This window comes from Mesorhizobium sp. B2-4-7 (genome assembly GCF_006442685.1).
Taxonomy (GTDB): domain Bacteria; phylum Pseudomonadota; class Alphaproteobacteria; order Rhizobiales; family Rhizobiaceae; genus Mesorhizobium.
In genome coordinates this window covers 56,493-165,235 of record NZ_VFVH01000011.1, presented here as the reverse complement: position 1 = coordinate 165,235, position 108,743 = coordinate 56,493, and the positions used below count along the sequence as shown (strand labels likewise).

General features: G+C 64.8%; 115 protein-coding genes and 3 pseudogenes (2 of these 118 cut by a window edge). 47 read left to right on the top strand and 71 right to left on the bottom strand.

What is annotated here, in order from left to right; all coding sequences use genetic code 11:
• Together FJ946_RS25375 and FJ946_RS25370 are read left to right on the top strand one after the other, a co-directional pair.
• Positions 1-242 carry the final stretch of a class I SAM-dependent methyltransferase gene (locus FJ946_RS25375; protein WP_140567596.1) on the top strand. Its footprint begins 586 nt before the window's first position, so only the last 242 of its 828 coding nucleotides appear in the window; its start codon lies off the left edge, out of view; its stop codon occupies positions 240-242.
• Positions 243-651: 409 nt separating this feature from the next.
• Positions 652-1,638, top strand: coding sequence for a hypothetical protein (locus tag FJ946_RS25370; RefSeq protein WP_140567599.1), 987 nt, complete (start codon positions 652-654; stop codon positions 1,636-1,638).
• Between the two features lie 176 nt (positions 1,639-1,814).
• Here the strand turns inward: FJ946_RS25370 and FJ946_RS25365 are convergent, their stop codons facing one another.
• Entirely contained in the window at positions 1,815-4,223 is a 2,409-nt protein-coding gene (locus FJ946_RS25365) for a hypothetical protein (RefSeq protein ID WP_140567601.1), read from the bottom strand.
• A gap of 334 nt (positions 4,224-4,557) precedes the next feature.
• On the opposite strand from FJ946_RS25365, the gene FJ946_RS25360 reads away from it, so the two are divergent.
• Complete coding sequence (locus FJ946_RS25360) at positions 4,558-4,746, top strand: hypothetical protein (protein ID WP_140521537.1); 189 nt, start codon at positions 4,558-4,560, stop codon at positions 4,744-4,746.
• Between the two features lie 856 nt (positions 4,747-5,602).
• Here FJ946_RS25360 and FJ946_RS25355 read toward each other — a convergent pair.
• From FJ946_RS25355 to FJ946_RS25310, 10 genes are all read right to left on the bottom strand, one after another.
• A complete protein-coding gene (locus FJ946_RS25355; RefSeq protein ID WP_140499943.1) occupies positions 5,603-6,076 on the bottom strand; it encodes a hypothetical protein in 474 nt (157 codons plus the stop codon).
• 297 nt (positions 6,077-6,373) lie between these two features.
• Entirely contained in the window at positions 6,374-6,751 is a 378-nt protein-coding gene (locus tag FJ946_RS25350) for a hypothetical protein (RefSeq protein ID WP_246673059.1), read from the bottom strand.
• Positions 6,752-7,192: 441 nt separating this feature from the next.
• Complete coding sequence (locus FJ946_RS25345) at positions 7,193-7,660, bottom strand: hypothetical protein (RefSeq protein ID WP_140516299.1); 468 nt, start codon at positions 7,658-7,660, stop codon at positions 7,193-7,195.
• Positions 7,661-7,668: 8 nt separating this feature from the next.
• A complete protein-coding gene (locus FJ946_RS30865; protein ID WP_181167665.1) occupies positions 7,669-10,050 on the bottom strand; it encodes an HNH endonuclease signature motif containing protein in 2,382 nt (793 codons plus the stop codon).
• Positions 10,050-10,553, bottom strand: coding sequence for a hypothetical protein (locus tag FJ946_RS25335; protein WP_140547579.1), 504 nt, complete (start codon positions 10,551-10,553; stop codon positions 10,050-10,052). Before FJ946_RS25335 ends, FJ946_RS30865 begins: the two co-directional genes overlap by 1 nt.
• Before the next feature lie 2 nt (positions 10,554-10,555).
• Positions 10,556-11,209 carry a hypothetical protein gene (locus FJ946_RS25330; RefSeq protein ID WP_140567606.1) on the bottom strand — a complete coding sequence of 218 codons (654 nt, stop codon included), beginning with the start codon at positions 11,207-11,209 and terminating at the stop codon, positions 10,556-10,558.
• 292 nt (positions 11,210-11,501) lie between these two features.
• Complete coding sequence (locus tag FJ946_RS25325; RefSeq protein WP_140567608.1) at positions 11,502-13,958, bottom strand: hypothetical protein; 2,457 nt, start codon at positions 13,956-13,958, stop codon at positions 11,502-11,504.
• Entirely contained in the window at positions 13,958-14,569 is a 612-nt protein-coding gene (locus FJ946_RS25320) for a hypothetical protein (protein ID WP_140499954.1), read from the bottom strand. The genes FJ946_RS25325 and FJ946_RS25320 overlap by 1 nt, the downstream gene beginning before the upstream one ends.
• Positions 14,570-14,746: 177 nt before the next feature.
• Positions 14,747-15,736: a Coat protein gene (locus FJ946_RS25315; protein ID WP_140567611.1), complete on the bottom strand. Its 990-nt coding sequence runs from the start codon at positions 15,734-15,736 to the stop codon at positions 14,747-14,749.
• Positions 15,737-15,781: 45 nt separating this feature from the next.
• Positions 15,782-16,693 carry a hypothetical protein gene (locus tag FJ946_RS25310; RefSeq protein WP_246673060.1) on the bottom strand — a complete coding sequence of 304 codons (912 nt, stop codon included), beginning with the start codon at positions 16,691-16,693 and terminating at the stop codon, positions 15,782-15,784.
• Positions 16,694-16,997: 304 nt separating this feature from the next.
• Between FJ946_RS25310 and FJ946_RS25300 the strand changes: the two genes are divergently transcribed.
• Complete coding sequence (locus FJ946_RS25300) at positions 16,998-17,312, top strand: YMGG-like glycine zipper-containing protein (RefSeq protein ID WP_140567620.1); 315 nt, start codon at positions 16,998-17,000, stop codon at positions 17,310-17,312.
• 260 nt (positions 17,313-17,572) lie between these two features.
• Here FJ946_RS25300 and FJ946_RS25295 read toward each other — a convergent pair whose 3' ends face one another.
• Both FJ946_RS25295 and FJ946_RS25290 read right to left on the bottom strand, forming a co-directional pair.
• The gene (locus FJ946_RS25295) at positions 17,573-17,896 is read right to left on the bottom strand and encodes a hypothetical protein (protein WP_140567622.1); all 324 of its coding nucleotides are present in this window, start codon (positions 17,894-17,896) and stop codon (positions 17,573-17,575) included.
• Positions 17,893-19,671 carry a portal protein gene (locus FJ946_RS25290; RefSeq protein WP_140567625.1) on the bottom strand — a complete coding sequence of 593 codons (1,779 nt, stop codon included), beginning with the start codon at positions 19,669-19,671 and terminating at the stop codon, positions 17,893-17,895. Before FJ946_RS25290 ends, FJ946_RS25295 begins: the two co-directional genes overlap by 4 nt.
• Positions 19,672-19,929: 258 nt before the next feature.
• Between FJ946_RS25290 and FJ946_RS25285 the strand changes: the two genes are divergently transcribed.
• Positions 19,930-20,544, top strand: a complete 615-nt coding sequence (locus FJ946_RS25285; protein WP_224519113.1) for a methyltransferase domain-containing protein — start codon at positions 19,930-19,932, stop codon at positions 20,542-20,544.
• A gap of 273 nt (positions 20,545-20,817) precedes the next feature.
• Here FJ946_RS25285 and FJ946_RS25280 read toward each other — a convergent pair whose 3' ends face one another.
• Positions 20,818-21,351: a hypothetical protein gene (locus FJ946_RS25280; RefSeq protein WP_140547715.1), complete on the bottom strand. Its 534-nt coding sequence runs from the start codon at positions 21,349-21,351 to the stop codon at positions 20,818-20,820.
• A gap of 150 nt (positions 21,352-21,501) precedes the next feature.
• On the opposite strand from FJ946_RS25280, the gene FJ946_RS25275 reads away from it, so the two are divergent.
• The gene (locus tag FJ946_RS25275; protein ID WP_140567630.1) at positions 21,502-21,873 is read left to right on the top strand and encodes a nuclear transport factor 2 family protein; all 372 of its coding nucleotides are present in this window, start codon (positions 21,502-21,504) and stop codon (positions 21,871-21,873) included.
• Between the two features lie 104 nt (positions 21,874-21,977).
• On the opposite strand, the gene FJ946_RS25270 is transcribed toward FJ946_RS25275, so the two are convergent.
• From FJ946_RS25270 to FJ946_RS25245, 5 genes and pseudogenes are all read right to left on the bottom strand, one after another.
• Entirely contained in the window at positions 21,978-22,733 is a 756-nt protein-coding gene (locus FJ946_RS25270) for a terminase family protein (protein WP_140567633.1), read from the bottom strand.
• Positions 22,734-23,080: 347 nt separating this feature from the next.
• Positions 23,081-23,740 (bottom strand): annotated as a pseudogene (locus FJ946_RS25265) (terminase family protein); the annotation flags it as partial.
• A complete protein-coding gene (locus FJ946_RS25260) occupies positions 23,697-24,092 on the bottom strand; it encodes a hypothetical protein (RefSeq protein ID WP_140521519.1) in 396 nt (131 codons plus the stop codon). The gene FJ946_RS25260 and the pseudogene FJ946_RS25265, both read right to left, overlap by 44 nt.
• Positions 24,085-24,468, bottom strand: coding sequence for a hypothetical protein (locus FJ946_RS25255; RefSeq protein ID WP_140567639.1), 384 nt, complete (start codon positions 24,466-24,468; stop codon positions 24,085-24,087). Before FJ946_RS25255 ends, FJ946_RS25260 begins: the two co-directional genes overlap by 8 nt.
• A gap of 697 nt (positions 24,469-25,165) precedes the next feature.
• A complete protein-coding gene (locus FJ946_RS25245) occupies positions 25,166-25,813 on the bottom strand; it encodes a glutathione S-transferase family protein (RefSeq protein WP_140568000.1) in 648 nt (215 codons plus the stop codon).
• A 253-nt stretch (positions 25,814-26,066) separates the two neighbouring features.
• Here FJ946_RS25245 and FJ946_RS25240 point away from each other — a divergent pair, with 253 nt between their 5' ends.
• Positions 26,067-26,372, top strand: coding sequence for a hypothetical protein (locus FJ946_RS25240; RefSeq protein WP_140499979.1), 306 nt, complete (start codon positions 26,067-26,069; stop codon positions 26,370-26,372).
• Here the strand turns inward: FJ946_RS25240 and FJ946_RS25235 are convergent, their stop codons facing one another.
• The gene (locus tag FJ946_RS25235; protein ID WP_140515969.1) at positions 26,373-26,801 is read right to left on the bottom strand and encodes a DoxX family protein; all 429 of its coding nucleotides are present in this window, start codon (positions 26,799-26,801) and stop codon (positions 26,373-26,375) included. It lies immediately after the preceding gene.
• Positions 26,802-27,197: 396 nt separating this feature from the next.
• Between FJ946_RS25235 and FJ946_RS25230 the strand changes: the two genes are divergently transcribed.
• The 3 genes from FJ946_RS25230 to FJ946_RS25220 all read left to right on the top strand — a co-directional run bounded on the left by FJ946_RS25230 (position 27,198) and on the right by FJ946_RS25220 (position 28,239).
• Positions 27,198-27,377, top strand: a complete 180-nt coding sequence (locus FJ946_RS25230; protein ID WP_115144153.1) for a DUF3606 domain-containing protein — start codon at positions 27,198-27,200, stop codon at positions 27,375-27,377.
• Positions 27,378-27,459: 82 nt separating this feature from the next.
• A complete protein-coding gene (locus FJ946_RS25225) occupies positions 27,460-27,900 on the top strand; it encodes a GFA family protein (RefSeq protein ID WP_140568002.1) in 441 nt (146 codons plus the stop codon).
• Between the two features lie 87 nt (positions 27,901-27,987).
• Positions 27,988-28,239: a DUF982 domain-containing protein gene (locus FJ946_RS25220; RefSeq protein ID WP_140499984.1), complete on the top strand. Its 252-nt coding sequence runs from the start codon at positions 27,988-27,990 to the stop codon at positions 28,237-28,239.
• A 60-nt stretch (positions 28,240-28,299) separates the two neighbouring features.
• Here FJ946_RS25220 and FJ946_RS25215 read toward each other — a convergent pair whose 3' ends face one another.
• Together FJ946_RS25215 and FJ946_RS25210 are read right to left on the bottom strand one after the other, a co-directional pair.
• Positions 28,300-28,596, bottom strand: a complete 297-nt coding sequence (locus tag FJ946_RS25215; protein ID WP_140568005.1) for a hypothetical protein — start codon at positions 28,594-28,596, stop codon at positions 28,300-28,302.
• A gap of 74 nt (positions 28,597-28,670) precedes the next feature.
• Entirely contained in the window at positions 28,671-29,648 is a 978-nt protein-coding gene (locus tag FJ946_RS25210; protein ID WP_140568007.1) for an SDR family oxidoreductase, read from the bottom strand.
• Positions 29,649-29,842: 194 nt separating this feature from the next.
• On the opposite strand from FJ946_RS25210, the gene FJ946_RS25205 reads away from it, so the two are divergent.
• The gene (locus FJ946_RS25205; RefSeq protein ID WP_140547507.1) at positions 29,843-30,775 is read left to right on the top strand and encodes an alpha/beta hydrolase; all 933 of its coding nucleotides are present in this window, start codon (positions 29,843-29,845) and stop codon (positions 30,773-30,775) included.
• Between the two features lie 166 nt (positions 30,776-30,941).
• A complete protein-coding gene (locus FJ946_RS25200; RefSeq protein ID WP_140515975.1) occupies positions 30,942-31,256 on the top strand; it encodes a plasmid stabilization protein in 315 nt (104 codons plus the stop codon).
• Between the two features lie 27 nt (positions 31,257-31,283).
• On the opposite strand, the gene FJ946_RS30860 is transcribed toward FJ946_RS25200, so the two are convergent.
• The gene (locus FJ946_RS30860; protein ID WP_181167666.1) at positions 31,284-31,436 is read right to left on the bottom strand and encodes a hypothetical protein; all 153 of its coding nucleotides are present in this window, start codon (positions 31,434-31,436) and stop codon (positions 31,284-31,286) included.
• Between the two features lie 227 nt (positions 31,437-31,663).
• On the opposite strand from FJ946_RS30860, the gene FJ946_RS25195 reads away from it, so the two are divergent.
• Positions 31,664-31,954 carry a hypothetical protein gene (locus FJ946_RS25195; RefSeq protein WP_140547516.1) on the top strand — a complete coding sequence of 97 codons (291 nt, stop codon included), beginning with the start codon at positions 31,664-31,666 and terminating at the stop codon, positions 31,952-31,954.
• Between the two features lie 109 nt (positions 31,955-32,063).
• The gene (locus tag FJ946_RS25190; protein ID WP_140547517.1) at positions 32,064-32,270 is read left to right on the top strand and encodes a hypothetical protein; all 207 of its coding nucleotides are present in this window, start codon (positions 32,064-32,066) and stop codon (positions 32,268-32,270) included.
• Positions 32,271-32,317: 47 nt separating this feature from the next.
• Here the strand turns inward: FJ946_RS25190 and FJ946_RS25185 are convergent, their stop codons facing one another.
• Both FJ946_RS25185 and FJ946_RS25180 read right to left on the bottom strand, forming a co-directional pair.
• Positions 32,318-33,382 carry a PAS domain S-box protein gene (locus FJ946_RS25185; protein WP_140499996.1) on the bottom strand — a complete coding sequence of 355 codons (1,065 nt, stop codon included), beginning with the start codon at positions 33,380-33,382 and terminating at the stop codon, positions 32,318-32,320.
• Positions 33,383-33,664: 282 nt separating this feature from the next.
• A complete protein-coding gene (locus FJ946_RS25180; protein WP_140568010.1) occupies positions 33,665-33,910 on the bottom strand; it encodes a hypothetical protein in 246 nt (81 codons plus the stop codon).
• 257 nt (positions 33,911-34,167) lie between these two features.
• Between FJ946_RS25180 and FJ946_RS25175 the strand changes: the two genes are divergently transcribed.
• Positions 34,168-34,458, top strand: coding sequence for a hypothetical protein (locus tag FJ946_RS25175; RefSeq protein WP_224519116.1), 291 nt, complete (start codon positions 34,168-34,170; stop codon positions 34,456-34,458).
• Positions 34,459-34,605: 147 nt separating this feature from the next.
• Positions 34,606-35,613 (top strand): aldo/keto reductase, encoded by a 1,008-nt coding sequence (locus FJ946_RS25170; RefSeq protein ID WP_140568013.1) that lies wholly within the window; start codon positions 34,606-34,608, stop codon positions 35,611-35,613.
• 26 nt (positions 35,614-35,639) lie between these two features.
• On the opposite strand, the gene FJ946_RS25165 is transcribed toward FJ946_RS25170, so the two are convergent.
• The 8 genes from FJ946_RS25165 to FJ946_RS25130 all read right to left on the bottom strand — a co-directional run bounded on the left by FJ946_RS25165 (position 35,640) and on the right by FJ946_RS25130 (position 43,235).
• Complete coding sequence (locus tag FJ946_RS25165; protein WP_140568015.1) at positions 35,640-36,791, bottom strand: GNAT family N-acetyltransferase; 1,152 nt, start codon at positions 36,789-36,791, stop codon at positions 35,640-35,642.
• On the bottom strand, positions 36,788-37,780 hold the full coding sequence (locus FJ946_RS25160) for a sterol desaturase family protein (protein WP_140500004.1): 993 nt from the start codon (positions 37,778-37,780) through the stop codon (positions 36,788-36,790). Before FJ946_RS25160 ends, FJ946_RS25165 begins: the two co-directional genes overlap by 4 nt.
• A 326-nt stretch (positions 37,781-38,106) precedes the next feature.
• Positions 38,107-38,871 carry a slipin family protein gene (locus FJ946_RS25155; RefSeq protein WP_140568018.1) on the bottom strand — a complete coding sequence of 255 codons (765 nt, stop codon included), beginning with the start codon at positions 38,869-38,871 and terminating at the stop codon, positions 38,107-38,109.
• Positions 38,868-40,241 (bottom strand): nodulation protein NfeD, encoded by a 1,374-nt coding sequence (locus FJ946_RS25150; protein WP_140500007.1) that lies wholly within the window; start codon positions 40,239-40,241, stop codon positions 38,868-38,870. The genes FJ946_RS25155 and FJ946_RS25150 overlap by 4 nt, the downstream gene beginning before the upstream one ends.
• A gap of 190 nt (positions 40,242-40,431) precedes the next feature.
• Complete coding sequence (locus FJ946_RS25145) at positions 40,432-40,791, bottom strand: SPW repeat protein (protein WP_140500009.1); 360 nt, start codon at positions 40,789-40,791, stop codon at positions 40,432-40,434.
• Positions 40,792-41,000: 209 nt separating this feature from the next.
• Positions 41,001-41,423 carry a VOC family protein gene (locus tag FJ946_RS25140; protein ID WP_140500011.1) on the bottom strand — a complete coding sequence of 141 codons (423 nt, stop codon included), beginning with the start codon at positions 41,421-41,423 and terminating at the stop codon, positions 41,001-41,003.
• A 73-nt stretch (positions 41,424-41,496) separates the two neighbouring features.
• The gene (locus FJ946_RS25135; RefSeq protein WP_140568021.1) at positions 41,497-42,582 is read right to left on the bottom strand and encodes a D-alanine--D-alanine ligase family protein; all 1,086 of its coding nucleotides are present in this window, start codon (positions 42,580-42,582) and stop codon (positions 41,497-41,499) included.
• A 35-nt stretch (positions 42,583-42,617) separates the two neighbouring features.
• A complete protein-coding gene (locus FJ946_RS25130) occupies positions 42,618-43,235 on the bottom strand; it encodes a C39 family peptidase (RefSeq protein ID WP_140568024.1) in 618 nt (205 codons plus the stop codon).
• A 218-nt stretch (positions 43,236-43,453) separates the two neighbouring features.
• Here FJ946_RS25130 and FJ946_RS25125 point away from each other — a divergent pair, with 218 nt between their 5' ends.
• The gene (locus FJ946_RS25125) at positions 43,454-43,924 is read left to right on the top strand and encodes a nucleoside deaminase (protein WP_140568026.1); all 471 of its coding nucleotides are present in this window, start codon (positions 43,454-43,456) and stop codon (positions 43,922-43,924) included.
• A 131-nt stretch (positions 43,925-44,055) separates the two neighbouring features.
• Here FJ946_RS25125 and FJ946_RS25120 read toward each other — a convergent pair whose 3' ends face one another.
• The 7 genes and pseudogenes from FJ946_RS25120 to FJ946_RS25090 all read right to left on the bottom strand — a co-directional run bounded on the left by FJ946_RS25120 (position 44,056) and on the right by FJ946_RS25090 (position 48,616).
• Positions 44,056-44,604 (bottom strand): YbhB/YbcL family Raf kinase inhibitor-like protein, encoded by a 549-nt coding sequence (locus FJ946_RS25120; protein ID WP_140500017.1) that lies wholly within the window; start codon positions 44,602-44,604, stop codon positions 44,056-44,058.
• A gap of 134 nt (positions 44,605-44,738) precedes the next feature.
• Positions 44,739-45,530, bottom strand: coding sequence for a hypothetical protein (locus FJ946_RS25115; RefSeq protein WP_140568029.1), 792 nt, complete (start codon positions 45,528-45,530; stop codon positions 44,739-44,741).
• A 115-nt stretch (positions 45,531-45,645) separates the two neighbouring features.
• Positions 45,646-45,810 (bottom strand): annotated as a pseudogene (locus FJ946_RS25110) (PLP-dependent aminotransferase family protein); the annotation flags it as partial.
• 11 nt (positions 45,811-45,821) lie between these two features.
• Positions 45,822-46,202 carry an ester cyclase gene (locus FJ946_RS25105; protein WP_140500021.1) on the bottom strand — a complete coding sequence of 127 codons (381 nt, stop codon included), beginning with the start codon at positions 46,200-46,202 and terminating at the stop codon, positions 45,822-45,824.
• 110 nt (positions 46,203-46,312) lie between these two features.
• The gene (locus tag FJ946_RS25100) at positions 46,313-47,512 is read right to left on the bottom strand and encodes a PLP-dependent aminotransferase family protein (protein WP_181167687.1); all 1,200 of its coding nucleotides are present in this window, start codon (positions 47,510-47,512) and stop codon (positions 46,313-46,315) included.
• Positions 47,513-47,660: 148 nt separating this feature from the next.
• Positions 47,661-48,113, bottom strand: a complete 453-nt coding sequence (locus FJ946_RS25095) for a GNAT family N-acetyltransferase (protein ID WP_140500024.1) — start codon at positions 48,111-48,113, stop codon at positions 47,661-47,663.
• A gap of 215 nt (positions 48,114-48,328) precedes the next feature.
• Positions 48,329-48,616, bottom strand: coding sequence for a GIY-YIG nuclease family protein (locus FJ946_RS25090; RefSeq protein ID WP_140568032.1), 288 nt, complete (start codon positions 48,614-48,616; stop codon positions 48,329-48,331).
• 286 nt (positions 48,617-48,902) lie between these two features.
• Here FJ946_RS25090 and FJ946_RS25085 point away from each other — a divergent pair, with 286 nt between their 5' ends.
• Complete coding sequence (locus FJ946_RS25085; RefSeq protein WP_246673062.1) at positions 48,903-49,505, top strand: DUF922 domain-containing protein; 603 nt, start codon at positions 48,903-48,905, stop codon at positions 49,503-49,505.
• Positions 49,506-49,521: 16 nt separating this feature from the next.
• Here the strand turns inward: FJ946_RS25085 and FJ946_RS25080 are convergent, their stop codons facing one another.
• From FJ946_RS25080 to FJ946_RS25070, 3 genes are all read right to left on the bottom strand, one after another.
• Positions 49,522-50,580, bottom strand: coding sequence for a Gfo/Idh/MocA family oxidoreductase (locus FJ946_RS25080; RefSeq protein WP_140568038.1), 1,059 nt, complete (start codon positions 50,578-50,580; stop codon positions 49,522-49,524).
• A gap of 94 nt (positions 50,581-50,674) precedes the next feature.
• The gene (locus tag FJ946_RS25075) at positions 50,675-51,379 is read right to left on the bottom strand and encodes an SDR family oxidoreductase (protein WP_140557856.1); all 705 of its coding nucleotides are present in this window, start codon (positions 51,377-51,379) and stop codon (positions 50,675-50,677) included.
• Between the two features lie 121 nt (positions 51,380-51,500).
• Complete coding sequence (locus FJ946_RS25070; RefSeq protein ID WP_140516014.1) at positions 51,501-52,118, bottom strand: XRE family transcriptional regulator; 618 nt, start codon at positions 52,116-52,118, stop codon at positions 51,501-51,503.
• A gap of 131 nt (positions 52,119-52,249) precedes the next feature.
• On the opposite strand from FJ946_RS25070, the gene FJ946_RS25065 reads away from it, so the two are divergent.
• From FJ946_RS25065 to FJ946_RS25055, 3 genes are all read left to right on the top strand, one after another.
• Positions 52,250-53,383 (top strand): FAD-binding oxidoreductase, encoded by a 1,134-nt coding sequence (locus FJ946_RS25065; RefSeq protein WP_140568041.1) that lies wholly within the window; start codon positions 52,250-52,252, stop codon positions 53,381-53,383.
• Positions 53,384-53,433: 50 nt separating this feature from the next.
• On the top strand, positions 53,434-55,038 hold the full coding sequence (locus FJ946_RS25060) for an ABC transporter substrate-binding protein (protein ID WP_140568043.1): 1,605 nt from the start codon (positions 53,434-53,436) through the stop codon (positions 55,036-55,038).
• 184 nt (positions 55,039-55,222) lie between these two features.
• A complete protein-coding gene (locus FJ946_RS25055; protein ID WP_140568045.1) occupies positions 55,223-56,344 on the top strand; it encodes a serine hydrolase domain-containing protein in 1,122 nt (373 codons plus the stop codon).
• Here FJ946_RS25055 and FJ946_RS25050 read toward each other — a convergent pair.
• The gene (locus FJ946_RS25050; protein ID WP_140500038.1) at positions 56,307-56,861 is read right to left on the bottom strand and encodes a cytochrome b; all 555 of its coding nucleotides are present in this window, start codon (positions 56,859-56,861) and stop codon (positions 56,307-56,309) included. The genes FJ946_RS25055 and FJ946_RS25050 overlap by 38 nt on opposite strands.
• Positions 56,862-57,009: 148 nt before the next feature.
• On the bottom strand, positions 57,010-57,729 hold the full coding sequence (locus tag FJ946_RS25045; RefSeq protein WP_140547201.1) for a 3-keto-5-aminohexanoate cleavage protein: 720 nt from the start codon (positions 57,727-57,729) through the stop codon (positions 57,010-57,012).
• A gap of 205 nt (positions 57,730-57,934) precedes the next feature.
• Here FJ946_RS25045 and FJ946_RS25040 point away from each other — a divergent pair, with 205 nt between their 5' ends.
• Entirely contained in the window at positions 57,935-58,132 is a 198-nt protein-coding gene (locus FJ946_RS25040; RefSeq protein WP_181165267.1) for a hypothetical protein, read from the top strand.
• A 145-nt stretch (positions 58,133-58,277) separates the two neighbouring features.
• On the opposite strand, the gene FJ946_RS25035 is transcribed toward FJ946_RS25040, so the two are convergent.
• Positions 58,278-60,374, bottom strand: a complete 2,097-nt coding sequence (locus FJ946_RS25035) for an EAL domain-containing protein (RefSeq protein WP_140568047.1) — start codon at positions 60,372-60,374, stop codon at positions 58,278-58,280.
• Between the two features lie 216 nt (positions 60,375-60,590).
• Between FJ946_RS25035 and FJ946_RS25030 the strand changes: the two genes are divergently transcribed.
• Both FJ946_RS25030 and FJ946_RS25025 read left to right on the top strand, forming a co-directional pair.
• A complete protein-coding gene (locus tag FJ946_RS25030) occupies positions 60,591-61,040 on the top strand; it encodes an ester cyclase (protein ID WP_140568049.1) in 450 nt (149 codons plus the stop codon).
• 243 nt (positions 61,041-61,283) lie between these two features.
• Positions 61,284-62,375: a phosphatase PAP2 family protein gene (locus FJ946_RS25025; RefSeq protein ID WP_140568050.1), complete on the top strand. Its 1,092-nt coding sequence runs from the start codon at positions 61,284-61,286 to the stop codon at positions 62,373-62,375.
• Between the two features lie 54 nt (positions 62,376-62,429).
• Here the strand turns inward: FJ946_RS25025 and FJ946_RS25020 are convergent, their stop codons facing one another.
• Positions 62,430-62,966, bottom strand: coding sequence for a hypothetical protein (locus tag FJ946_RS25020; RefSeq protein WP_181165266.1), 537 nt, complete (start codon positions 62,964-62,966; stop codon positions 62,430-62,432).
• 121 nt (positions 62,967-63,087) lie between these two features.
• Entirely contained in the window at positions 63,088-63,414 is a 327-nt protein-coding gene (locus FJ946_RS25015) for a DUF1330 domain-containing protein (RefSeq protein ID WP_140568052.1), read from the bottom strand.
• Positions 63,415-63,591: 177 nt separating this feature from the next.
• Between FJ946_RS25015 and FJ946_RS25010 the strand changes: the two genes are divergently transcribed.
• Positions 63,592-64,284 (top strand): helix-turn-helix domain-containing protein, encoded by a 693-nt coding sequence (locus tag FJ946_RS25010; protein ID WP_140500050.1) that lies wholly within the window; start codon positions 63,592-63,594, stop codon positions 64,282-64,284.
• A 14-nt stretch (positions 64,285-64,298) separates the two neighbouring features.
• Here FJ946_RS25010 and FJ946_RS25005 read toward each other — a convergent pair whose 3' ends face one another.
• Positions 64,299-64,697 carry a type II toxin-antitoxin system HigA family antitoxin gene (locus FJ946_RS25005; RefSeq protein ID WP_140561099.1) on the bottom strand — a complete coding sequence of 133 codons (399 nt, stop codon included), beginning with the start codon at positions 64,695-64,697 and terminating at the stop codon, positions 64,299-64,301.
• Between the two features lie 123 nt (positions 64,698-64,820).
• Between FJ946_RS25005 and ada the strand changes: the two genes are divergently transcribed.
• From ada to FJ946_RS24980, 4 genes are all read left to right on the top strand, one after another.
• The gene (gene ada, locus FJ946_RS25000; protein ID WP_181167217.1) at positions 64,821-65,900 is read left to right on the top strand and encodes a bifunctional DNA-binding transcriptional regulator/O6-methylguanine-DNA methyltransferase Ada; all 1,080 of its coding nucleotides are present in this window, start codon (positions 64,821-64,823) and stop codon (positions 65,898-65,900) included.
• 12 nt (positions 65,901-65,912) lie between these two features.
• A complete protein-coding gene (locus tag FJ946_RS24995) occupies positions 65,913-66,143 on the top strand; it encodes a hypothetical protein (protein WP_140500055.1) in 231 nt (76 codons plus the stop codon).
• Positions 66,144-66,427: 284 nt separating this feature from the next.
• Positions 66,428-66,973, top strand: coding sequence for a methylated-DNA--[protein]-cysteine S-methyltransferase (locus FJ946_RS24985; protein ID WP_140568053.1), 546 nt, complete (start codon positions 66,428-66,430; stop codon positions 66,971-66,973).
• On the top strand, positions 66,970-67,713 hold the full coding sequence (locus FJ946_RS24980) for a 2OG-Fe(II) oxygenase (RefSeq protein ID WP_140568055.1): 744 nt from the start codon (positions 66,970-66,972) through the stop codon (positions 67,711-67,713). Before FJ946_RS24985 ends, FJ946_RS24980 begins: the two co-directional genes overlap by 4 nt.
• Positions 67,714-67,864: 151 nt before the next feature.
• Here FJ946_RS24980 and FJ946_RS24975 read toward each other — a convergent pair whose 3' ends face one another.
• A complete protein-coding gene (locus FJ946_RS24975) occupies positions 67,865-68,452 on the bottom strand; it encodes a dihydrofolate reductase family protein (protein WP_140516033.1) in 588 nt (195 codons plus the stop codon).
• Positions 68,453-68,592: 140 nt separating this feature from the next.
• On the opposite strand from FJ946_RS24975, the gene FJ946_RS24970 reads away from it, so the two are divergent.
• A complete protein-coding gene (locus FJ946_RS24970; protein ID WP_140568056.1) occupies positions 68,593-69,009 on the top strand; it encodes a helix-turn-helix domain-containing protein in 417 nt (138 codons plus the stop codon).
• A 144-nt stretch (positions 69,010-69,153) separates the two neighbouring features.
• On the opposite strand, the gene FJ946_RS24965 is transcribed toward FJ946_RS24970, so the two are convergent.
• A complete protein-coding gene (locus tag FJ946_RS24965) occupies positions 69,154-69,390 on the bottom strand; it encodes a hypothetical protein (protein WP_140500063.1) in 237 nt (78 codons plus the stop codon).
• A 141-nt stretch (positions 69,391-69,531) separates the two neighbouring features.
• Between FJ946_RS24965 and dinB the strand changes: the two genes are divergently transcribed.
• A complete protein-coding gene (gene dinB, locus FJ946_RS24960; protein WP_140568058.1) occupies positions 69,532-70,773 on the top strand; it encodes a DNA polymerase IV in 1,242 nt (413 codons plus the stop codon).
• A 47-nt stretch (positions 70,774-70,820) separates the two neighbouring features.
• Here the strand turns inward: dinB and FJ946_RS24955 are convergent, their stop codons facing one another.
• Together FJ946_RS24955 and FJ946_RS24950 are read right to left on the bottom strand one after the other, a co-directional pair.
• Positions 70,821-71,354 carry a sterol desaturase family protein gene (locus FJ946_RS24955; protein WP_140500066.1) on the bottom strand — a complete coding sequence of 178 codons (534 nt, stop codon included), beginning with the start codon at positions 71,352-71,354 and terminating at the stop codon, positions 70,821-70,823.
• Between the two features lie 280 nt (positions 71,355-71,634).
• The gene (locus FJ946_RS24950; protein ID WP_140568059.1) at positions 71,635-72,819 is read right to left on the bottom strand and encodes a Gfo/Idh/MocA family oxidoreductase; all 1,185 of its coding nucleotides are present in this window, start codon (positions 72,817-72,819) and stop codon (positions 71,635-71,637) included.
• Positions 72,820-73,150: 331 nt separating this feature from the next.
• Between FJ946_RS24950 and FJ946_RS24945 the strand changes: the two genes are divergently transcribed.
• From FJ946_RS24945 to FJ946_RS24905, 8 genes are all read left to right on the top strand, one after another.
• Positions 73,151-74,044: a MurR/RpiR family transcriptional regulator gene (locus FJ946_RS24945; RefSeq protein WP_140500070.1), complete on the top strand. Its 894-nt coding sequence runs from the start codon at positions 73,151-73,153 to the stop codon at positions 74,042-74,044.
• 70 nt (positions 74,045-74,114) lie between these two features.
• Positions 74,115-74,897 carry an SDR family oxidoreductase gene (locus FJ946_RS24940; protein WP_140500072.1) on the top strand — a complete coding sequence of 261 codons (783 nt, stop codon included), beginning with the start codon at positions 74,115-74,117 and terminating at the stop codon, positions 74,895-74,897.
• Positions 74,894-76,429, top strand: a complete 1,536-nt coding sequence (locus FJ946_RS24935; protein ID WP_140568061.1) for a mannitol dehydrogenase family protein — start codon at positions 74,894-74,896, stop codon at positions 76,427-76,429. Before FJ946_RS24940 ends, FJ946_RS24935 begins: the two co-directional genes overlap by 4 nt.
• A 38-nt stretch (positions 76,430-76,467) precedes the next feature.
• Positions 76,468-77,382: a sugar phosphate isomerase/epimerase gene (locus FJ946_RS24930; protein WP_140568063.1), complete on the top strand. Its 915-nt coding sequence runs from the start codon at positions 76,468-76,470 to the stop codon at positions 77,380-77,382.
• A gap of 99 nt (positions 77,383-77,481) precedes the next feature.
• Positions 77,482-78,531, top strand: a complete 1,050-nt coding sequence (locus tag FJ946_RS24925; protein WP_140516043.1) for an ABC transporter substrate-binding protein — start codon at positions 77,482-77,484, stop codon at positions 78,529-78,531.
• 278 nt (positions 78,532-78,809) lie between these two features.
• Positions 78,810-80,360: a sugar ABC transporter ATP-binding protein gene (locus FJ946_RS24915; RefSeq protein WP_140568065.1), complete on the top strand. Its 1,551-nt coding sequence runs from the start codon at positions 78,810-78,812 to the stop codon at positions 80,358-80,360.
• On the top strand, positions 80,357-81,328 hold the full coding sequence (locus tag FJ946_RS24910; protein ID WP_140568066.1) for an ABC transporter permease: 972 nt from the start codon (positions 80,357-80,359) through the stop codon (positions 81,326-81,328). The genes FJ946_RS24915 and FJ946_RS24910 overlap by 4 nt, the downstream gene beginning before the upstream one ends.
• A 229-nt stretch (positions 81,329-81,557) precedes the next feature.
• Positions 81,558-82,544, top strand: coding sequence for an ABC transporter permease (locus FJ946_RS24905; protein ID WP_140516049.1), 987 nt, complete (start codon positions 81,558-81,560; stop codon positions 82,542-82,544).
• 51 nt (positions 82,545-82,595) lie between these two features.
• Here the strand turns inward: FJ946_RS24905 and FJ946_RS24900 are convergent, their stop codons facing one another.
• Positions 82,596-83,036, bottom strand: coding sequence for a hypothetical protein (locus tag FJ946_RS24900; RefSeq protein ID WP_140500175.1), 441 nt, complete (start codon positions 83,034-83,036; stop codon positions 82,596-82,598).
• Positions 83,037-83,331: 295 nt separating this feature from the next.
• Between FJ946_RS24900 and FJ946_RS24895 the strand changes: the two genes are divergently transcribed.
• Entirely contained in the window at positions 83,332-85,317 is a 1,986-nt protein-coding gene (locus FJ946_RS24895) for an ABC transporter ATP-binding protein/permease (protein WP_140568068.1), read from the top strand.
• 18 nt (positions 85,318-85,335) lie between these two features.
• On the opposite strand, the gene FJ946_RS24890 is transcribed toward FJ946_RS24895, so the two are convergent.
• The 12 genes from FJ946_RS24890 to FJ946_RS24835 form a co-directional block, all read right to left on the bottom strand.
• Entirely contained in the window at positions 85,336-85,959 is a 624-nt protein-coding gene (locus FJ946_RS24890; protein ID WP_246673063.1) for an invasion associated locus B family protein, read from the bottom strand.
• Between the two features lie 58 nt (positions 85,960-86,017).
• Positions 86,018-86,485 carry a DUF4189 domain-containing protein gene (locus FJ946_RS24885; protein ID WP_140547298.1) on the bottom strand — a complete coding sequence of 156 codons (468 nt, stop codon included), beginning with the start codon at positions 86,483-86,485 and terminating at the stop codon, positions 86,018-86,020.
• A 49-nt stretch (positions 86,486-86,534) separates the two neighbouring features.
• Complete coding sequence (locus FJ946_RS24880; protein ID WP_140568069.1) at positions 86,535-87,221, bottom strand: hypothetical protein; 687 nt, start codon at positions 87,219-87,221, stop codon at positions 86,535-86,537.
• A 13-nt stretch (positions 87,222-87,234) separates the two neighbouring features.
• Entirely contained in the window at positions 87,235-87,810 is a 576-nt protein-coding gene (locus FJ946_RS24875; protein ID WP_140558898.1) for an invasion associated locus B family protein, read from the bottom strand.
• Positions 87,811-87,817: 7 nt separating this feature from the next.
• On the bottom strand, positions 87,818-92,221 hold the full coding sequence (locus FJ946_RS24870) for a YadA-like family protein (RefSeq protein WP_140568071.1): 4,404 nt from the start codon (positions 92,219-92,221) through the stop codon (positions 87,818-87,820).
• A 196-nt stretch (positions 92,222-92,417) separates the two neighbouring features.
• On the bottom strand, positions 92,418-92,837 hold the full coding sequence (locus FJ946_RS24865) for an AraC family transcriptional regulator (RefSeq protein WP_224519119.1): 420 nt from the start codon (positions 92,835-92,837) through the stop codon (positions 92,418-92,420).
• A gap of 273 nt (positions 92,838-93,110) precedes the next feature.
• A complete protein-coding gene (locus FJ946_RS24860) occupies positions 93,111-94,301 on the bottom strand; it encodes an AraC family transcriptional regulator (RefSeq protein ID WP_246673064.1) in 1,191 nt (396 codons plus the stop codon).
• A 107-nt stretch (positions 94,302-94,408) separates the two neighbouring features.
• On the bottom strand, positions 94,409-94,609 hold the full coding sequence (locus tag FJ946_RS24855) for a hypothetical protein (protein WP_140500096.1): 201 nt from the start codon (positions 94,607-94,609) through the stop codon (positions 94,409-94,411).
• 187 nt (positions 94,610-94,796) lie between these two features.
• On the bottom strand, positions 94,797-95,888 hold the full coding sequence (locus FJ946_RS24850) for a BsuBI/PstI family type II restriction endonuclease (protein WP_140568075.1): 1,092 nt from the start codon (positions 95,886-95,888) through the stop codon (positions 94,797-94,799).
• Entirely contained in the window at positions 95,885-97,657 is a 1,773-nt protein-coding gene (locus FJ946_RS24845; protein ID WP_224684816.1) for an N-6 DNA methylase, read from the bottom strand. The genes FJ946_RS24850 and FJ946_RS24845 overlap by 4 nt, the downstream gene beginning before the upstream one ends.
• A gap of 136 nt (positions 97,658-97,793) precedes the next feature.
• Positions 97,794-99,317, bottom strand: coding sequence for an ATP-binding protein (locus FJ946_RS24840; RefSeq protein WP_140568079.1), 1,524 nt, complete (start codon positions 99,315-99,317; stop codon positions 97,794-97,796).
• 256 nt (positions 99,318-99,573) lie between these two features.
• A complete protein-coding gene (locus tag FJ946_RS24835; RefSeq protein WP_140568083.1) occupies positions 99,574-100,215 on the bottom strand; it encodes a glutathione S-transferase family protein in 642 nt (213 codons plus the stop codon).
• A gap of 220 nt (positions 100,216-100,435) precedes the next feature.
• Between FJ946_RS24835 and FJ946_RS24830 the strand changes: the two genes are divergently transcribed.
• Positions 100,436-100,741: a hypothetical protein gene (locus FJ946_RS24830; RefSeq protein ID WP_140500102.1), complete on the top strand. Its 306-nt coding sequence runs from the start codon at positions 100,436-100,438 to the stop codon at positions 100,739-100,741.
• 249 nt (positions 100,742-100,990) lie between these two features.
• Positions 100,991-101,361, top strand: a pseudogene (locus FJ946_RS24825) (endonuclease domain-containing protein).
• Between the two features lie 200 nt (positions 101,362-101,561).
• Here the strand turns inward: FJ946_RS24825 and FJ946_RS24815 are convergent.
• The 3 genes from FJ946_RS24815 to FJ946_RS24805 all read right to left on the bottom strand — a co-directional run bounded on the left by FJ946_RS24815 (position 101,562) and on the right by FJ946_RS24805 (position 104,433).
• Positions 101,562-102,392, bottom strand: a complete 831-nt coding sequence (locus tag FJ946_RS24815; RefSeq protein WP_140500104.1) for an aldo/keto reductase — start codon at positions 102,390-102,392, stop codon at positions 101,562-101,564.
• 152 nt (positions 102,393-102,544) lie between these two features.
• On the bottom strand, positions 102,545-103,177 hold the full coding sequence (locus FJ946_RS24810; RefSeq protein ID WP_140556448.1) for a PQQ-binding-like beta-propeller repeat protein: 633 nt from the start codon (positions 103,175-103,177) through the stop codon (positions 102,545-102,547).
• A gap of 35 nt (positions 103,178-103,212) precedes the next feature.
• Positions 103,213-104,433 carry a helix-turn-helix domain-containing protein gene (locus FJ946_RS24805; protein WP_140565286.1) on the bottom strand — a complete coding sequence of 407 codons (1,221 nt, stop codon included), beginning with the start codon at positions 104,431-104,433 and terminating at the stop codon, positions 103,213-103,215.
• Positions 104,434-104,543: 110 nt separating this feature from the next.
• Between FJ946_RS24805 and FJ946_RS24800 the strand changes: the two genes are divergently transcribed.
• From FJ946_RS24800 to FJ946_RS31485, 3 genes are all read left to right on the top strand, one after another.
• Positions 104,544-105,296: a DUF899 domain-containing protein gene (locus tag FJ946_RS24800; RefSeq protein WP_140565289.1), complete on the top strand. Its 753-nt coding sequence runs from the start codon at positions 104,544-104,546 to the stop codon at positions 105,294-105,296.
• 119 nt (positions 105,297-105,415) lie between these two features.
• A complete protein-coding gene (locus FJ946_RS24795) occupies positions 105,416-105,736 on the top strand; it encodes a hypothetical protein (RefSeq protein WP_140565292.1) in 321 nt (106 codons plus the stop codon).
• 32 nt (positions 105,737-105,768) lie between these two features.
• Positions 105,769-105,897: a hypothetical protein gene (locus tag FJ946_RS31485; RefSeq protein WP_281405855.1), complete on the top strand. Its 129-nt coding sequence runs from the start codon at positions 105,769-105,771 to the stop codon at positions 105,895-105,897.
• A gap of 93 nt (positions 105,898-105,990) precedes the next feature.
• Here FJ946_RS31485 and FJ946_RS24790 read toward each other — a convergent pair whose 3' ends face one another.
• The gene (locus tag FJ946_RS24790) at positions 105,991-106,989 is read right to left on the bottom strand and encodes a bestrophin family ion channel (protein ID WP_140556442.1); all 999 of its coding nucleotides are present in this window, start codon (positions 106,987-106,989) and stop codon (positions 105,991-105,993) included.
• Positions 106,990-107,045: 56 nt separating this feature from the next.
• The gene (locus FJ946_RS24785; RefSeq protein ID WP_140500115.1) at positions 107,046-107,660 is read right to left on the bottom strand and encodes a TetR/AcrR family transcriptional regulator; all 615 of its coding nucleotides are present in this window, start codon (positions 107,658-107,660) and stop codon (positions 107,046-107,048) included.
• A gap of 302 nt (positions 107,661-107,962) precedes the next feature.
• Here FJ946_RS24785 and FJ946_RS24780 point away from each other — a divergent pair, with 302 nt between their 5' ends.
• Complete coding sequence (locus FJ946_RS24780; RefSeq protein ID WP_140500117.1) at positions 107,963-108,442, top strand: (2Fe-2S)-binding protein; 480 nt, start codon at positions 107,963-107,965, stop codon at positions 108,440-108,442.
• Positions 108,439-108,743, top strand: partial view of a xanthine dehydrogenase family protein subunit M gene (locus FJ946_RS24775; RefSeq protein WP_140565295.1) — the start only. It continues 679 nt past the right edge of the window; the window shows 305 of its 984 coding nt (coding positions 1-305); its start codon is at positions 108,439-108,441; the stop codon falls past the right edge of the window. The genes FJ946_RS24780 and FJ946_RS24775 overlap by 4 nt, the downstream gene beginning before the upstream one ends.

The window sequence follows — 108,743 nt, the reverse complement described above, 5'->3', positions numbered from 1 at the left end:
TGAACCGGATCCACTTCGCCTTCATCGACGCGCAGCACACCAGGAAGAACGTGCTGGCCGAGCATCGCTGCGTTTCGGGCGTTCAGCGCGAGGGCGACATGGTCGTATTCGACGACGTCACGCCAGGGTCCTTCGATGGCGTGGTCGAAGCGGTCGCCGAGATCGAGCGGCAGGGCCGGTACGAGGTGCGCCGTCTGAACGCGTCCAAGCAAAGAACCTATGCCTGGGGCATCAGGCGGTGACGAGACGACAGCCCGGATAAACCATCGGAGGCGAGACCTTGCTCAGAAATATCGCCCGCAGGCTTTATCTCGGCATGCGCCGGAACATCGACACCCCGCCCCATGGCGGCCGATGACTACCTGAAGGTGCAGTACTTCCCGATGGCGACGAAGCATTGCTGATCCTGCGCAAGAAACCGACCTAGCGCGCCACCCAGCGATTGAGCCTGACCGCGCGGCCATGGGTTTCAATCGCCGGCTCGGCTTGGTTTAGGTTGGAAAGCTACCGCTCTGTCCACCAGCGATAATTGTCGATGTGTGTCAAACTTAAGATCGCCTTGCGCGCCTGACCGCACATGGTTAGAAAATTGCAACTCAAGACGAACACTTTGAGAGAAGACTATGCTGGCGCGTCGGGCATGAAATGTGGGTGAACCAATCGTATGCCTCCCAGACTCGTCAGACTATGGGGAAGCTACAAAGACTGACAAAGCCCACGATCGGCGTAGCGGTTGCCCTGTGCATATGGATGGTGAACTGGGTGATGGTCAGAGGAACGCCATTTCCCGATCTGCAGAACTACATCCAGAATTTCGACAAAAGGGCATACTATGTTTCTCCTGATATCGCTTCACTGATCGATTGGTATGCCCAAGAATACCTTTGGCGGAAGGGTATCTACGCTCTCAAAGAGAGCTTCGAACTAGCCAGCATCTTTTCTACCCTGACCTTAATCTCCTTGGTAGTCATCAGCGTCTACGTGGCAGTCAAAGCCTCGTCCCCAGCCTACATCCTTTTGCTAATCCACCCTCAGTTAATCGATCTCGTATTCTCTCAAGTACGGTCGGCTGTCGCCATGGCCGCAATCTATCTGGCCCTCCTATTGCCATGGCGCCTGGTCAAATATGCATTGGTGGGAATTGCACCCTTTATTCATTCTGCGGTTCTGGTCTTTGCCGGCGCGTTCGCAGTGGGCCAAATTATCACGGGCTCCGATATTTGCGGGCGCCGACATGTGCTAATTTCGACATGCTATATAGCGGCCATAGTTGTCGCCGTGACCATCCTCAAAAGCTATCTTCTGGGCTCGATCGGCGACAGGCGAGCGACGATAGAAATTACTACGAGCGGATTCCTGCTGACGATGATGGTAACGGCGTATGCTGTCCCTTTCCTCTTCTTTGATCACCTGTTCAGCAGGAAGTTTGCCGCGTTTGTTGTAGTTCTCGCTTCATCACTCTGCTTCGGGATGTACCTCTACAATCAGAATGGCATCCGGTTCGTCGCTCTTGCGATTCCAGCGCTTGCGGTTGCAATCTCCAGCATTCCCGATCTTCACTGGCGCCGCCTTATACTAATTGCGGCTCTCGCGTCACAGGTTGTTTTCTTCGGCTATTGGGCCAAAGGTATTCTCTAATGAAAACCTTGCGATGGATGGCCCACCAGTATCTTGCCGAAGGAGATCGTTGGCGGATTGCATGTGTCGAGGTGTTCGGCTTAGTCTGGAGGAACGCGTTTTTCCAAGCCTTCTTCTGGTTGATGGTCGCCGGCAACCTCCTGGCTATGTTCTTTGGTGATTCGTTGATCCGTTGATTAGCCTCCGAACTGCCATTTGCGGACCACAACAGTCATCACGCCGCTGCCAGGGTCCTTCGTTACCCCTGTATCGTTTGCAATGATTATGTCGACAATGTCAGCGGTGACGACCCCGGCGTACTTAATCGTGCAGCCCAGCAGGTCGGCGCTAAATCCAATGCCCGTTACCAAGTCACCACGAACGGCACCTGGTACGGCAACCTGCACAGTCAGACTTGTCCCCGTCGGGATGCCTGGCGTTGGATTGAGGAATACCTGTCCAATGGTGCGGAGCTCGCTTTCAGATATGCCGTTGAAGGGCGTGGTGATCGTGCCCAGGCTAAGGTTCATCGCATTGCCCGCGAGCCAGTTCTTGCCGCCATCGGTGACGTTGGCAAAGCGGATGCCGTTGGTGAACGTCACTCCGTTTGTGGCATCGAAGACGTTGTTAGCAATACGACACCCGATAAGCTTGGCATTCTCCACAAGAATGCCGTTGTCGACGGTGAGGCCGGAGCTCGGTGGGAGGAAGCCGCCAAAGACGTTCCCCTCCACAATCAAGCCGCTGAACAGGCGATTGCCTGAAGGTGCCCCGATGCGAATGAAGGACGAGATACCCATGCCTGGGGAGAACGTAAACTGGTTGCCGCGCACCGATCCGCTCACCGGGTCGTTGGCCTGATCGTTGGTGATCTGAATGCCCTGGTTTTTCTGACTAGCCACATAGGTAGACTGAGACATCGCGAACGTATTGTTGTCGCAAGAGAAGCCAGTCGTCCTATGGATGATGATGCCGTTGTGCGGCACATCGTTGAGCATGTAGACTTGGAGCCAGTTTTTATCGACCTTGATGCCAGCCCCGTGGACGACATAAATCTGGCAGTTGCCACCGGCCCCCTTCGTCTTCACCCCTTCGATGATCGTCCCATTGCCAAAGAAAGAGATAATGTTGGCGCAGGGCATCGTCTCTGGAACGGTCAGATTTGTGCCGTCGCCACAGCAGTCCTGCACGTCGCCGTTCTGAATACGAAGTGATGCCGCACGGTAATCGAGAATGCCGAAACGGTCGATCTGGGAGAAGAGCGGGCTGTCGATGAGGCAATTTTGGGTGTAGCCCATGTACATGCCGCCGCCACACCGAAGTATCTCGATGTCACGGAACGTGCAGCCGAGGCCGCCCTTGTTGTTGACACCACAAGCCGCGATGGTGCCCAAGCTGTCGAGCGCCCCCCCCTCTGGCCCAGTGCCACGGAAGCCGTCGATGCAGATGCGCTCCATGACGACGCCCTGCGGCAGTGCAGAGCCGCTTTGAAAACCATCCGTATCCCATAGCGCGAAGGCATGGCCGTTGCCGGCGGTCCCGGTCAATTGATTGCCAAGCGCTTTAAAATCGCGAAATCCGAGCCGCAATGTGTGGCCGACCAGACGGAACAGCGGCGCGCCATTGATCATTGCGCTTGTGATGGTCGAAACGTCGCGGCCGAAGCCTTCAACATCGAATAGTCCGAGAGCGATGTCGATCGTTTGGTTGATCGTGATATTCGTTGGTGGCAGGCGGATTGTGCCGCGATCCTTGCCGTCGACGATCTGGACCGCCGCAATCAGCGCCGCGGTGTCGGCCGCTGCGTTGCCGAACCCACTGCCCAGTTGACGTAAGTCAACGACGCTTTCATTCAACACCCAAAAGCCGCCATTGACCGCATCGGTCGTGCCGTCCGGCATGAAACGGTCGGCGGAGCGGAAATAGGCCAGCGCCGGGTAGCCGCCGGCGGTGATCGCCGCGCGCGACATGCGGGCATAGTTGGCGCCGCCCACCAGGGTTGCCGGGGTCGTGAAGACCGGGGCGTAGAATTGGGTCCTGATGCTCTTGACGCCGGCAGCGATCGTCGAGCCCGATGCCGTCGCCACGGATGCGTAGATCGGCACGTTGACGCCCGAAACCTGCGCGGCGTCGGCGGCATATTGCTGGGCCAGGTCGCGCGCGAGTTCCGCGATGTGGATGACTCCCGCCAGCGCTCCGCCGATATCCCCGAGCGGATCATCCGACAGATAGTAGGAGATCACGATGTCGCTCGTGCCGATCACCGGGTTGAGGGTCTGGAAAGCGTAGACCAGGCCACCCGAAACAACCCCCTCCTGCACGTGAACGGTCGTTCCCTTCTGCATCGTGCGCGCGGTGCGGGCGTCGGCCGCGCGGTACCAGTAGCCCTCGCTCGCCGTATAGATGCCGTTCAGCCGGGCGTCCGACTGGTTCTTGACCAATACCCGGTCGCCGACGGCGGTCAAAACCCCGTCGATCGTCTTCAGGCCGAGGATCCAGGCAACGCCGTCGACGATGACCGTCTCCAGGTTTGCCGTCGTCGCCAGGCGCACGGGTTCGCGCTCGCCCGTCAGCAGGCGAACGGCGGCAGTTGCGGGTCGGGCCATGAGGCTTGCTCCATAAAAAAAGCCTCGCGAAAGCAAGGCTTGGAATTCGGGTTGGTTGGCGGCGTGGCGACGGGTTCGGATGGGATAAGCGCTGGCCCGTGCGGCCACGGCGCCACGGTCATTCAGGTTCTTCCTTGAGAAGTTTGGTCACGATCGCTCGGCCAGGCGAGAGACAATTCAGCGGTCGGTTTTCTGTCCTTGGGCACGCACTTCCTGAACAAGCAGCAATGCCGGCTTGCTCCCGGACTGGCTGCCGTGTTAACACCCGCGCACTGCGGTGGCTTGCGCTATGGGAGCGTCAATGTCGCAGCGCTTCCACAAGGTGTGATTTCCGATGAAAAAATCCGCGATTGTCGTCGCTGCAAACGACAACCGCACGGCAGAAGAAAGGCCGTTCGCTTCCCGGTACAAATCCGTTGGAGCGGTGACGGCGCCGGCGGATTCACAGGCAGGAGGCGAAGAGCCGACCGAGGCCCGCGCCCTGACGGCTTTGCAGATGTTCTGTCGCGTAGCGGGCGTCTAGATCGCCTTTGAGGCTTCATCCAGACGGCAAGGACAGGCTCTAAAGTCCCGACCCGCTGTATCTGGTGGCCTCCTTCCACAAGGCGAGCGCAAGGGCGGGTGTCCGCCCCTTCACCGCATAGTCGCGGTCCCGGTAGCTTCCGGCCGCGATCCACACCGTTTTCGAGCGTTGATAGATCGTAATGCCCCGCTCGCTCGCCCGAGCGAACAGTTCTGTGTCATTTCGATACATCGGTTCCAACCCCTGTGGCCCCCTCAAGGGGTAAGGTGCAACGAACATGCCAAAGTTTACGCCTAGCTAATATTATACATCGCAGAGCTGCCAGCTGCGCCATCGAAGTGCACTGGCAGCCCTAAAGCTAAGGTGTTCCCTGGGTGTTTCCGCTGTATTGCACCTGAACTGCCCCCAGGTAACAGAATAGACCAATCCGGAAACATTTGCTTAAAATTGTATTCTTTGGCCATCGGGTGCCGGCTGGCCAGAAATTCACCCACCAGGAATTTGGGTGACGGAACTAGCTCTCCTTCAGTTCCGGAAATTCGTCGGGCATTTTGCTCCGCCTCCATGGTGAGGTCTTTGTATCGCGCCGAGCATGCCAACCCACTGGCAAATCTGCCAATTGTGCAACCGTATTATCAAGCTCTACCACTTCGGCCAAACCCACCAAATTAGGTCGCCTTGATCAACTTCAGCTTCATCTCCGTAGAATTGCCACGACTCATCATCGGCATCATGTGAGGCCTAGGCAACCCAGCCGCCACCACCAAATATTTTTCCGGTCGATATGACGGCCAAATTTTCTGGATCTTCGAACTTCCATTTATCCATATCTTAGGCTCTTCTGCCTGCCGAGACATCATTCTTGAAGCAGCGGCAGAATCTTTTCGTCGAGGAATTTAAGCCGTCCACTCAACATCTCGGCGTTGGCGGGATTCGCCGGGACATTAACGGGAATCAGCTTCGCCACGGACTTCCCTTGCCGCGCAGCTTCAACCCACTCATCCATTGCACCGATATATCCGTCCAGCGCCTCGTACGGGGTCTCCAAATCGTCACCGGGCATGTACGCTGGGGGTACATCACCGACGAGCACCCATATCCATCGTGGCACATCTGGTTTCCCGGGTGAAATCTCAAAGAGAAAAATGTATATTATCCCTTCGGCACCATATCCGAAATACTCGCCTTCGATTCTCCTTACCCAGTCGTATGATTTGATATATTCACGAGCTTCCAGAAGGGCGCTGTCAAGGTCATCATCTGCACCTGGGTCGTCTGCTGGTAGAGGAAGACGGCTTACTTTACCGAGATCCGGGGTAATTTTGCTCACAATTTCTCTCCACTACTTATCTTAGTCCGCCGCCATCGTCTCCTAGCCCAGCGCTGAAAATCGCCGGCTTCCATGTGGAGCCTTATGTGCTCTTCCCTGGTACGAGGCTTAATATTTGATACGTGATTTAGCCCACCATTGGCGACGATAAAATCTTTTCGTCGAGCCCGGCTGACATTAAACCGAAGGCAGATGTGTGACGCTGCTCAAAATTGGATTTGGCATTGATCGTCATGATTAACTCGACACTTATCCGAGGCGCTTTAACGTTCGTCGGCAACAACGCGGGCGACCCCACTACTTATTGCCGACGTCGAACGGTTGGATGGATGCGGAAGGAAGTCCCAGTTCATCAAGCACATCGAAGGCGCGCTCCGATATCACGAGGTTCAGTTTCTGATTGACGCCGAAGTCGTCGTGACCTGCTCTACCGTCCACCTTGAGCCAAACAAACGAAGGGAGCTCGACATCGGGCTGCAGCTCCAGAAAATTTTCGGATTTGGTGACTTCGGCAGGAGCGAATGTAGCGCCGGAGATGCCAATATCGAGCAATCCGCGCTTGGCTTCTTCCGTCACCAGGAAACAAGGAAAAGTGGTGACAAGCGCGTCGCCGAACCATCCCTCAACCTGATAGTGGAGCTTGCTCACGGCAGGCGGATGGACGCTGGGGTCCATAACAGTGTTCTCACCCAGCCCGCCAGCCACGTCAGGCCTAACTTCATAATATCTCATCAATCACCTACCGGCGGATCAAACAAATGCCCATATACTTTGTCTAAATCTGTCGCGTAGTCAAGAACTTGCTGCCGGGAGGCGGTTGCGTGCGTCCTATTCGTCAATTCTGATCGAATGACTTTTATACACAAAAACGACTTCATAGAAATATTGTCTCACGGAATTGTCGATCGACTGTGATGGCGGCCATCATTCACTCCCGGTCCGAGGCGGCAACCATCGCCTCAGTGGGGGCCATATAGCCATCTGCGTAAGCGTTATATGCGCACTGGTGTTCCTGGTGGCAGGCCTCGCACCTTCGCGATAATTTGGCCCATATATGCCAATAGACGTCCAGATCCGATCGTCCAACATTGGCGCTTATTGCGAGACGCCAGCACTTCACTTTCGAAGTAACGGAAGAACATTATCATCAAGGAACTTGAGGCGCCCACCCAACATTTTCGCATTTTCAGGAATAGCCGGCACGTTCACCGGTATAATGTCCTCGACCGACTTTCCTTCTCGCGCGGCTTCGACCCATTCTTCCATAGCGCCTATATAGCCGTCCAGTGCCACATAGGGCGTCTTGGCGTGGTGGCAGCTTATATAGGCCGGGGGCACGTCGCCAACGATCACCCATGTCCATGGCGGTACATTCGACTCGGCCGGCACGAACTCGAAGAGAAAGACATATATAATTCCGTCGAGTCGATATCCAAGGTATTCACCTTTGATAGCCGATACCCAGCTATGCGATTCCAGATATATTCGTGCATAGTGGCGAGCGCCCTGGAAGTCGACGCTGCCAGACCGATTGCCCGGGGGCAGAGGTTTTACGCTGCTCAGATCAGGACCGGCATCACCCAAGCTTGTGTTCACGGCTTTAACCCTCTCTTGCCTCTATTCCAACTGCCCCACATTTTAAAATGGCCTTGTTCTTTGTGATGCTTGATGTGGTCGGCTTTGCTGAGTGGCCCGTAATTCCACACATCATCTGTTCCGCCCAAAGACTTTGGCTGTTTGTGATGAAGATCCATGTACCAACCCGTGTCGGGATCTCTGGGCCAGTCCAAATTGTACTCCTTTTCCCATTTCCTCCGAAGAGACTTGGAACGCCCACCAAGCCAACCTGGCAGCTGGTCGTGAACTACAATTGACCCTTCTTTCAAGAACTGATTGCCAGCGCCCCATAACGCACCGGAGGCTACGCCGCTCACTATCGATTCATCACGGCCGGCGGCTTCGACCCCACCATAAGCAGCGCCCTCAGCGCCCATTAGGCCGGTACGAGCAAGAAGGCCGGACAGTCCTTCCATGGTGGCTGTGCCGAACCTGCCACTGAGCGTGATGCCGGCCTCTCCAAGACCGCGGCCGCTCAGATACGCACCAAGTGCCTCCGCAGCCGTCCCTGCGGGGCCAGCTCGATCCAGTGCATCTTGTGTCCTGGCACGCTCAGCGGCGAGCTCCTCCTCGTAGTTGCTCCCCGAGATCAATGAATTCATGCGGGCAGCAAATTTGTCGGAATACCCAAGGGTCGCGCCGTCTGCCATCAGGCGTACGGTGTCATTGAGCGCCACGAGCGGCTTCAGGTAGCCAGGCAAGGCGTCGAAAGCCGCCAGATTTCGGCTGACACGCTCCTCCGCGGATACGGGAACTGAGTTGTTCGCAATGCTTCGTGCAATCCGAGACTGGTTTTCGTCGCTCAGTTGCAGCGCCATGGCTGCCAGAACACCTGGATCGGATGTGCCCGTGAACAGATCGCGCAGCACCGCATCCCGCTCGCGTTGCGGCACGCTCTCATCGTTCAACGTGTCGACCAGGTACTTAACGACAGACGGCGGCAGCGGCTGGACTTTTTTGATTCCAAGCTGCAGCTGCACGGCGACAGAGCGGGCGACCGCCTTCTGGTAGGCAGCCGGATCGTAGCTGTCCTCGCTCGATACCGCGTTCCAGTATGCGTCCGCTGTCGGGTCGATCTTGCGGACAAAGTCGGCAGGAGCGGCGGCACGAGTCTGCAAAACCTGCCTGGCGGCGGCTGATGCTATCTCAAACTGCGCCTGATCCTGCTCCGAGGTGGTACTGCCCGGTTTTGGCTTGGCTGCAAACAGCTTGGCGTCAATGGCAGCCTTCGGCATTCTGACCATGTCGAATGCCTGAAGGCCGACCTCGAAGGTCCGTTCGAGGACCAGAGACTGTTTGCCGCCTTCCTCGACGCCGTAAACTGCGGCGAAATCACCGTCGTCCGGCTTCTTTCCAGCGTAGCCGCCAGTGTACATGAGGGCATCCGGTGCGTTCTGGCGAGCGAGTCGGATATTGGTGTGCGCATCAAACAGCTGCTCAGTCATCGCGACCTGGACGTTTTGGCCAAGTTCCTGAAGGTCGTCCGGCGACAGGTCGGCAATCCATGAACCCGCAGCCCACGTTGCGGCATTCGCGTGAGGCGTCTCAGGGTAGCCCGCCGGCTCGTCTATTGAGACATTCGAGTTCGCAGCGAGTTTGGTCGCGGCAGCCGAACTATTCACGGCATTATCCGTCGTACTCACCTGCATCGACGCTCGCGCCCCGCCCAACATCTCGGCGGCCCGCTTCGGATCCTGGGCGATCATCGCCTGAACCAGTGCCTTGGCCGTGTTGCTGCGCCAGGCCACTTCCGCCGCTTGCCTGATAACCGGGTTTCCGATCTTGGCGATCAGATCGGACCCGTTCTGCCGGATCGCCTCGAAAGCTCCGATGTCGTTCGGGTCGCCTTTTGCGATGGAGCTGGTGGACATGGTGTCGACCTTCGCCCACTCCGCCAGCTCATATTCATCGCGCTGCTCCTGCTGCCGCTGCGCCATGCGCGGCGAGCCGGCCGCGCGCATCGGCTCCTTCTGCCTAGCGAAAGCGGCCCGCCGGCTCTCGGGTATCTCAGGCAGAGTCTCGTCGAACAGCGTGTCGAACAGGCCGGGCTTGACGACCTGCCCGGTGCGCGGATCGACCTCGCCATACATCGCATCGTGCAGGCCGCTGCCGTCGGCCGGCGCATTCGCCGCCACCTCGTCTTCCGCCTGCGCGATGCGGCCGGCGAACCGGCGGCGCGCCAGCTCCGCGTCGAACGCTTCCTGCCGCTCCTTCATCTGCCGGTAGCGCTCGGCGACGGCCGAGAGCTCGTCGCCAAGATCCTGCATCGCCCTGCCGGCCGGCGACCTCTCGGGATAGGAAACGCCATTGCCGGCCTCGAGCCGGCGCTGGGCAAGCTGGAGTGGAATCGTCGCCATCAGTAGAGCCCTCCCGTGAAGGCGCCGCCCGGCGCCGGCGGGAAGGCGCCCTTGCCGAAGGTCACGGCCTTGGTCGGGTCGTAGAGGCGCGAGAGACCCGAGACGAGGCTGCCGCCGGCCTTGAAGATCGACGCCGCCGCGGCCTGCCTGCCGGAGTAGCGCGCGAGCGCCGCTTGGCTGTCGAGAGTGTTGCGGCGCAGCGCCGAGCCGTACTGGATCGCCTTCAGGTCGAGCTGGCCTTGCCTGGCATTGGCCGCCAGCACCTCGGCCGGCGAGCCCGATAGGCCGACGCCGGAGGCGCCCGCCCGGGCCCGCGCCTGCGAAAGCAGCAGATCCTGCCTGTGGCGCTCCTGGCTCTGTTCGAAGGCGGCACTTTGCGCATCGGCCTGCGCCTGCTGCCCGTAGGCCTTGGCCTGGTAACCGGCCGCCTGGTTTTGCTGCCGGCCTTCGATCAATGCGCCACCCACCGAGATGGCCGTGCCGAGAAGGGCTAATGTGCACATGGTCAGCCTCGCTGGGATGCGGCAATGGGGGTTTTCCTGGCCGGGCGCGCACCGAGCGCCGGTCGCGGGTCGAGCGCGCCGCCGGGGTTGGTGAACGACAGAAGCAGCCTGTCGGCCTGGATTGCCGGGCGGCTGAGGCGCGCCGGCGCCGCCGCGCGCGGCCCGGTCATGGCGGCGCGGCGGGCAACGGCCAGGTTCACCTTCAGGTCAGGCATGCCGGCGGCGTCGAAGAGGCCGTTTGGGGTGGCGAGCGCGCGGGCGAGCGCATCGGCCTCGAACAGTTCCTGGCGCAACAGCTCGACCAGGCGACGCACGGCGCGCCAGCGCTCGGTCAGCACCTCCGCCTTGGCTTTCGCTTGCCCGCCCAGCGCCTCGACGGCGGCGCGCGCCTCTGCCGCGGCGGCCGCGGCACGGCATTTGTCCGCTGCCGCGATGATCTTCTCCAGCAGCGCGACGACGTCGTTGCAGTCGTCCAGCGCGATGCGCGCGGCGGAGAGATCGCCGTCGCCGAAAACGGCGCGGTCCTCGGCCTGTTCGCAGCCGCGCCGGCGGGCGATCGCATCATTGAGGTCGGCATCGAGCAAGGCGATGACGGCAGCATATTCGGCAGCCGTCCGCGCCCTGCCGAGCTGTTCGGCATGGGGGGATGTGGTCACGGGATGGGTTCCTTGTGGGTGGATGGGCGGGAGGGCGCAACTGCCAATCGCCCTTGTGGGGGAAATTGGCAGGGCAGAGGGAGGCGCGAAGGATCGCGGCGTTGATTCAGCCTGGGTTCCTCGCCCACCAAGTGGGGAGAGGTGGCTCGGCGAAGCCGAGACGGAGAGGGGATGGCGCCGAGCTGTGCCGGACTCTCCGGCAGAAGCGCCTGCGCCTTACGAAGGCCCCCTCTCCGACCGCTTCGCGGCCACCTCTCCCCCGCCTCGCGGGGGCGAGGAACGCCAGCTCGCCCTAGGGCTCGGCGTCGAACACCGGCGTGAACGCGCGTATCGTGCAGGGCGTCGGGTTGACGTGGCGGATCCGCACCCGGCCCTGCCCTTCCCAGCTGTCGTCGATGGGCAGCTCGACATTGCCGGTGAACAGGGTCGCCTTGCCGTCGGGCGCGACGAGGGAGGGCATGCGCACGCTTTCCCAGCGGCCGCGGATCAGCGACTGCACCTGAAGCCCTGTCGTGTCGGTTTCGAGCAGCGACAGGATGACCCCCGCCAGCTTCTTGCGTCGCCCGAGGATCGAGCCGTCCCGGCCGGCGACGTCGAGCTCCAGCGTGTCGGCCTGCGACTGGAACGCAAGCCCGGCCTGCCATCTGGCCGCGACGGCGCCGCCGGGCAGCGTCACCTGGCCGGAGGCGACCGGCAGCCCGCGATAGACCTTGCCGTCGGCCAGCACGTCGACCTTTTCGCCGTTGAGATGGCCAAGCCCGGACACGGTGTTGACGGCGGCGCCCGAATAGGTCAGGCCGCAATCGACCTGGAAGGCATCCTCCAGCGCCCCATACTCGAACGGCGCCGTCATGATCTCGATATAGCGCCTGGTCACGCCGCCGGTGGTCCGCCTGACGATCAGCCAGATGTCGTCGACGCCATCCTGGCCCGGCGTCACGACAGCGCTTTCGACGGCCGCCCAGCCGGAACCGGCGACGGTACCGCCGAGGCGGTGGCGGTGCATGCCGCGCACCTCCTGCGAGGGCTGGTGGGTGTAGCCGCCGAGCTCGCCATTATCGAGCGGAAACCAGAGCATCGGGTCGGGGTCGGTCTGGAACGCCAGCTCGACCACGCCACGCTTTGCGATATGCTCGGAGATCTGGCCGATATCGTCGGAGGTGAAGCGGCCGGTCGAAGCCTGCGTCAGCTCGGCGATCGAGCGGCGCGAGCGCGTGACATAGAGGAACGACTGGCCGGCATCGACGGGGCGGATGCGGGCACAGCCCGACGTGCGCGAGCGCCGGTTCTTGAACGAGGAGGGCGTCAATGCCTCGTCGATGCCGGAGCCGGAGAGTGCGCGGATGCCGCCGAGCGTCCCGATCAGCAGCGCGCCGTCCGATTCCGCGATCCACGTGATGTCGTTCGCCTGGCCGCCGCCGGCCTGGAGGAATTCCAGCGCGTCGTCATCCTTCTCGCCCAATGCGAAATTGTTGAAATCCCCCGTTGCCGAGGCGTAGACGGAAAACTTGCGGCTGAAGGCCAGGCGCTCCTCGTAGAGCGATCCGCTTTCGACATATTTCCCCGGCACGAGCGTGCCCAGGCGCCAGCGGGATATCGGGCTGAGGTCCGGCAGGGCAAATCCATGCAGTTGGACTTTCACCGCCGTGGCGCTGGTGCGGCTGGTGATCTTGGCCCAGCGCCAGCGGCCATCGGACGCTAGCAGGCGAATGGCCCGGCCGACGTCAGAAGCCTGGAAGCCGGCGCCGCCATTGATGCCGGCGGTCGATGACGCCGTGAGGTCGAACGGGGTCTGGCTGGCCGCCGCCCGGTTGAGGTTCAGTTCGGAAAACGCGCTGTCCGAAGCGCCGTTGATCGCCTTCCACGTAAAGCGGTGATATTCGAACGCCAGCTTGTTCAGGAATTCGTAGTAGCGGGTTTCGCCGCCCGACCAGCCGGTCTCGCCGGTGCGGCTGTCGAGCGTCACCCATGTCGCGCCGTCATTCGATCCTTCAAGCACCCAGATAGTCGGCGTGCGGTCGACCGTTCCGCCGGTGCGTGCGGTCAGATAGTAGTTTTCGACGATGGCCTGCGCGCCACCGGCAAGCTGGTAGGTGACCGAGCCGTTGGTGGCACCGGCGATGCCGCTGTCCGTCTCTGTCGCCTTGTCGAAAAGCTGGAAGGCGTCCCCTGCCCCGCCCATGCCTGAGACCGTGCCGGAAGGCGCGGTGTTCGACGTCATCTTCGGCGTCAGCGCCCCATAGTCCGCGGGCGTCAGCGTGGTCGGCGTATCGTTGATGTCGTCATAGGGCCCGTCGTCGATCGCGTAGTCGTCGAGCGTCCATGCCGTATGGGCGGTGCGCGTCAGCACCTTGAGCGGATAGTCCCTGTGGGAAATCCACATCTGGTCCGCCGACTGCACATAGTCGAGATCGAACAGGTCGGCTTCAAGATAGGGCGAGGCCACTTCGACCGTGCCGACACGCGCGCCATAGGCGTAGACGCGGATGTAAAGATTGCCGAACTCCAGCATGTAGGCCTGGTCGGCCGAGAAGATGAACGGGATCGCCCGCGTCGCCTTGGCGGACGTCTTGACTTCGCCGACGAAACGGGTGCCGCCGCGCTTGCGGATGCCGCCATGCGGCAGGGTGACGAAGTTCTCGCATTTCGACAGCGCCGCGCGGTAGAGATCGAGCGAGGCGCGCGCATGCAGGCGCGGCGAGATCTCGCCGCGGGTGAAGACGTCCTGGACCGGATAGAGCGTCGCCATCAGCGCATGGCCCCCGCATAAAACCGGCTGTCGCCGCGCTGCCGCGCCCAACTCGATGTCGAAAGCCGTCCGCCGCGCTGGATGGCCTGCGCGGTGAAGGCGGCGTCCAGCGCGCGGTCGTAGGCCGAACGGGCAATGTCGATCATGCCGGCCTTGTGCGTCAGCGGATGCGCGATCTTGATGGCGAGTGCCGCCACCAGCACTTCGGTGAACGGCGCGTCCCAGTCGTTGGGGTCGGTGAGGTTCGCGACATAGCGGATGGTGAGCGGTCCCGCCCGGTCGCTGTAGACCAGCCCCGCCTCCTGCCGCCACGAGATCGCGATGCCGTCCGGCTCGCCATTGTGGGTCAGCGGCAGCGGGCGAAGGCAATCGACGGGGAGTTCATAGACCCAGTTCAGCGTGCAATCGCCGGAACCGGTATCGCTGCCGGCCAGGGATGCCGAAAGGATGGCGAACACCCAGGCGTATTTCGTCAACTCGGCCTCGCGGGTCAGGTCGAAATGCATGTTGAGCAAGCGCGCGGCCTTGATGTCCTCGTCAAGGCTGTCGATCGGCGCCTCGTCAAGGACGGCCAGCGCCATATTGGCGATGTCGGTCGGGGTTATGGCCATGGGTAAGGCCTCCGTGGGTTGTGATTGGGGGAAGTGCGTCTTTCTCCCCGTTCACGGGGAGAAATGCCCGGCAGGGCAATGAGGGGCAGCGCCGGCATCGACGGTTGGCGTCAATGTTCAAGCGCCGGCGCTCGCAGGAAGGAGGTGGGCCTGGCCCACCTCCCGGGAGACGAAACCCTATGCCTCGGTCGTCTTCAGAGCGATGAACGTCATGGTCTTGACGCTCGACGCGGTGCGGTCCCAGTTCGCCGCCAGCGCCAGCTCCGCGTCGGTGGCGAATTCGCCGGCGGTGGAGGCGTCGAGGAAGCGGGTGCCCGGCACATGCGGCACGAAATGCCGGCGGCCGACCATTTCCGTCACCCCGCCGCCATGGCCCTGGCGCGGCTTGCGGTCGAACTCGAGCGGCCCGCCTTCGGTGTTCACGGGCAGCTCGTTCCACAGGATCGCCTTGTCCTTGAACATGAACGCGGTGTAGACGCCCGCCGCCTGCGGGATGTCGTCGTCGACCACGCAGCGCAGCCCCATGTAATAGGGGATGAGCGGCCCGCCCTGCTGCGAGGACGGCACATAGTCGATGAGGTCGGCGAGCTTCAGCGCTTTCATCTGCTTGGAATGAATCCAGAGGGTGCGGAACTTGTCGGCACGGTCGCCCATCAGGTAGGCCGCCTCGATGATGTCGGTGTCGACGATGGAGGTGCCGGTGGCGCGCACCAGGTCGCCGCCGTCATTGGCCAGATTGTCGGCGACGACACCCTTGAGCATGCCGATCAAGGTCAGCTTGTTGGCGCGCTGCCAGTACTCGGTCTGCCGCTTGACGATCAGCTTCTGCGGATCGTCGCCCGCCAGGATGGAGGTCAGGTCGGGAACGCCCCACGCCTGGGCGCGGACATTGCGGGCGGCGACCTCGCGGCGCGAGCCGATCTTCTTCATCTCGATGGAATCGGCCGGATCGTCATTGACCGGCTCGGACGGATCGTTGCCGAGGTCCTTCCAGCCGGGCATGTCGACGGAACGGCCGCCCATCGACAGTTTCGAGGAGATGGCCGGATCGGAAAACAGGATGCCGGCCTGGTAGATTTCGAGCGACTGGACGTGCTCCTCGAAAGCGTATTGGGCATAAACGGACGGAACGATCGCGTCCGCGATACGGGTATAGGCGTCTGCCATTTTGTCTTTCCTTTGAGAGATTGATCGGCGGCTGATGCGTCGGGATCAGAGCGGGTTGTTCGGCATCCAGAGATCCGGGTTTTCGCCCGCTTCCCTGGCCAGCCGCCGGGCGCGTTGAGGGTCGCTTTTGACAAGGGCTGAAATGGCCGAAACGTTGCGCTCGCCGGCGGCGTTGCGCCGGAAGGGGTTTTGCCCCCGCGGCGCCGCGTCGGCGTCGATCGTGTCTTCGCGGAACATCGCCTCGCCGATCGCCTGGAAGGCCCTGGCGATCTGCGGATCGGTCAGGGCGCCGTCGGGCAGAAGGATGCCTTTCTGCTTGTAGGCATCGACCAGGCCGAGCTTCTTCATCGCCCGGTTGGCCACCTCCAACTTCTGGCGAAAGCCATCGCTGTCGGTAGGCCCCCAATCCTTGACGAGGTCGTCATGGGTGGCTTCGACCGAGCGGGCGAGCGCTGCCTGCTGGGCCGCCGCCTGCTCGGCCATGTAGCCGACGAACCTGTCATGATAGGCCTGGGCGATCTTCGGCGTGGCGCCGGCTTCGACCGCCCAGGCCTTGGACGCCTGGGCGAGTTCGTCCGAATAGGCGAAGCTTTCCGGCAGGCCGTCAGGCCGCCGGTATTCGACCTTTTCGGGCGATGTCAGCGGACGCATCGCCTCGGGCAGCCGGGCATGGAATTTGTCCCAGTCTTCCTTCGGCGCGTCCCTGGCTGGAACGCGCAGGCTTTCGCCCTGCCGCCGCTCTAGCTCCGCATAGGATGTGAAAACCCGATCGAGGCTTTCAGGCTTGGTCCAGCCCTTGGCTTCAGCAAGCTTGCGGTTGCCTTCGGAAAGACCGTCAAACCAACTTTTGCCGGCAAGCACGGCGGACCCGTTATCCGCACCTGCCGGAGGCCGTTCCGGGTTGCCCGCCGGCTGCGACGAGGCAGCCACGGACCCGGCATCTGCCAGATCTGTCATGTGATGTTCCTTTTGAGGGTTAGGTTAGAAGTGAACTGGTGGCGCCGCCAATCGTTCTTGTGTGAGGGTGAGGAGCGGTCTACGCGGCAGGAAGGGCGGCCAGACACGGCCGGGACCGCTCAGGCTGAATCATTTTGACAGGCATCGGCGCTAGCGCCTTGTTCGAAAGAGGTGTTTCGCCTCCCGGTTCATCAACGCCCGAGAAACCATGTCTTATATCGTGACAGCCTGTGCCGCCGTTCCGCCGCAATGCGGCCGCACGGGACGATCGATAGGGATTTCAAATCTTTAAGGGAGACGTCACATGAACCTTCACAAAACAACTGCCGCCGTTTTGATGACCGCCGCGCTGGCGGGCTGCGCGCAGACGGAAGGCCAGCAGCGGGCCGGAACCGGTGCGCTGATCGGCGGCGCCGGCGGCGCCCTCGTCGGCCAGGCCATCGGCGGCAACACCAAGAGCACGGTCATCGGCGCGGCCAGCGGCGCCTTGCTCGGCGCCGTCGTCGGCTCGGCCACCACCCCGCAGCGCCGCGGCGACCAGCTCTGCCGCTACCAGGACCGCTACGGCCGCATCTACACCGCGCCTTGCGACGACCGGTACTACAACGGCAATTATTGAATCACCGGCGGCCAGACCGCCGATCTCCCCCCTTGTGGGGGAGATGTCCGGCAGGACAGAGGGGGGCGCCGTAGAGCGCCGACCTCGATCGTCGCCGAACTTTGAACATGCCCATAGGTTTGCCGTCTAGGGCCAGGCCTGAGCGACCGCTCGTGATTTGATCGCCGTGCGATGAGCACGGCAAAGGTCGGCGGGACAGCGCCCCCCTCTGCCCTGCCGGGCATCTCCCCCACGAGGGGAGAGATCGGCGCTTCAGCGCCTCACCTCTCCTCCTCCCGTGCCGCCTTTTCCAGCGCCACGAGCTGCGCCTCGTCCAGCGTCAGGAACCCCATAATGTGCTGCACCACTTCGGCGCGCGCGTTGCTGAGCGCGCTGTGCAGCTCGAAGCCATTGGGGGTTCTGGTCCGCGCCATCCACTCGCCGTATGACGGGCGCCTGAAATAGCCGACCGTCGCCGCGAGATCGGCCAGCACCATTTCGCCGTCCTCGCCGGAAAACACGCGCAGATACGCCTTGGCCAGCGCCTCGCGCGCTTTGGCGGGGCCGCCGCTTTGCGACGCGTGGGCGAAGCGTTTGCGGCTCATGCGCGCTGTCCGGCCGGCATCGCGCCCTGGGCGCCGGCATCAGGTGTCGGCCCATCGGCGGTGCCGCCCTGCAGCATGCCTTGCAAGCCCTCGAGCAGGCCGCTGTCGCGCGCCTGCACGGCCGCCGGCACCGCGTCCTTGGCCACCTTGCCGGCGGTGGCGATCGCCGCCATGCCGGCCTGCGCCTGGCTGGCCTTGGCCCTCGCGTCGCGCAGGCCCGCCACCTCATCCTTGCGGCGGAAGATGCGCTGCGGGCTGCGGCCGGCGCTCTGCACGATCTTGAGCGCCTCGTCGCTGTCGATATTGTCCATCACATCAGGGTCGAACTGCGCCATCTGCATGGCCGTGGTCACCAGCTGGATGGTGTCGCGCGCTTCCGCCGAGCGACGCAAGACATCGAGCGGACCGGTGAAGGTCGGCCGCACCGCCTTGCCCGCCAGGCTCGCCGGCGGCAGGAAGCGGCTGTCCTCGTCATAGAGACCCTTGTCCTCCAATATGCCGAGCTCGCGGTCGAGATTGGTGGCAAAGCCCGCCTGGATGATCGAGCCCGACGGTCCGAGCAGCGCGCCCTTCTCCTCCTGGCGGATCAGCGCCTCGGTGGCGGTCATCTGCGGGTTCTGCACCAGGGTCTGGAACAGGCTGACGAACATCATGTCGCGGATTTCCTCAGCCCGGCTCGCCGCATAGTCGAAGGCGTAGCTCGGGTTCTGCCCGGTGGTGATCGGCGCGATCAGCGGCCTGCCATTGTCGTCGATGAGGCCCGGATAATTCTCGCCCGGATCGAGCACCGGCACGTAGTCGAGCCTGGCCTTCGACGCCGTCGGCGGATCGGTGATCTGCTGGAGCGCGCGCAGGCCCGAGCGGCGGACCGCGTTTTCCTCGCGCACGGTCGTCAAGGCTTCGATGGTCGGCGAGATGCCATAGGCGTCGCCCTCGTAACGGCGCCAGTTGAAGGCCGATACCGGGAAGGTGCGAAACCCGCTCTCGCGCACGATCTCCTCCTCGTCCTCGATGACATGGTAGGAGGCGAAGGCGGCGTCGAGATAGCGGTAGCTTCCGCCCGAGCGGTACATGCGGCGCTCGTCACGCGGCTGGATGCACTGGATGAGCGCGATCTTCTCCTCGCATTTGGCGGGATCGTCGACCAGCGTCCTGATGCGCGCCGGCAGTTTTTCGTAGCCGAGCAGCTGCGCCGCCTGGCGCGCGGTGCGTTCGTAGCGGCGGTGGAAGATGTCGACCTGGCCCCAGCGGTTGCGCGAGAGATAGCCTTCCACCACCGGGATCGAGGCGTAGCGGATCAGCGTCGAACCGAACCCTTCCTCGGCATAGAGATAGGCCGGACCGTAGCGCACGACATTGCGCAGGCAGGCTTGCGTCGCCGGCACGAAATTGGAATTGGCGGAGTAGCGCAGCGAAAACAGGAAGTCGCGCAGGTTTTCCGCCCATTCCTTTTCCTCGTCGGTCTCCTCGTCGTCCATCTCGGCGGTGGTCAGCCCGTGCCATTTCTCCGACTGCGGGATGATCAGGCTTTCCAAGCCGGCGGCCAGCCGGTTGGCGGCCGAGTTGATGGTGTTGGCATAGACGCGGGCGCCGCGCCGCTCCTGCCGCTCGGCCTGGCTGTCGCCGCGGCGGGCGCCGCGCCCGGAGGGGATATCGGGCGCATCGGGATCGCAGAACTCCGCCACCGCCTCCCATACGGGCTCGTAGGCGGCGCGCTCGCTCTCGAGTTCGGACTGGCGGGAAAGAATATCGCGGGCACGGGAATCGCTGGTCATGGGGGCCTCGTTAAAACTGGGGGATCTCCCCCCTTGAGGGGGAGATGGCCGCAAAGCGGCCAGAGGGGGTCGGATCGACCGGGTTCGGCCTTCTGCAACAGAAGGAGGTTAGCGCTTCATGCGAGGCGACCCCCTCTGTCGCCTCCGGCGACATCTCCCCCTCAAGGGGGAGATCGGCAGCTTCAGCCGACGATGTCATTCTTTTGCACGGTTCTTGGTCTAGGAACGTCTCGCGGCGGGGTTTTGCAGGAGGTCGATGTGACGACGACAAGCCTTGCCGCCCTGAAGAACCAGAGCAAACGTACCGTTAAACGGCTCATCGGCTATGATTCCCGCAACTGGCTGCGCATCCGCCAGATCGAGGCCTTCACCACCTTCCTGACGGCCGCCAACCGCAAATCGCGCGACGTGATCGAGATCTCGCCCGGCTGGAACCGCTACTGGAAGGCGATGTGCCCCAACTATCGCTCGGTCGACTTCCCCGATTTCGACATCTGCAAGGATCGCACCGACGAACAATATTCCATCGTCATCGCCGACCAGGTGCTGGAACATGTGCAGCGGCCGCAGGCGGCGGCGCGGAACATCCACGCCATGACCCGCGAGGGCGGCTGGGCGATGGTGGCGACGCCCTTCCTGTTTCGCGTCCACGCCAGGCCGCACGACTACAACAGGTGGACGCCGGCCGGCCTGAAGCAGTTGATGGTCGATGGCGGCTTCGCCGAGGACAACGTCCAGGCGTTCGGCTGGGGCAACAAGGCCTGCGCCCGCGCCCACATAGGCGGCCCGGTCCGCGCCTACGGCCTGTGGCGGGACCTCAGCAACGACGAGGAATACCCGATGATGGTCTGGGCATTCGCGAAGAAGGGGTGAGCGGTGGAAGCTGCCAATCTCCCCCCTCGTGGGGGAGATTGGCAGCGTTCACCCGCCACGCCGCTTCACCAACCTTGCATGCCGTCTCCAATACCACCAGTCCAGCACGCGCCGGCGAAAACTGCGCTTCATCGCGGTCATGGTTACACCCCCAAAAGCACGCGGCGCTGGCCGGCGAGGCTACCGGGCGCCAGATCGGTCTTTATGGTGCTGGCCGTGCCCTGGCGTTGTTCGAGCTCAGCCCGAAGTGCTGCTTCGCGCGCCTGCACGTCCTTATCCCCGGCCGTCGGCACTGCCGGCAGCGGCTTCAGTTCCGGTGGTTTTTGAAACAGACACATGGTTCCAGCCTTCTCTTGTCCAGTCGTAGAGGAAAAAATCTTCGCCGTTCCGGCCATATCCGGGCAGCAGGCAACGTTGCGTGGCGCCCAGCCGCGCAAGCCAGCGCAGCGCCAGTTCATTGCCGGCCAGCGCCCGCGCCTCGACCCGCCAGGCACCGCGGGCGGAAACTTGCGGACCGAGCACCGCGTGAAAGAACTCCGTAATCCCGGGCACGCAGCGCCTCATGCGGCGCGTGCCCCAGCTCCAGGCGATCCAAAGCCCGCTCCGCTGCTCGGCCGCACCGAACCCCGCCTCCGGATTGCCGTCGAGCTCTGCCACATAGGCAAACCCTTGCAGCGCGGTGAGCGCCAGCAGCGCCGGCGACCAGTGGTCGAGCTGGCAGTCGATCTCGGCGCGATCCTCGGGGCGCAAATTGGCGGCGATATAGGAGAGATCGCGCAGGGTCGCGGGGATGATGCGGAGGGTCATGCGGATGCCAGAGCCCGGGGGATAAGGTTCATCTGTGTGAGTGCCGCGTGAAAAATTCACGCCCTTGACCGGTCTCCTCTCCGGTGACCTACTTCGACCATCGAACGCGGGAGCAAAACATCGGTCATCCAATTGAAGGGAGACGGGCGAATGGACATTCGATCGGCGCTGACGCAGATATCTGAGGCCTTCAACGCGCACGATCTCGATCGCATCATGGCGTTCTTTTCCGACGACTGCATCCTGGAGATGCCGAGGGGAGGCAATCCTTGGGGCTCTCGTTTCGAGGGCAAGGAAAACATACGGCAAGCACTGGCGACACGCTTTGAAGGCTTGCCCGATGTCCACTACGGCAACGCCGAGCATTTTGTGGATTCGACCGCCAATACCGGCATCTCGAAATGGATCCTCACAGGTACCACCCGCGAGGGGGAGAAAAAGGAGGTCAGGGGTTGCGACTTCTACACGTTTCGCGACGGCAAGGTGATCCGCAAGGATTCATATTGGAAAATCGTGGAGTAGGCCCCGCAGGGACATCGCAGCGCGGGCTATCGGGCCGGCGCCGGAGCGCCCGTTTCCTCCAGCGGGAATTGCGCTGCCGCGACGCTCCGAAGAGCCCTCCGCCCTCACCTGAACGCCCCCAGCGGATCGCTCTGCCCCTTCGCCCGTCTCGCAGTCCTGAACTCCGCCGGATCGACCACCGCTTCCCTGAGCATCATCACGCCATAACGCGTCGCCGCCATCAAATCGTCGCGAAGTTTGACCACCTGGCCGTCCTTGCGATGATAGAGCCGGAACTCCTCGAACCAGGGGACAAGCGTCGAAAACACCTTGAACCGGCCGGACTGCATGCGGTCGAGCATCTCCATCAACCCGGCCTCGACCGAGACAGAACCGTCCGCAAATTGCGCGTGGCGCGACAGCATGTTCAGCCCGTGCGCGGCATATTGCTTGGCGAGCGCGGTGCCCGCCCCTTCCAGCGTTTCGCGGCGGCCGTCGCGCGGCCACGCCCAGGGCAGCCATTCGCCCCAGGGCTTCAGGGTCAGCGCCTGCATGGCTGGCGTCTGTTGCGAGGCCCGCGCCGCCTTGGCGACATAGACCACGTCGGCCTCCGTATCCCAGGCGAGCTCGACGGCGGCAGAAGGGTGATCCCAGCCGAAGTCGAGCGCCCCGATGCGCGGCCAGTAGCGCGGCAGCCGGAAGGGCGCGCAGGCAATCAACTCCTCCGCCACCGGAAAGATGCGGCCGGACCCCAGCACCGGAATGCCCCGGGCGCGGGCCTCGCGCTCATGCGCGGGATAGGCGGCAACGATCGCCGCGCGCTCCTCGGGCGAATAATGCTCGGCGTCGTCGATGGTCATGAAGGTGACGTGACGGGACATGGGGGATCCTGAATCACTTTCGAGATAATCGATGTAGCGTCTTGTGAAGGCTAGGTTTTTCGGACCAACGTCGCGCCGCCCCTCACCTGCCTGCCGGCACCCTCTCCCCGTATAGTGACGGGGAGAGGGGTGCTGTTGTCGACGGTTTCGCCAATCGCGAACGTTCAAGAATCGGCGCCGAGATTGCGGCCAGCTCCCTTCTCCCCGTCATTACGGGGAGAAGGTGGCGGCAGCCGGATGAGGGGCAGCGCCGACGAAGGGGAGCAAGCGCCAAGTGCGATGCCGCTCGTCCCCAATCAGTTTCTTCTCCATCACCCCTTCCTCATCCCCTCCACCTTCGCCGCCGACAAAAACAGCAGCACCACATCGGACATGCCGAGCAGCGGCGTGAAGGTGACGATGGTGATGCCGCCGGTGGCGTTGGTGCGGGTGAGGCCCTCGGAATAGATGTCGAGCGGCGGTTCCTCGTCGAACCAGACGCCGTGCAGCGTTTCGCCCTGCCATTTCTCGCGGCCCTTCTCGAAACTCTTGAACGACAGCACGCTCTCGCCGGCCTGCACGTCGCCGCCGCCGCCATGGCGCACCACGATGCTGTCGAGCGCGCCCGGCGCGCCGCGGCCCATCATGGTGTCGACGATGGCATCGGCCGGGATCATGCCGGTGCCCCATTGCGCCTGCTGCTGCGGCGGGCCGACCAGCACGCGCTGCGGATTGTCGCGCGTGCCCTCGCCGGTCACGCCGGCGGCCCACAGCCGCACGGGCGCATCGAAAACCTTGCCTTGCCACCACGCGGGATAGCGGCCGGTCAGGTGCATGGCCCATTCGGCGCCGCCGGCGCGGGTCTTGCCGAGCTGGTTGCCGGCCATGAACAGCCGCTCGCGGTTGGCGGCGCCTGCCGCGTGAAACGCCGCCTGCCTGGCATAGGGCCGGTAGGCGGCAAGCTGGTTGGTACGACGCCTGCGGTCAAGCTCCGCCAGCAGCGCCAGATATTCCGTCCTCGCCGCCACCGGCGATGTCTTCGAGGAACGGTTTGACCGCGGCTTCGAGCGCGCGGATGCGGCTGCGGATCTCTTCATCGCTCAGGGCATCCAGATGGTTGACGGCGACATCGAAATCCTTGGGCAGCACCGAAAGCACGATCTTCAAATACTGGTCAGGCTTGTCGGCCCGCACTTCGGCGATGACGCCGGCGCCATGGGCGCGGAAATCTGCGCGCACGGCGGCGAGAAAGTCGTCGCCCAGCGTTTTCTTCGGGCGTTTGCGGCGGGTCTCCGGCGCGGCCTCCGGGCTTGCGCTCCGGCTGGCGGCCGGCTTGCGCCCTTTGCCGCGCGCCGGCACTGCGGCGGTTTCGTCAGCCATGGCCCGTCACCGCCTCGGCATCGCCGGCCTTGGCCTTCGACGGCACGGACTTGACCGACCGGACCCGCTTCTTCTTCGAGCGGGTGGATTTCCTCCTGACGTTCCTGGCGCCCTTCGGCCGCCGGGCAGGTTTTGCGACGCCCGGCAGATCCTTCAGGCCCGCCATGGCGAGGCCGATGGCGCCGCTATGAATTGTCGCCTGCGGGAAAGCGAAGCCGCCGGCCGCGTCCCGAACCATGCCGATCAGCACGCCGGGCGCGACCTGCTCGATCCGGCCGAGCCGCGTCTGCGGTGCCGCACCCTCGAATTCGCCAATGGCGCTGACGACCTCAAGGCCGTCATCCCCGGTGATGATGATGGTGGCATAGCGTGGCATGGGATTTCTCGCGGACAATCGTCAGGTTCGAAACGTCGCATTCCTTCGCGTCCCCCTCTGTCCTGCCGGACATCTCCCCCACGAGGGGGAAGATCGCAGCTTCGGCGCCTCGCTTTTTTCTACAACGTTGGCGATTGGCGAAAGCCGGGACAACAGCCGATCTCCCCACCCGTGGGGGAGATGGCCGGCAGGCCAGAGGGGGGCGCCGTAGAGCGCCATCGTTCGAAGAGGAAAGCAAAACCAGAAACACAAAACCCGCCTCGGCGGCGGGTCATCGGCGCAACTCAGCACCATAGATAAAAACATAGCATAGTTGCCTTCACCCCGTCAACAGGTTTTAGGAAAAAATTCCTTATCGGCTTTAGGCATCCCCGCGCAGCGAATGCACGCCTTCACGGCATGGGCGAACAGGATCAGCCCAACTAATGAACCGGGGCTTCGTCACAATCTCGCTGTGAAGGTCGCCAAGCGCGTTGAATGAAGATCCGCTCGAATATCGCGCCAATACCCAGCACGACCGGCGCTCTTGTTTCGGCGGCGCCAGAATCAAAAACCCGCCTCGGGGGCGGGTCATCGGCGCAACTCAGCACCATAGATAAAAACATAGCATAGTTGCCTTCACCCCGTCAACAGCTTTTAAGAAAAAAATCCTATCTCGCCCATCCCAGCCTGGTTCTCCCCGGGCCTGCCGGCTTTATCAGTTGGGTGCTGGAGCATTGACCGCGAATTGCGCGGCGAACGCCCTGCCATAGGCGGGCCGGGCTTCGCCGCGGGCCACATAGGCAGCCAGGTTTTGATATTCGTCCAGAATGCCCGACATTCTGAGCCGCAGCAGCACAGATACCATCAACAGATCTCCCGCGCTGAACGCACCGTCGAGCCAGTCGGCGCCGCCCAGATGGGCCGAGAGCCTGTCCAGCCGGGCGCGAACGCGGTCCTTCACCAATGGCAGGCGCTCCTCGCTCCAGGGCTTGTCGGCCTCGAATATTTTTGCCGTCGTCAGTTCGAGGATCGGCAGCTCGATGGTGTTGAGCGCGGCAAACATCCAGGTGATGGCGCGGGCGCGGGCATCGCGATCCTCCGGCAGCAGCCCCGGATACCGCTCGGCAAGGTGGAAGACGATCGAGCCGGTCTCGAACAGGCAGAGCGAACCGTCCTCGTAGGTGGGGATCTGGCCGAAGGGCTGAATGGCCAGATGGTCGGGCGCCTTCATCTCGGCATGGGAAACAAGACGAACCTCATAGGGCTGGCCCACTTCCTCGAGCGCCCAGCGAACGCGCGTGTCGCGCGCCAGTCCCTTGCCGCCGTCGGGCGACCGTTTGAATGCCGTAATGGTGATTGTCATTGCATCCGCTTCCTTGCCTGTTTCCTGGGCTTCCTGGCGATGACGAACAAGCCTGCGCGGCAGCCCGACATCGGTCTTGAACTATTTTCCTTGCCGGGCGCGGATTGCGAATGGATGTCCGCGCGTTCTGAACGCCTATGCACGCCGCCTCAAAGTGACCTCGGTTTTGGGCGACATGGGTAGGCCGATACCTGCAAGTGCGTCGCACGGGCCCTGTTCAGCGTGACGCGCCTCACCGATGGGAGCAACCGCCATGAACGTCGCCAACCTGCAACTCGAGGGCCTGCTGATGGCCGTCGCATCGATCAACCACGTCCTGGTCAGGAAGGGCGTGCTGACATCAGAGGAGATCGACATCGCCCTGCGCAAGGCCGAAGCCGGCGAAACCAGCGAGGAGCGGTCCGAGGGCATGTCGGCGTCGAGCCGCGACGCCGTCAATTTCCCGATCCGGCTGCTGGAGCTCGCCAACCAGTGCCAGCCCGAAGCTGACATGCCGTCCTTTTCGAAACTGGCGCGCATGGTCGGCCAGATGAAGGAACCCTACAACGACCAGATGTAGCTACGCCCTGCCCGGCCATCCCGGATTGAGCGAAAGCACGCGGCCCGGCCCGTGCACGGCGGCGAACAGCAGCCCGGCCAGGAAGGAAAAATGGTCGACGAAGAAGCCGAATTCCGCCTGGTTGCCGGCCCAGTGGCTCGGTCCGTGGAAGGCGAAGCCGAGGAACAGCACGTAGACCGCCGCGACCAGCGCGGCCGGCGTGAAGAAGGCGCCGGTGAGGAAAGCGATCACCAGCAGCACCTCCAGTATCGCCGCGCACCAGGCCAGGAACAGCGGAAACGGAAAGCCGGCGGCGGCGATATAGCCGGCGGTGGCGCCCATGCCCATGAACTTGAACGTCACCGCCATCAGGAAGACGGCCGCGAAGATCAGGCGGGCGATGAGCAAGGCGGCGGTCTGCCACGGCGATTGGACGGTTGGCGACGGCATGGTTGTTCTCCCGTTTCGTTTGCTTGTCTTACCCAATTCCGGATGGAAACCGAACTTTCCTGGAATTGCTCCTAGGACGCGCCACGCACCGCGCATCCGACATATCCGCCGAAGTTTTTTCCGGATGTCGTGATCGGCGCCACATGATCGGGCCGCTGTCGCAAAAACTGGAGTCCGGTTTGCCGGCTCCTTGATGAAGTGGGCCACATCGGCCCTGATGTATCTCGCCGCCACGCGCCTGGAGCCGGCCTGAGGCAGCGGAGCCGATATCCGGTCCGGGTGATCGCCAAAGCGCGCAAAAGCCGCTATGGAACCAGCGGCGTCAAATGCTGTTATGTATGACCGCAGGGTCGCGCCGCGACGGCGGCGCGCCGGGGGTGGAAAGTGAGGCTCGGCATGGCGGACGACAAATCGAAGATCAAGCAGGATCGCAAGCTGGTTTCGAGCGAGGAAACCTATGAGGTTGCCGCTTTCGCCCGCAAATACGGCATCCCGCAGAGCGAGGCCCAGACCATCATCAAGCGCTACGGGCCCTCGAGGAAGAAGCTCGACAACCACATGGCCGCGCGCGGATAGCTCGGCGCGACCGGCGTTGGAAGCCTTGCCCGGGGCAGGACCCCGGGCGCATTGCGGCACTGAATGGTTGGAGGCCACGGCCATGCCCGACACCGCGCGCAGAACCGGCAGCTGCCTTTGCGGCGGCGTGCAGTTCACCGTCAGCGGTCCGCCCCTGCGGGTGGGTCTCTGCCATTGCAAGGATTGCCGCAAGACCAGCGGCTCCGCCTTTGCCGCCTTCGCCATCTGGCCGCGCCAGGCCTTCGAGACATCGGGCATCCTCGGCACCTATGCCGGCCGCGGCTTCTGCCCGACCTGCGGCAGCCGTGTCGCCTCGCTCAGCGACGACGAAGCCGAGGTGATGATCGGCAGCCTGGACGTGGCGCCGACCGATCTCATGCCGGAGTACGAATTGTGGATCGGCCGGCGCGAATCCTGGCTGCATGCCTTGCCCCATACGCGGCAGTTCGAGCACGACCGGCCCGCCGCGCAGGCTCCCGGCCCGCCGCCGAGGCCGCTGTCGGACGCGGCTCCCGGCGGCTGAAAATTAGTCGAAAAGTTTAGCGGCCGCGACGGAACCCCGGAACGGCGGCCGGCGTTATCGGGCGCCTCAGTTTCAATGGAGATCGCCGTGAACGACAAGTTCTTTCCCCGTCCGGTCAGGCTGAAGGTCGGACCGGCCCGCGAGCGCGTGGTGCGCAGCGCCTGGGAAGGCCTGGAATGCCTGCGCGACTGGCCCGGCAAGCACGGCCGGCGCTACCGCGCCGCATGGCGCAGCTGCCGCGATGCCCTCGATGGCTGGACCCCGGCCGAGAAGGCGATGCGGGCCATGATCGATGCCGGGCGCGAGGCGGAATTTCTGCCCGGCAACGGCAAATCCTGAAAGCCTGCCGCCTCAAGGGGCGGTCCGGAACCCGATAGCTGCATCGCGGCAAGCCGCCGGCTACTGTTTCGGCGGCTGCGGCGGCACTTCACCCGGTTTGACCACCGGCGTCTTGCCTTCGTTGGGCGCCGGCGCGGCCATGCCCTGGTCGCCTGTCGGCGGCGGCTTCAGCACGCCGCCGCAATCGTTCAGCGTCTCGGTCAGCGTGTTGTCGGTCGGCTGCTGGTTGCCGTCGGGCTTGGCCCGGCATTTTTCGCTGGGCGCCTGCTTGTCGGGGTTCTGCTGCTCGGCCTGTGCCAGCGCCGCGGCGGGCGCGGCGAGCATCAGGCTGACGGACATGATGGCGAGAAGTCTCATCTCGGCCTCCTTTCCGGGTTGGGCCGCCCTCACCGGCCGCCCAATAGTCGATGGCGTGCCTTCGATGGCTTGCCTCAATAACCGCCGACGATCGGCAGGATTTCGCCGGTGATGTAGCTGGAGCATTGCGGCGAGGCCAGGAACACATAGGCCGGCGCGATTTCCTCCGGCTGGGCGGGCCGCTTCATCGGCGTCTTGGCGCCGAACTGCGATACGTCCTGCGCCTCCTTCTCCGACGGATTGAGCGGCGTCCACACCGGCCCCGGCGCCACCGCGTTGACACGGATGCCCTTGCCGACGAGGTTGCCCGACAGCGCCCGGGTGAAGGCATGGATGCCGCCCTTGGTCATGGAGTAGTCGACCAGGTCCTTCGATCCCTCGATGCCGGTGACCGAACCGGTGTTGATGATGGCCGAACCCGGCTTCATATGCGCCACCGCCTCCTGCGCCATATGGAAGTAGCCGTAGAGGTTGGTCTTCAGCGTGGTGTCGAAATGCTCCTCGGTCAGGTCGGCGAAATCGGTGGAATGGATCTGGAAGGCGGCATTGTTGACCAGCACGTCGAGCCGCCCCAGTTCCTTGACGACCCTTGCCACGACCTTGGCGCAGAAGGCGCGATTGCCGACATCGCCGCGCAAGGCGAGGCAGCGGCGGCCCTCCGCTTCGACCGCTTGCTTGGTCGCCTCCGCGTCACGGTCCTCGCTGAGATAGACGATGGCGATATCGGCACCCTCGCGCGCGAACAGCACGGCCACCGCACGGCCGATCCCAGAATCGCCGCCGGTGATCAACGCCGCCTTGCCTTCCAGCTTTCCCGAACCGCGCCAGAACGGCGCGTCATAGAGCGGCGCCGGCTCGATGGCCCATTCCTCGCCGGGTTTGGGATGATGCTGGGCGGGAAAAGGCGGCGCGGGATATTTTCGCGCGCCGGCCTGCATGGCGCCGTCGCCCTTGGGCTTGGCCTTGGCGCGGTCCTTGGCGTCGACCTTGCGCTGGATGCTGCGCTGCTTGCTGGTTGCTTTCGAACTGTCGCTCTGGGTGTTGGTCGGCATGGTCATCTCCTCTGTGTTTGGACCGGAGACATCCCGAACCTCCTCGCGCAACGCGCGGAACTGTTCGCGATGTCTTCGGTCCAAACGCTCTGCTCGCAGGGACAACGCATGTCGGCGGAAAAAGTTGGCGGCTTTCGCAGGCGCGCATTGCAACCGCTCGCGTCCTGCCGCCGTTTCGCCTGCCGGAGGCAATCATGTTCGAAGGTTTTCAGACCCTCGAGGTCGACTGCGGCGACGCCCGCATCTTCGCCCGGCGCGCCGGCGACGGGCCCGCCGTCCTTCTGCTGCACGGCTTTCCGCAGACGCATCTGATGTGGCGCGACGTGGCGCCACGCCTGGCGGACCGGTTCACCGTCATATGCGCCGACCTGCGCGGCTATGGCGCCAGCTCATGCCCGGCGTCGAGCGCCGATCACGCCCCTTACGCCAAGCGCGCCATGGCCCGCGACATGGTGGCGCTGATGGCCGAGCTCGGCTTTTCCAGCTTCATGGTCGCCGGCCATGATCGCGGCGGGCGTGTCGCCTACCGCCTCGCGCTCGACCATCCCGACCGCGTCGAAAGGCTTGCCGTGCTCGACATCGTGCCCACCGCCGACGCCTGGGACCGGGCCGACGCCAGGCTGGCGCTCGGCTATTGGCCGTGGTCGTTGCTGGCGCAGCCGGAGCCGCTGCCGGAAAAGCTCCTGGCCAGTGCGGCCGACGCGATCGTCGATGATGCCCTGGGCGGCTGGGGCTCGTCGCCAGAGACATTTTCCGCCGGCGTGCGCCAGGCCTATGTGGAGGCCCTGCGCGATCCCGCCCATGCCCATGCGATCTGTGAGGAGTACCGGGCGGCCGCGAGGCTCGACCGCAAGCACGACCATGCCGACAGCGCCGCCGGCCGGCGCATAGCCTGCGCGGTGCTGGCGCTGTGGAGCGGGCAAGGCGCGCTCGCCGAATGGTATGCCGGCGAAGGCGGACCGCTGGCTTTGTGGCGCGGCTGGGCCGGCGATCTGCGCGGCCATGCGGTCCAGGGCGGGCATTTCTTTCCCGAAGAAGCACCCGCGCAAACGGCCGCCGAATTGAGCGCTTTCTTCGCCGGCTCCGAGACCGCAGCCCGTCCGGCGAATGCCCAGAAGAGTACGTAGGGCTTTCCCGGGAAAGGGACGTGGCGCTTTCCCTGGGGAATCGCGTCGAATTCACGCCTGGAGCGGTTCAGCGGGAACCTTCGCAGCCGGCCGCGACCAGGGGAATTGGAACCACATCCTTGGCTGCGCAGTTGCAGGGGCATCGGATGAACCCGGGAGCAGAGCCATGCCACGTGGAGAAAAATCGAAATACACCGACAAGCAGGAGCGCAAGGCAGACCACATCGCCGAGGGCTACGAGCATCGCGGCGTGTCCGAGAAGGAAGCCGAGCGCCGCGCCTGGGCCACCGTCAACAAGGATGATGGCGGCGGCAAGAAGGAGGGCGGCTCCGGCCGCGGCAAGCACACCGGCCATCCCGCCGCGCATAAGGGCGGCGAAAAGGGCGGCAAGGCTTCCGCCTCGCGTTCGGCCGCCAGCCGGTCGGCATCGGCCAGGAAGGCAGCCGCGACCCGCAAGCGCAACGAAGCGCACGCCCATTGATGCGCGGGCGACCGGGTCACGAAGTTCCTATGCGCCTTGCCTGCCCTCGCCCGAGCTGCTCTTGATCAGATCGTCGCCCGGCGGATCATCGAAGTTGGGCTCGGCCGGATTGTCGGACGGCGGCCTTTGCGGACAGTCCTCGTAGCCGTGGTCGCGGCCGCCGCAGAACGAACAGCACATGGCCTCGCGATCCCTGTTCCCGGGCGGCCATCGCGGGGTTTGGTAAGGCTTCCTGCCGAGCATGCCCAGCAATGCGCGAGGCGCGATTTGGTTGCGCGCCCGCGCCGTCCCTCGCAAGAGAAGACGCCGGCTGTTGCGCAACCGCCAGACAAAGTGCGAATCTCCCCGGCATGCCGCAACCAAGCTTGATCGCCCGGCGTTGCGGATCATGCCTTGGAGAGACCGCCATGTCCGTTCGAATCCTGTTGCCGACCGTGGCTGCCATGCTTGCCGCCACCGGCCTGGCCGAAGCCCGGCCCGACAGCCGCGCCATGAGCTGCGCGCAAATCCGCGCCATGATCCACAGCCACCGCGCCGTCGTGCTGACCACCGGCCCCAATACCTATGACCGCTATGTCAGGCAGTTCGGCAATGAATGCGATTGGCCCGAAGTGCCGATGTCGGCCTATATCCCGGCCCGCGACGGGCACTGTCCGGTCTACCGCTGCGAGGAGCCGGTCAACAATTTCCCGAATTGACCGGTCGGCCAGGCGCCGGCATCGACGTTCGGGGATTGCCGCATCCCTGCCTGAAACCATTCCGAGGGGGCCGCGTTGACGCGTGGGGTGGCCGCCACAGGAGATGCCCATGACCGTCAACTGCCACGTATCCATCGACAACCGGCCTCAATCGATCGAGGCCGTTTTCCAGGCCGTGCCCCGGATCGGCGAGAGCGTTTCGCTGTCCGTCGACGGAAACGCCCAGGACCTGCGCGTTTCGCGTGTCGTGCATGTGCCCGACGGCTCGCTCGAAGGAGCTGCGATCATCGTCGAGGTGACGGCCAACATCCTCTAGCCCCCTGAATCCGCAAATGCGGCGCGCCTTGGCCACGGCGGCGGCTTTCAGATGCCTAAGCCGATCGTCTGGCCGGCGTCTTCCATAGGGTGCTGCGGCACGATGATCGACGCCAGCGGCGCGTTCAGCGTCCATCTGAAATAGCCGGGCGAGCGCTCGATCACGGCGGACCCGCCGAGCGACTGCGGCGCCACCCTTTGCAGGACAACGGTGCCGAACCCCTTGCGCGTGGTGTCGTCGCGCTCGTCGCCGCCGCTATAGGGGGGCGACCGCTCCTCCCAGACAAGTTGGAATTCGCGTTCGGCCAGAGCGTCGTCGCTCATGCTCCAGGTCACCTCGACCCGGCCGGAATCGCTGGCGAGCGCTCCATACTTGGACGAATTGGTGCCGAGCTCGTGGAAAGCCATGCCGAGATTCTGCACCGCATTCGACTGCAAGGTCAGCAGCGGTCCCGAAAGCAGTATCTGCTCCTCGCGGCCGAACGGTTTGAGATGTTCCTGGACCAGGTCGAACAGGCTGGCTCCCGCCCAGTTCGAGGTGACCAGCAGATCGTGCGAGCGTGACAGCGCCATGATGCGGGCGCGGATCATCTCCTCGAACTCGCGCGGGTCCTGCGAGCGCTTGCTGGTTTCCCTGACCATCGACAGGATCACCGCAAACTGGTTCTTGACGCGATGGTTGACCTCGCGCATCAGCATCTTGATCCGGCGCTCGTTCTCCCTGCTGGCGCTGATGTCGCGGGCGATCTTCGAGGCGCCGACGATCTCGCCGCTGGCGTTCCTGATCGGCGACACCGTCAGCGAAACGGCAATGAAGGTGCCGTCCTTGCGCTTTCGCGTCGTCTCGTAGCTCGCGAGGCGTTCGCCGCGGCGGACCTTGGCGATGATCTCGGTTTCCTCGTTCTTGAGGTGGTCGGGGATGAGCATCAGGATCGACTGCCCCAACGCTTCCTCCGCGCTGTAGCCGAACATGCGTTCGGCCGCCTGGTTCCAGCTTTTGATGATGCTGTTCAGGTCCTTGCTGATGATGGCGTCGAAGGAGGAATCGACGATCGCCGCCAGCTGCGCATCGGCCGTTGCGTCCTGTTTTTCACCGCTTGCTATGTCAGCCATTGCCCCGCCAGGTGTCAGCCTATAGCCACTAGATAACGCGTGCGCCGGACAAGGCAATCACCTTGAAGCGGCCTGCTGCTTCAACTTCATCGAAATCGCCTCGCCGGCTGGAGTGATCGAGGGGAAGGTCGTTCCGCAGATCAGGGCGGCCGGCATCGGAGACGCCAGCGACCATACAAAATGGTTTTCGAGCACCAGGACAGAGCGGACATTCAAGTCCATGGGCACCGGAAGCGCGGAACCCGTCCTTGCGGGCCGGCATCACCTGAATGTCACCGCGCCTCAGTCAGACCGGCCGTCGCCCACATTGCCGTTGCCGCCCGGGGTGGACAGCAGTCCGAAGTCCTGGGACTTGACGCCCTGCTCCGCCGCCAGGAATCCGTCCGAGGCGAGGCCACGCCGCAAGAGCTCCCTGACCGCGGCCGAGCGGCTCGGCATGCGCTTGTCGAAGCGCCAGTTCTCCAATGCCGCCAGTTCATCGGCGGTCAGCATGACCTGCAAGCGTTCAGGACGTTCCAGTTCAGTCACGGCACTTCCTCGCAAAACCCAATACGCGAATGAGTATCTGTCTCATTCCACTAATAATTAGGATAGCAATCCTAACACGTCAAGGTCGGCAAATACGCGACCTCCCCATCCTGCTCATGATGACTATAAAGCGTCGGGTGCGCCTTTGCGTAACCATGCTAACTAACTGATATATATTGACTATTTTCATATTTTCGCTTGCCAGACGCCGATGCGAGGCGCATGCTACAAAGGCAAAACCAGTCCAGGAGGTTTCGATGCGGTATGACTACTCGACGCGGTTGCGCGATGACGTTCAATCCGCGGTCACGACGGCTTTCAGGACGTACGGCATCGTCAACATCACCGCGGTGGCCGAACGGATCAGGCTCAGGAACCTCGACGAAAACGTTGCTCTCGAGGACGTCGAGCACCTGGTCCTGGCGGCCGCCCAACTGCTTGGAGCCGCCATCGAATTCGAGGGCCTGACCATGATCGACCGCTTGCCGGACGCTCATGTCAACGGCCGCCCCGGCGGACCGGCCCCTGCCCTGAAGCGCCTCGTCTGAACAGATTTGAGGCGACGCGCTAAGTCATTTCGGGCGACCTGCATCAGGGCTCCGGTGGCCGGGCGAGCCCGCTGGACGCCGCCTACCTGTGGAAATTGAGCGCGCGCGCTATATGGTGTTTGAATTCCCCCCTCTGGAGAACACGCCATGACGCTCGACACACGCAAGCTCGGCAGCCAGGGGCTGCGGGTCTCGGCCATCGGCCTCGGCTGCATGGGCATGAGCCAGTCCTACGGCCCGGCCGACGAAGCCGAATCCATCGCCACGCTGCACCGCGCCATCGAACTCGGCTGCACCTTCCTCGACACCGCCGAGGTGTATGGCCCTTACGCCAATGAGGCGCTGCTCGGCCGCGCCTTGAAGGGCAAGCGCGACCAGGTGACCATCGCCACCAAATTCGGCTTTCGCATCGAAAATGGCCGGCAGGTCGGCACCGAACGCGACAGCAGGCCGCAAACCATCAGGGCGGCGGTTGAAGGGTCGTTGAAGCGGCTCGCCACCGACCATATCGACCTTCTCTACCAGCACCGTGTCGATCCAGCCGTGCCGGCCGAGGATGTCGCCGGCACGGTCGGCGAGCTGGTCAAACAGGGCAAGGTCCGCTTCTTCGGCCTGTCGGAGGCGGGAGCCGCGAACATCCAGCGGGCGCACGCCGTGTTTCCGGTCTCGGCGCTGCAGAGCGAGTACTCGCTGTGGGAGCGCAATCTCGAGCCGGAAATCATTCCCCTGCTGCGGCAAACCGGCATCGGCCTGGTGCCGTTCTCACCGCTCGGCCGCGGCTTCCTGACCGGCGGCGCCAAGCGCGCCGAGGACTATCCGGAAGGCGATTACCGCCGCGGCGACCCGCGCTACCAGGGCGCGAACTACGACGCCAATGTCGAGGCCGCCGCGAAGGTCCGCGACATCGCCGCCGCCAAAGGCGTCAAGCCAGGGCAGATCGCGCTGGCCTGGCTCTTGGAGAAGGGCAATGTCTTCGGTGTCGACATCGTGCCGATCCCCGGCACCAAGCGGACCAAATATCTGGAAGAAAATGTCGCCGCGGCGTCGCTGAAACTGGAGGCCGCCGAGATGGCGGCGCTCGACGACGCGCTGGCCCCGGGGAAGGTCTCCGGCCCGCGCTACGGCGACCGCACCATGGTGATGATCGACCGATAGGTTCGCACGTCGCCGGTGAATCGGGCCTATTCCACCGGTGCCGGCTTTTGCCGAGGATCAGGCCGCAACCGCTGGTGCAGTTCCCTGCCGGCATGCAGGGTCCGGTCCGCCAGCGCGGCGAGTGTTCCGCGCAACGTCCTTGTTCCCAGCACCGAATCCAGCGTCACCGACTGGGTCGCGAAGCGCCGCTTGAAATCCTCGCCGCCGCACAGGAAGTCGACCATCGTCAGTCCCCTGTCGATCGACCACTGGATGTAGTCCATCATCAGCACCATGCCGGGAGACGCCCGTTCGACATCCGGATCGTAGGTCGTGACGAAGGCCATCATCGTGTTGCGCTGGACGAAATTGATCGAGACCGCCACCACCATCCCGGCGCATTCCAGCACGAAGACATGCAGGAGCCCTTCCCTGGCCAGCACCGCGACCAGCGCGGCCAGGGCCGGCGACCCCTCATCGAACAGGTTGGATTCGTGTCCGCGCGCGGCGAGCCATTTGCGCTTGAACTCGGCGAGCCTGTCGAGGACGGGCTGCATCGGCTCGTCCGGCGACATGAGGCGGAATCGCACTTCGCCGCCCTCCTCGAGGAATTTGCGGCCACGGCGATAATTCTGGCGCATCTTCTTCGTTTGTTCCCCGAACCAGTCCGCGCCCGTCCGCCATGGCCCCGCGACCCGGAAGCTGGTTTCGCTGCGGCGGTTCGGGCGGAGCGCCATCTTGGGCGCCGAAGCGGGAGCAAGCAGCGTGCGCATCGCGGCGTCCGGCAGCAGGCGGTTCAGATAGACGAGATCGAAGCCGCCCGCGGCCGAAATTTCCTGCCATAGCGCCGCGACCGCCGCCGGATCGCAGTCCGGCGCGACCAGCACGTCGCCATAGTCGCTGTGGTCCTTGGCAGCCCATTCCAGGACGTTGACGCCCTTGCGCCGCACCGTCGCCAGCGGGATGACGGCGTCGATCCGGTCACCGTTCCAGACGAGGCCGATCCTGAGACCACGCAGCTCCCGGTCCGGGGCCGTCTGCCACCACGCCGTGACCCAGGCGTGGCTTTGAAAGATCAGCCCCTCCGCCCGGCGCCACAGCTCCGCCCAGGCCGGCCCGACCGACGCGAGGCGCTCCTCGGAGGTGACGATCTCCAAAGCGCCGGCCTTCGGGCCCGCGATCGCGGCGTGAGCGTTCATGGCTGCGGGCTCCGTGTCGGCTCGGACGAAGCGCGGCGGCGGAACCGCCGGGCGATGTGCCCCCACATCTTCTTGAGCGGCAGCACGTAAAGCCCCGACAGGGATTGATAGTCGCGCGCGCCGCGTTCCATCAATCCGAACCTGAAATCCTCATCGGGCTTGGGCACGCACAATGTTCCGAACAGCCGGTCCCAGAACGAGAACAGCAAGCCGAAATTCTTGTCGTAGTGCCTTGGATCGACGCTGTGGTGCAGTTGGTGCCAATGCGGGCACAGCACGATGTTGTTGAGCGGCCCGAACGATATCTTGAAATGGGTGTGCCTGACGAAATCCATCATCAGGATATTGCGCATGACGTAGACGTTGACGCCGAAGATCGTCACTTCGACGAGGTTAAGCGACAAAAGGGTCCAGATGCCGAAGCAGATCCCGGGTATGACGCCGTCCCAGGCGCGGTTCATGAGCTCGTCGAGCGGATGAACCCTGTCCTTGGTGATCCCGACCATCACCTCCGCCGAGTGATGCACCTTGTGCAGCTCCCACAGGAACGGGAAGCGGTGCTGGGCCACGTGGTACAGGTAATAGGATATGTCGTAGGCGATCAGCATCGTCACCGTGAAGATGACGATCGTCACCGCCCCCGGCGGTCCCGGCAGCAGCGGCGGCTCGATCTGGAGGAGTGCCGCCAGCGTCCGATTCGTCGCGTAACCGACGGCGACGACGAAGGTCACGCCCGCGGGCAGCATCAGGAAGGGCATAATCGCCTTGCGGGTGATCCAGAAAAGCAGGTCCGCCCGCGCCGAGGGGTGCGTGACGATCTCGTTGGGAAAGACGAAATCGAAGAATTCCCTGAAGCTCTTGCGCTCCGCCGTCCGCCAATAGGCGATCAGGGCGCTGCCCAGCGCGGTCAGCAGCAAAAGGCCGGCCGCAAGCAGGCTGGAGCCGGACAACTTGTCCAGGATCCTTTCGATGATGCCGGCAATCGACATGGGCCCACTCATTTATGCAACCGAAGCTTGACTTGCAGGAGGCGATTGACCTGACTGGCCGGGCAAGCCGCCACGCCGTCAGGGCTCTCGATCATTTCGCCGTCACCCTAGTCGAGAATCCATAGCGAAAGCTTAAGCTAATTAAAAACAATGAATCCGCTAAAAAGCCCGCTATATATTGCCGAATTCTGAATAAAACTCCTAAAATTGACAGCAAAGGACCGGCAGCGCTTGGCGTGGAGATCGCAACTTCGGGGAATCGCCGGGTGATCGTGCCGGTCCCGAGCTCGCCGGCCCGCGGCCGGGCTGCCAAACCCCTCCCAAGCTTATTTCCCGGCGCCCGGCTGCTTGTTGAAGATCGCTAGCAGGTCCATCGGCAGCGGAAACACCACCGTCGACGAGCGCTCGCCGGCGATGTCGTGCAGCGCCTCGAAATAGCGCAGTTGCATGGCCTGTGGCTCCTGCGCCAGCATCTTGCCGGCCTCGACCAGCTTTGCCGCCGCCTGCTGCTCGCCATCGGCGTTGATCACCTTCGCGCGCCGCAGCCTTTCAGCCTCGGCCTGCTTGGCGATGGCGCGGACCATGTTCTCGTTAAGGTCGACATGCTTGATCTCGACATTGGACACCTTGATGCCCCATGCGTCGGTCCGCTGGTCCAGGATCTCCTGGATGTCGCTGTTCAACTTGTCGCGCTCGGCCAGCATCTCGTCGAGTTCGTGCTTGCCGAGAACCGAGCGCAACGTGGTCTGCGCGAGCTGGTTTGTCGCGGCCATGAAGTCCTCGACCTGGATGACGGCCCGCTCGGCGTCGACGATGCGGAAATACAGCACCGCGTTCACCTTCACCGAGACATTGTCGCGCGAGATCACGTCCTGCGGCGGCACGTCCTGGACCACCACGCGCAGGTCGACCCGCACCATCTGCTGGACGAAGGGGATGAGGAGGATGAGGCCGGGGCCCTTCACCCCGGTGAAGCGGCCGAGCGTGAAGACCACGCCGCGCTCATATTCCCGCAGGATGCGAATGGCGGAGGACAGGAAGATCAGCACGATGAGGGCGAGTAGCAGATAGGCGACGTAACCGATGATCATTGCCTTGCTCCATTGTTCCTGCGCCGGACCGTCAGCACGAGATCCCTGACATCGGCCACCTCGACGCTGTCGCCGGGGGCGAGCGGTTCATCGGCTTTCGCCCGCCAGCGCTCGCCCTGCGCGAGCACATGGCCCTCGCTGCCCGACCAGTCGAGGATCCTGGCCGGCAGCCCGTGCATGGCCTGCGCGCCGACACGCGGCAGGCTCCTGCGCGCCCTCCACAGATAGCTGCCGGCCAGCAGCGCCAGGCCAAGCGTCAGCGCCGCGGCGGTGCCGATGAGCGCCCACGACATCTCGAAGCCCGGGCCCTCGACCTTGAGCAGCATGGCGGCGCCGAGCAGGAAGGCTGCCACGCCTCCAAGCCCGAGCACCACGGTCGGGTTGAAGGCCTCGATGACGAGGAAGGCGATGCCAAGCAGCATCAGGGCGAGGCCGGTATAGCTGATCGGCAGTAGATTGAGGGCATAGAGCCCGAGCAGCAGGCAGATGGTCCCGATCACGCCGGGCGCCACGGCGCCTGGGCTGGTGAACTCGAAGACGAGGCCGTAGACGCCGGCCAGCATCAGGACGACGGCGATGTTGGGATCGGTGATGACGGCGAGAAGCCGGATCAGCCAGCCGGGATCGAGCGTCTCGACCGCCACGCCCTTGGTCGCCAGCACCTGTTGCTTGCCGGCCACCTCGACCGTGCGGCCGTCGGCAAGCTGGAGCAGTTCGGCGGTGTTGCGGGCGACGAGGTCGACTACATGTGCCTGAAGTGCCGCATTGGCGGAAAGGCTGGCTGCCTCGCGCACCGCCTTTTCGCCCCAGTCGGCATTGCGGCCGCGCAGTTCGGCGAGCGAACGGATCAAGGCGACCGCGTCGTTCGTCACCTTTGTCATCATCGGGTCGCCGGCCGGAGGCCCGGTGGCATTCTTCTGGTCGCCCTTGTCCTTCTCGTCGCCACCGGGAAGGGGCGGCAACCCGCCAAGCTCGACCGGCGTGGCGGCGCCCAGATTGGTGCCGGGCGCCATCGCCGCGACATGGGTGGCATAAAGGATATAGGTTCCGGCACTTGCCGCATGCGCGCCGGCGGGCGCGACATAGCCGATGACGGGAACCGGCGAGGCAAGGATATCGGCGATCATTTCGCGCATCGAGGTGACCAGCCCGCCCGGCGTGTCGATCTCGAGGACAACGGCTTCGGCGTGCCGCTCGGCGGCTTTGGCCAGCGCTTCGTTGAGCTGCCTGGCGCTCGCCGGGCCGATGGCGCCGTCGATCACGACGCGCAACGCGACCTTCTCCGTAGCCTCCGCGGTCACGGAAGAGTGACTGGCGGCCGCGGCGGCCATGAAGGCCGCTGCCAGAACCGCCATCCGCGCGAGGGTCACGCTCAAAACTCCCTGAATTACGCAGGATATGCTGTGCAGGATATGGCGTTCGGTCCGTCGAGATCCATGGCCTGGCCTCAGATTGCAAGCCGGCGACCCTGCCCTTCGCAGCCGGCGGCAAACGCAATGGGCAGACGTTCAAAGCCGGAAGGGGCCCCGCTCGCGCGCCGGCCCCGTCCTTGGTCAGCGGTCACGCATGTGCGTGCGGGTGACGGACGTCCCAGACGGCCCAACCCGATACGGCAACCACCAGCACGCCGAGAATGACGTGGGTGGCCATCGCATTCGTGTTCGCCATGAATTTGAGCAGCCAGGGCGACACGATCAGCCAGAGCCCGAGAACGACACCTACCCATTCCTCCCACTCGGCGAAGGCGGCAAGCGCCGCCACGGCTACCGCGCCCAGCACGACGCCGACAATCCAGGCGTTCCATGCGGGAGCGGTTTCAGCAGCGAAGCCGATTATCCAGGGTGAGATAAACAGGCAGACGGCAAGGACCAGATTGAGCCAGTCCTGGCCTTTCTTTCCTTCCATGAGTGTATTTGCCATGACAACCTCCATAGATGAAGCTTGGCCAAAGCGTTGTATTCGCGTGCAAACGCACGCTTAATGGTTGATGTAACTATGCCTCACATGGCCTTCAAGGCCTGCCCCACGGACGGGTCGCCTCCGCGTGGATCGAGCTCCCTCCACCCGATTGGGATCAAGCCGGGACGGGCCACATCAAGGCAAAACCACCCGCCTCTTGTCGGCGCATTCTAGAACGTGATCTTCACCGAGGCGGCACTGCGGTTGGCCGCCCCGTGATGCACCGCTTCGATGTTGTTGCCGTCCGGGTCGAGAAGGAAAGCGGCGTAGTAGCCGGGGTGGTACCGGCGTTCACCCGGCCCGCCATTGTCCCTGCCGCCGCCGTCCAGCCCGGCCTTATAGAACGCATCGACCATGGCGCGGTCTTTCGCCTGGAATGCCAGGTGATGGCGACCGGTCAACTCTCCCCGAGCCGCGCGGCTGTCGGCGGTTGAAATGAAAAGCTCGTCGGCCCAGAAATAATCGGCGGCGCTGCCGCCGATCGGAATATCGAGCACTCGAAATACTGCTTCGTAAAAGCGGCGGCTGGCGGCGATGTCCCTGACCACCAGTTGGATATGATCGATGAGCCGGCCGCGATGCAGTTCTTCCATGCAAGCTCTCCTCTCGCCAAGGGCTCGAATCTAACTAGCTTCGCGTGATCCGCCGTCAATGCCGCGCCGAACGTCAGGACTTTCGCGCGGCATGCCGCGCCAGTGCGTGCTCGATCAGCACGTCGATGACCTGGCTGTAGCCGATGCCGATCGCCGCCAGCGCCTTGGCATACATCGAGATGTCGGTGAAGCCTGGCAGCGTGTTGACCTCGTTGACCAGCAGCGAGCCGTCGGCGCGCAGGAAGAAGTCGACGCGGGCCATCGCCTCGCAGCCGAGCGCCTGGAAAGCCCGCGCGGCCATCTCCCTTGCCTTGTCGGCGACGGCGGCCGGGACATCGGCGGGCACGTTCACCACGGCGCCGTCGGCGTCGAGATATTTGGCTTCATAGGTGTAGAAGCCGTGCTTGCCGGCCGGGATGATCTCGCCGGGCAGCGATACGGTCAGCGTTCCGTCGGCCCGCTCCAGCACCGAGCATTCGATCTCGCGGCCGTCGACGAACTCTTCGATCAGGACCTTGCCGTCGTAGCGGAAAGCCGTCTCGACGGCCCGTTCGAAGCCGTCCCGGTCGTTCACCTTGCTGACGCCGAAGGACGAGCCCTGGCGCGCCGGCTTGGCGAAGAAAGGCAGGCCGAGCGCGCCGGCGATCTCCTGGAACGGCCCGACATCGTTTCGATGCACGGTGACGGAACGGGCAACCGGCAGCCCGGCCTCGCGCAGCAGCCGCTTGGCGACATCCTTGTCCATGGCGGCGGCCGAGGCGAGAATGCCGCAGCCGACATAGGCGACGTCGGCGACCTCGGCATAGCCCTGCACCGAGCCGTCCTCGCCGAAAGGACCGTGCAGCACGGGAAAGACGACGTCGACCGGCGGCAGGTCGCGCTCTGCTCCGCCGCCTGGTGCGGCCACCAGCCTGCCTCTGCCACCGGGCAACAGTGCGACCTCCACGCCTTCTTCTGACACCGGCGCCCCTGCTCTGTCGTCGCCGGCTTCGGACGAAGATTGCAGCAGCCATCGACCGTCTCTGAAAATGGCGATCGGCACCACCTCGTAGCGCGTCCGGTCGATGGCCTTCAGCACATTGGCGGCCGAAAGGCGCGACACGTCATGCTCGGCCGAACGCCCGCCATAGAGGACGGCGACCCTAATCTTGTTCTTCATTGAAAAGCCTTGTCCTTCATCGAAATCCCTCGAGATCAAATGCTGACGGCAATGCCGCGATTGGCAAAGAAGCGGTCGAAATCGGCCGGCGCCAACACTGCGTTCGCCTGTGTGGCGCCGGTATGGCCGGACGGATTGTGAAAGCGAAGACCCTCATCCGATGCCGACATGACCAGCACCAGATGGCCGCCCTTGGATGGGGGCTCGCGCTCGGGCCAGCGGATCGAACTGCTGACCGAGGCGATGAAGAAGCGCGACTGCCCGAGGATCGCCGGAATATCCGATGTAGCGACACTGGTCATCACCTTCGCTTCCAGGCCGAATTCCGCCTTCACGAAGCTGACAAAGGGGGCGTAGATCAGGCCCTTGATCGATCGTTCGGTGACGACATAACCGCCATATCCGGTGCAGCGCCTGGCCAGTTCGATGGTCGGCACGATCTGGCCGCGCGCCGCCAGGATCATCTTGAGGCACGCCATGCCGCAGACATTGGCGGCCCACAGCGCGTATTCGTCGAGTGTGCGCGCGCCCGAGTTCTCCCACAGCGGATCGCGCCGCAGCGCCACCTCGGCGCCATCGGCAAGGACGGCCGAAGTCATATCGGGCGTCTCCCACTGGCTGAAAAACGGCACGGTTCCAGGCGGTGGGCTCATCAATTCCTCAAACAGATTATTTCAATTTCGTATACAGGGATACGAGAGCGGAGAACAGTGCTTCAAACCTCATTCGCCTGATCAGGCGATGGCCCGCGCTCGGGTTTTGCCCGCCGGGCGAAGCTTGCCAATGCCCGCCGATCGGCGCACTCTCAGCCCTACGAAGCCGGTCGCCGGGTGTCGGTTCTTCTCCTCGCCCGTCGTGTTAGGATTGCGCAATGACCCGCGACCAGATGCTCGCCCACCTGCGTGCTGCCGACGCCGTCGCTCGCGAGGCGGCCGTGCACGGCCATCATCCGTTCGGCTGCGTGCTGGTCGGGCCGGACGATCGCTTGCTTATGCGCCAGGGAAATCTCGACACGGTGCGCCATGCCGAGACGGAGCTCGCCCGGCGCGCCGCGGCTGCCTACAAGCCGGATTTCCTCTGGTCCTGCACGCTGGTCTCGACGGGCGAACCCTGCGCGATGTGCGCCGGAACGCTCTACTGGGCCAATATCGGCCGGCTGGTCTACGGCTTCGAGGAGACGAAGCTCCTGGCGCTCACCGGCGATCACGCCGAGAATCCGACGATGAGCCTGCCCTCGCGCACAGTCCTCGCCTCGGGCCAGAAGAAGATCGAGGTCTTTGGCCCCTTCCCCGAGATCGAGGACGAGCTGATCGCGCCGCATCGCGATTTCTGGACGCGCTGACGCGCCGGCCGAGGCCGCGCGCGAGCGCCAGATGGCTACCGGAACGGAATTCAAACGATCTCTTGGAACGTGTTTGCCAACAGCGTCGTCAATGCGCTGGTGGCCCGGGCGACTGCCTGAACCGGTCATGCTTACCGCCCATAGGTGTACGTCACGCTGGTCTCGCCGAGCGCCTGGCTCTTCGCGGCCACTGCCACCATTTCCGGAGAGGGATTCTCCGGCGCGCGCAGCTTCGGCGCGCCGAGCGCATAGAGCGTGAAGACATAGTGATGCGTGCCGCTGCCGGGCGGCGGGCATGGCCCGAAATAGCCTGCGCGGCCGATGCCACCCTTGCCGAGCACCGTACCCTTGGGCAAGCCTTTGCCGCGCTTCGAGCCAGCCCCTTCGGCCAGGCCCTTCGCGCTTGCCGGGATGTTCCAGGCCAGCCAGTGCCAGAAACCCTTGCCGCCGCCGGCGTCGGGGTCGAACATGGTGAGCGCGTAGCTCTTGGTGCCTGCCGGCGGGTCCTTCCATCTCAAGGCGATCGATACGCTTTGCCCGCTGCAGCCGCCGGCCTTGTCGCCGAGATATTTTTCGGCCCATTTGCCGTTGGAAACCGACGGGCTTGAAATCTCGAAAGCCGCCGCCTGATTGGCGAGGCCGAACAGCACCAGCACGGCGAAACCGAGGCGCAAGCTCATGGCTTCCTCCACTTCCAGCCAAGATGCCGACGAGTTTAGCCGAAAAGCGGCCCGAAATTAGGCAATTTGGCGCGAAACTGCTGGTGGGAGCCGCGGGAATTGCTGGTCCCTGCAACAAAAGCTGCCGGACGGCGCTATTCCGCCGCGCTGCATTCTTCGGTCGGCTCAGCCGGACCGATCGCCGAGATCCAGAGCCGGTCGATGTCGGCTAGCTGCGCGCGGTCGATTTCGTCGAGATGGTTCCAGTACATGCCATCCTCGTAGAAATAGCCGAGCTCGCGCTCGATTTGCTCTGCCACTTCGACCCTATGCTGATGGATGCCCGCACGCGCATCCATCTTCATGCCGGCGAGGCGCTCGGGGGACAGTAACCGCAATTCCTCGAAGGACAGCCTTGGGAAGACCAGGCGGCTTTGCGGCAGGTCCGACAGGTTGATGCAGAGCGTGCCGCGTCGCAGCGCATGAATGAGCAGGCGGGCGGATTTGGCCTCGAGGCTCTGCAGCGTGACATCGTCGCGCAGCGGGTCGGCGCGGCCGATGCCGTAGAAATGGGTGTCGCCGGCCGTGTCGTAGATCATGTCGCAGCCGAGGAAGGCGAGCACGTCCGGCCTCTGGCTGTGGACGGCCCAATAGGCCGCTGTCAGCGACATGGTAGCGCCGGCATAGACGAAGCCGCCGAAAGTATTCTGGGCCGGCACGTAATGCGCGGCGCTGAAGATCTCGGCCTGCCGCAGCGGTTCCAGAGGCGGCATCCGGTTGGACGGGAAATCGCCGGCATGCACCAGCACGTCCCAGTCTGGGCGCACGCGCCAGGCATTGTTGATGGCGACGATGCTGGCGAAGGTCTCCTTCGGCCAGGCGGCGCAGCGCACGACGTCGGGCGCGCTGCCGAGAAGCAGCGTCACTCTGGGCGTTGCGGAGACCATGACATCCTCATTCGACCGGCAAAGGCACGCCCGCATTTACCGCACGCCTTGCCAGGCGCACAAGGGCTGCCGACAAGCCGGCCTGACGCCCCGGGGCCAGGAATCCGGTCGGTTGCTAGTTCCTCAGCAGCTTGGCCAATCTGGGAATGCCCTCGGTCACAGCGCGGCGGTCGGCCAAGGTGAAGGACAGCCGCAGCGTGTTGCGCCCGGTGCCATCGGCGAAGAAGGCGCTGCCGGGCACGAAGGCGACACGCGCTTCCTTCACCGAGCACGCCAGGAGAGGTTCGTGGTTCAAAGCTGGGCTTCGATGGCGGCCTTGTCGATGATGGACCACACGAGCCGGATCTTCGCGCCGCGAAATTCATAGAAGACGTTCTCGGCGAAGGACACTTTCCGGCCGTCTACGGCAAGCCCGAGGAAATTTCCCCTGGGCGTGCAGTCGAACATCAGGCGGCTCGCGACATGAGGCGGATCGCAGACCAGCAGCCGGATATCGAAACGAAGATCCGGAATGTCGTCGAAATCCTTCTCCAGCATCGCACGGTAGCCGGAGAGACCGATCCGCCTGCCATTGTGGGACACGTCATCGTCGACGAACTGCCCGAGGTTCGGCCAGTCCTGCCGGTTGAGGCAGGCAATGTAGTCGCGGTAGATACCGGAAAGGTCGGTCATGGCGCATGAACCCGCGTTCGTGGACACAAGGCTATTTTGCACCAGCAACAAGTCAGGGCAACCCGGGTTTGTTCGCCGCTGGGGCGATGCGCCGTCGTTTGGCCGGCGCCTTAAGCCTTGAGCAGCGCCGCCAGCCGCGGAATGCCCTCGCTCACCGCGCGCCGGTCAGCGAGCGTGAAGGACAGCCGCAGCGTGTTGCGCCCGGTGCCATCGGCGAAGAAGGCGCTGCCGGGCACGAAGGCGACACGCGCCTCCTTCACCGAGCGCGCCAGGAGCGTGGTGGCGTCAGCGCCTTCCGGCAGCGTCACCCAGACGAACATGCCGCCTTCCGGGCGGCTCCAGGTCACGCCTTCCGGCATGTTGGCCGCGAGCGCGCCGAGCAGGCCGTCGCGGCGTTCGCGATAGGCGCCGATCAGCTTTTCGACCTGGGCCTCGAACACCGCTTCGGCCGCCCGGTGCATCACCATCTGGTTGATCGACGGGCTGTGCAGGTCGGAAGCCTGCTTCATCAGCACCAGCTTCTCCACCACGTGACGCGGCGCGCAGACCCAGCCGACGCGCATGCCCGGCGACAGGATCTTCGAGAACGAGCCGCAATAGAGCGTGCGCGCCTTGTCGATGCCGCCGGATCGGGCGCAGTCCAGCGCCAGGATCGGCGGCACGCTTTCGCCATCATAGCGCAGCGCCCGGTAGGCGGCGTCCTCGACGATGGCGATGTCGAGCTCGCCGGCAAGGTCGAGCACCGCCTCGCGCTGCTGCCTGTCCAGCGTGTTGCCGGTCGGGTTCGCGAAATCCGGCACCAGATAGGCGAACTTGACCCGGCCGCCATTCGCCGCCGCCGCCGCGCGATAGGCATCCGGCGTCATGTTGCCGCCTTCCGGCCGCAGCCGGTCGTAGCGCGGTTCATAGGCGTTGAAGGCCTGCAGCGCGCCGAGATAAGTCGGCCACGTCACCAGTGCGGTGTCGCCCGGCGACAGCAGCAGCTTGCCGATATAGTCGAGCGCCTGCTGCGAGCCCGAAGTGATGAAGATGTTGGCTTCCTCGCAGGCGACGCCGAGCTTGCCCATCTGCCCGGCGATCCATCGCCGCAGCGGCAGATAGCCCTCGCTCACCTGGTACTGAAGCGCGGCCCCCGCCTCGCCGCCGCCGAGCACGTCGGCATAGGCGTCGCGGATCGCCTCGGCCGGAAACAGCGCCGGATCGGGAATGCCGCCTGCGAAGGAGATGATGTCCGGCTGGTCGAGCAGCTTCAGCAGCTCGCGGATTTCCGAGGCCTTCATGCGCGACGAGCGCGACGCCAACAGGTTCATAAGGGTCAAGCACGCCTCCCCGGACGCATCGAATATAGGTCAACTTAGCTGACCTATATCTGGTCTCGCCGCAAATTGAATAGGGCCTGCTAGCCTTCCCGCATGCGCCAGCCGCCCGCCTTAGCGGAAAGCGACGGCCCCGCCTGCGCTACAAGGTCTTCTTGTAGCCGAGATGGGTGCCGGTGAAGCCGAGGCTTTCATAGAAGCGGTGCGCGTCCGCTCTGGTCTTGTCGGTGGTGAGCTGGACGAGGCCGCAACCGCGCGCCCGGCATTGATCAACAGCCCATTCGATCATCAGCCTGCCTATGCCTTCGGAACGGCGGTGCCCGGCGACCCGCACCGCCTCGATCTGACCGCGCCAGGCGCCCTTCCGCGACAGCCCGGCAAGGAAGCTGATCTGCAAGGTGCCGACCACGTCGGCGCCATCGACCGCCACCGCCAGCAACTGGTTGGGGTCGGCATCGATGGCGTTGAAGGCATCGACATAGCCCTGCGCCAGCGGCAGCGAGGCATCCTCTCTGGCCGCGCCAAGCGGATCGTCCGCCAGCATGGCCACGAGGGCAGGCAGGTCGGAGGCCAGGGCCTTGCGGAAGGTGATCATGAGCACGACTTACGGCGACACGCCGGCGCCGGCAAGGCCGTTGGTTCGGAAGCCCCACCCTATCTTCGTCATCCTAGGGCGAAGCAGGAGCGAAGCTCCGTCGCGGAGACCCTGGGATCCATGCCGTGACATGGGAGCGCCGCTACCGTGCGGAATTTCGATCACCGAGCCCCGCGACATGCCCCGAGTCAACCCGAGGACGAAGTGGCCAATGGCTACCATCCTGTTCCACGAAATAGCTCGAACCATTCAGGATTGGCCTTTTCGATCAGTTCGACCTTCCATTGCCGCCGCCAGCGCTTGAGCGATTTCTCGCGCTGGATGGCGTCCGTGATATCGAAATACTCCTCGTACCAGACCAGTCGCTGCACGCCATATTGGCTGGTGAAGCGCGAACCCTGGCCCGACTTGTGTTCTGGCATACGACGACCGAGATCGTTTGCGACGCCGATGTAAATGGTGCCGCCCATCTGGCTGGCAGTCATGTAGACATAGCCGGTCATGTGTCGGGGCTATCGGGCCATGCGTTGGGAGAACATCCTGATTCGCTGCATTCTTCGGCAGGTGTCACGGCATGGATCCTAGGGTCTGCGCCGCGTCGCTTCGCTCCTTGCTCCGCCCTAGGATGACGAACCGAGGGAACTTCTTCAACCCCATACCCATCCTGGTCTTGCCGCACGGCGCCAGCGCCTCCCTCCAACACATTTGCAGCACCCGCCGGCAGCATATAGGAAAAGCCACAAGATGGCATTGGCGTCGGCGCCGGTCCTGGTTTCGCGGAGAGCGGTGTTGAGAGCGTGTGTTCGTCTGTGCCTGTCGCTGGTCGCGGTGCTCGCCTTGCCGCTTGCCGCCCATGCACAATGGAAGCCCGTCGAGACGGTCGAGCCCTACGCCATCTCGGGCCGGACCGGACAGGAGCTCTACCGGTCGATCGGCGAGAACGGACCGCTGATCCGCGGCGCCAAAACGCGCACCATCGCCTACACCAATTTCAAGCTGACCTGGACCAGGGACTACCAGAACAAGGGCGGCGATTGCGTGCTGGCATCGGCCAGGCCGAAGCTGATCATCACCTATGCCTTGCCGAAGCCGTCAGGCTCCCTGCCGCCGGTCGTGCAGAAGAGCTGGGAGAGCTTCATCGCCGGCGTCGCCGCCCATGAGAAGGTGCATGGCGCCGATATCATCGCGATGGTGCGCAAGATCGAGGCGGCGACCGTCGGCCTCAGGGTTGCCGACGATCCCAAATGCGCCAAGATCCGGACCGAGATGACCAGGCGCCTCTCCGAATTGTCGCGGGCGCAGCGGCAGGCAAGCCGCGATTTCGACCGCGTCGAATTCGGCAATGGCGGCAATTTGCAAAAACTGGTTTTTGGCCTCGTGACCGGTCCCTGAGAGGAAGGCGCCACCCTCACCGCGTCTGCGCGCTCGCCGCGAGCTCCGCCCGCTTCTCGTCCGACACCACGGCCAGATCCAGCACCTTCTGCAGTTCGGCGGCGTGGCGGAAGGACGGTTCGGCCTGCACGCCGGTCCGCACCGCGTCGGCGAAACGCTGGTAGTTGGTCGCGACCGTGCCGGCGTCGAGCTCTTCCCATATCCCGTCGTCGACATTTTCGCCGAGGCAAGCCTTGAGCGACGAGCCGTCGAGATTGTGTACCACTTCGAGACCGCCTCTGTCGCCATAGATGCGCAGGCGCAATTCGTTGAGATGGCCGGTCGCCCAGCGGCTGGCATGCACCACGCCGAAGGCGCCGTTGGAGAAATCCACCGTCATGGCGAAACTGTCATTGGCGTCGAGCCCGTAGTCGCCGATGCGGTTGCCCGGCGCCTTGTCGAAGGAACGCAGCCGGCAGAACACATGATCGATGCCGAGGGCCGCGCCATAGCTGGCGAAATCGAGGATGTGGATGCCGACATCGCCAAGCACGCCGTTGGAGCCGTGGCCGAGCGACAGCCGCCAGAGCCATTTCGGGTCGCTGCGCCAGTCGCCCCAGAATTTCGACACCAGCCAGCTCTGCAGATAGGACGCCTCGACATGCCGGACCGTGCCGATCTCACCGGCCTGCACCATCCGGCGGGCTTTCTGCAGCGCAGCGACATTGCGGTAGGTGAGGTTCACCATGTTGACGATGCCGGCTTTCTCGGCGGCCTCGGCCATCTCGATCGCCTTGCCGAAATTCTCGGCCAGCGGCTTCTCGCACAGCACCGGCTTGCCGGCCGCGATCAGCTGCATGGTGGTCGGGTGGTGGATGCGGTCCGGCGTGACATTGGCCACGGCGTCGAAGGCGCCCCATTGCAGCGCCTCCTCCAGCACGGTGAAGCGGTTGGGGATGTTGAAGCCGTCGGCGAATTCGCCGACGCGCGCCGGATCGAGGTCGACGGCCCCGACAATGTCGACGCCATCGATGGCGCTGAATTGCCGTGCATGTTCCTGCGCCATCCAGCCGGTGCCAAGTATCAGAAGCCGCATTTTTCCTCCTTGGTGCGAGATGTCGTCGCGTCAGGCGGGATGCCGGATCGCCTCCGCGACGCGGGTCGGACAGGCCTTCCCTCCCGGACCCGCCTCAAATAGCGCGAATGATCCCGCCGTCGACGCGGATGTTCTGGCCGGTGATGTAGCCGGCGCCTTCCGAAGCCAGGAAGGCGATGGTCGCGGCGATCTCTTCCGACGTGCCGTAGCGCTGCATGGGCACGGAGTCGCGGCGTTCTTCCGTCGCCGGCAGGCTGTCGATCCAGCCGGGCAGCACATTGTTCATGCGCACATTGTCCGCTGCATACGTGTTGGCGAATATCTTGGTGTAGGCGGCAAGGCCGGCGCGGAACACGGCCGAGGTCGGGAACATCGGGCTCGGCTCCACCACCCAGGCGGTCGAGATGTTGATGATGGCGCCGGCCTTCTGCTTGACCATCTGCGGCGCCACGATGCGCACCGGCCGGATGACGTTGAGCAGGTAGACGTCCATGCCGGCGTGCCACTGTTCGTCGGTGATCTCCAGGATCGGCGCGCGCGGCCCGTGGCCGCCGCTGTTGACCAGAACGTCGATGCGGCCATAGTGCTCCAGCGTCAGGTCCGCGAGGCGCCGCAGATCCTCGTTCGACTGGTTGGAGCCGGTGACACCGATGCCGCCCAGTTCCTTGGCCAGCGCCTCGCCCTTGCCGGACGAAGACAGGATGGCGACCTTGAACCCGTCCGCCGCCAGCCGCTTGGCCGCTGCCGCCCCCATGCCGCTGCCGCCGGCCACGATGACAGCCACTTTTTCTGAACTCATTGGGTTTTCCTTCTCGGGTTGGCGGGAATTTCGTCTCAGCGGTCATATAGCCGGTTTCGTCGGCCGCTTCGAACCAGAAAGGCTGAACCGACCTGCAGAAAAATGCGACACGCCAACCGCCCTATCCTTCCACCGTCTCCAGCACGCTGAGCAGCGTGCCTTCCATGTCGGGCTCGTCGCCGGAGCAGACGCACAGCATTTCGGCGTCGCCGTCGCCCACAGAGAGGTAGGCGTGGCCCATGGTGGAATCGATATAGACGCTCTCGCCCTGTTTCAGCCGCACCGGCGCGTACTGGTCGGTGTGCAGCTCGATCTCGCCCTTGAGCACGATCAAAAATTCCTCGCCGGCATGTTTCGTCAGCGGCCCGAACTCCTCGGGCGTGCGGGCGCGCGCATAGGCGTGGATCGGCACCATGCGCTTGCGCACCAGGTCGGTGGCCAGGTACCGGTAGTCGTAATTGCGGGTCAGTTGGCGTAGTGTGTTGGACGGTGACGTCACGGAGCGGCGGGTGCGCGCCGCCGGCTGCTTGCGGTCGCCGCTGAGCAGTTCCGTTACATGGATGCCGAGCCCTTCGCAGATCTGCAGCAGCTTGTCGTAACTCAGCGACATCTGGTCGTTCTCGACCTTGGACAGCGTCGACACCGCGACACCGGTGAGCCTGCTCACCTCCTGGAGGGTCCAGCCATGCGTCTTCCTCAAGCCGCGCAGGCAATCACCCAGCTTCGGTTGCTCCGACATATCAGCTCCATGCCGCGGGATCGCGCCGCTCCATCCTAGGTAATTGAACTTCCCGCCGTCATCAACAACGCCAACAATTTTCTTATACGCTAAATATTGACTGGATAAGAAATTATTTTTACGACTGAACGATGCAGTCGAATTCACTCCCGAAAATCGTCGTCATCGGCGGCGGCATTGCCGGCCTCTCGCTTGCCGCCGAGGTGGCGGACTGGGCCGACGTCACCCTCATCGAGCGCGAGAGCCAGCCGGGCTATCATGCCAGCGGCCGCTCGGCCGCCCTGTTCACCGAGACTTATGGCAACCGCCTGGTGCGCGCGCTGACGCTGGCGAGCCGCCGGGCGATCTTCGACGGCGGCTTCGTCGCGCATCAACGTGGCGCGCTGCATGTCGGCCGCGCCGATGACGGCGCGGCCGTCGACCGGCTGGCCGGCGAATTGCAGGCCATGGTGCCGAGCGTACGCCGCCTCTCCGCCGCTGAGCTGCATGCGCTGGTTCCCGTCATCGATCCGCAAACCACATGCGGCGGTGTCCATGAACCGGGTGCGGTGGACGTCGATACCGGCAAGATGCTTGCGGCCTGCGCTTCGGCACTGAAGGCCAGGGGCGGCATCATGCGCACGGGCGAAGAGGTGCGCGAGATCGCGCCCGCCGGCAATGGCTTGCGCGTCGCCACCAGTGCCGGCGCCTATCCCGCCGACATCGTCGTCAACGCCGCCGGCGCCTGGGTCGATGTCGTGGCCGGCCTGACGGGGCTCACCGGCCTCGGCTTCCAGCCCAAGCGGCGCACCGCCTTCCTGTTCGACCCGCCCGCGGGCACCGACATTGCCGGCTGGCCGCTGGTGGTCGATCTGCACGAACAATTCTACTTCAAGCCAGACGCCGGCAGGCTGATCGGCTCGCTGGCCGACGAAACCGATTCCGAGCCTTGCGACGCCTGGCCGGAAGACATCGACGTCGCCATTGCCGTCGACCGCATCGAGCAGGCAACGTCCATGCGCATAGGCCGCCCGTCGACGCCCTGGGCCGGCCTGCGCACCTTCGCGCCCGACCGCACGCCGGTCGCCGGCTTCGACCCGCGCCTCCCCGGCTTCTTCTGGCTCGGCGGCCAGGGCGGCTATGGTTTCCAGGTATCGCTGACATTGGCGCGGCTCGGCTCGGCGCTGATGCGCGGCCAACCCTTGCCCGACGATGTCACCGCGCTTGGCGTCACCGCCGCGGCGCTGGCGCCCGACCGCTTCCTGGCCCCGGCGGCGACGCCATGAATTTCATGCCCTTCCCTCAACCAGAAAAAATGTCATCAGGAGCGTTTGCGATGAAATCCACCGTTCTGCGCACAGTGCTTGGCTCCACCCTTCTGGCCTCGTCCGTCCTTCTCGGCGGGCAGGCTCATGCCAAGACGCTCGTCTATTGCTCGGAGGCCAATCCCGAGACCTTCAACCCGGCGATCGGCATCGCCGACTCCACCATGGATGCGGCCGCCAAGACGATGTTCAACCGGCTGGTCGAGTTCAAGCCGGGCACGACCGAAGTCGGACCGGCGCTGGCCGAGAGCTGGGATGTCTCGCCGGACGGCAAGACCTACACATTCCACCTGCGCCAAGGCGTGAAATTCCAGTCGAACGAGCATTTCACGCCGACGCGCGAGTTCAACGCGGACGACGTCCTTTACACGTTCAACCGCCAGCGCGACGCCAACAATCCCTACCACAAGCTCGGCGGCGGCTCTTACGAATACTTCAACGCGCTGGGCATGGGCACGCTGATCGACAAAATAGACAAGGTCGACGATTACACCGTGCGCTTCACGCTGACGGCCCCCAACGTCACCTTCCTGGCCGGGCTGGCGCTCGACTACCTCTCGATCTTGTCGCTGGAGCAGACCGAAAAGATGGTGGCCGCCGGCACGCCGGAGCTGATCGACAGCCAGCCGGTCGGGACCGGCCCGTTCATGCTCGAGGCCTATGTGCCCGACAGCCAGGTGCGCTATGCCGCCAACAAGGATTACTGGCGCGGCGCGCCGAAGATCGACACGCTGGTCTTCGCCGTCACGCCCGAGCCGACCACCCGCGTCGAGCGCCTCAAGGCCAATGAATGCCAGGTGGCGGCCCCGCCTCCGCCCAGTGCCGTCGCCGAATTGCGCGCCGATCCAGACATTACGGTCCTCGACCTCAAGGGCCAGAATATCGGCATCCTCGGCTTCAACGTCGAACATCAGCCGCTGGGCGATGTCCGCGTGCGCACCGCGCTTGCCAAGGCCGTCGACCGCAAGGCAATCGTCGATGCCGTCTATGCCGGCGCCGGCACGGTTGCCGGCAGCGTCGTGCCGCCGGCGCAGCTCGGCGCCGTTACCGATGCCGGCATCGACTACGATCCCGACGGCGCGAAGAAACTGCTGAAGGAAGCAGGCCACGAAAGCGGCCTCAAGATCAGCCTGTGGGCGATGCCGGTGTCGCGCCCCTACAACCCCAACGCCAAGCGCATGGCCGAGATGATCCAGGCCGACTGGGCGAAGGTCGGCGTGCAGTCCGAGATCGTCAGCTTCGAATGGGGCGAATATCTCAAGCGCACCGCAGCGGGCGAGCAGGACGCTTTCCTGCTCGGCGGCAGCAGCGACAATGGCGATCCCGACAACATGCTGAGCTATCTCCTGTCCTGCGACGGCGTGAAGGGTGGCTCGAACCGCTCGCGCTGGTGCGACAAGGATTTCGAGAAGCTGCTGGATGAAGGCCGCGTCGCCGCCGACCCGAAAGAACGCGCCGCGATCTACGCGAAGGCGCAGGCAATCCTGAAGGCCGAGGTGCCGGTGGCGCCGATCGCCCATTCGCTGGTGGCGATCCCGATCCGCAAGAGCGTGCTCAACTACATCCTCGACCCCTTCGGCCGGCAGAATTTCGCGGCGGTCGATGTGGCTGAGTGAGGGCAGGCGCTCCCTGTCCTTACCCCCTTGTGGGGGAAGGTGGATCGGCGCGCAGCGCCGAGACGGATGAGGGGTGTTCCAGCGGAATGAGACGTTGGTGTTCCCTGGAGCACCCCTCATCCGACCTCGCTTCGCGAGGCCACCTTCTCCCACAGGGGGAGAAGGAAAAAAGAAAGCGATATCAATGCCGAAAGACCTGACCTCCCTCCTCAACAGCTACCTCGCCGACGGCGCGGTGGGTGCCTCGCTGGCCTATTCGACAGGCGCCGCGCCAATCGCCCTCACCGCGGGCCTAGCCGATCGCGCACATGGCACATCAGTCACACCGGACCAGTTGTTCAAGATCGGCAGCTGCACCAAGACCTTCGTCGCCGCCGCCCTGGTCAAGCTCGCCGAGACCGGCAAGCTCGAGCTCGGCGCGCCGATCTCCTCCTGGTTCCCGGATCTGCCGGGCGCAGGGAATATTTCGGTGCGCCAGCTGATCAACCATCGCAGCGGCCTGCCGGAATTCGAATATTACATACCGATGGATCCGGGCCGGCAATGGACGCCGCAGCAGCTGGTCGACATCGCCTTCGCCTCCGACAAACAGAAGGCACCGGGCGGACCCGCTGTCTACAACAACACCGGCTATGTGTTGGCCGGCATGGTGATCGAGGCCGTCACCGGCCAGTCGCTCGGCGCCTATGTCAGAAGCGCGGTCCTGCGGCCGCTCGCCCTGGAAAACACCTGGTCGCCAGCCACCGAAGCATTCCCGGAAAGGTCGATGGTGCGCGGCTACTACCACCGGCCGCCGCCGGCGCCGGGCGCACCGACAGACATCGCTTCCGGCGGCGAGATGTGGCGCATGGACGGCGTGCTGCCCTACTCCGACGAATTGCAGGATTCTTCCGATTCCTTCCCATTCGGCGCCGCCTATGGCTGCGGCGACATGGTGTCGACGCCGTCCGACATGGTGAGCTTCATGCGCAGCCTGTTCTCCGGCAAGCTCTTGTCGCCGCCTTTCTTCGCCGAGATGTTCGAACGCCGCGTGCCGGCGAGCTTCCCGGGCACCCGCATGCGCGAGACCGGCGCCGGCATGTTCCAGAGCGCCTATGCCGACCGCGCCTTCTACGGCCATCAGGGCAGCATTCCGGGCTATGTCGCGGTCATGCTGCATGATCCGGCGACCGGTCTTACCATCGCCATGACCAGCAATGTCGGCTCCGGCAACCGCCTGTCCTTCCAGGCCAGCGGCCTGCATCCCGTGGTGGATCAGGCGATCCGGATCATTCTGGAGCAGCCAAGCCGGGCAGCATCTGGCTGAGCACGCGATCTCGCAGAAGAACGTGGTGGAAGACGGCCGCCGCGGCGTGCAGGCCGGCCAGCCACATGAGGATGTCGCCAAGCGTGCCGTGGATTTCCGCCAGCGAAGCGCCGACGTCCCATGGGGCGAAAAGCGGACCGATCGGACCGAAGCCGTACACCGTGACCGGATGGCCGCCAAACCATGCGCCGAGCATGGCGGTCACCGGCACAGCGAACATCAATGCGTAGAGCGCCCAATGTACCGCCTTCGACCCGACATACATCCAGGCGGGCATGGACGGAGCATCGGGAATGCGATCGAACAGCCGCCAGGCCAGGCGGATCACCAGCAGCCAGAAAACCGCGAAGCCGAGCGATTCATGAAGCAGCAGCATCGAGGCCCTGGGCGCTGAATAAACGCGCGTAGGAGGGCCGCCTGCCGAGACCAGGAAGGCGATGAGCACGAGCAGTGCCGTCAACCAGTGGAATGCCTGGGCAAGGCTTCCGTAGCGAGTTGTGGTACCGGACAGTGACATGCAGGAACTCCGCGGCAGTTGCACAAGGCTCCCCGCGCCAAGCCGAATTTGCCTTTATTTAGCTGCGCCTCGAGTGAGAACGATTTATGGCGGAGCAGGTCGGGTCGGCTTGTCGCACCGGCTGCACAGCCAAGGCGCTTGAGACCCTTCAGGTTTTCGACCAAAATACCGCCGCCGCCCCCGCGACGATCTCCGCATTGTCCAGCGCCACCTTTCCATCGGGAAGCGTCCTGCCGTCTTCCAGTCCGACCCGCGTCGACCAGCGCCTTCGATGCGCGAGCTCCACGAACGGCCAGACCGTGGCATCGGCGCCGTGCAGCAGGATCGGCCGCCGCACCCCGGCGCGGTCCAGCGCGGCGGCGATGCCGTGCGCCTCGGCGAGTGCGGCGGGCAATTCCTGTATGTCGATCTCGATCAGGATGCGCAGCACCCGGCCGTGATCGGCAAGACTGACGAACCGCTGGGCATCTTCCGTTGTGGCAAGGCCGGCCTCGATGCCGACGCCGCGCTGGCGCAAAAGCTCCATCACGCCGGGCGCGTCGGCCTCCGAAAGATTGACCGAGGCATAGTCGGGCAGTTCGCGCCAGCCGGCGATCGCCGCGCGGGTGCGCTCGACGTCATTCTCGATCCAGGCGCCTGTCGACACGCCGATCAGCGTGCCGGGACAGGCCCGGCGCACCGCCAGCACGGTCGCGTCCACGGCGGCCAGGCTCTCGCGCCCGTCCGCGCCGCGCGGATGGATGTGCAGCTCGGCCGCGCCCGTGGCGACGCAGGCGGCCGCATCGCTCGCCATCGCCTGCGCCGTCAGCGGCAATTTCGGATGAAAATCGCGCGGTCGTGCGCCATTGATGCAGGCCTGGACGATCATGGCTGCCATCCTCGGACAAGGGAGCCAGCACTCTAGCTGCGTGGCAAGGCATGGCAAAGAGTTGGGCGTTGTCTCTCCTGACAGCGCCAGCCTCGCCCTTCTTGCCGGAATCCCCCGGCATTTGAATAAAATCCGCCTGTGGATATTTACCCTGTGTTCCGCCAGACCGGCCAAGATATATTAGGGCGAGGTAATGGAGGGATCATTGACCAGCGATTTTTCAGCCGCCCGGGTGCATCTCGAACGCGCCTATCACTATTTGCGCGGCGATGACGAGACAAGCCGCTCGGCATGCGAAGCCCTCGACCTGCTGATCGAAGCGGTCGCGGAGGCGCAGCACAGGCGATCGGAGGCAGAGGTGTTGGAGTTTCCGCGATCGGCACGGTTCGCCGACCGCCAGTGATCGTTCCGCCACGCCCGGCCGACCGCCCGGAGCCGTTCCAGGGGCCGTGCTTAACAGCTCTTCGGGATTGCCTAATACAGCTCTTCGGGATTGCCTAATGGAGTGTTGGAGTGGCTCGGCGATTCTGGCGGGCGGCTTGCCCGCTTCAGGCGCGCCGCCTGTCGGGCGTTCCGGCCGTCGCGCGCGAAACGATCGCCTCCAGCGGCTCGGGACGATGCAGAAAGAAGCCCTGACCGTAGGCGACCCCCATGTCCTGGAGCATGGCCAGCGTATCGTGCCGTTCGATCTTTTCGCCCACCACGGCGAAGTCGAGGCTCCTCGCAATGCCGGTCATCGCCAGCACGATCTCGCGATCGAAGCGGCTGTCGGTGATATGTTCGATGAACGAGCCGTCGATCTTGATCGCATCGACGGGAAAGCGCCTGAGATACTCGAACGAGCTCATGCCGGCGCCGAAATCGTCGAGGCTGACCCGGCAGCGTCGCTCACGCGCCTTGCGCACGAAGTCCTCCGCGGCATCGAAATTGGTGACGGCCGCGGTTTCGGTGATCTCGAATCCGATGCCGGAATGCGGCGCACCGGTTTCCTCGATGGTGTTGTCGACGAAATCCCACAGCCCCGGATCGCTCAATGTCTGAGCCGACAGGTTGAAGCCCAGCGTCAGCGCCCCGGCACGCAGCGCCGGTCCGTGCCGCAAAAGCGCCGTGCGAATGATCCAGCGGTCGAGTTTCGAGGCGATGCCGAAACGCTCGGCCACCGGGATGAATTCGCTCGGCGGCACCAGCCGCCCGTTGCGCGCGGCGAGCCTCGCCAGCACTTCGACGTGCCGGCACTCTTGCCATGGCTTTCCCAGGAGATGGATTTCCTGGCCGAACAGTTTCAGCCGCCCGTCGTCCATGGCATCGACGGTGTCGGCTGCGATGCGCGCCGCATTGAGGCCGGCGGCCCCAGATCGCGCCGCGGCCGAAAACACCGCGAAGCGGTTGCGCCCCGCCGCCTTGGCCGCGTAGCAGGCGTCGTCGGCGCAAGCCAGCGCATCGGCCACGGTGGTCGCGGCGTCATCGATGAAGGCGATGCCGATCGAGGCCGCCAGTCGGCGCGATGACGCGGCCGGGCCGAGATCGGCCTCGCGCACCGCCCCAAGCACGGCGCCGGCGATCCGCTCGGCCTGCACCGCGTCGCAATGCGGCACCAGCAGCGCGAACTCGTCGCCGCCCAGGCGCGCCGCATGCGCCGACGGCGGCAGGCAGCCGCGCATGCCCCCCGCGACGCTCTTCAGCGCCAGGTCGCCGGCGGCATGCCCGGCGAAGTCGTTGAGCGCCTTGAAATAATCGAGATCGACATAGAACACCGCCAGCGGCGCTCCCGCCGCGATATGCTCGCCAAGCAGCCTGTCGAAGGCGGCGCGGTTCCACAGGCCGGTCAGCGCGTCGTGGCGGGCGGCATGGGCCAGTTCCTGTTCGCGCAGCTTGTCTTCGGTGATGTCGCGCACCGTGCCGAGGATCTGGCCGGCGGCACCGGCGGCGGCGACGAAACGCACCAGCGATTCGACATGACGGATATCGCCGTCGCGCCTGATGATGCGATATTGCGCGGCAATGACGCCGTCGGTTTCCAGCGGCGCCCTGTGGGCGCGTTCGGCCGCCTGCTTGTCGTCGGGATGCAGGTAGCTGTGCCATAGGTCGGCCGTCACCTCGTCGGTAACGGCGACAAGGCCGAAAATTTCCCTGGTGCGGGAATCCCAATAGCTTTTGTTGCTGGCGATGTCGTAGTGCCAGATGCCGGTGCCGCTGGCCGCGAGCGCCAGGCGGAAGCGGATGTTGACCCGTTCCAGCGCGGCCTCTGCCGCCTTCTGTTTCGAAATATCGGTCTGCACGCCCATCAGCCGGATCGGTTGGCCATCGCCGTCGCGCTCGACGATGCCGCCGCGGTCGAGCACCCAGACCCAGTGGCCTTGCTTGTGCCGGAGCCTGAGCTCGGTCTCGATGGTGTCGGTCAGGCCGGCGATGTGACGGTCGCCGCTGGCCAGCGCCTGCTCGCGATCGTCGGGATGGGTAAGCCGCAGCCAGAGGTCGCTGCTGTTGGCAAGCTCGCTTTCGTCATAGCCCAGCATCCGCGCCCAGGTGGCGGAATAGAAACACTCGCCTGTCCGAAGGTCCCAGTCCCAGACACCAAGTTGGGCGCGCTCCAGGGCCTTCTCCCAGAACGTTCCATTACGGCTTTTCTTGTCCTGACCCGCCATCTTCCGTTTCGTCCAACCCCGCCGGGGGCAATCTGCGGCAAAACCAGAGAAGAAAGCGTTACCACGCCGGTGGCTCCGCCGCGTTCCTCGCTTGCGGTCCCGACTTTCGATTGGCGGGCAAGAAGCGGAGTTTGCCCGCCCGCCGATCCTCCTAGTGTTTGCGCGGGGTCGCCGCCCGCCCTGGCGATCTCGTGCAAACACAAGAGGAGTTTTCCCATGACCAAACAGGAAGACAACAAGGCCGTCGTCGTTAGATGGTTCACTGATTTCTGGGGTGAAACCTGCGATCTTTCCGTCGTCGACGCCATCGCCGCGCCCGACATGCTGCTCAAATATTCGCTGCATGAACCGCGCCGCGGCCGCGAGGACATCAAGGCCTTCATGACCGATTTCCGCGCTGCCTTCCCGGACCTCAACTTCTGGGCCACCGCCGACCTCATCGCCGAAGGCGACTATGTCGTCGGCCAGTGGGAAGGCGGCGGCACCCATGCCGGTCCGGCCTTCAGCGATTTTCTCGTCGGTTCGCTGCCCGCCGCCACCGGCCGCACCATGCGCTTCACCGGCACCACGGTGCTGAAGGTGATCGACGGCAGGATCGTCGAGGAGATCGGCCTCGACGACGGCGTCGCGGCGTTGACCCAGCTCGGCCTGATCAAGGCGGCTTGAATGAGAGGGACCATCGCCGTCCAGGCAGTGGTCCCTCTCGATTGCACGTGCGTGACGAAAGGCCTCTTGGCAGCAACCCAACACAGGGCCAGCACCGCCATCGACCTCAGCCCGTATTTGAATACAATACTACACTATTGAGTATTATATTGGAAACCAGACACCATTACGGGTGCAACAAGATATTAATACGTTGCCGCCAGAACAATCATAACAAGTTCGAAAGCTGGCGGGACCTCCCTGATGAGTGGGCACACCGGAACACAGGGCGGCGATCTCCGATCGGTTTCCACTGTTGATCTTGGCGTGGCGACAACCAGAAGCAGCTGGCTGCTGACGGGCCTGTGCCTGGTCTGCGTCGCGACGGCGCTTTGCCTGCGGCCTGAGCGATATCTTCTGCTGTCCATAAAGTACTTCGGGACATTCCTCGGCTTGCTGCCGGTGCTGCTGGTGGTTGGCCTCGGGTTGACGGCATTGGTGTATGGCGGGCCCAGGCCGACAAGATTCATGGTGCACATACTCAAGGAACGCGGGCCGGCGGCCGCGCGGGTCGTCTTGCTATTCTTTCTCGGCATCATCGCTTTCACGACATTCAGGATCACCATACCGGAGATCGTGCCTTACTATGCCGATCCCATGCTGGCCGACCTCGATCGTTGGCTGCACGGCGTCGATCCTTGGGTATGGACGCACGGCATCGTTTCAGAGCCCGCCTCCATGCTGGTTTTCAAGGCCTATATGTCCTGGTGGTTCATGCAATGGCTTGGCGTCGTGCTCTTCGTCGCCTTCTGGAACAGTCCCGCCCGGCGCATCCGCTATCTCTGGGCGTTCGCGCTCACCATGATGTTGTGTGGCACCGTTCTTCCAATCATGCTGTCATCCAGCGGGCCGATATTCTACGACCGGTTCTATGGCGGCAGCCGATTTGCCGGGGTGCTCGCAGCGCTGATGGCAGACCCGTATGCCTTGCCGGTGCGGTTCGCCGCCAGCTATCTGCTCGATGCACACGACAGCGGCAGCTCCGCGCTGGGCAGCGGCATCACAGCAATGCCGAGCATGCATGTCGCCATCGTCACGCTCAATGCCTTCTTCCTCACCGGCTTTGGTCGCCGCTGGGCCGTTGCCGGCTGGTCGTTCGCCGCACTCATCCTGTTCGGCTCGGTCTATACCGGCTGGCACTATGCCGTGGACGGCTACCTGTCGATCCTCGTGGTCTCTCTGCTCTGGTACCTGACCGGACGCTTCGTTCTACCGGCATCCGGGCAGCAGGCTTCCGACGTGGCCCAACAGACTTCCGATACGGGATTGGCGGCCCCCAATCCCGCGCCGCGATAACGGCCGGAGCGGACAGCGTCGAGCCAGGCGGCCTGCACCGCCTGGCTTCATTGCTTACTGGCTGGGTGCCGCCGCGTGTTCGCACGACACTTTCGGGTTCATGTCGGCGAAGGTGCCGGTCGGGTTGCCCTTCCAGGCCCAGACATGCAGCTCGTAGAATTCGCCCAGGCCGTAACGGTTGGGCGCACTGTTGAAGTTGAACAATTGGCCGTCCAGTGACGCCGGCCCCTTGGCGGTGATGTATTCGACCGCCACCAGCTTCAGTGTGCCGTCGGCCATCGGCTCGTACATCACGGCCTCGGGACGCGCGATGTCGATCTTGTCGTCCTTCAGGTATTGCCCGTTGACATAGTGAATGCCCATCGCGCCGCCGGTGATGCCGCTGGCGCAGGGAATGGGCGCATAGCCTTCGTCCGTGGCGACCTTGGCGTCGAGGAACCGGCTGTTCGCCGCCCGCACCTTGCCGGCCAGTGGATTCGCGCCGGATGCAGGCACGGCCTCTTGCTGATGGGCGTGGGCGAAGGTGGCGCAGGCGGCCAGCATGGCCCCCGCCATGAGAAGCCCGTTGCGGAATTTGCGTATCATATTCATTCCATTCTTCTTGAAAAGGCCCAGCGCGCTGACCGCCGGAAATACGGAGGCGCGGCAGGCAAGCGCCGTGATTGTCGTTGCTCGGAGCACCCGAAAGCGATGCGACGGATGGAGGAAAGCTTCATCCCTTCGGCAGATACGGGATCGTCCCCGCCAGGTCGGTGTTGTCGATCATCTGGAAGCGGCTGTCGCTACCGTCCTGACGGGCCGAGACGAAGGGCGCGTAGGCCGGATCGTTGGCGAAGGCGCGCGCCGCCGCTTCCGACGGGAATGCCATCAGCGCGATCAGAGTGGTGTCGAGCGGCTTGCCTTCAAGCGTCGTCACATTGCCGCTGCGCGACAGATACTTGCCGCCATGCTTGTGGACGAGGTCGTGCACCGATGCGGCGTAGGCCGGCATCCACTGCGGGTTCTTCACCTTGATGTCTGCGATCACGTATGTGGTCATGGTATTCTCCCTGTTACGGCGCACAGGGGAGATCCCCGCGGCCGGTCAAAGGGCTCGCATGGCAGGGCCGGCGCCGGCCAGTCCGCGATCTGTACCGGGCCGGTACAGTTTCCGTACTGGCCGCTTCCTTCATGAAGGCCTAATGTTCAGCCCAGTTTCGAGGGAGGACGTCGGATCATGGCCCAGCACGGATACAAGCAGTTCTGCCCGCTATCGATGGCCGCCGAGGTGCTGTGCACCCGCTGGACGATGGTGCTGATGCGCGAATTGGTGGCGGGTTCGACCCGTTTCAACGACCTGCGTCGCGGCGTCCCCAAAATGTCGCCCAGCCTTCTGTCGCAACGGCTGAAGGAGCTCGAGCTCGCCGGGATCGTCGAGCGCAAGGAGGTGCCGGGCGAGAAGGGCATCTCCGAATACCGGCTGACGGAGGCCGGCCGGGATTTGCGCCCCGTCGTCGAGGCGATGGGCTTTTGGGGACAGAAATGGGTCGAGTCCCGGCTGTCCCTCAAGAACCTCGATCCGTCGCTGCTGATGTGGGACATGCGGCGCAATCTGAACCCCTCGCCGCTGCCCGACGGGCGCACCGTGATACAATTCCTGTACCAGGAGCTGCCGGCGTCCAAACGGTCGTGGTGGCTGATCGTCGAAAAGCATGGCGAGGTCGATCTGTGCTGGTACGATCCGGGCTTCGATATCGACCTCTACGTCTCGACCGACCTGCACACGATGACGGCGATCTGGATGGGATTGATCACCGTCGAGAAGGCCGGCGCGAAGGTCGCCTTGACCGGCGATCAGCACATCGCAAGGAAGATGCAGACCTGGCTCGGCCTCAGCCCGTTCGCGGTCGAGCCCAAACGGGCGGCGTAGGATTCTGGAGCCCGTTAGGCGCGCTTTCGACCCCGATCATTTGCAAGATGATAGGGTTGCACGAGGATTTCGGCCGGAATGTTCCATTCCTTGTTCAGTTTGAAGACCATGTCCAGGGTCAAGGCCCGCTTCCTGTTCAGCACCTCCGTTGCCCGGGGTGATGATCCGATCACCTCGGCCAGAGCCTTTCGCGGCAAGTTGAACAACTCCATGTGGGATTGAATGGCTTCAACGGGATCGGGTGCTTCAATGGGATAGTGCTTGTCCTCATAGGCCTCGATCAGGGTTGCGAGAACATCAAATCGGTCGCCATCGGGAGAGCCGATTTCCGGCTCGTTCTCGAAATATTGGGTGATTTCGGCAATTGCCCAATCGTAATCGGCTTCGGTCTTAAGAGGTCGAATGTTTTCCATCACACCTTCTCCGGATCAATCTTGTCATACTCTTTGTGTGTCCCGACGAATAGGCTCGCGTCCACCTCTCAGTTGGCAGGAAACGGGTGGCGACGCGGGTCGTCTGCGGCTTCAATGCCGGCCATGTTCATCACCCTTGCCAAGGATCTCAAACCCGCGCCGCTGCCGGTCGCCGACGATCCGCGCTGGACGCAAGTCGTGGCGCGCGACAAATCGGCCGATGGCAGCTTCTGGTATTCGGTGGCCACGACCGGCGTCTATTGCCGGCCCTCCTGCCCGTCGCGGCGCGCCAACCCGAAGAACGTGCAGCTCCACGACACGCTGGACGAGGCCAGGGCGACCGGCTTTCGCGCCTGCCGGCGCTGCAATCCCGACGGACCTTCGCTCGAGGCCGGCAACGCCGCGATGGTGGCCGAGGCCTGCCGCAGGATCGAACAGAGCGAGGAGGAACCGTCGCTCGGTGAACTGGCCGCCGCCGCCGGCCGCAGCGCCGGCTATTTCCACCGCACCTTCAAGGCCGTCACCGGCCTGACGCCAAAGGACTACGCGGCCGCCCGGCGCGCCGAAAGGGTGCGCCGGGGCCTCGAAGACGGCGCCAGCGTGACAGCGGCGATCTACGATGCCGGCTTCAATTCGAGCGGACGCTTCTATGAGAAGTCGGCCGGCATGCTCGGCATGACGCCGACGCGCTACCGCGCCGGCGGCGCCAGCGAGGAGATCCGCTTCGCCGTCGGCGAATGCTCGCTCGGCGCCATCCTTGTCGCATCGAGCAGGAAGGGGGTCGCCGCGATCCTGCTCGGCGACGACCCGGACGCGCTGGTGCGCGACCTGCAGGACCGTTTCCCCAAGGCGCGCCTGATCGGCGCCGACCGCGATTATGAGGCGCTCGTCGCCCGCGTCGTCGGTTTCGTCGAGGCTCCAAGGCTTGGTCTCGACCTGCCGCTCGACCTGCGCGGCACCGCGTTCCGGCAGCGCGTCTGGCAGGCCCTGCGGGACATCCCGGCCGGCCGCACCGTCTCCTATGCCGAGATAGCAGGGCGCATCGGCGCGCCGAAGGCGACCCGCGCCGTTGCCGGCGCCTGCGCCGCCAACGCGCTCGCGGTCGCCATTCCCTGCCACCGCGTGATCCGCAAGGACGGCGCCCTGTCCGGCTACGCCTGGGGCGCGGAGCGCAAGCGCGCGCTGCTCGGCCGCGAGGCCTGAGGAGGAGCGGCAATGGGCGCGATGGCAAGGTCTTCCACCACCGATGCGGACATTGGGATCCCCCATCGCGGCGCCGTCAGACGCGCCAAAGATGCGCGGTCGCTGGTGATGGCTGCGCTCGGGGAGCTTGTCGAGAGCGGCAAGGCCGAGTGGAGCCGTGGCGCGACCGGCGAGATCGAACTGCGGCTGTTATCAGGCGAGGTTTTTTTGCTTGGCGAGGTTGCTGTCATTCGTATCGCATAAATCAGCGCTCTACGGCGCCCCCCTCTGTCCTGCCGGACATCTCCCCCACTTGGGGGGAGATTGGCTGTCACAACCGCCTTCGCCAATCTACGACGTTGCAGGAATGAGTGGGGCGCCGAAATTGCCAATCTCCCCCTCGTGGGGGAGATGTCCGGCAGGACAGAGGGGGGCGCCGTAGGGTACTTACCTCCGCACCGTTCCGGAAATTGAATTTGAAAGCAAGCATCGGAGTGAGGAACGGAAAGCACGCGGCTAGGGTTCAGGCACACGGAAGGAGTGAAGCAATGAACCTCATGCAAACCCACACGCCGGCGACAGCCTCCGGCGCCGACACCATCACCTACGCCATCGCCCAATCCGCGATCGGCAAAATCCTCGCCGCGCGCGGTTCCCTCGGCGTCTGCGCCATTCTGATCGACTCCGACGCCGAGGCGCTGGCGCAGGATCTCGCCAGCCGCTTCCCCGGCAGGATGCTGGTCGAGGACGAGGCCGCCTTGCAAGGCGATCTTGCGGCGATAACGCGTTTCATCGAAACGCCCGCCGCCGGCCTGGACCTGCCGCTCGACATCAGCCGCGGCACGCCGTTCCAGCAAAAAGTTTGGGGCGAGCTTCGCAGCATCCGCCGCGGCGCAACCATCACCTACGCCGCCCTTGCCCAGCGTCTCGGCCAATCGAACGGCGCCCGCGCCGTGGCGACGGCCTGCGCCGCTAACGCGATCGCGCTCGGTATTCCCTGCCACCGCGTCGTCCGCGCCGACGGCACGCCCTCCGGCTACCGCTGGGGCACTGAGCGCAAGCACGCTTTGCTCGACAAAGAGGCCGCGATATGAACGCCCATGCCAAGGTTGCGGCATCGGTGGTGAAAGCCGCCGAGGAACGCGTTGCCGCTTACGACTGGCCAGCCCTAGCCGCCGAACTCGACGGCTTCGGCTGTGCGGTGATGGAAAAGCTGCTCACGCCGCAGGAGTGCCGACAACTCGCCGGGCTCTATCCGCATGAGGAACATTTCCGCAGCCATATCCACATGGCCAGGCACGGCTTCGGCAAGGGCGAATACCGCTATTTCCGCTACCCCTTGCCGGACCTGATCGGCGGGCTGCGCACGGCGCTCTATCCCAGGCTCGCCGAGGTCGCCAACCGGTGGAACGAGCGCATGGGCATCGCCATGCGCTATCCCGAAACGCATGCCGCCTTTCTCGAACAGTGCCACGCCGCCGGCCAGGTCAGGCCGACGCCACTTCTGCTGCAATATGTGCCCGGCGACTTCAACTGCCTGCACCAGGACCTCTATGGCGACCTCGCCTTTCCGCTGCAGGTGGCGGTTCTGCTTTCAGAACCCGGCGAGGATTTCACCGGCGGTGAGTTCGCCCTGACCGAACAGCGGCCGCGCATGCAGAGCCGGGTGGAAGTGGTGCCCTTGCGCCAGGGCGATGCCGTCTCCTTCGCCGTCCACAATCGGCCGGTGCAGGGCACCAAGGGCAATTACCGCGTCAATCTGCGCCACGGCGTCAGCCGCCTGCGCTCGGGCATGCGGCACACGGTGGGCATCATTTTTCATGATGCGAAGTGAATTGGTGAGGCCAAGGTGTTGACCAAGAGTACATCGAGGCGCGTGTTCCCTTCGCCCCTGGGGGCTAAGGCACAACCGCGCTTGGTGCTGCATCGCCGACTGCCATGCCCAAGCTCAACGGCAGGCATGATATCAGTGCAATGCCTTTCGATTAGCCGGCCGGCGCGTAGCGGCTCACCACCATGCCGCTCGCATAGGATTTCGAGCCGAGCAGCCGCAGCCTGCCGAACCCGCCTTGGTCGAAGATGCGGCGGCCGGCGCCCAGCACGGCCGGGTTGATGAACAGCTGGAACTCGTCGACCAGCCTGGCCGCGATCAGCGCCGAGGCGAAGCCGGCGCCGCCGAACACCGCGATGTCGCCGCCCTCACCCCTCTTCAGCAAGTCGACCTCCCGCGGCAGGTCGCCGCTGACCACTGTCGTGCCCTCCCATCGCGAGGCCTTGAGCCTGTCGCTCGGCACCACCTTCCTCGCCTCGACGATGCGCTGGGCGAAAGCATAGAACGGGTCGCGCGGATATCTCTTCGCCGCATTGCCCCAATGGGTGAGGTAGCCTTCCTCGGCCATCTTGCGGCTCAAGAGGATGGTATCGATGCCGGCGAAGACGGCGTTGAAGTCCCGCTTCAGCTCCTCGTCCCAGGCGCTGTCGTCGCCCCATTCCCAGAGCTGCCAGCGATGATCCCCGGCGGCGCCGACAAAACCGTCGACCGACATCTGCATCTGGAGGATCAGCTTTTTCATTATGGTTCTCCCAGTCAAGGGCCGAGCGGCTCGTTTTACCCGTCCGGCCGGCACGGTTGCCGATGGTTTACATTTGGAACTATTGACCTGAGATGAAAACGATGTCAATAGTAAAGCGATTTAAAAATGGAACCATACACATGTCGACACAGGACCGGTCTGGCTGCCCCATCAACCTGTCGCTCGAACTGCTCGGCGACCGCTGGACGCTGCTCATCATCCGCGACCTGGTCTTCGCCGGAAAAAAGCACTTTCGCGAATTCCTGCAATCCGATGAGGGCATTTCCTCGCGTACGCTGGCCGAGCGCCTCCAGACATTGCAGGACGAAGGCATCCTCACCCGCAGCGGTGATCCCACGCATGGCCTGAAGGCGATCTATCGCCTGACCGAGGCCGGCGTCGACCTTGTGCCCGTGCTGGCCACGCTCGGCGCCTGGGGCAGCAAGCACCGCAAGGCCGACGATGATCTGGCAAGGATCGCCGATAAGCTCGCTGCCGACGGCGAGCCGGCGCTGGAGCGCCTCAAGCAGGCGCTGCGGGCGGAGCATCTCGGTTGATGGATGTCGCCAAGGCGGCCTCGGGGACAACGACCCGCACAGGCAACGCGCCTCAGAAAGCGCGTCACGGCCCTCTGTTCGGAATAGCGCAAAAACAAGCGATTGGAGCGGTTGCGTGATGCATTGCAGCACGCCGGCGGCGAGCTATGGCGTGCGCAATATGTCGGCGCCCGCCTGCTCATCGAACAGCACGGCGCAGCCGCACTGCAGCGCGACTTCACTCAGCGCATTCGCGACCGTTTCGTCGGCCGAGACGAAATCGCCGGTCAGCACCCGCAATTCCTCCACGGCCTTGGCCATCGAAACCAGCCGCCCCGCGGCGCGGTCGGTCGAGCAGGCGTTGACGACGCAAACCAGATCGATCATTTCAAAGTTGCCCATGCCAGCCTCCGCACGCGGCGCCCTTCGGCCGTCAACGCGATTGTGAGCGACAATGTTCCGGCGGATCGCGACCTCGCTTGACAGCGAGCAATGTTTGTTCTCTTTATGTTCCATACTCTACAACGTCGCGAGGAACCGGGGATGGAGCCCACCATCCTGCATGCCGATCTCGACGCTTTCTACGCCTCGGTCGAGCAGCTTCTCGACCCGTCGCTGCGCGGCAAGCCGATCGCGGTCGGCGGCGGCGTCGTGCTCGCCGCCTCCTACGAAGCCCGCGCCTTCGGCGTGCGCGGCGGCATGCCGGGGCGCAAGGCGCGCGAGCTCTGCCCGCAGTTGATTTTCGTCGGCGGAAATTTCCGCGACTACCAGCGGCTCGGCGACGCCGCGATGAAGGTGCTCGACGATTTCACGCCGCTGGTCGAGCGCATCTCCATCGACGAGGCCTTCGCCGATGTCGCCGGTTGCACGCATCTGTTCGGCCAGCCGCGGGAGATCGCCTCGACCATTCGCCGCCGCGTGCGAAGCGAACTCGGCCTGCCGATCTCGATCGGCGTGGCGCGCACCAAGCACCTGGCCAAGATCGCCTCGCAGGTGGCCAAGCCCGATGGGCTGGTGGTGGTCGAGCCCGGCACCGAGATCGCCTTCCTGCATGACCTGCCGGTCTCCCTGATGTGGGGCGTCGGCCCGGCGACCAGCGCGCGGCTGGCCGAGATCGGCGTCCAGACAATCGGCGAACTGGCCAGGACGCACAGCGGCGCGCTGGCGCGGCTGCTCGGCCCTGCCGCCGGCGAAAAGCTTGCCGCCTTGTCGTGGAACCGCGATCCGCGCAAATTGGAAACACGTCGCCGCGCCCATTCGGCCGGTGCCCAGTCGGCGCTTGGCCGCAAGCCGGCACTGGAATGCGTCTACATCCCCGTCCTGCTGCATCTGGCCGACCGGGTCGCCAGCCAGCTGCGCGCCAAGGCGCGCCCCGGCCGCACGGTGACGGTGCGCGTGCGCTTCGCCGACCTCAGCGCCGTCACCCGCTCGATCACGCTCGACCAGCCGATCTCGGCGACGGTGATGCTGGCCGAGATCGCGACAGACCTGGTGCGGGGCGTGCTTGCCGATCATCCGCATGACAGGACGATTTCGCTGCTGGCGATCTCGGTCTCGCATCTGGAGGAAAGTGCCGAATTGCAGCTCGAACTGCCGCTCGGCCTCGCCGACGAAAAGCGCCGCCCCGGCACCAGGAAGGGCCTCGCACGCTTCGGCGCCGACCGCGCCATCGACAAGATCCGCGAGCGTTTCGGCAAACAGGCCGTCGGCTACGGCACCGTGGCGCTGGAGGCGGCCCGCTCGGTGCCCGACGAGTTCAGGGAATTGGCGCAGAAGGAATTGTAAGCGGGAATGGCTGTCTGCGCTTCCCGAATGGCGCACACCACTTGGCTTCAGAGCCGCATCGTGCCGAAGACCCGATCCCAGAACAGCGACGTCACGCCGAAATTGACGTTTTCGTCGACATGATGATGCAGCGCGTGGCGGCGCTTCAGCGTGTAGAGATAGCTCGGATGAGTGGGATGCCAGTGATGGATCACATGGTGGATGCTGACGTACCATAGGTAGCCCAGCATCAGCCCGCAGCTCGCCGCGCTGGCGACCGCGAAATCCGAGACCATCCATACGGGAAAGAACGCGACAAGCGCATGCACGCCGAGGCTGAGCCAGGTCGGCGTGCCCACCGGACTGCGCTCCTCGACATGATGGCGGGCGTGCAGATCCCTGATCCAGGGAATGTGGTGAAGGACGAAGCGGTGCATGACGTATTCGATCAGCGTCCACAGACACAGGCACGCCAGCGCCGTCGCCAGCCAGCCTGGCGCGCTCTCTTCGCCGGCCTCGATAAGCCCGGCCACAGCCAGCAGGGCGATCGCCAGGGGGTAAACCACGAAGTCGCTGTAGTATCCAATGAGACCGAGTTCCATCGGAGCAAGCCTTCAACGCCGAAGAAGCGACAGATTGCCGAATGCGCGGGCGGGGAGCAACGCGGATGCGCCTGACATAGCGTCGCAATCACCTCGCGCAAGGTCGGCGGCAACGATTTGGAAGCCAGTCAACCGGCTGTTGCCTTCGAAACCAGCCTCGCAACGGGCTTGAAAAATGGCGGAACACAGCGCGGTCCCGAATGGACGGCCAACTCTTGATCGCCGTCAACCGCGCGGCACCGTCGGGCGTGGCCGCGATGTCACATTGGATGGCACACCCTCACCCGAACCTTGCCGCCGTCCACGCCCCGTCAGCCGCGTTCGACTCCACCGCCGCGGCGACGAACTTCACGCCGCGCGCGCCGTCGACCACATCGGGCACCTGCGCCGCCCGGGCCGCATCGACGGCGGCGCCCGAACGATGCGCGCGGATGATGTCGGCGGCGTCGCGGTAGAAATTGGCGAAGGCCTCGATATAGCCTTCGGGATGAGCGGCCGGCATGCGCGACACGCGCCGGCTTTCCTGCGTCGAGCCATGGCCGCCGCGCACGAGCGTGCGGCTTTCCTCGCCATATCTGGAGAAGCGCAGTTCCTCGGGCCGCGTGCCCGACCATTCAAGCCCCGCCTTGTCGCCATAGATGCGCACGGAGAGATCATTATAGTGGCCGGGCGACGTCTGGCTGGCCAGGATCGTGCCGCGTGCCCCGCCCGCCCAGCGCACCAGCACATGCGCGTTGTCATCGAGCCGCCGTCCCGGCACGGCGGTGAACAGGTCGGCCGACACCGTCTCGGCCTCGCGGCCGCTGATGAAACTCGCCAGGTTGAAGGCATGCACGCCGATATCGGCCAGCACCGCCGACTGGCCGGCGCGCGCCGGGTCGGTGCGCCATTCCGCCTGTTTCTGGCCGTCGGCATCGATCGGCCTGGTCAGCCAGTCCTGGATATAGGCGCCGTGCACGGAGACGATGCGGCCGAGTTCGCCCGCCGCCACCATCTCGCGCGCCTGGCGCACCATGGCGTAGCCGGTGTTGTTGAGGGTGACGACGAAGCGGCGATTTTTCTCCCGCGTCAGCGCCACCAGGGCTTGCGCCTCGCCCAGCGTCGTCGACAGCGGCTTGTCGCAGATCACATCGATGCCGGCTTCCAGAAAGGCTGTCGCGACCGGCGCGTGCAGATAGTTGGGCGTGACGATGACGACCGCCTCGATGCCGTCCGGGCGCGCCGCCTCCGTCTTGGCCATCATGCGGTAATCGGCATAGCTGCGCTCCGGCGCGATGCCGATCTCGGCGGCCGAGGCGGCGGCATTCCCGGGGTCGGACGACAGCGCGCCGGCCACCAGCGCGATCTGGTCGTCGAGCCGCATGGCGAGGCGATGCACCGCGCCGATGAAGGCGCCCTGCCCGCCTCCCACCATGCCGACGCGCAAACGCTTGCCCGCCGATCCGTCCGATGTCGCATAGACCATGTTTGTCTCCTCCGATTTAAGGATGTTAAGCCAGCACCCACCGTCGAGTTCTGTAGCGCCCCCCTCTGTCCTGCCGGACATCTCCCCCACAGGTGGGGAGATTGGCAGCGTCGACCGCGACGCCTTTCATGCAACGCTGGCAATTTGGCGAAAGCCGGCGTGACATCCGATCTCCCCCCTTGTGGGGGAGATGTCCGGCAGGACAGAGGGGGGCGCCATAGGGTGCTATGTTGAATGCATCGAACTTCTTCGCTGCAGAACAGCTACCACCCTCGAACAGGATTTCCAATTTTCATATTGTAAAACGATCGTATCGCGCTAGCCTGAAATCATGAGCGGGGCGCGCAAATCATCCGGACGGTCCAGCGCCGACGAGGCGACGACCCGCAAGCGCGGGCGCTCGCTGGCGGCGCTCGGCTATATCAAGCCGCAGACTTACGAGGAGCTGCGCGCGGTGCTGTCGTCGGGCACGGTCCATTTTCCCAAGCGGCTGCGCCAGGTCGCGATCTTCCTGTGGCAGCATCCGAGCGACGTCGCGCTCGGCACCATCGCACAGGTCGCCGCGCAGGCAGGGGTGCAGCCTTCGACGCTGGTGCGCTTCGCCCAGATCTTCGGCTATGCCGGCTTTTCCGATTTCCAGGGCCTGTTCAAGGACCATGTCAAGGCGTCCTGGCCGGAAGGGCGCGGCCAGGAACGCACGCCGCGCGTATCCAATGCCGACCTGCATTTCCTGCGCGGCATGGTCGGCGCCTCGCAGGCCTCGCTCGGCCGCATCGAAACCGGCTTCGATATCGAGAGCTTCGAGAAAATGGTGGCGTTGCTTTCGGCCGCCGAGCTGATCTACGTCATCGGCTCCAAGCGCGCCTTTCCCGTCACCAGCTATCTCTCGCTGACCTTGTCGCAGCAAGGCGTGCGCAATGTGCTGGTCGACAATGTCGGCTCCACCGCGCTCGACCAGGTCGGCTGCATCGGCAGACGCGACGCGGTGCTGGCGGTCTCCTTCAGTCCCTACAATTCGATCACGCCCGACCTCGTCGCGGTCGCCCACGAGCGGCGCGCGCGGATCGTCACCATCACCGACAGCACTTTCTCTCCGCTGGTCAAGTTCTCGGACACCTGGCTGGAAGTTGTGGAACAGGACTTCGCAGGCTTCCGCTCGCTGGCGGCGTCGCTCGCCGTCGGCATGGCTTTGGTCCATGGTGTCGTGGCCCAACGGGCAGAATGATTGCGCGGTTGACTAACGGGAACTGACATTCCATATCTTCAGAAATAGAAACTTTGTTCCGGGAGGAGGAATGGAGCTTCAGCTCGACGGCAAGATGGTGCTGGTCACCGGCGCGACGCAAGGCATCGGCCGGGCAGTCGCCGAAACCTTGGCGCGTGCCGGCGCCGGCGGCCTGCTGGTCACCGGCCGCGACGGGACGCGCGGCGAGGCCGTTGCTGCGGAGCTCTCGCAAGCGGGCACGCCGGCACACTTCATCGCCGCCGAGCTTTCCGACCCGGCAGCCCCTGCCCTCCTTGCGCAAGCCTGCATCGACCGCTTCGGCCGTATCGACGGTCTCGTCAATGCCGCCGGCCTGACCGACCGGGCCTCCTTCCTCGATGCGACCCCCGACGACTGGGCCTCGCTGTTCGCCGTCAATGCCCGCGCCCCTTTCTTCCTCATGCAGGCGGCGATTGCCGACATGCGGAAGCGGGGCCAGGGCGGCGCGATCGTCAACATCCTGTCGATCAATGCCCATTGCGGTTCGCCCGAGCTCGCCGTCTATTCCGCCACCAAGGGCGCGCTGGCGACGCTGACCAGGAACGCAGCCAACGCCCACCGCTTCGACCGCATCCGCGTCAACGGCATCAATGTCGGCTGGACCGATACGCCCGCCGAGCGCGTCATGCAGGCCGAGACGCTCGGCCACGGCGCCGGCTGGCTCGATGCCGCCAACGCCGCGCAGCCCTTCGGCCGGCTGTTCTCGGCGGAGGACGTGGCCAGGCTCGCCGTCTTCCTTCTCTCCGACGCCGCGGGACCGATGACCGGCTCGCTGATCGACCAGGAACAGTGGGTGATCGGAGCCAACCGGTGAGCACAGCCGCGCCCGAGACGCTCGGTCCGGCCTTGCTCGGCCGCCTGCCGGCGACGGTGCAAAGGCCCGGCTATGACCGTGCCTTGCTCCAGGCAGGCATGGCGCACCTCGGCGTCGGTGCCTTCCACCGCTGCCACCAAGCCGAATACACCGACGACCTCCTGGCGCGGAGCTTCGGCCGCTGGGGCGTGGTCGGCATCAACATCCGTCCGCCGGCGCTCGCCGATACGCTCGGCCCTCAGGACGGGCTCTACACCAGGCTCATCCGCCAGGATTCCCATGTCGAGGCCCGCGTCATCGGCAGCATCGTGCGCGTTGTCGATAGCCAGGCGAGCGCTATGCCCGCGCTCGAAGTGCTCTCCTCCCCGGACATCGAATTCGTGACGCTGACCGTTACCGAAAAGGGCTATTGCCATATTCCGGCCAGCGGCGCGCTCGACCTCGACCATCTCGACATCGTCCACGATCTCGCAAACCCGCTGACGCCGCGCAGCGTGCCCGGCATTCTGGCGCGGGCGCTGGAGCAACGCATGGCCACGCACGGCCGGCCGCTGACGCTGCTCTCGTGCGACAACATCCCGGCGAACGGCACCATCCTGGAAAATGTCGTGCGGACTTTTGCCGAACGGCGCGGCAACGGCCTTGCCGGCTGGATCGCGGCCAATGCCGCCTTCCCCAGCGCCATGGTCGACCGCATCGTGCCGGCGAGCACGCAGGCCGATCTCGACGGTGTGGAGCAGCTTTTCGGCTACCGCGATGGAGCCGTCGTTGCCGGCGAGCCGTTCCGGCAATGGGTGATCGAGCAGAAATTCGCCGGCCGCGTGCCGCGCTGGGACCTGGTGGGGGCAACCTTCGTCGACGACGTCACGCCGTTCGAGCATCTCAAGATGCGTGTGCTGAACGGCGCTCAGACGACACTCAGTTATCTCGGCGTGCTGGCCGGCCTCGAACACACTTTCGATGCGATGGCGGACCCGCTGCTGTCGGCCTTCGTGCGCCGCATGCTCGTCGAGGAGACTCTGCCAACGTTGAAGCCGGTGCCCGGCATGGACCCATCAGCCTATGTCGAGCAGAGCCTTGGCCGTCTGCAGAATACCGCGATCCGCCACCGCAACCACCAGATCGCCACCGACGGCTCGCAAAAGATCGTGCAGCGCCTGCTCAACCCGATCCGCGATCGGCTGGGCGAGGAAAAAAGCATTGCGCTGCTGTCGGTATCCGTCGCCGGCTGGATGGCCTATCTGATCCAGGCTTCATCCCGGTTCGGCCGGCGCTGGCCGGTGTCGGACCCCTATGCCGTCAAGATCGCTGGCATAGCGGAGGCAAGCGGACGCGACGTCCCGGCACTGGCTGCGGGCATCCTGGCGATCGACGCCATCTTCGATCCCGCCCTCGCCGCCAACGACATGTTCCGCAAGGCCGTCACATCGGCGCTCGACGGGCTGTTGTCGGACGATCCGATGGCAACCGTCAGGCATGCATGCGCGCAACCGGCAGATGAGCGGTTGAAGCAACCGGCACGATCTGCATAGTAGGAATCGGTCGTGAATTCACGACCGGGGGAGGCATTATGAGGCTTGGACTGCTCACCGCACCGTTCGCGGAGACGCCGCTCGACGCGGTCGCCGACTGGGCAAGCTCGGCCGGCTTCGAGGCGCTGGAAATCGCCTGCTGGCCGAAAGCCTCGGGCGCCAGCCGCCGCTATGCCGGCACCAGCCACATCGACGCCGCCGCGACCTCGCCGGCGCAGGCCAGGGATATCGCGGCAAACCTTGCCGGCAAGGGGCTGACCATTTCCGGTCTCGGCTATTATCCCAACCCGCTGCATCCCGATGCCGCCCACCGCAAGACGGTGATCGACCATCTGAAGCAGGTGATCGTGCTGGCCGCGAATATGGGCGTGCCCCTGGTCAACACCTTCTGCGGCGGCGATGCCTCGAAGACCGTCGACGTCAACTGGCAGCACGCGCTCGAGGTCTGGCCCGATATCGTCGCCCATGCGCGCGATCACGGCGTCAAGCTCGCTTTCGAGAACTGCCCGATGATCTTCAGCTATGACGAATGGCCGGGCGGCCACAACATCGCCTATTCGCCGCTGGTCTGGCGCCGCATCCTCGAAACCTGGGGCGGCGATGTCGGGATGAATTTCGATCCTTCGCACCTGGTCTGGCAGATGATCGATCAGGCCCGCTTCATCAGGGAATTCGGCCCCTACATGCTGCATGTCCATGCCAAGGACCTGATGATTGATCATGATGGTTTGTACGAGCGCGGAATCCTTTCGTCTGGCATAGGCTGGCAGGTGCCGCGCATGCCGGGGCTGGGCGATGTCGGCTGGAACGGCTTCTTCTCCGGCCTCTACCGTGCCGGCTATGACGGCCCGATCATCATCGAGCACGAGGACCGGTGGTTCGAGGGCAGCGACGATAAGGTCAAGCGCGGTTTCCTGCTTGCCCGCGACGTGCTGCGTCCCTTCGTCAAATGAAGGCGCAAAAACAACATCGAGGCGCCGCCTATCTCTTTCTGCGCGGCCCCGTGTAACGACTTGGAATCGAAATGAAAATCAAAGTGGAGGAAATCTGAAATGAAGAAGTACCTGACCATGGTGCCGCTGCCCATTGTTCCGCTCCTTGCCGGTGCTGCCTTGCTGGCCTCGATGGGCGCCTCGTCCGCCGAGGGCAAATACACGATCGGCATCTCCAACACCGTGCAGGGCAATGGCTGGCGCGAGGAGATGGTCTGCGCCATGAAGGCGCAGGCGCTGGCCTCCGGCGAAGTGACCAAGCTCAACATCGCCCACCGCAACACCGACGCCGCCGGGCAGCTCGAGGACATCCGCAACCTGATCAGCGCCAAGGTCGACGCCATCGTCGTCAATCCGGCTGATCCCGCCGGCATCAAGGCGGGGCTGGAGGAAGCCACCAAGGCCGGCATCGTCGTCGTCGCCGTCGACCAGGCGGTCACCGAACCCTCGGCCTACATCATCTCCAACAACCAGGAACAATATGCCTATCTCGGCGCCAAATGGCTGTTCCAGCAGATGGGCGGCAAGGGTGAGGTGTTTTACATGCGCGGCGCCGCCGGCGCCTCCGCCGACTCGGATCGCGACAAGGGCTTCAAGAAGGCGCTGGCCGAATTCCCCGACGTGAAGGTCGCGCAGGAAGTGTTCACCGGCTGGCAGCAGGACCAGGCCAAGCAGCAGATGCTGTCCTTCCTCGCCACCGGCACGCCGTTCAACGGCGTGTGGACCTCGGGCATCGACAACGTCATCGTCGACGCGCTGGTGGAATCGCAGGCGCCGATGGTGCCCGTGGTCGGCGCCGACAATGCCGGTTTCGTCGGCCAGCTGAATTCGGTCAAGGACCTGGTCGGGGCCGCCGTGACCAATCCCGGCTCGATCGGCGGCGCCGGCGTGACGCTCGCGCTCCAGATCCTCGACGGCAAGAAGCCGGCGCAGCAGACCGTTCTGGTCGAGCCGCAGCTCTGGGAAAACGCCACCGAGGAAGGCAAGGCCAAGCTGAAGGCCGCCGCCGATCCGTCGCTCAGCCCGGAATGGCCGGTCTCGATCTCGATCCCGGACTGGACGACCTACACCAAGGACCAGATCGTAGCGTGCAAGGGGCCGGGGGAGTAAGGGCTATTTTGATTGGCTAGCGAGGATGGCGTTTGCCGTCCCCGCCAACCAAAGGTTTGATAGGTTAGCGCTCTACGGCGCCCCCCTCTGTCCTGCCGGACATCTCCCCCACTTGGGGGGAGATTGGCAGTTTCGGCGCCGGCTCTCGTCTTGCCACGTTGAAAATTGGCGAAAGCCGAAGTTGCGGCCAATCTCCCCCCTTGTGGGGGAGATGTCCGGCAGGACAGAGGGGGGCGCCGTAGAGCGCCAGCAATTGAGTTTCTGGTACGGACAGCAATTTGACCACCAAACCCCTCCTCGACGCCTCCGGCGTCGCCAAGAATTACGGTGCGGTTGCCGCGCTGCGCGACGCGTCGCTGTCCGTCCTGCCGGGCGAGGTGCATGCCCTGATGGGCGCCAATGGCGCCGGCAAGTCGACGCTGGTGAAGATCCTGACCGGCGCGGTCCCTGCCTCGGCCGGGCGCGTCCTGATCCGTGGCGAGGCGCGCGACATACGCTCGCCCGCCGCCGCGCGCCGCGCTGGCCTTTTGCCGGTCTACCAGGAACCGTCGCTGATCCCCGATCTCGACATACTGTCCAATCTGCGGCTCACCGGCACGCCCGTCGAGCCGTTCCGTGCCTGGGTGCGCGAACTTGGCATTCCCGACCTCGACCTGCGCGACACCGCGCGCGACATTCCACTGGCGGTGCTGCGCGTGCTCGACCTGGCGCGGGCGCTCGCCGTCGAGCCCGACGTGCTGCTGCTCGACGAGATGACCGCGGCGCTCCCCGCCAACCTCGCTGAAAAAGTGCTGGAAGTCGTGCGTCGCCAGGGCGACAGCGGCCGCGCCGTGATCTTCATCTCGCACCGCTTCGTCGAGATCTCGGCGCTCTGCGACCGCGCCACCGTGCTGCGCGACGGTGCGACCGTCGGCGTTCTCGACATCGAGCCCGGCGTGGAGGAAAAGATCGTCGAGCTGATGCTCGGCGCCCGCATCGAGAAGACCAAGGTGGCCGCCCGCGCCGCCGGCCAGGCCGCCACATCGGTCCCTGCCCGCCCGCGTCTCGCCGTGCGCAATCTGCGCGTCGGCACCAAGCTCAACGACGTCTCCTTCGAGCTCGCCGACGGCGAGGTCGCCGGCGTCGTCGCGCTCGAAGGCCAGGGCCAGGATGAATTGTTCGCCGCCCTTGCCGGCTCGATCAAACCGTCCGGCGGCACGATCGAGGTCGACGCCCATCCGGCGAAATTCACCCATCCGATCGACGCCATCCGCGCCGGCATCGCCTATGTGCCGGGCGACCGCTCCGAGGCCCTCGCCATGCAGCGCTCGGTGCGCGAGAACATCGCGCTGCCCTTCAGCGCCGCCTTGCGCAACTGGGGGCCGATCGCCATGCGCAAGGAGAGCGCCACGGTGGCGAGCGCCATCGCGCGCCTCCAGATCGACACCCGCGCGCAAGGCGAGGTGCAGCGCCTGTCCGGCGGCAACCAGCAGAAGGTGACCATCGCACGCTGGATCGCGGCGGACGCCCGCACCATCCTGTGCTTCGACCCGACGCGCGGCATCGATGTCGGCACCAAACAGGAGATCTACAAATTGCTGCGCGAGCTCGCCGGCCACGGCAAGTCGGTGCTGTTCTACACCTCGGAACTCGAAGAGGTGCAGCGCGTCTGCGATCGCGTCATCGTCATCTTCGGCGGCCGCGTCGTCGATATCTTCCCGGTCGAGGAGGCGGACGAGCCGGCACTGATGCGCGCCGCCTACGGCCTGCCGCGCGGCGCCAAGGCCGATGTCGGCATTTTGGCGGACCCCACAGCAAATACCCCGGATGCACCGGAGGTGACGCCATGAGCCATCTCCTGCGCCGCCAGGGCTGGGTCGCCGGCCTGTTCGCCCTCCTCGTCGTGCTGTTCGTCGTCACCAAGCTGATCCAGCCCGGCTATGGCAGCGGCGATTTCGGCTCGCTCGCGCGGGCCGTCTTGCCCTACGCCTTTGCCGTGGCCGCGCAGACCGTCGTCGTCATCGCCGGCGGCATCGACCTGTCGGTCGCCGCCATGATGGCGCTGACCAGCGTCACCGCCGCCTCGATGATGGCCGGCGCCTCGGAAGAATACGCGCTGTTCGTGGTGCCTTTCGTACTGGCCATGGGTTTTGTGCTCGGCGCGCTCAACGGCCTGCTCATTGTCGCCACCCGTGTCCCCGACATCGTGGTGACGCTCGCCATGCTGTTCGTGTTGCAAGGGGCGGCTCTTCTGGTGCTCGGCGCGCCGGGCGGCGCCGCCGCCGAATGGCTGAAGGCGATGATTTCAGGCACGGTCCCGATACCCAGCCTGCCGCAGAACATCGACGCCTGGCTGCCGAAGGCTCTGCTGGTGCTGATCATCTGCCTCTGCATCGTCTGGATACCGCTGAGGCGCTCGCGCCTCGGCCTGTCCATCTACGCCATCGGCTCGAGCGAGCTGGCGGCGTTCCGCAGCGGCGTGCCGGTCAAGCGCACCCGCATCATCGCCTATGCGTTGTCGGGCCTGTTCGCGGCCATGGGCGGCCTGGCGCTGACCATGAGCACCGGCATCGGCGCTCCTATTCCCGGCCCCTATCTGCTCGCCAGCGTCGCGGCCGTGGTGCTGGGCGGCGTGGCGCTGGGCGGCGGCAAGGGCGGCCTGCTCGGCCCCATCGTCGCCGTCTTCGTGCTGCGCCTGGTGCGCACCGACCTCACCCTGCTTGCCATCGACCCCAACGTCACCGCCATCATCGAGGGCCTGATCATGGTCGCCGTGGTGATGTTCGGGGCTTTCATTACGATGCGGGGTCGGCAATGATGAGGGAGAATGAATTGGCGCATAGCGCTCTACGGCGCCCCCCTCTGTCCTGCCGGACATCTCCCCCTCAAAGGGGGAGATTGGCAGCTTCGGCGTCTCGCTCATTCTTGCAACGCCGACAATTTGCGAAAGCCGTCACCCCATCCGATCTCCCCCCTAGAGGGGGAGATGTCCGGCAGGACAGAGGGGGCCGCCGTAGGGCGCTACATTTGCAGACAAGAGCCACCCCATGAGCACGTCAGCAATCACGCCCCAACCCGTCCCCTTCGGCCGCCGTGTCAAACGCTTCATGGCCGACCGGCCGCTGATTCCGCTGGTCATCCTGCTGGTCATCCTGGTTGTGATTTTGCAGATCCTGCGCCCCGGCATCGTCAACGAGCGCTGGATCGCCAACACCATCAAATTCGCCATTCCCTTGGCGATCCTTGCCGGCTGCCAGACCATGACCATGCTGACCGGCGGCATCGATCTCTCTGTCGGCACGGTGGCGACGATGAGCGCCTTCATCATGGCTACGCAAGCCGTCAACCAGGACCCAGCCGTGGCCTTCCTCCTGGCGATGATGCCGGCGGTGCTGATCGGCCTCGTCAACGGCATCGGCGTCGGCGTCTTCCGCGTCCATCCGCTGATCATGACGCTGGGCACCAGCCTGATCGGCACCGGCTTCCTGCAGGTCTATCAACGCACGGTGATCGCCTCGGGCGCCAAGATCCCCGATTTCCTCGCCTGGCTCGGCACCGGCGTGACCGCAGGGTTTCCCAACGCGCTGCTTCTGTTCGTCCCCGTCGCGGTGCTGATCGTCTTCGGCCTCAACCGCACCGGTTTCGGCCGCCTGCTCTACGCCGTCGGCGACAATGAGCGCGCGACCCGCCTTTCCGGCGTGCGCTACTGGCAGGTCATCACCGCGCTCTACGTCCTATCCAGCCTGCTCGCCGGCATCACCGGCTTGCTCTATATCGGCTTGATCAAGGCCCCTTCCCTGTCCCTCGCCGAACCGCTGGTGCTGCCCTCCGTGGCCGCCGCCGTCATCGGCGGCACCTCCATCTTCGGCGGCCGCGGCGGCTATACCGGCACCATCATCGGTGCCTTGATCCTGACCGTGCTGACGACGCTGCTGACGATTTTGCAGATGCCGGAGGGGGCAAGAAGGATCCTGTTCGGCTTGATCGTGCTGTTCGTGACGGCGGCCTATCTGCGGATCGTGGAGGAGCGGTAGGGAGGGGCCGCCGGCTCATCCCTCGAAACACCGCCGACGCAGTGACCGCCCTCACTTCACCGTGATGCTCATGCCGCTGAGATCGGCGTTGACTTGTAGCCCTACCTGCCTGCCCGTGAGCTCGAGCTGGGCGCCCTTGTCGTTGGTCATGACGATCACCTGCGCGCCTTTGCCGAGCGCGCCGCCGCCGCCCGCCGCGCCGTACACGCCCGTCACGTCCCGGGCGCGCTTGATATGGCGCACGGTGCCCCGGAAATAGGTCTTGGAGGCACCGAAGGCGAGGCCGCCCGAAATGCCGCCGACCGAGATCGGATACCGGCGTCCATGGAAGGTCAGCGTGCCCTCGCCTCCGGCGCCGCCGATGAAGAAGGCCGCCTTGTAGATGGAGAAGCGGATCGTTCCGGTGTCGGCGTGCGCGACACTGGCAAAGCCAACGCCCGCGGCAGTGATGACGGCGATGGCGACTGAACGAAATCTAGACGAAATCTTCATGACAAGGGGCTCCTCAAGGTCGCTGCTCACCCGACCGGGCCGGGACGTCGGCGTCGCATCGAAGTTCATGGCTAAACAGTCTCGCCCATCATTGGTTCCAAGCACACGGTCTCGTTCCGGCTGCGAGGAGACCGTCGCTAAACGGGCCCGCCGGCTGGCGATTGTCCAGCGGCGGCTGGCGGCATCGCGGGTCGAGCAGGGGAGCACGGGGAGACCCATGGCGCCGTCTGGAGCGGGCCTGGTGAAACTTTTTGATTTTTAGGCCGTTGTCGCCGTTACATCCGAGGCTGAACTCATGCCGAAAACGGTCGACGGCGCCAGGCGGCGCAAGGCAGAGAAGTCGCACCAGGAGAAGGCCTCGACAGTCGAAGTTGCGTCCGAGGTCGTGGGCGAGGCTGCGCCGCCGCCCGGGGCCATCGAACCCGGTCCGGAGCTGACGCCGCAGGAGGCCGAGCAGGCGCGCAAGCGATACCTGCTGAGGCGCTTCTGGATCAGCGCGCGCGGCTACTGGAGCACGCGCGGCGACAAGCTGGCCTGGCCGTTCACGATCGGGCTGTTGATGCTGATATGCATCAATGTCGGCTTCCAGTATGGGATCAACATCTGGAACCGCTCGATCTTCGACGCCATCGAGCAGCGCAACGCCCACACCGTCTATGTGCTCAGCGCCGTGTTCCCGCCGCTCGTGGTTGGAAGCGCAAGCCTTGTCGTCGCGCAAGTCTACCTTCGCATGACGATCCAGCGCCGCTGGCGTTCCTGGTCGACCACTGCCATCATCGCGCGCTGGCTCGCAAGCGGCCGCTACTATCAGCTGAACCTCGTGGGCGGCGACCACACGAACCCCGAGGCACGCATCGCGGAGGATTTGCGGATCGCCACGGAATCGCCCGTCGATTTCATCTCCGGCGTGATCAACGCGTTTTTGTCGGCCTCCACTTTCATCGTGGTGCTGTGGACGATCGGCGGGGCGCTGACTTTGCCGATCGGAAGCTGGAGCGTCACCATTCCCGGCTTCCTGGTCGTGACCGCGGTGATCTACGCCGCCATCACCTCCACTTCGATGGTGGTCATCGGCCGCCATTTCGTGCGGCTCTCCGAGCAGAAGAACCAGGCGGAAGCCGATTTCCGCTACACGCTGACGCGCGTGCGCGAAAACGGCGAGAGCATCGCCTTGCTCGGCGGCGAGGAGGAGGAGCGCAGCGGCATCGACAAGACGTTCGGCACGGTGCTCCGGCAATGGGCGCTGCTGACAGGCCAGCACATGCGCACGGCGCTGGTGTCGCAGGGGTCGAGCCTGTTTGCACCGGTCGTGCCGATCTTGCTTTGCGCGCCAAAATTTCTCGAAGGCAGCATGACACTTGGACAGATCATGCAGGCTGCCTCAGCCTTCACCATCGTGCAGGCCGCGTTCGGATGGCTGGTCGACAACTATCCCCGCCTCGCCGACTGGAACGCCTCGGCACGGCGTATTGCCTCGCTGATGATGTCGCTTGACGGGCTGGAGCGCGCCGAACGCAGCGACGCGCTGGGCCGCATCAGGCACGGCGAAACCGAAGACGGTGCGATGCTCAGCCTGGACAATCTCTCGGTGTCGCTCGACGACGGCACCGGCGTGGTCAAGGAAACCGAGGTCGAGATCGAGCCTGGCGAGCGGGTGCTGGTGGCCGGCGAATCCGGTTCGGGCAAGAGCACGCTGGTGCGGGCCGTCGCAGGCCTTTGGCCGTGGGGTGGCGGCAGCGTCGACTTCCACCCCGGCAGGCGGCTGTTCATGTTGCCGCAACGTCCCTACATCCCCTCCGGAACGCTGCGCCGCGCGGTCGCCTATCCGGCCGCCGCCGACAACTGGACGCTGGAGAAGATCAACGCCGCCCTCGACAAGGTGGGGCTCGATTATCTCAAGGACCGGATCGAGGAAGACGCGCCCTGGGACCAGACCCTGTCGGGTGGCGAAAAGCAGCGGCTCGCCTTCGCGCGCCTCCTGCTGCATCATCCCGATATCGTCGTTCTGGACGAAGCGACGTCTGCGCTCGATGAGAAGAGCCAGGACAAGATGATGGAGACGGTCATCCATGAATTACCGAAGGTGACCATCATAAGCGTCGCGCATCGCGCCGAGCTGGAAGCCTTCCACAGCCGCAAGATCACATTGGAGCGGCGCGAGGGCGGCGCAAAGCTTGTCAGCGATATCAATCTTGTCCCGCGCAAGGGCGGACGGAACCTGCTCAGGCGCGCCTTGTGGGGCTCCGGCGCTGCGGCCCAAAGGCCGCGCGAGCTGGAGTAAAACCGACTTCGTCCCTCCTCAGCGCCCGCTCAGCGCCGCGACGCGGTCGAGGGCGGCGCCGAGGCCTTTCAGGGAGACGGGGAAGTTGAGCTTGGTCTCGGCGTCGGTGATGACGTTGAGCGTCAATACGCCGCCCGCCTTCAGCTTCTGCGCCAGCGCGCGGTCGATCGGAAACTGCGCCACGCATCCGTTCGGCAGGCAGGTGCGGAACCGCAACTGGCCGAGGGGCGGCTGGTCGTCGATCTGGATCGTCACGCCTGGGTCGAACAGGATGCCGAACGGCAGAAGCAGGGTTCCGGTCAATCCACCCTTCGGTCCCGCGCGCAGCTCCACAGCCAGCAGCCTCTGGCCGTTCTTCTGCGTCTGGTCCTGCGAAACCGAGCAGGCGCGTGCATTGTCCTGGATGGTGCAGGCCAGGCTCCAGTCCTGATAGGTCTCCTGGAGCGACGACGCGCCGTTTGGAAGCGTGGCCGCCTGCTGTTGTTGCGCACAGGCACTCGATGCGGGCAGCGCCGCCGCGCAGATTGCGGCCGCCTTCAGAAGAACAAATCTGTCAAACAACGATGGCGACTTTCTCTTTCGGGGTTCACGCGCATGGCCCCGAAAACCGGATGGGATTTTCGGGGCCGCGGGCATGGTCATCTGCCTCACGCAGCGTGCAAAAGCAATTCCAAAGCGCGCCGTGTGAGCGCGGCGCGCTTCAGGTACAGACCCACTCGCGGACCTTGCATTCGGTTCCCGCCGCCTCGCAGGCATGCAGAGCGAGATCTTCCGCGTCTTTGCGGGTCTCGGCGGAGTTCGCGCCCCACGGCGTCAGCCGGTCGCTCTGCTTCTCCTTAGCCACAGCTAGGGCACCGCAGCGCTTGTAGGGAAAGCCCGTCTCGTCGTCGTCTGTCCAATGGCGATGATTGCGGAACACCGTGACAACAGTGCAGCCCTTGCCGCCGGCGTTCTCGCAATATTTCATCGCGGCGTCCTTCGCCTCCTGGCGCTTGTCGGCGCCCCAGAAGAAGCCGTGCTTGGTATCGATGCTGGAATAGGCGATCGCCCCCCAGATGCCCTTTTCCTCCTTCGGCTCAGGCTCCGGCGGCGCCACAAGGTCGGCCGAGACAACCTGCCCGCTCCACAGCAGGGCCATGCACAAAACTGCCAGATGTCGCGATATCATGGTCTGCAATCCTTTCCAGGAGCCCTCGCCCATTCGCCTATCCCGGGTCTCACTTCGACGCCGACGCGATGGAAATCACCACGCAGCTATTGCCGGTCGGCAGCAGAAGCGCTTCGCCCGAATTGCCGCCCAGCTCATACACTTCTACCTGGCCGAGATGGTCGGTGATCTTGCTGCCTTGCGGAAGAACGGACGGGATCTCCGAACACGGGCTGGCGAACGGCGCCACCCGCACCATCGCGCCTTCGCAGCCGGAAGTGGTGGGCGATGCGAAAACCACGCCGGCGGCCGGTCCGCTGTATTTTTCCGTCGCATACTCCATGCCGACGAGGGCCTGCACGGCGTGCTTGTCGGCGGCCTGGTCGTTCCACAAGGATTTGACGCTGTATTTCGAGCCCGTCGTCAGCACCTGTCCGAGCACGGGAAAGATTGTCGAGCAGGCCTGCACGCCGGCCTGTTTGACATGTTCGAGGAAAGGCGAGTCCGGCAATGCGGGCGGCGCCGTCCCGGCCTGCGCCGCCGTCGGGGTGCCGACGAGACCGGCGATCGCGGCATAGTTCGCCGCAGCGAAGCCGATGCCGATCATGGCCAGCCCCAGCAGCGAGAAGCCGAGCACGCGCGGCCACCGCCGCTGCGGCTCGGCGCCCCTCTTGCGATCGGGCTCGACGATCCTCTTGCGGTCCGGCTCCACGCTCGGGCCGCGCGCTGGGGAGATGAACGGGTCTTGCTGGCTCACGGTGCTGCCTCGGTTATTTGATTGGCGCAAGGGCCTCGGACAGCCCCTTGAGCGTTGCGGTCACGGTAATCGTCTGGCCATCGACGGTCGGGTAGGAGATGGCCGGCGTCGCTTTTTGCACTATCTGCTGGCGCATGACGGGCCCCACCGGCAGCATGCCGACGCAGACCACTTCGTTGCAGCCATTCAAGTGGACGTCGATCGGGTCGCGCCCGTCGAACTTCAGCGACACCAGCCCGTCGCTTTTGGCGTTCGGCGCGGTGCGCAGGATCATGTAGGGCTTGCCGTCCTGCGTAGCGGCGAGCGACCAGCTGAAGGCCATCCTGCCGGCCCCGTCCTCGATCACCTGCGAGACATTGCAGACCTTCTTGCGCGCCTTGAGGTTCTCGTCGCAGATCAGCGTCCAGTTCTCGAAGGGCCGGATGGTGCGCTGGTATTGGCCCAGTTTCACCTCCGGCGGCACCACCACGTCGGACGGTTTGATCCTGTAGGGCGCGGTCGCTTGCGCGGCGGCCAAGGACAGGCCGCCGGCAAGCGCCAGGCAGGTCAGGAGGAAAAGCCGGGCATGACGGCTGGTTGCCCCGTTCATTCCCGCCTCAGTTCAACGTGAAGCTCAGGCCGGCGCCGACACCGACATTTCCGCCCGCCGCCGTGCCCGAGACGTTGCCGCGGATACGGCCGTCCTCGCTGGTGTAGCCCGCGCCGAAGGCAAAGGCGCTGGCGTCCCGCCAGAAGCCGCCGCCCGCCGCGACGCTCAGCTTTCCGGGACGGTCGTCGTAGCGCAGCGAGGCTGCGGCGAGGCCGATTGCCGCCGCTTGCCGGGCTTCGTCGCGGATGCCGCTGATGTCCGAATTCAGCTGGCCGAGTTTCTGGTCGGTATAGTCGTTGGCCTGTTGCAGGGTCGTGGCCGCCACCTTGTCAGTATAGCTGTTGGATGTGCTGATGGCGGTGTCCAGGCCTTTGGTCAGCTGGTTGACATTGACCGCGTCGGTGCCGGCGACGCCAGGTCCGACATTGGAGATGACGACCGGCGCGTTGACGTCGCCGCCTTGCAGCGTGATGGTGTTCGTCTTGGCGCCGCCCTGCGTGTCATACGTCACCGCATTCTGGTTGAGATTTCCGACGCCGGTTTGCAGGGCCTCGATCGCCTGGTTGGAGGCGAAGAGCTGCGAACCGTTGATCGCGTCGGTGCTGTCGGCGGCGATCCGTCCGGCAGCGACATTGGTGATCGTCCTCTCCGCGCCGGCATCGCCGACGCTGACTGTTCCGGTCGGCGTCGTGCCGGCAAAGGCATAGGTCTTGCCGTTGATGACGGTGCTGGAGGTGCCGACGGCGGTCTGCGTCACCGAGCCGGAGCCGAGCGCCACATCGTTGGCGTTGTTGGCCTGCGCGCCCTGGCCGAGCGCGACCGCGCCCGCCCCGGTAGCCGTAGAGCCATGGCCGGCGGCCAGGCTGTCGTTGCCGCTCGCCACGCTTTCGGGTCCGATCGCCACGGCGTCGGTGCCGCCGGCGATACTGTCGGCCAGCGACGAATTGGCGTGGAAGTACTTGATGCCGCCGCCGTTGCTGATGGTGGTCAAGGCATTGTCGACCGCCGTGAGCCCGTCATAGACGGTCGTGTAGGTGTTGCCCTGGACGGTGTAGGTCGGCCCGGTGATCGAGCCGTCGGGGTTGAGCGTGGTGGTGCCGCCGAACAGGTTGGTCACGTTTTGCGACACGCCGCGCAGCTGCGAGACGTTGACGCCGTCGGTGTCGGCCGAGCCCGCCGCGACATTGGTGAGCTTGCGTTCAGCTCCGGCGTCGCCGATCGACACCTCGCCCACCGAGGTCTGCGGAGCGGTCAGGGCAAAGGCCGCGTAGCCGGCCTGCGCGCCGACCGAGGTGATGGACTGCGCGCCCAGCGCCACGCTGTTGATGAAGGTGCTTTGGGCGCCGGCGCCGAGCGCCACCGACTGGATGCCGGAGGCGAGCGAATTGGTGCCGAAGGCAAGGCCGTCCGCCAGCATCACATGGGCGTTCTGACCGATGGCGGTTCCGCCGGGCGCCGTCTGGTCGACGATGGCGCCGTTACCGATGCCGATGCCGTTATCGCCGTTGACGACCGTGGTCGGACCGACCGCGACCGATTCCGCGCCAACCGCCAGTGAGTCGGCCGCCACCGAATTGGCATGGAAATACTTGGTCGAGGTGGCCGACACGGCGGCGATGGCGCCCGCGAGCTGGCGCACCGTCACCGCGTCCTGGTCCTGCGTGCCGTCGGCGACATTGGTGATCTGCCGGTAGGAGGTGGCGTTGCCGACCGAAACGGCGCCGAGCAGCGCCTTGTCGGTTGTGTTGTACTCGATGAAGTTGGACGGGCCGGCGGGCAGTTGCCCGGTAGCCGGAGCGATCGGGCGATCGGAGAGCGAACCCGAGCCGAGGGCCACGCCGCCGTCGATGCTGGCATTGCTGTCGCGGCCGAGCGCCAGCGCGCTGACGCCGGTCGCGGTCGCATTGTAGCCGACCGCCGTGGAACCGACGCCTTGGGCGAAGGAATCGGTCTGCGCCAGCCCGAACTCGTTGGTGCGGGCATAGCGGATGCCTTCGCCATTGGCGTCGGTGAAGACGGTCGAGGTGTCGCCGGTGATGTTGTTGATCGTGTTGCCGAGATTGGTCACGCCAGCGCCGATATTGGCAATGTCGGTCGTGTTCTGGGTCACCTGCTGGTTGGTGGCGAAGAGCTGCGAGCCGTTGACGGCATCGGTCGAACCGCCGTTCAACTGTCCGGCCGCGACGTTCTGGATCTGGCGCTCGGCGCCGGCCGAGCCGACCGAGAAGGCGCCCGCCGGCGTGCCGCCGGCGAAGGTATAGTTGACGCCGCCGATCGTCGTGCCGCCGACATTGGTCGTGGCGCCCGACGTCGAATTCAGGCCGATCGCGACATCGCCGGCATTGTTGGCGACCGCATTCGGGCCGACAGCGACGGAATCGGCTCCCAGCGCCTGCGAATCCGCCAGCGTCGAGTTGGCATGGAAATACTTGATGCCGCCGCCGACATTGATGTTGTTGACGACGGCGCCGATGGCATCGACCGCCTGGTTGGTGGCGAAGAGCTGCGAGCCGTTGATGGCGTCGGTCGAGAGCGCGCTGATCCGCCCAGCCGCCAGGTTGGTGATGGTGCGTTCCGCGCCGGCCGCGCCGATGCTGACCGTCGAGGTCGGGTTGGTGCCCTGGAAGGCGTAGGTGGTGCCGTTGACCACCCCGCTGGCCGTGCCGACCGCCGTGGTGGTCACCGAGCCCGAGCCGAGCGCCACGTCGCCGGAGCTTGCCGCCGCCGTCGCGCCATCGCCGAGCGCGACATTTCCGGCGAGGCCGGCCGCGCCCGCCGTCGAGCCGTTGCCCAGCGCCACGGAACCTTGCCCGATCGCCTTGTTGCTGTTGCCGATCGCGACGGCGCCGTTGGCCATGTTGGCCGCGGTGGCGGTCGCCGTGCCGTCGCTGTTGGCGATGTTGTTGGCGCCGCCGGTGAAGGCGCCGGTGCCGCTGGCATAGCTCGGATCGCCGATCGACACCGCGCCGTCGCCATAGGCGGTGTTGCCGGAGCCGATGGAGACGGCTTTGCCGCCGGTCGCCACCGCATTGGTGCCCATGGCGACCGCTTCGGCGGAATCCGCCTTGGCGCTGGCGCCCAAGGCGATGGTGTTAGCCGCCGTCGCGTTGGTCGAGGGGCCGATGGCGATGGAATTGGCTCCGCTCGCGGTACTGGTGGCGCCTACCACAATGGAGTAGGCGCCGGACGCAGTGGAGCCTGCGCTGCCCACCACGGTGGCGCCGGCGCCAGTGGCGTTGACGGAAACGCCAAGCGCCACGGCCTGCGTGGCTGTCGCGTTGGTAGAGGAGCCCATGGCGATGGCACCGTCCTCCGTGGCATTGGCCAGCGTGCCGAGCGCCATCGCGTTGTTCTTATTCGCAAGCGCGCTGGTGCCGATGGCGATGCTGTTGGGCACGGCCGTGTCGGCCTGCACGCCTGCCTGCGCGCCCACACCGAATGCAATGGACTGGTTGCCCCAGGCGCTGGCGTTCTTACCCATCGCCGTGGCGCCCGTTCCCGTTGCCTTGCTTTGGCGTCCGATTGCGGTGGTGTCGACCTGAGACGCCGTCACGTCCGTACCGATAGCAATGGCGCTCTGGGCCAAGGCTCCCGTCCCGGCAGCGGTGCGCGAGCCGAGATAGACGGCGTTTATCGCGGTTGCGGTCGACTGGAAGCCGACGGCGACGGCATTTTGGCTGTTCGCAACGGTGCTGGTGCCTTGTGCAACAGCATCCAGCCCGGACGCCCCTGCGAACTGCCCAATCGCAGTGCTGCGCAGCCCGCTTGCTACGGATCCGTAGCCAGCGGCGAACGCATAGTTGTTGCTGGCCGTGGCGCTGACACCGACTGCGGTGGAGTTCCCTCCCGAAGCTTGGGCGTTGGTGCCCAGCGCGCTGGCCCCGGCACCAGTGGCACCCGCGGCGACGCCAATCGCTACCGTGTTGATATTGTTTGAAATCGTACCGGAGCCGATCGCCACTGCGCCGCCGGTGCCCGTGGCCGACGCGGTGCGACCAATGGCGACGCCGTATTGCGCCGTCGATTGGGCCTGGAAGCCGAGCGCTATGGCCCAGTTAAGGCTGGCGTTTGAGCCGTTTCCGACCGCGATGGCCTCGGGAGCGGTCGCCGAACCGCCGCCGGCCTGATATTGCGCCTGAGCCGGCGTCGCGGCCATGCCGATCGCGAAGGCGCCCAGCGTCACGGCTGTCCCGAGCGCCCCGCCGACGCCCAGCGTTCCCAGCCCCAAGCGCTTGCGCCCCATGCCCAGCGCACGATGCGCCATGCGCAGGACCGCCATCAAGCGGCGCCGGGCCGAGCGGGACCGAGGATCGCCATTCGCGATCCAGTGACTGGCGAAATGCGCCGCACGGCGCTGAACAAGGAGCGAGCCGCCCGAAATATGGCCGCCCGAAATATGATTGTCGGTCATGGTTCCCTCTCCGCTGGCCGGCACGAAATGTCTGACACTTCCACTCCACAGCAGGAAGACATGATTCCCCTTCGCGGTATTTCACGAAATTGCTGTCTCGTGAGAAAAGATACGAGCATATACGCGGAGGTTAACGGCTCGTTACCTTAGCAACTGCTTTAAAATCAAGTAATCAAATAATGACGAGAGCGCGGCTTCATCTAATCTTTGCGTTAAACTTGGCCGCCCGTGCCTGCATCGGCGTCATCTGCCGGTATTTCTTCATCATGGTGGTGAAGTGGCTCTGGCTCGAAAACCCGCTCAGATGGGCGATGTCGGCGATGGTCATGCGGCTGTCGGCAAGAAGTCTTTCCGCGAAGTCCAGCCTGAGATCGAGAACATATTGATGCGGCGGCATGCCGAACGTCCTGGAGAAGGCGCGCACGAAGTGGTACGATGAAAATCCGCAGACGGCGGCCATTTCGGCAAGCGCCAGCTTGCGCGAGAAGTTCTCGTTCAGGAACTCCTGCACCTTGCGCGCACTGCGGGCGGAAAGCCCGCCCTTCACGTTGAGCAGCGGCTGCCGGGCCGAATTGGCTCCGGAAACCGATCCGGGGGGACCATCAGCGCCCGGCATTTTTCGGCCTCCCGATATTTCCAAGATGAACTTCAACCCGAGGCCTCCCTCCCCGTTCCCCCGAAAAACAATTCGTGATTGATCGAAGCGGGCCCGCATCGCCAGCCCCGCTCATGTGATCGATCCGGCCGGATGGCAAGCAATGCGCGAACCGAATGGCATTCCAAATGACTCCAGCAAAGCTTGGGGCACTGGTGGTGACGGACGTATTTTGAAAAACTCCGGAAGCCTTGTAGGAAATTCCGGTCTTGGCTCGCTGGCCGGCAGCTGTTGCTACTTTGCCATGGTCGGGCTTTCAATTCCTGCGGAAAGCGTCACCAGTCTGCCTGGCGTTCTTCCCCTGTATCTCTTCATGGTCGCGGCCAGGTGGCTCTGATCCGAAAATCCGGCAAGGTAGGCGACTTCGGCAATCGGCAACTCTCCGCCGGCCAGCAGCTTTTCCGCGAGGTCGAGACGCAAGTTGATCAGATACCGATGCGGCGGCATGCCGAATGTCCCGGCGAACCTTGCTATGAAATGATTTGATGACACCCCCGCGACCGACGCGAGCTCGGCGACCATGACTTTCCGCACGAAGTTCTGGTCGAGATACTCTCGCACGCGTCGGGCGCCAACGGCGGAGAGCCCGCCTTTGGGCGACGCGGCCTGCCTCTTGCGACCCGTATAACCGCGCAGCAGATGCACCCCGAACACCGTCAGCAGCGAGTCCAGATAGAGCTCGTTCGGCGGCAGCCCGTCGGTCAGTTCGGCAGTGATCATCTGGGCTATGTTGAGCGCCCTCAGGTCAACCGTGCCGAACGCGGGCGGCTCGAGCTTGACGTCCGGGAGGTCGAACTCATGGGCCGCCAGCTCGGACAGCGCTTCGGGAGAGATCGAAACGACGGCGTTCTCCCTGGTCTGCGACCAGGCCAGCGTGCTGTCGACGCCCGCCGGATTGACGACGAGACAGCCGACCGGCGCATCGTACTGCGTGATCCTGTCACTGCCGAGCGAGGCTCTCAGCTTGCGTGCCGGCCTCAGCACAATCCCCGTGGAATGCTCCCTGGCCAGGAATTTCTGCGATCCCGGACTGCGGACGGAATAGATGACGCTTCCGCGGGCGGTGGCTCTTCTGGGACCAGCACTTTCCGGAATGATATCCAGGACGTATCGAGCTGTCCGCTCTTGATCGACGCCCTGGGAATCGCCGCTTTCCCGAGCCTCGCCCGCATGTTTCATACGTGTTGCCTCAGCCGGCTTACCGCCGCTTGGTATCCCCTTCCCCTGACCCGGAATCAACGTAACGCACACGCCTCGAATTGAAAAGAACTTCCACGCGCAAAGAAAATTATTTATTCGAGATAAGAAAGAAGAACTGACCGTCGAAGGAAGTTCAGCAGCATATCTGTCAATAGCGAAGAGCCTTGACGGATCTTCGCTTCGGGATTCGTCGGCCCGGGCGTAAGCCGGCAACGCATCGGTCACGAAGGAAGAGTTCACATGCGAGGCTGTGTCGGCCCTGTGGTTCGACAGCGTTGTTCGGCATCAGTGGCACGCAACGGCGCGGCGCGGAGCCAGTCGTTCACGGCCGTCTATTGCGGGTCCCCGCGACCTTTTTCGTAAAGATCCCACGCGAGTTCCACAAAAGCCAGAAGCACATCATCCTTGTCCCAGCCGGCCGCGACAGCCGCCTCGACGATTTCGCCCACGAGAGGCAACAATTGGCGCTGGCAGGCGAGCGGGATGTCAGCCTCGGATTCATCCACCGGAGGTCCATCGAAGTTGAACTTCATCGTTTGGCGCTCCCCTCGCCATCAAACGAAATGCTACTCGTTCCCAACAAACGAAGTGCTATTCGCCAGACCTTATTCCTATACAATAACTCCAACATTAAACATAGCAGGCTAGGCCGCCAACGGAGCGCAACACCGGATAATCCGTGTATCGACCGGCTGTCCTAGTGACGCTGGGGAAGCGTTATTACATCACTGTCCAAGGCAAGCTGCCGAATGGACGCCCGTCGGCCGCGCCGTCATGAAGCACGAGGAGTTGGCCGGGTTCGGCGACGAACCAGGCGAACGAGCCCCAGGCAAGCTGCGCGACGGTCTTCTTGAAGCCGGCGGACTGGCGATCCTGATAGGCGGTCAGGAACGCGATCTGTTTTCGGTCGAAACCGGCCGCGTCCGTGACAGCATGGAGGGCATCGCGCCGGCGATCCGTGATCGCGCCATCGGTCGCCACCACTTCCACGAACAGGATCAACGGCTCCTTGCGGCCGAGATCGGCGAGGATGATGTCGGGCAAGTTCCTGTCGGCCTCGATCTTGAGGCCGATCGCACTGGCGATGGCGTCGTCGCGCAGGACCACCTTGTTGCCGCTCTCGCTCAGCCACAACATGGCAGGGGCGGCGAGAAACCGTTTGGCGAACACCTCGATGACGGCTTGCGCGATGACCGAACTCGGTCCCGGCGCCAAAAGCCTGGTGTCGCCGTTCGGAAACGTGACGCGGATGCCGGCGGTGTTGGCGACAGCGCCGGCGCGCATGATGGTCACGCGGGCCAGCGCGCCCTTGCTGAGATGCGTTTCCTGGAAGTCCGCGATGGCGGTTTCCAGCGCCTCGCCTTCCAGCGCCGGGTCGAACAGGGCTGCAAATGCCGCCCTCAGCGCATAGCGGGGCTGGCCTGAAGTCGTCGGCAGATCCTCGCGACGCAGCACCGCGCCGATCGCCACCAGCCCGTCCCGCAGCGTCTCGTCGCGGATGGGCTCGCGCGTATTGTCCGCGTACCAGCGTGATCCCGCGACGGCGCCGTTCTTGCGCAGGACAGTTGCGGCGTAGGCATCCCGATCTGCATCGTCCGCCAGCGCCGCCTGCTCGCGGGTCATGCGATAAACATGGACAGGGCCCAGGAATCGCCCCGAACCCTCGACGGCGCCGATGTAGAGAGCGGCGAACACGGTGCTGGCGGCAAGTTCGCGGATGCAATAGATGCGGTTCGGCGTGCCCTCCGGAAAGATCAGCGGCAGGCGCCCGGCGACAAGATCGCGCGTCGCATAGGGCGGCCGTGCCGTCATGCAGGCTCACCGTAGAGGCGGCTGCATTCCGCCTCGATCCTGTCGCGCGGTGCACCGGCCATGACCAGCCTTTCCAATGCCTGGATGCTCCTGGGCGACGGCAGTGGCAGCGCTTCGAGCTCGAAGGCGGAAACGGCGACGCTGCCGCTGATGCAGCGGAAAAGATCGTCGACGACACGGCTGTTCAAAAGCGCCGCCACGACCGCCGCCGGCACCTTCGTGCTGCCGGTCGCGCGGACCATGTTGAGATGGTTTTCGACGACGACGCCGCCATGCGCATCGATGAATTCCTGGCGAAGTTCGGCGGCAATCAGGCGCCGGGCCTGTTCCTTGGCGGTGGTGCGCTGGACGAGGATGCAGGGCGCCTCGACAAGCAGCCAGCCGTCGCCGGCCTCCAGCTTGAAGTAGGGAGCGTGGTTCTTCTTGCGCGCGCGATAGGCGAACTGGCCGTCGGCGGTCACGGCTTCGGCCCAGATCAACGGATGCACCCCCTTGCCGCCGGCGCGATCGCGCAATTGACCCTTGAAGCGGTTCCAGACCAGCGGGCCGGTCGAGACCCCATAGCCCCAGTCGGCAAGGCGATGCGTCATCGTCTCGGCCCGGGCGATGAGCCGGCTGTGCTCCGGCGTGCGCGGCGCAAGCCAGGGCATGGCGCGGTCGGATGGCAAGCCAATCGTGCCGTTGCGGGCAATCCCGGCCTCGGTCTCGGAGGCGACGGTCAGGTAGTGGATCTGCGCGCGCCGCGGCTCGGCGCCGTTGACGTAGACGGCAAGCAGCGTCTCTTGCAACACATCCTCGAAAACGCCGCGCCGCGCATGCACGAAGTCGATCGCGACGGGCGGCGCCTCCTTGGCCAGAAGGCTGCGCAGCGCCGAGTAGTATTGGCCGCCGAGAAAGCTTGTCGGCGTCAGGAAGGCGATGAGGCCGCCAGGCTTGGTCCAGCGCAACGCGGCATCGGTGAAAACGCCGTAGAGATTGGCGTGCCCGTAGAGGCCGCGCGCATAGCGCTCGCGCAATTGCGACGGCAGCGAGACCCGCCCATAGGGCGGATTGCCGACGACGAGATCGAAGACGGGTTCCGGATCGGCTTCAAGCGTGTCGCAGGCCGTCACCATGGCCGGGGCGGCGCGCCCGGTCCTGGTCGCAATATCGGCGAGCGCGATCTCCAGGGCGCCTTGCGCCAGCCGCGCCGCGAGAGGATCGAGCTCGAAACCGGCAAGCCTGGTGCCGACATGGCTGAGCGCGAAGGCGGGCTCGCAATCGCCGAGCGCGGCGATCATGCGGTGCGCGGCATGAAACAGAAACGTCCCACCGCCGGCGGCGGGATCGAGAACCCGCGCGCTGCGCCAGTCCAGGCCCTCTTCCTCGGCCTGGTCGAGCAGGCGGTTGACCAGCGCCGGCGGCGTGTAGAAGGCACCGCGCTCACCGCGCTCCCTGGTCGGCAGCAGGAGCGGATAGAGGCTGGTGACGAGATGCAGCGCTTCGAGGATCGGCAGCCGCGCGGCGGTCTCTCCGATGCTGTACGCAAGCGCGGAGGCCGGCTCGTCCAGCGCTTCCGTTTCGAAGGCGAGCGAGGGGCAGATCGCCGGAGAAATGCCGAGGGCCGCCGACAAGGCCTCCAGCGCGCGCCGGGTCAGCGAAACTGCATAGGTTTCGCGGTCGCATTCATCGATCGTCTCGCACCATGCGCGCGCCAGCAGGCGAGCCTTCGACAGCTCCGCGCGCGCCGCTCGCAATGCATCAGCCGCCGAGCGCAAGACGGCAGGCAATTTCGACCCACGAATCTGTGAAATTTTTCCCATCGCCCTCGACCGTACCGCGCAAGACTCACCGATGCGATAGAGTATCACATGTTCTCGTTATGTTCCAGTGGAAAACCGCAACCGTGCCGCGCGCATGCATTGATCACAGCGCCAGGCTGCCCTGCTCCGCCTCCTCGGCATTGGGATCGCCCGGCGCCGCATTGGGGTCGCCCGGCGCCGTCGCCCAGGCGAGTTCCACCAGCGTCACGGTGCGCCGGCCGGTGCCGTCGAGCTGGCACACGATCAGGCCCTGCTCCTCGATGTAGGTGAGCAGGCGCCGGGCGCGGCGCATGGAGTGCGAGCCATAGGCGCGGGCGATCGCGGCGTCGCTCGGGCAGGGCCAGCCTTCCTTTGCCGCGCGGGCGATCATCATGAACACGCCCTGCATGTCCTCGGGCAGCAGCGAGGCGCGCACGGAGACGTCGCGCCACGCATCGTCCTCGGCCATATCGGAACCCACGCCGGCGCGGGCGCGCGTCAGCATGCGGCGGAACTCCTGCAGATCGGGCACGACCGACGCCAGCCCCTCGATGCGGCAGCGCACCACGAACTCCTGGTAGAGCACGCCGATGACGCGGAAGCCCGCGTCGGGCTCCGCCAATATGGCGCGCAGGATGCGGTCCATCCGCTCGCGCCGCTCCGCCAGGTCCTCGGCGCTGGGCGCCGGCTCGGCCGGTTCGGGGCGGATCTCCAGCGCCGCGGACTTCGCCGCCATCAGCTGGTCGAGCAGGTCCGGCGATGTCACCCGCCGCTGCGGCCGCACGGCCTCCGGCGGCGGTGCCGCCAGGATGATCGCGCGGGCGTCCTCCAATGCCGCTTCCGGCAGCGGCATCAGCCGCGGCGTACCGTTGCGCGGGCTCGTATCCGTCGGCCCGATGCGCAGGCCGAGCGGACGGCGCGACAGCGCCGGGCCCAGCGCCATGAAGTATCCGCGTTCCAGGTCGCGAAAGGCCTCCGCCTGCCGCCGCTCCATGCCAAGCAGATCGGCCGCGCGCGCCATGTCGATGTCGAGGAAGGTGCGGCCCATGAGGAAATTGGAAGCCTCCGCCGCGACATTCTTGGCAAGCTTGGCAAGGCGCTGCGTGGCGATGATGCCGGCAAGCCCGCGCTTGCGCCCGCGGCACATCAGATTGGTCATGGCGCCGAGCGAAAGCTTTCTCGCTTCGTCGGAAACCTCGCCGGCCACCGCCGGCGCGAAAAGCTGCGCCTCGTCCACCACCACCAGCATGGGATACCAATGGTCGCGCGCCACCTCGAACAGCCCGCCGAGGAAGGCGGCGGCGCGCCGCATCTGGTTCTCGGCGTCGAGCCCTTCGAGATTGAGCACCGTGGAGACGCGGTGGATGCGCGCCCGCTCGCCGGCGCTCTGCAACCCGCGCTCGGTATGTTCCTCGGCATCGATCACCAGATGGCCGAAGCGTTCGCCCAGCGACACGAAGTCGCCTTCGGGGTCGATGATGGTCTGCTGCACCCAGGGCGCGCTCTGCTCCAGCAGCCGGCGCAACAAATGAGATTTGCCGGAGCCCGAATTGCCCTGCACCAAAAGCCGCGTCGCCAGCAGTTCCTCAAGGTCCAGCGCCGCCGGCGCGCCGGCGGTCGTCTGTCCCATCTCGATCGCAACGGTCATGTCAGACTCAGCCGCTCCTTCGCAGAGGGACTTATCAATCCGATTGCAAAGCGTCGAGCGCCGATGGCCGCCGGTTGGGCGTTGCGCACAGTTGTGCGAATGCTGCCTGCCTGATGCGAACCTCGGACCGGCTGAACGATCGCATGACAAGCGCGCAATCGTTTCGGATGCACGTGAAAACAAGCAGTTGAAGCGGAATCGCGAATCAAATCCTGAAGCCTGGTCGGCCGCTCCCGCGTCGTCTCACACGCGGGCATCACCGTCCGGGGACCGGCGCCAATGCGGGCGCGTCCAGCCCCTGGAACGGATCGCGCCAGGCCTCGATCTCTTCGAGCCGGCGATACCAGCGCTCGATCTCGGGATAGTCGCCGAGCGGCAAGCGGGCGGCGTCGTTGAAGGGCAGGAACGTCGCCATGCGGAAATCGGCATAGGAAACCGAAGTCCCGGCCAGCCATGGCCGCCGGCCAAGTGCCGCCTCGAGGATCAGCGCCGTCCTGTGGAACTGTTCCAGTCCCTCCGCGACCTTTTCCGCGTCGATCGGACCGATGCCATAGCGCTGCTTGGTGCCGCGCTCGAAATGCACGATGTCACAGGCCCTGACGAACTCTTCCTTGCCCCAGCTCAGCCAACGGATCATCTCGGGTTCGTCGTCGCCCGCGCGCCAGAAATCCGAACCCATGTCGCGCGAAAGCCGGCAGGCTATGGCGTCCGCTTCCCAGAGGCTCCCTCCAGGCCAGGCCAGCAAGGGCAGGGAAAGATTGGGATTGAGCGGGCGGAACCGCTCCGCCTGCCCCGGCGCCATAGGCGAAGCGAATTCGAACGCGACCTTCGCCCCGAGGTGACGGGCCACCGCGAGTCCCAGGCGCGGATTGGGGTTGCGGCTGAAGAACAGTTTCATCTCCGCGTCCGCCCCGTGCGGTTTCGGCCCGACCTTGTCACTCGCCATCGCCTCGCTCCTTGTTCGGCATGCACGCCAAGGACGGATAGCGCCGATCGAATCCGACAATGCGGTCGCGACCGCAAGGACCGGTTTTGCGAAAAGTCCGGGTTGACCGCTTCCGGACGCGAGGCGACTATCCCTCTCGAAGCATGGCAATGTATCTCGAGGAGGATGAGCGATGGATGAGCCCGACCGCTGGCGCCACATGTCAAGCGCGCCCAAGGACGGCAGCCGGATCCTCGTCACGGTCCGGCCGTCCGAGCAGGGGCCGGCGGAAGTCGACCTCGCCTATTGGTCGGATGGCGACCAGTTCGGCGAAGAAGGCTGGCGCGCGTCGGACTCCTCGCCCGGCCGCATCGTCGAATATGCCGAGCCCGAGCTGAAATGCTGGATGCCGATGCCCTCGGCCAACCTCGCCCGCGCCTCCATGCCCTCGCCCTGGGAAGGCGACGACGCCCAGCAGCTGGACGGCTCGGGGATTTGAGGCACTGAAGCTGCTGATCTCCTGAGACGCCGGCGGGACAGCCCCCCTCTGCCCTGCCGGGCATCTCCCCCACAAGGGGGGAGATCGGCTGTCGCGAATGCTTTCGCCAATCTTCAACGTTGAAGAATGTAGCGCCGGAGCCAAAGCTGCCAATCTCCCCCCTTGTGGGGGAGATGTCCGGCAGGACAGAGGGTGGCGCCGTAGAGTAAAAACGTTGGTGACCAACTTCAGCATCAAGCCTCTCACACCATGCCACACACACCCTTGCCCCCAAGACACCGCGCTAACGCGAAATCGATGCGCAGGATCATGACCGATGCCGAACTAAAGCTCTGGAACGAGCTGCGTGCGCATAGGCTGATGGGCCTGGCTTTCGCAGGCAATTCCCCATCGCCGGCTACATCGTAGACTTCGCCTGCCCGGAGAAAAAGCTGATTGCAGAGGTCGACGGTTCACAACATGGCGACCCGGGTCTTGCCAATGCTGACGAGGCCAGAACCAAACGCTTGGAACAGGATGGCTGGATCGTCTTGCGCTTCTGGAATGACGATGTCATCCGCGACATAGACAATGTCTGCCAGCATATCGTTATCGCGGCTGGTTTGGCAGACGCGCCCTGACAGGCTGGCGGGACAGCGCCCCCCTCTGCCCTGCCGGGCATCTCCCCCACAAGGGGGGAGATTGGCAGCTTTGGCTCCAGCGCCACATTTTTCAAAGTTGAAAATTGGCGAAAGCATTCACGACAGCCGATCTCCCCCCTCGTGGGGGAGATGTCCGGCAGGACAGAGGGGGGCGCCGTAGAGTAAAAACGTTGGTGGCCTCAAAACAAGAACGCCGCCGTCGCAGGGTTCGGCCCGACGCGGCCATCGGCTGAATCCATGCCGCGGATGGCCTTCAGGTCCTGCGCGTCCAGTTCGAAATCGAAGACGTCGAAATTGGCCGATATGCGGTCCTGGTGGACCGATTTCGGGATGACGATCAGCCCTTCCTGGAGATGCCAGCGGATCATCGTCTGCGCCGCGGACTTGCCGTGCTTTGCGGCGATGCCTGCTATGGTCGCGTCGCTGAGCAGCCTGCCGCTGCCGAGCGGGCTCCAGCTTTCGGTGTGGATGTTGTGCCGGGCATGGAACTCCCTGATCTCGCGCTGCTGGAAACGCGGATGCAGCTCGATCTGGTTGACGGCTGGCGTGACGCCGGTTTCGCCGATGATGCGCTCCAGGTGATCCCGGTTGAAATTCGACACGCCGACCGATTTGATCCGGCCGGCTTTCTGCAGCTCGACCAATGTCTGCCAGGCCTCGACATATTTGTCCTGGCTGGGCACCGGCCAGTGGATGAGGAACAGGTCGATCTGTTCGATACCGAGCTTGTCCATCGTATCCTCGAAGGCGCGCAATGCGGCATCGCGCTGGTGCGCGCCGTTGCGCAGCTTCGAGGTGATGAACAGCTCGCCCCTCGGCACGCCCGCGCCCCGGATCGCCTCCCCGACGCCCTTCTCGTTCTGGTAGCCTTCGGCGGTGTCGATCAGCCTGTAGCCGGCCTTGATCCCCCAACCCACCACCTTGGCGGTGATAGCGGGATCGACTTGCCACACGCCAAGGCCGAGCCGGGGAATGGTCGAGCCGTCGTTCAACGAAATCTGTTCAGGCATGGTCTGGTCCTCTGCGAAGATGGTCCAGCCTATCTAGGCCCGGCATCGGGCAACGGCCAGCCGGCGGCGGACAAATTGCCGAATGTGTGATCGACACAGACGATGCTCTTGTCGCTTTCGTTGGCATTTGAGCTCACCGCGAAGATTAGCCCTCATTTCGGTCGGCGCACGGTCCTCACCACGCCGCCCGGGCCGCCGCCGCAGAAGAAGCGGTCGCCGCCGTCGGATTCGAGCCCCGACACGCCCTTGCCGGGCGGCATGTCGAGCCGTTCCAGCACCTCTCCGGTCTCGGGATCGACGCGCCGCAGGTCGCTCTGATCGCCTTCCCAGGTGCCGTGCCACAACTCGCCATCGACCCAGGTCACGCCGGTGACGAAGCGGTTGGATTCGATGACGCGCAGGACCGCCCCGGTCTCGGGATCGATCTGGTGGATCTTGCGCTGGCGGTTCTGCCCCACCCACAACGTGCCCTCGGCCCAGGTGAGGCCGGAATCGCCGCCGCCGCCGGGCGCCGGAATGGTGGACAGCACCGCGCCGGTGCCGGGATCGATCTTCTGGATCCGGTCCTTGGCGAGCTGGTAGAGGTACTGGCCATCATAGGCCGTCCCGGCATGCGCGGCGACATCGATCGAGCGCACCGCCTGCCCGCTCTCCGGGTCGAAGGCGGTGAGCCCCTTGCCCGAGGCAAACCAGACGTTCTGCCCATCGAAGCTCACCCCATGCACGCTGTCCACGCCCGCAAAGGGGCCGTATTCACGCAGGATTTCGGCCGCCGCATGTTTCATGTCTTCATCCTCACCCTTGATCGTGTGATCCATTCCTAGCCGTTCGGCAACGGCGCCGGGAGTAACAAGGTGGTCGTGAAACCCGCCACCGGCGGCGTCATCCAGCGGCGCGCCCGGCCGTGGCCGAACCATTGCACCTTGCCGGTCTCGGCAAGCTGCTCCAGCGCGCGCTGCACGCTGCGCTGGCTGGATGCGAGCGCCAGCGCCAGTGCCGAGCTCGACCAGGCTTCGCCGTCGGCGAGGAAGGCGAGCACTGCCGCATGCCGCTCCTCGAGAGGCCGCGCCAGCACCACCACTTCGCCGCCCCGTTCCGGCGCCAGCGAAAAACCGCGCTTCGTCGCCTGGATGTCGGCCAGCCCGCGCAGCTCGGCGCGCAGCCGGCCGATCTCGACCCGCAGCCGGGCGCGATGCGATTCATCGGCGTGCCTGCCGCCGAAGGCCCTGGCGATGAGCGCCGCACGCGGCATGTCACCGGGCCAGGCCTCGGCCAACGCGCGCGCCAGCGCAAACAGCACCGGGCGCGTCGCCAGAGAGGCCCGCGCCTCCTGTCTGCGCACGGCATAACGAAGACCGTCGACCACCAGCGCTTCCGATGCCTGCAAGGTCTCGACTTCCTCGAGCAGCAGCGGATGCTCCTGGCCGTTCGCGATCAGCCGCGCCGCCGGCGTTGCCAGCACCCGGAACGCGCTGTCGACCTCGGCCATCAGTCCGGGAATGCCGGCCCGCCATGCGGCGTGGCGGGCCCGCTCGAGTGCCGCGCGCGCGGTCTTCGTCCTGAGGCGCCGCATGGCGATGCCGGCGACGACCAGCTCGTGCGCGGCCCGCGAAACCGGCGGAAACGGCGTCGCATCGAGCCCGGCCAGCACCTGCTCGGCCTCGTCGAGACGGCCGATCAGCAACAGGAATCGCACTTCCAGGTGCCGCGCATGCGCGGCGTTCAGCCGGTCGCCTTGCTTTTCCAGCGTCGCCCGCGCCGCGTCGAGCGCCTTGGCCGGCCAGCCGAGGTCGCGCGAAACCAGCGCGATCTCGGCTTCGGCGATGACGCATCTGGCGCGCGCCACCGCTTCCCTCGGCCCGAAGGTGCGCCCCGCCCGCCGCAGCAGAGCCCTGGCCCGGTCGAGATCGCCGAGCTGCGCCATGGCGATGCCGCGCAGCGCCAGCGCCGGCGCGTCCTCGCGCAACGCCACGCGGTCGAGCGCGCCGAGCGGGTCACCCGTCGCCAGCAACAGCCCCGCGGCCGTGATCAGCGAATCCATCAAAAAAATCCCGCCACGGCGAATCCCGCCACACTTGTAACTCTCACCATCCCGCTGTCCGGCGCTATGTCAGTCGCGTCACATCAAACCGGAACAGCGAGGCAAAAGCCATGACCAAGCAAATGCACACACCGCCGATCGTTTCCCAGCAAGCATGGGAGGCGGCGCGCCAGCAGTTGCTCGTAAAGGAGAAGGCGACGCTCCGCGCCAAGGATGCGTTGGCCGCCGAGCGCCGGCGCATGCCGTGGATGGCCGTCGAGAGGGATTACACGTTCGAAGGACCCAACGGAAAGGCGAGCCTGCTCGACCTGTTCGAGGGCCGCCGCCAGCTGATCGTCTACCGCGCCTTCTTCGAGCCGGGTGTGTATGGTTGGCCCGATCACGCCTGCCGCGGCTGCTCGCTGGGCGCCGACCAGGTCTCCAACCTCGCCCATCTCAACGCCCGCGACACCACGCTGGCCTACGCCTCGCGCGCGCCGCAGGCCGACATTGCGCGGCTGAAGAAGCGGATGGGCTGGGCAATGCCCTGGTACACCATCACCGACAGCTTCGACAAAGACTTCGGCGTCGACGAATGGCACGGCCACAACGTCTTCATCCGCGACGGGGACCGCATCTTCCGCACCTATCTGATCAACAACCGCGGCGACGAGGCGATGGGCACCGTCTGGAGCTACCTCGACGCCACGCCGCTCGGCCGCCAGGAGGTCTGGGAGGACTCGCCCGAAGGCTATCCGCAGACCCCGACCTACAAATGGTGGAACTGGAGCGACAACTACGACGCCGACACCGCGCCGGACAGGAAATGGGACGAAGTGTCTGCTGCCGGCGAGGCGGCGTTCCGCAACAAGGACGTCCAGTAGAGCCTGGCTAGAGCGCCGGCTCGACGCAAGCGCAGCCGGACGCTCTTCGCAAGACGGCAGCTTTCCCAGGACTGCTGCTGCTTTCCGGGCTCGCGCCAATGCGCACCGAGGAGAAAGACATGAGCGACATCCATACAGGGGCTCTTCCCTGTCCCGATCAGGACGCGGCCCGCCTCGGCATCGCCGACTGGCTGGGCCTCGCCGCAGCGCCGATCTTCGCCCTGATGGCGCTGCTGGCCGGCACCTTCGGCGGCGATGCGGCGATGCTGTGCATGGGCACGTCCTCGCCGCTCACCGGCATGCCGGCCATGTACCTGCTGATGAGCGCCTTCCATATGGCGCCTTGGCTGCGCGTGATTTCCAACAGGCAGGCGGGCCGGGAGAAAGCAAAGCGCTTGGAGAAAACTCTGCAAAAACAGAGCATTGCGCAAGCAATTTGAATCGCCGATGCAACCCATCAAGGAGAAGAACCATGACTCGGACGAGCGAGACGCACGGTCCCGACACACGGGAGCCGATCGAGGCGGAGCCGACACCGCGCGGCGACGAGCCGTCGCAACCCGCCAAGGGCTGCCCCTGGTGCACGCCCGAAAAGACCTGACGCTTCGACGGCGGCGCCGACGCGCCGCCCGGGGCGAAACACATCGCCAATGACGCCCGGGCGGTTCGCGCTTATCGCCGTAAGGCACTGGCCTTACGTCGCGATGTCGTTGACAGGCAGCAATGGCGCGGGAAGGTCGACCTCGCCGAGCCCGGTCCGCATCTCGATCTCGATGTCGCGGCAGATCTGCGAAATCGGCACATCGTTGGCGTTGCCCTCGAAAGGGTTGGCGCTGCTCTCGCCGACCTGGTCGAGCGACATGTATGCCCAGCCCAGCAGCGTGCTGAACGGGATCGTCAGCCAGATCGCGATCGAGCCCAGCGCCCCGCCGAATTTGCCCATCTCGGCGAAGACCGGAACGACGCCGAACGGCAACAGCGTGCAGAAGATCATGACGAACATGGAACTGACGATGGCGTATTGGCGGGGATAGGGATTGTTCTTGATGCGGTCGCAGCGCGCCTGCTGGTCGTGGAAGTCGCGGATGAGTTTTGTCAGTTCGCCATAGATCTGCGGAGGAATCTTGGCATCCTTGAACAAGCCGTTGACCTGCACCGATTGCATTTCGAGCAAGGCGATCGCCGGGCGGGGCGATTTCAGGACGCCCTCGGTCTGCTCGGCCAGCAACGGCCGCAATTCGTCGGCAATCGAGCCCGTATCCTCCTGGACATGGTAACGCCGCCGGTATTCGATATTGGCGGCCCGCGCCATGGATTCCCATGGCATCGGCCGCCGCAGCGCGAAACGCAGCGCCGTCATCCAGGCGATGTGGCGATAGATGAGTTGCTTCGCTGTCGGGGCGTCGGTGAAGTCCCTGCAGAAATTGGACCACAACCGGCTGCTGGCCGTGATTTGCGCAAACGCCTGCAGCGCTTCACCGCTGCGGGTAAACACCTGCGAATTCTTGAAGCCGGCCACCAGTGACACCGTGGTGCCGAGCACCAGCACGACAGACCACGGCACCGAGAACCCGGCAAGTCCGGGAAAACGGTAGGCGGCCACCGCCAGTCCGCTCACCACCACCATGTAGATGACGCTGCGCCGCGACCAGAGCGCGAAATCCATCACCTTGTAGGAACGGCCCACATACATAAGATGCCCCAAATCGCGGACGTGCCCGCTAGCCGCAGGCCAGTCTCCAGTCGCCCTCACCTAGCCTTGGCGGCGCCGAACCGCAATCCGTCCATCAGCAGCCGGACCAGCCGGCGCGAGCGATCGCGCCAATCCGGGGTGTCGGGCGCCGAATAGATGCCGCCCAGCGCGTGCAGCACGTCGGACGCGTCGACATCGCCACGGATGGTGCCCTCGGCCACCGCCGCCTCGACCAATTGCCGCAACGCCGCCGAGACCCGACCCGACGTGTCGGAATAGAGATTGGCATTCGCCGTCAACAGGATGCGCAGGCTGGTCGCAAGCCCTCGCTTGGTGGCGATATAGTCGACGAAGCGCCGCATCCATTCTTCCAGCGCCACGTCAGACGGATGCTTTGCCGCCAGTTCGCCGGCGGCCGCGCACAGCCCCTCCACCTCGCGGCGGTAGACCACCTCGACCAGGTGCTCGCGTGTCGGGAAATGCCGGTAGAGCGTGCCGATGCCGACGCCCGCGCGGCGCGCGATCTCCTCCAGCGAGGCGTCGATCCCGCGCTCGGCGAAGACCGAGGCCGCCACCTCGACCAGCCGGTCGCGGTTGCGCTGCGCGTCGGCGCGCAGCGGCTTGGCCTCTGCTGTCTTCTGGTCGGGGATGGCGGACGGCTCTGCGGCCAATTTTTTCTCCACTGTCGAAATATGGGGCTTGAACCCCATCGGGTCAGCCCCCACGTAATAAACGGAGGCGCCTCCGCTTTAGTGGAGCACCTTTATCATATAATCAGGGGAACCGGTATGTCACGTGCTGAAAGCTTGCAAGCCAAAGCCGATTTCCGTCAGGGACTGGTGAAGGCGCCGAAGAGCGTAATCTCCCCCCTTGCGGGGGGAGATCGGCCAAGCTGACCACATTGCGCCTTGCCCTTCCCCGCCCCGACACCACTTCATTTCCCTCAGCGTCAAGCAACTGGAGCCAGACGCCCATGACGAACACCACAATCCCCGTCCATCTCGATATCAACGGCCAGCCGCATACGCTGGACCTCGAACCGCGCGTCACACTGCTCGACGCCTTGCGCGACCGCCTCGGCCTGACAGGCACCAAGAAGGGCTGCGACCACGGCCAGTGCGGCGCCTGCACCGTGCATGTCGACGGCGAGCGCGTGCTGGCTTGCCTGACGCTCGCGGCACAGGCCGAAGGCCGCACCGTCACCACCATAGAGGGGCTTGCACGGGAGGGCGCACTGCATCCCGTGCAGGCTGCCTTCCTCGATCAGGACGCCTTCCAGTGCGGCTATTGCACATCGGGCCAGATCATGTCGGCGGTCGCCTGCATCCGCGAGGGCCATGCCGGCTCCGATGACGAGATCCGCGAATACATGGCCGGCAATCTCTGCCGCTGCGGCGCTTATCCGCACATCGTCGCCGCCGTGCGCCAGGCAGCGCTGGAGGCCGCGTCATGAGGGATTTTTCCTATCTTCGCGCCAACTCCGTCGACGCCGCACGCCAGGCGGCCGCCCTGCCCGGCGCCATGCTGCTGGCCGGCGGCACGACGCTGATCGACCTCGCCAAATGCGGCGTCGCCGAGCCCGACAGCCTGGTCGACATCACCCATCTCAAGGGGCTCGACACCATCGAGATCGACGAGCGCGGCGCCGTCATCGGCGCGCTCGCCAGGATGAGCCATGTCGCCGACCATGCCGGCATCAAGGGCGGCTTTCCCGCTGTCTCGGAGGCGCTGTGGCAGGCGGCTTCGGCGCAGCT

Excerpts from the sequence above, each read along its gene's own strand:
- FJ946_RS24975 (WP_140516033.1), bottom strand. The coding sequence starts at position 68,452 with ATGAAAAAGCTGATCCTCCAGATGCAGATGTCGGTCGACGGTTTTGTC.
- FJ946_RS25315 (WP_140567611.1), bottom strand. The coding sequence starts at position 15,736 with ATGGCAGACGCCTATACCCGTATCGCGGACGCGATCGTTCCGTCCGTT.
- ada (WP_181167217.1), top strand. The coding sequence starts at position 64,821 with ATGTTCATCACCCTTGCCAAGGATCTCAAACCCGCGCCGCTGCCGGTC.
- FJ946_RS25200 (WP_140515975.1), top strand. The coding sequence starts at position 30,942 with ATGCCACGTGGAGAAAAATCGAAATACACCGACAAGCAGGAGCGCAAG.
- FJ946_RS31485 (WP_281405855.1), top strand. The coding sequence starts at position 105,769 with ATGACTCGGACGAGCGAGACGCACGGTCCCGACACACGGGAGCCGATC.
- FJ946_RS25245 (WP_140568000.1), bottom strand. The coding sequence starts at position 25,813 with ATGACAATCACCATTACGGCATTCAAACGGTCGCCCGACGGCGGCAAG.
- FJ946_RS24950 (WP_140568059.1), bottom strand. The coding sequence starts at position 72,819 with ATGGTCTATGCGACATCGGACGGATCGGCGGGCAAGCGTTTGCGCGTC.
- FJ946_RS24955 (WP_140500066.1), bottom strand. The coding sequence starts at position 71,354 with ATGGAACTCGGTCTCATTGGATACTACAGCGACTTCGTGGTTTACCCC.
- FJ946_RS25105 (WP_140500021.1), bottom strand. The coding sequence starts at position 46,202 with ATGACCGACCTTTCCGGTATCTACCGCGACTACATTGCCTGCCTCAAC.
- FJ946_RS24930 (WP_140568063.1), top strand. The coding sequence starts at position 76,468 with ATGAGGCTTGGACTGCTCACCGCACCGTTCGCGGAGACGCCGCTCGAC.
- FJ946_RS24900 (WP_140500175.1), bottom strand. The coding sequence starts at position 83,036 with ATGAAGATTTCGTCTAGATTTCGTTCAGTCGCCATCGCCGTCATCACT.
- FJ946_RS25295 (WP_140567622.1), bottom strand. The coding sequence starts at position 17,896 with ATGAGCCGCAAACGCTTCGCCCACGCGTCGCAAAGCGGCGGCCCCGCC.
- FJ946_RS25320 (WP_140499954.1), bottom strand. The coding sequence starts at position 14,569 with ATGGCCATAACCCCGACCGACATCGCCAATATGGCGCTGGCCGTCCTT.
- FJ946_RS25005 (WP_140561099.1), bottom strand. The coding sequence starts at position 64,697 with ATGGAAAACATTCGACCTCTTAAGACCGAAGCCGATTACGATTGGGCA.
- FJ946_RS30860 (WP_181167666.1), bottom strand. The coding sequence starts at position 31,436 with ATGTGCTGTTCGTTCTGCGGCGGCCGCGACCACGGCTACGAGGACTGT.
- FJ946_RS25130 (WP_140568024.1), bottom strand. The coding sequence starts at position 43,235 with ATGAGCCCACCGCCTGGAACCGTGCCGTTTTTCAGCCAGTGGGAGACG.
- FJ946_RS25350 (WP_246673059.1), bottom strand. The coding sequence starts at position 6,751 with ATGGACCCCAGCGTCCATCCGCCTGCCGTGAGCAAGCTCCACTATCAG.
- FJ946_RS25030 (WP_140568049.1), top strand. The coding sequence starts at position 60,591 with ATGACCAAACAGGAAGACAACAAGGCCGTCGTCGTTAGATGGTTCACT.
- FJ946_RS24970 (WP_140568056.1), top strand. The coding sequence starts at position 68,593 with ATGTCGACACAGGACCGGTCTGGCTGCCCCATCAACCTGTCGCTCGAA.
- FJ946_RS25240 (WP_140499979.1), top strand. The coding sequence starts at position 26,067 with ATGAACGTCGCCAACCTGCAACTCGAGGGCCTGCTGATGGCCGTCGCA.
- FJ946_RS24945 (WP_140500070.1), top strand. The coding sequence starts at position 73,151 with ATGAGCGGGGCGCGCAAATCATCCGGACGGTCCAGCGCCGACGAGGCG.
- FJ946_RS24780 (WP_140500117.1), top strand. The coding sequence starts at position 107,963 with ATGACGAACACCACAATCCCCGTCCATCTCGATATCAACGGCCAGCCG.
- FJ946_RS24810 (WP_140556448.1), bottom strand. The coding sequence starts at position 103,177 with ATGAAACATGCGGCGGCCGAAATCCTGCGTGAATACGGCCCCTTTGCG.
- FJ946_RS25055 (WP_140568045.1), top strand. The coding sequence starts at position 55,223 with ATGCCGAAAGACCTGACCTCCCTCCTCAACAGCTACCTCGCCGACGGC.
- FJ946_RS30865 (WP_181167665.1), bottom strand. The coding sequence starts at position 10,050 with ATGGCGACGATTCCACTCCAGCTTGCCCAGCGCCGGCTCGAGGCCGGC.
- FJ946_RS24870 (WP_140568071.1), bottom strand. The coding sequence starts at position 92,221 with ATGACCGACAATCATATTTCGGGCGGCCATATTTCGGGCGGCTCGCTC.
- FJ946_RS25225 (WP_140568002.1), top strand. The coding sequence starts at position 27,460 with ATGCCCGACACCGCGCGCAGAACCGGCAGCTGCCTTTGCGGCGGCGTG.
- FJ946_RS25230 (WP_115144153.1), top strand. The coding sequence starts at position 27,198 with ATGGCGGACGACAAATCGAAGATCAAGCAGGATCGCAAGCTGGTTTCG.
- FJ946_RS25100 (WP_181167687.1), bottom strand. The coding sequence starts at position 47,512 with ATGAACCTGTTGGCGTCGCGCTCGTCGCGCATGAAGGCCTCGGAAATC.
- FJ946_RS24835 (WP_140568083.1), bottom strand. The coding sequence starts at position 100,215 with ATGAAACTGTTCTTCAGCCGCAACCCCAATCCGCGCCTGGGACTCGCG.
- FJ946_RS24830 (WP_140500102.1), top strand. The coding sequence starts at position 100,436 with ATGGATGAGCCCGACCGCTGGCGCCACATGTCAAGCGCGCCCAAGGAC.
- FJ946_RS24885 (WP_140547298.1), bottom strand. The coding sequence starts at position 86,485 with ATGATATCGCGACATCTGGCAGTTTTGTGCATGGCCCTGCTGTGGAGC.
- FJ946_RS25020 (WP_181165266.1), bottom strand. The coding sequence starts at position 62,966 with ATGAATATGATACGCAAATTCCGCAACGGGCTTCTCATGGCGGGGGCC.
- FJ946_RS25185 (WP_140499996.1), bottom strand. The coding sequence starts at position 33,382 with ATGGCTGACATAGCAAGCGGTGAAAAACAGGACGCAACGGCCGATGCG.
- FJ946_RS24925 (WP_140516043.1), top strand. The coding sequence starts at position 77,482 with ATGAAGAAGTACCTGACCATGGTGCCGCTGCCCATTGTTCCGCTCCTT.
- FJ946_RS25325 (WP_140567608.1), bottom strand. The coding sequence starts at position 13,958 with ATGGCGACGCTCTATCCGGTCCAGGACGTCTTCACCCGCGGCGAGATC.
- FJ946_RS25025 (WP_140568050.1), top strand. The coding sequence starts at position 61,284 with ATGAGTGGGCACACCGGAACACAGGGCGGCGATCTCCGATCGGTTTCC.
- FJ946_RS25125 (WP_140568026.1), top strand. The coding sequence starts at position 43,454 with ATGACCCGCGACCAGATGCTCGCCCACCTGCGTGCTGCCGACGCCGTC.
- FJ946_RS25135 (WP_140568021.1), bottom strand. The coding sequence starts at position 42,582 with ATGAAGAACAAGATTAGGGTCGCCGTCCTCTATGGCGGGCGTTCGGCC.
- FJ946_RS24940 (WP_140500072.1), top strand. The coding sequence starts at position 74,115 with ATGGAGCTTCAGCTCGACGGCAAGATGGTGCTGGTCACCGGCGCGACG.
- FJ946_RS25235 (WP_140515969.1), bottom strand. The coding sequence starts at position 26,801 with ATGCCGTCGCCAACCGTCCAATCGCCGTGGCAGACCGCCGCCTTGCTC.
- FJ946_RS24905 (WP_140516049.1), top strand. The coding sequence starts at position 81,558 with ATGAGCACGTCAGCAATCACGCCCCAACCCGTCCCCTTCGGCCGCCGT.
- FJ946_RS25115 (WP_140568029.1), bottom strand. The coding sequence starts at position 45,530 with ATGGTCTCCGCAACGCCCAGAGTGACGCTGCTTCTCGGCAGCGCGCCC.
- FJ946_RS25195 (WP_140547516.1), top strand. The coding sequence starts at position 31,664 with ATGTCCGTTCGAATCCTGTTGCCGACCGTGGCTGCCATGCTTGCCGCC.
- FJ946_RS24980 (WP_140568055.1), top strand. The coding sequence starts at position 66,970 with ATGAACGCCCATGCCAAGGTTGCGGCATCGGTGGTGAAAGCCGCCGAG.
- FJ946_RS24865 (WP_224519119.1), bottom strand. The coding sequence starts at position 92,837 with ATGCCGGGCGCTGATGGTCCCCCCGGATCGGTTTCCGGAGCCAATTCG.
- FJ946_RS25290 (WP_140567625.1), bottom strand. The coding sequence starts at position 19,671 with ATGACCAGCGATTCCCGTGCCCGCGATATTCTTTCCCGCCAGTCCGAA.
- FJ946_RS25210 (WP_140568007.1), bottom strand. The coding sequence starts at position 29,648 with ATGCCGACCAACACCCAGAGCGACAGTTCGAAAGCAACCAGCAAGCAG.
- FJ946_RS24855 (WP_140500096.1), bottom strand. The coding sequence starts at position 94,609 with ATGAAGTTCAACTTCGATGGACCTCCGGTGGATGAATCCGAGGCTGAC.
- FJ946_RS24795 (WP_140565292.1), top strand. The coding sequence starts at position 105,416 with ATGAGCGACATCCATACAGGGGCTCTTCCCTGTCCCGATCAGGACGCG.
- FJ946_RS25360 (WP_140521537.1), top strand. The coding sequence starts at position 4,558 with ATGAAAAAATCCGCGATTGTCGTCGCTGCAAACGACAACCGCACGGCA.
- FJ946_RS24965 (WP_140500063.1), bottom strand. The coding sequence starts at position 69,390 with ATGGGCAACTTTGAAATGATCGATCTGGTTTGCGTCGTCAACGCCTGC.
- FJ946_RS24995 (WP_140500055.1), top strand. The coding sequence starts at position 65,913 with ATGGGCGCGATGGCAAGGTCTTCCACCACCGATGCGGACATTGGGATC.
- FJ946_RS24895 (WP_140568068.1), top strand. The coding sequence starts at position 83,332 with ATGCCGAAAACGGTCGACGGCGCCAGGCGGCGCAAGGCAGAGAAGTCG.
- FJ946_RS25120 (WP_140500017.1), bottom strand. The coding sequence starts at position 44,604 with ATGAGCTTGCGCCTCGGTTTCGCCGTGCTGGTGCTGTTCGGCCTCGCC.
- FJ946_RS24840 (WP_140568079.1), bottom strand. The coding sequence starts at position 99,317 with ATGACCGTTGCGATCGAGATGGGACAGACGACCGCCGGCGCGCCGGCG.
- FJ946_RS25060 (WP_140568043.1), top strand. The coding sequence starts at position 53,434 with ATGAAATCCACCGTTCTGCGCACAGTGCTTGGCTCCACCCTTCTGGCC.
- FJ946_RS25190 (WP_140547517.1), top strand. The coding sequence starts at position 32,064 with ATGACCGTCAACTGCCACGTATCCATCGACAACCGGCCTCAATCGATC.
- FJ946_RS25165 (WP_140568015.1), bottom strand. The coding sequence starts at position 36,791 with ATGAACGCTCACGCCGCGATCGCGGGCCCGAAGGCCGGCGCTTTGGAG.
- FJ946_RS25090 (WP_140568032.1), bottom strand. The coding sequence starts at position 48,616 with ATGACCGGCTATGTCTACATGACTGCCAGCCAGATGGGCGGCACCATT.
- FJ946_RS25015 (WP_140568052.1), bottom strand. The coding sequence starts at position 63,414 with ATGACCACATACGTGATCGCAGACATCAAGGTGAAGAACCCGCAGTGG.
- FJ946_RS25035 (WP_140568047.1), bottom strand. The coding sequence starts at position 60,374 with ATGGCGGGTCAGGACAAGAAAAGCCGTAATGGAACGTTCTGGGAGAAG.
- FJ946_RS25080 (WP_140568038.1), bottom strand. The coding sequence starts at position 50,580 with ATGCGGCTTCTGATACTTGGCACCGGCTGGATGGCGCAGGAACATGCA.
- FJ946_RS25095 (WP_140500024.1), bottom strand. The coding sequence starts at position 48,113 with ATGATCACCTTCCGCAAGGCCCTGGCCTCCGACCTGCCTGCCCTCGTG.
- FJ946_RS25050 (WP_140500038.1), bottom strand. The coding sequence starts at position 56,861 with ATGTCACTGTCCGGTACCACAACTCGCTACGGAAGCCTTGCCCAGGCA.
- FJ946_RS24800 (WP_140565289.1), top strand. The coding sequence starts at position 104,544 with ATGACCAAGCAAATGCACACACCGCCGATCGTTTCCCAGCAAGCATGG.
- FJ946_RS25145 (WP_140500009.1), bottom strand. The coding sequence starts at position 40,791 with ATGGCAAATACACTCATGGAAGGAAAGAAAGGCCAGGACTGGCTCAAT.
- FJ946_RS25275 (WP_140567630.1), top strand. The coding sequence starts at position 21,502 with ATGGACATTCGATCGGCGCTGACGCAGATATCTGAGGCCTTCAACGCG.
- FJ946_RS24850 (WP_140568075.1), bottom strand. The coding sequence starts at position 95,888 with ATGACGGCACGGCCGCCCTATGCGACGCGCGATCTTGTCGCCGGGCGC.
- dinB (WP_140568058.1), top strand. The coding sequence starts at position 69,532 with ATGGAGCCCACCATCCTGCATGCCGATCTCGACGCTTTCTACGCCTCG.
- FJ946_RS25070 (WP_140516014.1), bottom strand. The coding sequence starts at position 52,118 with ATGTCGGAGCAACCGAAGCTGGGTGATTGCCTGCGCGGCTTGAGGAAG.
- FJ946_RS25255 (WP_140567639.1), bottom strand. The coding sequence starts at position 24,468 with ATGCCACGCTATGCCACCATCATCATCACCGGGGATGACGGCCTTGAG.
- FJ946_RS25170 (WP_140568013.1), top strand. The coding sequence starts at position 34,606 with ATGACGCTCGACACACGCAAGCTCGGCAGCCAGGGGCTGCGGGTCTCG.
- FJ946_RS25335 (WP_140547579.1), bottom strand. The coding sequence starts at position 10,553 with ATGTGCACATTAGCCCTTCTCGGCACGGCCATCTCGGTGGGTGGCGCA.
- FJ946_RS25300 (WP_140567620.1), top strand. The coding sequence starts at position 16,998 with ATGAACCTTCACAAAACAACTGCCGCCGTTTTGATGACCGCCGCGCTG.
- FJ946_RS24790 (WP_140556442.1), bottom strand. The coding sequence starts at position 106,989 with ATGTATGTGGGCCGTTCCTACAAGGTGATGGATTTCGCGCTCTGGTCG.
- FJ946_RS25280 (WP_140547715.1), bottom strand. The coding sequence starts at position 21,351 with ATGACCCTCCGCATCATCCCCGCGACCCTGCGCGATCTCTCCTATATC.
- FJ946_RS24985 (WP_140568053.1), top strand. The coding sequence starts at position 66,428 with ATGAACCTCATGCAAACCCACACGCCGGCGACAGCCTCCGGCGCCGAC.
- FJ946_RS25175 (WP_224519116.1), top strand. The coding sequence starts at position 34,168 with ATGCGGTATGACTACTCGACGCGGTTGCGCGATGACGTTCAATCCGCG.
- FJ946_RS25075 (WP_140557856.1), bottom strand. The coding sequence starts at position 51,379 with ATGAGTTCAGAAAAAGTGGCTGTCATCGTGGCCGGCGGCAGCGGCATG.
- FJ946_RS25270 (WP_140567633.1), bottom strand. The coding sequence starts at position 22,733 with ATGTCCCGTCACGTCACCTTCATGACCATCGACGACGCCGAGCATTAT.
- FJ946_RS25140 (WP_140500011.1), bottom strand. The coding sequence starts at position 41,423 with ATGGAAGAACTGCATCGCGGCCGGCTCATCGATCATATCCAACTGGTG.
- FJ946_RS25260 (WP_140521519.1), bottom strand. The coding sequence starts at position 24,092 with ATGGCTGACGAAACCGCCGCAGTGCCGGCGCGCGGCAAAGGGCGCAAG.
- FJ946_RS24890 (WP_246673063.1), bottom strand. The coding sequence starts at position 85,959 with ATGACCATGCCCGCGGCCCCGAAAATCCCATCCGGTTTTCGGGGCCAT.
- FJ946_RS25010 (WP_140500050.1), top strand. The coding sequence starts at position 63,592 with ATGGCCCAGCACGGATACAAGCAGTTCTGCCCGCTATCGATGGCCGCC.
- FJ946_RS25160 (WP_140500004.1), bottom strand. The coding sequence starts at position 37,780 with ATGTCGATTGCCGGCATCATCGAAAGGATCCTGGACAAGTTGTCCGGC.
- FJ946_RS25310 (WP_246673060.1), bottom strand. The coding sequence starts at position 16,693 with ATGACAGATCTGGCAGATGCCGGGTCCGTGGCTGCCTCGTCGCAGCCG.
- FJ946_RS24815 (WP_140500104.1), bottom strand. The coding sequence starts at position 102,392 with ATGCCTGAACAGATTTCGTTGAACGACGGCTCGACCATTCCCCGGCTC.
- FJ946_RS25365 (WP_140567601.1), bottom strand. The coding sequence starts at position 4,223 with ATGGCCCGACCCGCAACTGCCGCCGTTCGCCTGCTGACGGGCGAGCGC.
- FJ946_RS25045 (WP_140547201.1), bottom strand. The coding sequence starts at position 57,729 with ATGATCGTCCAGGCCTGCATCAATGGCGCACGACCGCGCGATTTTCAT.
- FJ946_RS24805 (WP_140565286.1), bottom strand. The coding sequence starts at position 104,433 with ATGGATTCGCTGATCACGGCCGCGGGGCTGTTGCTGGCGACGGGTGAC.
- FJ946_RS25155 (WP_140568018.1), bottom strand. The coding sequence starts at position 38,871 with ATGATCATCGGTTACGTCGCCTATCTGCTACTCGCCCTCATCGTGCTG.
- FJ946_RS24910 (WP_140568066.1), top strand. The coding sequence starts at position 80,357 with ATGAGCCATCTCCTGCGCCGCCAGGGCTGGGTCGCCGGCCTGTTCGCC.
- FJ946_RS25065 (WP_140568041.1), top strand. The coding sequence starts at position 52,250 with ATGCAGTCGAATTCACTCCCGAAAATCGTCGTCATCGGCGGCGGCATT.
- FJ946_RS24875 (WP_140558898.1), bottom strand. The coding sequence starts at position 87,810 with ATGAACGGGGCAACCAGCCGTCATGCCCGGCTTTTCCTCCTGACCTGC.
- FJ946_RS25205 (WP_140547507.1), top strand. The coding sequence starts at position 29,843 with ATGTTCGAAGGTTTTCAGACCCTCGAGGTCGACTGCGGCGACGCCCGC.
- FJ946_RS25215 (WP_140568005.1), bottom strand. The coding sequence starts at position 28,596 with ATGAGACTTCTCGCCATCATGTCCGTCAGCCTGATGCTCGCCGCGCCC.